An 87,705-nucleotide genomic window follows, 5' to 3' on the forward strand; every position below is an offset into this window, starting at 1 on the left:
GCCGTAGCGCAGCTCCCGCCACACCTGGTCGCTCTGGGCCCGCGTCATGACGGTGTCGGCGACCCCGCCGACGACGGTGACCAGCAGGGTGATGATCGCGCCGGTCAGTACGGCGATGCGCAGGCGGGCCCGGCGGACGGCCGCCCGCTCCCCGGACGCCGACGCGCTCACAACGCCCCCAGGCGGTAGCCCAGTCCGTGCACCGTGCGCACCACCTGCCGGCCGAGCTTGCGGCGCAGGTAGTAGACGTAGGTGTCGACGATGGAGGAGGCGGGCGCCTCCTCGAACACCAGCCGGCGCAGCTCCGCCCTGGTGTGGACGGCTTCGGGGTGCGAGGCGAGCACCCACAGCAGGGCGAACTCCCGCGCGGCGAGCGCGATCCGCTCGCCGTCCGCGGACTCCACCTCGCGCCGCCCGACGTGCAGACGTCCCGAACCGATCCGCAGGACGTCCCCGCCCTCCAGGGAACGCCGGCACAGCGCCCGCAGTCTGGCTCCCAGTTCGTCCAGCTCGAACGGCTTCACCAGATAGTCGTCGGCGCCGGCGTCCAGGCCGTCGACCCGGTCGTGCACGGTGCCCATCGCGGTCAGCATCAGTGCCGGGGTGCGGACCGCGCGGGTGCGCAGCCGGCCCAGCAGGTCGAGGCCGTCCAGCACCGGCAGCCGCCGGTCGACGACGAACACGTCGTAGCGCCGGGTGAGGCCCAGGTGCAGGCCCCGTTGGCCGTCGGTCGCCACATCGACCGCGTAGCCCTCGTCCCGCAGTACGTCGGAAAGCATGACGACCAGTTCCCGGTCGTCCTCGATCAGCAGCAGCCGCCACGGGTCCCGCGCGAGCTCCTGTGTCATGTCCACTCCTCTTCAGCCCCGCAACGGCCTCAACGCCCTTGTGGCACAAGGAAGTTCCCGGAGCGGGAGAGCGAGTGTGGGGTGTGTGCGGGGCCCGGAGGAGTTGTGGCCGACGGCTCGCGGGTGGTTCCGGGAACGCTCCTCCTGGCCGGCGACGACGCGCGGTACATGACCGGGCAGACCGTGATGGCCGACGGCGGGGCCGTGAAGCTCCGCCGACCCGGGTACGGCGGTCCCGAGGGGGCGATCGGATCGGCCGGTGAGATCGATACCAGGCGTGCGGACCTCCCGTCCTCGATGCTCATCACGGACGACCGCACGGCAATTGGCATCGATAACATCATCTGTCATAGTCACAGCTACCGATGGCCGGCCCGGTTGCCGGTCCTCCGCGCCACCCCCTGCCAAGGAGCAGCTGTGAAGCGGTCCACCCTGTCGTACGCCGACGGCACCCTCCTGCGGAACGGGCGCCCGCACCGCCTCCTGGCGGGCTCGCTGCACTACTTCCGGGTCCACCCCGGGCACTGGGCCGACCGGCTCCGGCGGCTGGCCGCCCTCGGCCTCAACGCGGTCGACACCTACGTCCCCTGGAACTTCCACGAGCGCACCGCGGGCGACATCCGCTTCGACGGCCCGCGCGACCTGACCCGGTTCGTCCGGCTCGCCCAGGAAGAGGGGCTGGACGTCGTCGTGCGGCCGGGCCCCTACATCTGCGCCGAGTGGGACAACGGCGGTCTGCCCGCCTGGCTGACCGGCACTCCGGGCATGCGGCTGCGCACCTCCCACGGCCCCTACCTCGAAGCGGTCGACCGCTGGTTCGACGCGCTCGTCCCACGCGTCGCGGAACTCCAGGCCGGCCGGGGCGGGCCGGTCGTGGCCGTGCAGATCGAGAACGAGTACGGCAGCTACGGCGACGACCGGCCCTACGTCCGCCACATCCGCGACGCCCTCGTCGCCCGCGGCATCACCGAACTGCTCTACACCGCGGACGGACCGACCCCGCTGATGCAGGACGGCGGCGCCCTGCCCGGCGAACTGGCCGCCGCGACCTTCGGCTCACGCCCCGACCGGGCAGCGGCGCTGCTGCGCTCCCGCCGGCCCGGGGAGCCCTTCTTCTGCGCCGAGTTCTGGAACGGCTGGTTCGACCACTGGGGCGACAAGCACCACGTCCGGCCGGCCCGGAGCGCCGCCGAGGACCTCGGCGGCATCCTCGACGAGGGCGGCTCCGTGAGCCTCTACATGGCGCACGGCGGCACCAACTTCGGACTGTGGGCGGGCGCCAACCACGAGGACGGAACCATCCGGCCGACCGTCACCAGCTACGACTCGGACGCCCCCATCGCCGAGAACGGCGCCCTGACCCCCAAGTTCTTCGCCCTGCGGGACGCACTGACCGCGCGCGACGACGCCGCGGCCCGGCGCCCGCCGCCCGCCGACCCACCGCTGCTGGCCCCCCGCGACCTGCCGGTCACCCGGCACGCCGCCCTGCTCGACGCGCTGCGCTCGGTGTCCGAGCCGGTGTCCGCACCGCTGCCGCTGAGCTTCGAGGAACTGTCCCTCGCCTCCGGCCTGGTGCTCTACGAGGCCGAGCCGCTGCTGCCACCGGGGGACCACGAGGTGGCCGTCACGGGGCTGCACGACCGCGCCCAGGTCTTCGTCGACGGCACACCCGTCGCCGTACTGGACCGCGAGAGCGCCTCGTTCACCGTCACCGGCGCCGGAGCACGGGTCCGGCTGGCGCTGCTGGTGGAGAACCAGGGGCGGATCAACTACGGTCCGCTGCTCGGCCAGGGCAAGGGCATCCTCGGCGGGGTGCGGGTGGAGCGCCGGCTGGTGCACGGCTGGACGATGCGTCCGCTGCCGCTCGACACGTGGACACCGCGGGACACGGCACGCGCCGCGGCCGCCGCCCCCTCGGACGGCCGCGCCGGGTTCGCCACCGCCGTCCTGTCCGTGACCGAGCCCGCGGACGCCTTCGTCGCCCTGCCCGGGTGGGGCAAGGGCTTCCTCTGGGTCAACGACACCCTGCTGGGCCGCTACTGGGAGATCGGGCCCCAGAGCACGCTCTACCTGCCCGGTCCGCTCCTGCGCCCCGGCGACAACACCCTGACCGTGCTCGAACTCGAACGCCTCGGCGACCGCGTCACCCTGCGCGAGGGTCCCGACCTCGGACCGTCGGAGGAGTACGTCGAGACCTTCGACTGACGCCCCGGGCCAAAGGTGACCGGGTGCGGCCCGCCCCCTGGGAGGGCGCCCCCTGGGAGGGGCGAGCCGCACCCGGCGGTGTGTCAGCGGGCGTCGGCGGGTCGTCCGCCCGGCGGGCAGCCCGTGGGAAGGTCCACGGGCACGCCGTACACGCGCATCTCCGCGGCGGCCGCGTAGGGCTGTCCGTCGAGCGCGTCGAGCGCGTCGAGCGCGGTGAAGCGCACGTAGGAGGCGCGGACCCGGTCGAAGGAGACGCGCTGGGTCCGCGGGACGTCCTCCAGGGTGCCGGCGGCCACCGTCGCCACGCGAGGTCCGCGTCGGCGGGAACTGTGGCAGACGATGTTATCGATGCCAATGGATCGCGTCTGGCTAGACTCCCAGGCGGGACCATTACCTGCGACGGCGGCCGGAGCCGCCGTTTCCGTGGAGAGGCGAGCGATGTCACCGGAAACGCCGGCAGCCGACGGGGCGCCCGTGAGCAGGCGGACGGCCGACGACGGTGCCGTGCGGCAGCCGGGCATGGCCGACGTGGCCCGGCTCGCCGGGGTCTCCGCCCAGACGGTCTCCCGTACGCTGGCCGGCCATCCCAACGTCCAGCACACCACCCGCGCCAAGGTGCTCGCCGCGGTCGAGGAGCTGGGCTACCGCAAGAACAACGCGGCGCGGATGCTGTCCTCGGGGCGCAGCCGGACGATCGGCGTCGTGACGCTGCGCACCACCTTCTACTCCCGCGCGAACCTCCTCTTCGGCATCGAGGCCGCGGCGCGCGAGGCCGGGTACGCGGTCAGTACCGCCGCCACGGCGTCCCTGGACACCGCGGCGATCGAGAGCGCGCTGTCCCGACTGGCGGAGCAGGACGTCGAGGGGGTCATCCTCTCGGTGCCGCTGGTGCACGTGAGCCCCAGGATCGAGCGGCTCACCCGCTCGGTGCCGACCATCACCGTCGACGGGTCGAGGACACCGGCCACCGAGATCGTCGCCGTCGACCAGACCCTGGCGGCAAGGCTCGCGACCCGGCACCTGATCGAGCTGGGCCACGAGGTCGTCTGGCACGTGTCGGGGCCCCAGGAATGGCTCGACGCGGCCAGTCGCTGCGCCGGCTGGCGCGACACCCTCGAGGAGGCGGGACTGTCCGTGCCACCGGTGCTGGAGGGGGACTGGACACCCGCCTCCGGGTACCGCAACGGCCTGGTGCTGGGCAAGATCCCCGACGTCACCGCGGTGTTCGTGGCCAGCGACGAGATGGCCTTCGGGGTGATCCGGGCCCTGCACGAACTCGGCCGCCGGGTGCCCCAGGACATCTCCGTCGTCGGGGTCGACGACATCGCGCTCGCCGAGTACTGCTCGCCCTCACTGACCACGGTGGCCCAGCCGTTCGCCGAGATCGGTGCCCTCGCGGTCGCCCACCTGCTGCGGCACATCGCGGATCCGGACGCGGCTCCCGAGCCCGCCTCCGTCGAACCCGTGCTGGTCGTGCGCGCCAGTACGGCCGCGGTCGACGGCCCGGCGGCACGCCGGTCCTGACCGCCACCGGCGCGCCGCCCGGGAGACGTCGCTCAGGACTCACCGTGGGCGTCGAGGTCCTGGGTCCCGGTGACGAGAACGAGTGCGGCGAGAAAATCCTCGAAGGCCCGGTCGGCTCGCGACACATCACCCGTGGTCTCGATGTCCATGATGAGGCCGCGGACGACCGCCAGTACGAGGGTCGCGAGTTCGGGACGGCCGATGCTGCGCATGCCCTCCTGGAGCGGCTGGAGCCAGTCCGTGGTGGACTCGCGGCGGAAGCCCGGCCACAACTGCTGCTCGGCGTCTTCGCGGAGTCTGCCGAACATGGTGAGGTACGGCAGACCGGCCGGGCCGGTCATGACCCGCCAAGCTCGTCGCAGCGTGCTCGGGTAGGGCTCCTCGGGCCGGGGAGTGACCAGTTCGCCGAAGAAGTCGCGCTGACGTCGCCGTGCCCGCCGCAGGGTCTCCCGCAGCAACGCGTCCCGGGTGCCGAAGTGGTAGATGAGCATCCGGGCCGACGTGCCGGAGGCGGCCGCGAACGGCTCGAGGCGGCTGGGAAGCCCGTGCACGAGCGCGTGGTCGACGCAGGCGTCCAGGATTCGGTCGCGGATCTCGGGCTGCTTGTGTCGACCCATCGCGGCACTTTTTCACGTAACCGCGGCTACGTCTACCGTTGATCGTGGAGCTTGGCGCCCGGATTCGAGGAGGAAGAGATGCGCGTTGTGTTCGTGCACGGGGCTTGTGTCCGTGACGGGTCGTGGTGGTGGCACCTGGCGGCCTCGGCCCTGCGCAAGCACGGTATCGCCAGCACTGCCCCGGCGCTGTCGAGCTGCGGCGAGGGCGACCGGCCGGCCGGTCCGGAGGGCCCCGGCCTGGCCGAGGACGTCGCCGCGGTGCGCGCGGTCCTCACCGACGGAGACGAGCCGACCGTGGTCGTGGCGCACAGCTACGGCGGAATCGTCGCCGCCGAGGCGGCCGCGGGCGTGGCAGCGGTCCGCCACATGGTGCTGGTGTCGAGCTACCTGCCCGAGCCCGGCGAGTCCCTGTCGACGTTCGGAGCCGACGCACCGCCGCCGTTCCTGGACTTCGATCCCGAGGGCGGCACGTTCGGCGCCCGGCCGGAGCTGTTCGCCCAGACGTTCGCCCAGGACTGCCCACCGGACCTGGCCCGCGACGCGGCGGCCCGTCTGGTCCGGCAGACGCTGGCCGTGACCGGGCAGCCCGTTCGGGCGGCGGCGTGGCACGACGTGTCCACGACGTACGTGGTGTGTACCGAGGACCGCGGCACCCCAGTGGCCGCGCAGCGTGAATTCTCCCGCCGTGCGGACAGGGCCGTCGAGGTGGAGGCGGGCCACCACCCGTTCCTGTCGCAGCCACAGGCCGTCGCCGACATCGTCCGACACCTGCCGTGACCGCGTGCTCATGCCGTTCCTCCAGGCCATCCCGCGCAGGACACCACTTCGAATCCCCGGTTGGGGAAGACGATGTTCATGAAGAAGTCGTGGACGGACGTGTCGTCGTCGCCGCACCCGTCACGCAGGACCGTCAGGTGAAAGCCGCGATCCGCCGCGTCGTAGCAGGTGGCGGCGACCATCGCGCTGGTCGCGACACCGGCGACGGCAAGCCGGGTGACGCCGCGGGCGCGGAGCACGAGATCCAGATCCGTGCCCGCGAAAGCGCTGGCGCGGCGCTTCAGCACCACGACGTCCTCGGCGGTGACCGGCAGATCGGGTTCGGTGCCGGCCGTGTCCTCGTGGAAATCTTCGCCGGCGTCGAAGAACGACCGGTACAGCGGGCTGTCCGGCACGTCGGCGCCATTGGCCCGGAAGGCGAAGCGCACGAACACCACGAGGACGCCGGCCGCGCGGGCACGCGGAAGCAGTTCGGTGAGCGGCGGCACGACCTCTCGGGCGAACGGGAACCTGCCCGTGATGCCTTGCTGAACGTCGCCGATGATCAGAGCAGTGGTCATGGCAGGTCTCCGTCCGATCGTTCCATCCATCTCGCTCCGTTCCGGGGCAGGAACTCGCCAACCGATCAGGATGGCAACCCTCGTTGTTTCTGCGCCCCCACTCAACTCGAATTCGAGGGACGCCACGATCGACCTGGCGAAGAAGTACACCCACGCGGTCCGTCGACGGGGTCGCCCGGCCCGGGCCGTTGCCCCAGGGCGTACCCCGCGAATGGCGCGGATCAGCCGCGGACCTTGCCGGTCTCACGGGTGAACTGGCGGTGGCCGATCAGCCTGTAGGCGACCCGGGCCGGGGCCGGCAGGACCTTCATGAACCTTCGCCGTTCCGCGTCGTCGGCGTCTTCGGTGATGTGGCCGAGGATGACCAGCCGCCGCGTGACGGGGATCGCGCTCATGCCGTGCTTGCCGAGTGCGTCCCATTCGTTCTGCGTCAGTGTGACGGAGACGATGGGCAGAATTTCCCGCTCTTCTTCGGCCAGGTGCTCGATCAGTGTCGGCATCATGGCGTCGATGCGTGCGGCCATCCGCTCGCCCCGGGCGGCGTCCGCGCTCGCCGTCCACGCGGGCAATTCCGCGTCGATGGCTGTCACGGCGTCGTCGACCTGGGCGTGCTGGGCATCCATCCGGTCCATCAGCCCCGGATCGAGGGCTGCTCGCTCGCGCAGCAGCGGAAAGAGCAGCTCGTCCTCGCCGGTGTGGTGCGTGTGGAGGAAGGTCAGCATCTCCCGGGCGTGCGCACCGATGACCTTGGCTCGCGCACGGTCACCGGCCGCGGCGCGGAACAACCGCGGAAGCAGGCCGAACTCGCGCCTGAGGACGCGATGGATCAGCACCATCTCATGGGTGTCGACGCCGGGCCCGGGCGCACTCACTGCGACTCCTCGACAGCCGCGGCGTTCAGGATGGCTTCACGCGGCGTGATCGTTGGCCGGCCGATGAGTTCGACCAGGTCGCCGCTGTCGGTGAACAGCTCTCCGCGGGCCAGCCCCGCATCGGCATCAGCCACGGCGGCGGCCATCTCCGGGGGCAGACCGGCGCCCGTCAAAGTCGCCGCGTAGTCGGCGACCGGTATGTCCCGGTACGTGATGCGGGTGCCCAGGACGTCGCTGAAGGTGGCGGCGAGTTCGGTCAGCGTGAACGGCGTTCCGCCGAGTTCGTAGGTCCTGCCGAGGTGCCCGTCCTGCGTCAGCACCGCGACCGCGGCCGCCGCCAGGTCATGCCGGGCCGCCGCACTGACGCGCCCGTCGTGCGCACTGCCCAGCAGCGCGTGGTACTGGGTGATCATCGGGAGCTGATCGGTGTAGTTCTCCAAGTACCACCCGTTGCGCAGGATGACGAACGGAGACCCGCTGTCGCGCAGGTACTCCTCGGTGCGGCGATGCGCGTCAGCGAGCATCATCCGCGCGGTCGAGGCGTTGAGGGTGCTGGTGTAGACGATGCGGGAGACACCCGCCGCGCGCGCCGCGTCGATGGCGTTGCGGGCGTTGTCGAACCGCTCACCCACCGTCGTCGTGGAGACCAGCACCAGTGCGTCGGCACCCGTGAAGGCCTCGTCGAGGGTGCCCGGGTCGGCGAAGTCCGCGCGCCGTACGGTGACCCCGTCCCGTGCGAGGTCGGCGAGCTTGCCGGTGTCCCGGCCGGTGGCCACGATCTGCTCCGGCGGCGTTCCGGCGGCGAGGAGCTGATCGACGATGAGCCGGCCGAGGTGGCCTGAGGCTCCGGTGATGACAGTGGACATGGTGTTTCCCTTCGACAAGTATCCGGTGCGGTTGCACTGCGGCGCAGGTGGATTCCCCTGGCGCGGGGGCCACGTGCGGTGAGCCGGTGTGTCAGTTCCAGCCGCCGTCGGCTTCGACGGTGGTGCCGGTGACGAAGGACGCGTCCGGGGAGAGCAGGAACGCGACCGCGGCGGCGATTTCGTCGGGTCGGGCCAGTCGGCCGAGTGCGCTCATCGAGCGGATGAGCGCGGGAAACGGCACATCGGCGAGGGCGGGGTGGATGTAGTGGGGGGCGTAGTCGGCCATGCGGGTGGCGGTGGCGCCCGGGGCGATCGCGTTGATGGTGATGTTCCGCTCGGCCAGCTCGGGAGCGAGATTGCGGACCATGGCCGGAACGGCCGCCTTGCTCGCCGCGTACAGGGCATGTTGCCGGATCGCCAGGCGTGTGCTGACCGAGGAGCTGAGCACGATCCGGCCGCCGTCGGTCATGGCGGCTACCGCCGCCTGTGTGACGAACAGCTGTCCGGCCACGTTGGTCTGGAAGAGGCGGTCGAAGTCGGCCTGGGTGATGGTTTCCAGGGCTCCGAAGTGCTCGATCCCGGCGTTGCTGACCAGTAGGTCCAGGCCGCCGAACTCGGACACCACAGCGCCGACGAGCGCGTGGGTCTGCGCCCTGTCACCGATATCGGCCGGGAAGGCCGCCGCGGCACACCCGCTGTCGTGGAGTTCGCGGACGAGCGCCTCGGCCGCCTTCTGATCGGATCGGTAGTTGACCGCGACCGTGGCCCCCTGAGCGGCGAGCCGCCGCACGATCGCGGCGCCGATTCCGCTGCTGCCTCCGGTGACCAGGACCCTCTGGCCCGCCAGGCTTGATGTCGATGTCATCGCGCTCCCCGCGTTCTCTCTGTCTTGGCCGGGTGTGAACAGACCTTGGCTCGCACAGCCAGGTTCCGCATCAATCCGTCATCCGAATTAGTCAGGAACATTGACTACTGTACTCATGTGGCGACGGTGAAGGCAACTGAAACCGGTCGGCCTCGAAGGACTGAGGGGTGGGCATGCCCGCAGCGCGGCGAGCACACCCCGCGTGCCGCCGAGCCCGGGGCCGGGGCCGGTGGCGGTCCCGCCGGCCGGCGGTTGTCGTAGGGTGTGAACCTCGTGGGACCAGGTGGGCGACGGAGCCGAGAGAGCGGTATGGACGACGAGCAGCGGGTTGATCTAGGGGTGGCGCTGTTCATCCCGTACCGGTACACCGAGGACAGGATGTTCCGGGCCCTGCAGGATGCCGGGTTCGACGACTGGACCCTCGCCCAGTGCCGGGTCTTCCAGCGCGTCGCACCGGACGGTTCGCGCCTCACAGACCTCGCTGACCAGGCACAAATGAGTAAGCAGAGCGCAGGCGTACTGGTCGACCAGCTGGAACGCCTGGGCTATGTCCGCCGGGTCCCCGACCCGACGGACGGCCGCGCCCGGCTGATCGTGATGGAGGAGCGCGGCAGGCGGGCGGTCGAGGTTGCCTCGGCGACACTCGACGAGATCCTCGCGGAGTGGAAGGAGTACCTGGGCACTCGCAACTTCACGTTGCTGCACCAGATCCTGGAACAACTCCGCGAGATCACCGACCCCTACGCGAAGTAGGCCTGCCGCGCCGGGCCGCCGTTCGCCCCGACCCGCCGGGGCCTGTGGGTGCCGCTAAGCTTCGCCTCGCCGATATAGTCAGTGTAGTTGACTTGTCCGTCACTTGTTCGGAGTCCAACCGCACGTTCGGGCCGACGGTGCGGCGTGGTCGTGGATGTGGGTGATCACGGCGTCCAGGGCCGCTTCGAGGGCGTCGGTGGTGCGCTGGGCCTGCGCGAGGACGCTTTGCGCGGAACCCCGCCCCGCGCAGCCTGCATGCCTTCACCGTCGAGCACGCTGGGCGGACTCCCCGCCGCTGTTGGCCCGCACCGGTGACCTACTTGCCGTCGATGACAACGACGGTCTGACGTACGTAGGTACCTTCCACAGCAGCGCGGAGGAGGAAGTCGGCGACCTGTGAGCGCGATGTCGAGGGGAAGACCGGCAGTCTCCTGACATCTTCCAGCACAACCTCGCTGTAGCCGGTGGCGGCTCGATCGTTGAGTGCCCCCGGGTACTCGAGAGTCCACTTCAGATCGCTGGCCCTCAGGAGCACTTCCGACGCGGCTTTGTCTGCGTAAATCTTCCGGAGCACGGTGCGGAATATCGGACCCACGAGGAAGGACGCCTTGGCGAGAGAGTCGCCAACTCCGAACGCGGACACGACTACGAATCGGTCAACGCCGGACGTCTTCGCGGACTCGATCACTGCACGGACCATGTCGGTGATCAGCGTCGGGGTTTCCCGGGCGCTCTTTACTCCAAGTGCGCTGATGATCGCGTCGTGGCCTGGGGCCGCCTTCGCGATGACCGCGGCGTCGGTGACATCGCCCACGACGATCTCGGCGCGCCTGTCGACGTCGGCGCCGGCCTTCCGGGTCAGGGCGGTGATCTGGTGTCCCTGGTCGAGTGCCTTCTTGACGAAGAGAGAGCCGGTGCGACCGGTCGCTCCCAGAACAAGAAATTTCATAACAGTTCGCTCCCAACATGAAGGCGGATCGAGCCGGGCCGGACGGCCGCCGACGGTGGCAGGCCCTGTGTGGCGAGGGTCTAGCGACAAGTGTTAGTCAATGATTCTGACTATGTCAAACGAGATGCAGGTGTCGGGAGGTCGACTTTTCGGGTGTTGCTGCAGTGCGGAGTAGTAAAGATGCTTGACGAAGGTGGCGACTCAAGGAACGAACGGCACAGCCGGAGGCAAGCCTGCGCGCGACGAACGGCAGCGGAGCCTGCGAGTTGGCCGTCGGCCAGGGCATGCCTACCGGGAGCCGGGGCGGCGCGACGGAACCGGTCGTAGCCCGCCCGCCCTACGCCCGGTGGGAGGTGCGGGAGGCGGGTGCGGGGGTGGGCAGGGGGCTGGTGGCCGCGCGGGTGACGTCGCCGACCAGTTCGACGACGTCCGGGCCGTACGCCTGGGAGTTGACGACCTTGAGGAGGAGTACGAAGGAGTTGTTGCCGTGTTTGCGGGCCAGCTTCTCGTGGTGCCGGGCGAGGTAGCGGGTGGCGGCCTGGTTGGTGATCGCGCGCTGGCCGCAGAACAGGAACGCGGGCCTGGCCTCGCGCCGGTCTCCGGCGGTCAGGCGGGCCAGCAGCACGTACTCCGTGACCCCCGCCTCCAGGCGGTAGCGCTCACTGCCGATCTGGAAGGCCCCCCGGTCCGGTCCGGGCTCCGGGTCGACGTTCATCCGCACCCCGGGCAGCATCGCCGCCATGTGGGCGACCATGCGCCGGTTCGGACGGGTTCCAAGAGTCCTACCTTGAACTCACCTTCATGACGGGCGTTTGACCTGCTAGTCGGCCGCAGCAGCGACAGCACGATCGAGGCCGCCGCTGGCAGCATCCCCAGCCCAGGCACCGACACCGCGCCCTTCACCCGGTCGACGGACCCGGTGTCCGCCTTGATTCGCAGGGCTCTCGCGGCCCGGCACGGTGCAGGCACCGTGCCGCGCTCTTGCCGCTCGCTCACGCGCCTGAGTGCCAGTACCTGTGGATCACGAGTGGCGGACGGAGGCGTACGCCCTGGCCGCAGTGCCGTGAGCACCGCACCGAACGCGACCGAGGCTGTCTCCTCGCCGACGAACCGGACGCCCCGGCGGTGACGCCATCCGTCGCGGCTTGCTGTGCGAACGGGGTGGTGCCCTGGGTGACCGCGTGAGCGTGAGGCACGTTCGGCGAGGCGGCCCGGGTCGCTGCGGTCGTGGAGCAGGTCGTCGGTGAACTCGTGGCGGGGGCCCGTTCCTGTCGTACGGGGAGGTGCTGAGCGCGCTGGTGGCCCGTGGCGAACGCGCCCACACCACATGGTGGGCTGCGGCAGCGGATGCCCATTTCGGCGCAGGTTTCCTGCGTTCCGCGGTCAGGATCGTCATGGCCACCTGGGTCCGCACGGTGCCGCGACAGTGGTCTGTCTCTGCGGTTCGAGCGCGGCGCTTTATACCGCCGGGGGGTATGGTGGAATGAGTGTTTTCGACCCTGGAGGACCTGGATGTTCCTCATCGAGATCGCCTGCCCGCGTGGTGCGTTGACCGCTGACGACCGCGAGGAGCTCGCCGGTGAAGTCTGCCGGGTGCTGGTCGGTGCGGAAGAGGGCGTGGCGGAGGAAACGATGCGCCGTGCGCGCGCGATGATGCACGTCGGCTTCCGCGAGCTTGACGGCTGGACCTCGGGCGATGGTCCGTGGAGGCCGGGGAACGTGCCGCCGCTGTGGGTCACACTGACGGTGCCGGAGGCGTGGCGCGCCGAGATGTCGCGGACCACCATCGGCATGGTGCGTCGCGCGGTGCGTCGCCTCGATCGTTCGCACGGGTGGGAGCGATCCGAGGGGCATCTGTGGATCAACGTCGTCGGCATCGTCGACGGAAGTATCGGGATGGACGGCAAGCCCGCCACCGCCGACGATGTCGTCGGCCGCATGACTGCGGAGTACCGTGCGCTAACCGATGCTGCCCGTGCCGACCTTCCCGAAGGGGTCACGGTCGATCCGATGTGCGGCATGCATGTGCGACTGGGGCGAGGGGCCGTCACTCTCGAGCACGAGGGCCGGACCGTGGGGTTCTGCGCGAAGAGCTGCCGTGCGGCATACGCTCGCGAGCACGGGCTGCCCGTCCCTGTGTAAGGGGGCGTTGCGCGCCGTTTGCTCGGCAAGGGAGGGAAGACACCGCTCCCGGAGAGCTGCCGGGTCACGTGAATCGGCATCAATCAGTGTCCACTTGCCGACTTGCCGATATGTGAACGGGCCCGTGCTCACCCAGGCGCGGGGTGGGCACGGGCCCGTTCCTGAGGAGCCGGGCCGTGTGAGCGGTCAGACGGTGGTCTTCACCGGCTCCTGGTCGTCGTCGCCGCCGTTGCCGGCGCTCGGGTCTGCTTTGCGAGCCCGGACGAAGTCGAGGAAGGTTCGCAGTTCGCGCTTGACGACGGGGGCGAGGAGGTAGAGGCCGATGATGTTGATGACGGCGAGGGTGAAGAGGAAGGCGTCGGCCATGTCGATCAGGGTCTGCAGGGTGAGCAGCGAGCCCGCGACGGCGAAGACGGTGTAGACGATCTTGTAGGTGACTTCGCTGGCGCGGCTGCGGCCGAAGAGGTAGGTCCAGGACTTGAGGCCGTAGTAGCCCCAGGTCAGCACCGTGGAGATGGCGAACAGCAGGACGGCGACGGTGAGGATGTAGGGGAACCAGGGCAGGACCGTCTCGAAGGCGTCGGAGGTGATGGTGACGCCGCCGATGTCCTCGCCCGCGCGGGCCTCGCCCCAGCTGGCGGGGTTGGCGATGACGATGGTCAGCGCCGTCATCGTACACACGACGACGGTGTCGATGAACGGTTCGAGCAGGGCGACCAGGCCCTCGCTGGCGGGGTGTTTGGTCTTGACCGCGGAGTGGGCGATCGGGGCGGAGCCCAGGCCGGCCTCGTTGGAGAAGGCGGCCCGCTTGAAGCCGATGATCAGTGCGCCGAGGACACCGCCGGCGACGCCTTCGGGGTTGAACGCGCCCTCGACGATGGAGGCGACGGCGTCGGGGACGGCGGTGATGTTGACCAGGATGACGATCAGGCACGCGACGATGTAGATGCCGGCCATGGCGGGCACGAGCCTGCTGGTGACGTTGGCGATGGAGCGGATGCCGCCGAGCAGGACGATGCCGACGAGTGCGGCGATCAGGATGCCGAAGAACAGGGCGCCGGCGGAGGAGCCGAGTGCGCCGTCCTCGCCGCCGGTGACGGAGACCAGTTGTGCGTAGGACTGGTTGACCTGGAAGAGGTTGCCGCCGAAGAGGCCGAAGAACAGGATGAGGAAGGAGGCGAGGACCGCGAGGACCTTGCCGAGGGTCTTGCCGTTCTTGCCGAAGCGCTCGGCCAGGCCCTTGGGGAGGTAGTGCATGGGGCCGCCGGAGACGGTGCCGTCGGGGTGCACTTCGCGGTACTTCACGCCGAGGGTGACCTCGACGAACTTGGTGGCCATGCCGAGCAGGCCGCACAGGATCATCCAGAAGGTGGCGCCGGGGCCGCCGATGGAGACGGCGACGGCCACACCGGCGATATTGCCGAGGCCGACGGTGCCGGAGACGGCCGCGGTCAGTGCCTGGAAGTGGTTGACCTCGCCGGTCGACCCCTTCTCGTCGTACTTGCCCCGCACCACGTCGACGGCGAGTTTGAACTTGCGGAGCTGGACGAGGCCGAACCAGCCGGTGAAGACGAGGCCGGCGACGACGAGCCAGGCGACGATGAGCGGCAGGTCGGTCCCGCCGACGGGGACGGTGTAGAAGACGACTTCTCCCAGCCACTTGGCTATGGGCTCGAAGAATCCGCTGACTGCTTCGTCGACGGACTGGGTGACGGAGTCGAGTGACACGGTGGTTACCTCGGTGACGCTGGTCGGGCGGGGTGGGGTGTCTCGCCTGGTTGAGCGGTCTCTGGGCGAACGTCGTTGTCCGATGAGCGGACCCGGGGGCACGGTGCGGTGTCGGACCGTGACCGGGCCGGCTTGAGCGGTGAACAGGTGGACGACAGGTCGGCTCTCCGCGATTCGGTGGTTGGCCGATCCACCTGCGAAGTTGCGTTGTTCTACCATGTCTTTGCCATATTTTTAGTGACGTATCTCACGTCACTGCTCGTGACCAGGGGATGTCCCGACAGGTGAGATCCGACCGTTATACGGGCGCGGGAAGCGTGTCGTATGCACCTATGCGGGTGCGGTCGAGGGCTTTGGTACGCACGTCACCGGCGACGTAGGAGGGATGCCGCGCAAGTGGGCTCAGCCTTCTCGGTCGGGCCAGTCCAGGAGCCGGGCGCCGATCGTGGCGGTCTGCAGCATGTAGCGGTGGGCCGGATCGGTGGGGTCGGCACCGGTGAGGTGGTGAATGCGCTCCAGCCGGTACGTAAGGGCCCGCACGCTCAGTGACAGGCGACGCGCGGCCTCCGCGGCGACGCAGCCCGCGTCGAAGTACGCGGTGAGGGTTTCCAGGAGGGGCCCGGCGCCGCCTCGGGCCGTGGTGAGCGGGCCGAGCGTGTCCTGGACGAGGTCGGCCATGGCCTGGCGGTCGCGGGTCAGGACGGGGTAGACGAGCAGGTCGACGGCGCGCAGCACCGGGTCGTCGAGGCCGAGCCGACCGGCCAGGTCGAGGGCGTTGAGTGCTTCTTCGTAGGACTGGACGACGCCGCCGGGGCCGGGGTGGGAGCGGCCGATGGCGACTTGGCCGCCGTCGGTGGCGGCGTGGGCCTGCTTGGCGAAGTAGGGCAGCACCTCGTCCTCGTTGCCCGGTGCGATGCACAGGAGCCGGCCGTCTTTGGTGGTGAGCAGGACGTTGCGGTTCCCGAAGCGTGTCATCAGTGCCTGTTCCACCTGGCGGGCGACGCCGGATCCCTCTTCGTAGGAGGTGGCGCTCTGGGCGACGGCGACTGCGTGGGCGTGGGAGAGCCGCAGTCCGAAGCGCTCGGCGCGTTCGGCGAGGCGGCCCAGGTCGCTGCGGCCGTGGAGCAGGTCGTCGATGAACTCGCGGCGCGCGGCCTCTTCCTGCCGTACGGCGAGGCGCTGAGCGCGTTCGTAGCCTTCGGCGAACGCGTCGATCGCCTGGTGGACGGCGGCGAGGGCCGAATTCGTGGGTGAGGAGAAGCGGGGCCAGATGGCCAGCGCGGCGGCCAGGTGCTCACTGACCAGGAGGCGCAGCCCGTGCCCGGCCTCCGCTGCTCGTTCGCCGAGCGCGCGCCGGGAGTCGAGGTCGTCCCGGGTCAGCCGTCGCCCGGTGGAGGCGGCCTCCGTCAGTATCTGTTCGTAGCCGACCAGATACTCGTCGGTCATTTGCCTGCCTCCCCCAACGCCCCTGAGGCAGTCGTGTGCCTGCGGCGTACTTCCCGTCCCTGCCGTGTCCCGCTGGAGCTTAGCCAATACGTTGAGAGGTCGGTCCAGGGCGTGACGGGCTGGTCCGGTCACGCGTTCGAGTCGTGGAGCCTTTCTACGCCGCGTCCGCCGACTCCAAGGACGGGGAGGCGGGGGGTGGTGACTCGACAACGGCACTGGAGGTCTGGGGCGGCGAGCTGCTGTCGGGTCCTGGGGGCAGGCCCGGGGGCTCTTCGGGAAGGCAGGAGAAGAGTCCTATGAGAACGGCGAGCGCGGCCGCGCCTGCCAGGATGCGGCCGAGGCGGCGTATTCGCCCGCGTGTATCGAGGTGGCGCCATGGGGGTTCGGCGGGTGCGTCGCTGTCGCTCCAGGTGTCGCCCACACGGACGTCCCACTCCGGATGCCCGGCCCGTTCCCGGGCTGATGGCTCTCGCGGTGCCGACCGGGCGATGGCTTCCTCGCTGTCGGTGAGAAATCGTCTCCACACCGAGTCAGGGGTGGGGTTCGGCACCGTTGCTCACTTCCGGGGTGTCGGGGTCTCATGTCGGCGCGGCGCGTCCTGTGGACAGGTGTCTGTCTCGAGGCGGACGAAGGGGATCGTGCGCCCGGCTTCGCGCAGGGCCGACTCGGTGCCGTCGGCGGACAGTCCCAGATAGGCGCACAGGCGGCGGGCGGTGCGGGGGTGGCGCCGGCCGTAGCGCGTCATGATGTCGGCGCCTTCGTCGGGAGTGAGGAAGTGGGCGGTGACGGCGTGGTGGCGGTTGCCGAACTGGACGACCGTCTTCGGCTGGGCACGTAGGTTGCGGTACCAGTCGGAGCGCGGACCGAAGCCGGAGGCGACCGTCCAGCAGCGATACGGCGCCTCGTACGCCACGACGTCGAGAACCATCCGGCGGTCGCTTCCGCTGACCCGGCCCACATGGTGCAACAGCAGCAACCGTCTGCCGAGCAGTGGCCCCAGGCCGGCCCGGAAGAGGAGGATGGGCGCGCGAGCGGCCAGCCTGCGCCAGCCGGTGGGAACGGGGGGTCTGGCGGGGTCCGTTTCGTCAGGTGTCATGCTCGCCTTCCACAGGGTGGGCGGTGTCCGCTCCCCGTCTCGACGGGGCGGAGAACCCGCTGACTATCACTTCGGCAGGCAAAATTTTGCACAGTCTAAATGAAGGTTCCCGGTAGAAAAGACCCATGGTTGAGCGCGAGTCCCGCGAGGGGACCATGGAGGACGTCGATGCGGTCACGCGCGAGGTGCTGACCGCCTCCCGGCTGCTGGTGGCGGTCTCCGCCCGGTCCCTGTCCGCCGTCGAGGACCGGGTCACGCTGCCGCAGTTCCGGATGCTGGTCGTCCTCTCCACCCGGGGTGCCACCAAACTCGTTGCCCTCGCCGACCTTCTCCACGTAGCCCCCTCGACGGCCATGCGCATGGTGGACCGGCTCATCGCCGCCGGGTTGGCGGACCGCCAGGTCAATCCCGACAACCGGCGCGAAACCCTGCTGCGGCTCACGCCGGAGGGATGCCGAACGGTTGAGGAGGTCACCGCCCGGCGGCGTACGGAGATCGCCGTCATCGTCGAACGTCTGAGGCCAGAGCAGCGAAGGGTGCTGATCGGCGCCCTGGCCGCCTTCAACGAGGCAGGCGCGGAGCCCCCCGCCCCGGACGCGGGCACCGAGCTGTCCCCTCTCGGCTGGGAATGACGACACCGTACTCTGTTTTGCACAATGCAATGAAATGAAGGAGCGGGCCCCATGCCCGTTGCGGGTGTGAGGGGCCGCACGTATGAGCAGATTGCACCGTGGTCCGTCCGTCGACGGGTCTCACATGGCAACTCATGTGCGCGCCATGGTCTGGGGGCCTGCGGAGTTCACTGGCCTGCCGCCTCGAATGCTGATCGGAGAGGGGCTTTGCGCCGGAGTCCTCGGCACGGGGCTGATCACGGGTGCCGGGTTCTTCGGCGCCTGGACCGGCAAGTCCGCCTTCGCCGCAGGCGACGTGGGCTTGATGTGCGCACTCGGCCTCGTCCTCTACCTCCTCTTGGTGCGCGCCGGCCGAGCCATGGTGGGGATCGTCGCCGTCCTGGCCGTGGGCCTCGCACTGCACACGCCCTCCAGCGCCCGGACCTGGCGGGGGTGCACACGGTCCACCCGACCGGGGGACGCGCTGGCCCTCGTCTATGACCCGAAAGGGCTGGTACCTCCGCGCGGTGTCGAAGGGGCGACGAGCGTCACGGACGTGCTGAGGAGCCTGGCCGGCTGGGTCGCCGGTCTGGTCGTCGCCTGTGTCATCGCAGTGGTGCGATCCTTCCGCCTGCTTGATCACCCGGTCGCCCCCGGTTCTGATCGTCCTGGTGGCCAGGGGGCGACTAGCACAGAACGTCCGTGAACGGGCGTCGACGCTGGACGTCGGCATTCCCTGAGCGGGCACTCTGAGTGCCCGCTCAGGGAATGCCCGGGCCACGCAGCCGGGCTGGCGTCTCGGTGCTTGCGGACCCGCGCTGGGGTACCCGACTGCCTGATCATCGACGACTTCGACGAGCGGGCAGGTGAATCCGGTGGAGCAGTATGTGCAGCCGGCTGACTGGATCGAGGCGGTGGGCTGGTTCAGCCTGGCTGTGGCCTTCGCCAGTGGGCTCGTCATCCTGGCCGACACGGCCACCGCCAGAAGATGTGGATCATGAATCTGGTGTATCCGGTCACCGCCCTGTACTGGGGGCCGGTAGCCCTGTGGTTCTACTTCACGCGCGGAAGGCGTACCTCGAGGCCGGTGGTCGAGGAGCAGGGCATGCCCGACTCCGACAAACTGCCCCAGTGGGACGTGCAGTCGAAGGCCATCAGCCACTGCGGGGTCGGGTGCACCCTCGGAGACATCGGTGCGGAGTGGCTCGTGTACGCGGCCTCGCTCACGCTTGCCGGCAAGGCGCTCTACGCCGACTTCGCCCTGGACTTCGCCTTCGCCTGGGCCCTGGGCATCCTTTTCCAGTACTTCACCATCGTCCCCATGCGCAACATCGGCCGGCTCAAGGGCGTCTGGGCAGCCATGAAGGCCGACACCCTCTCCATCATCGCCTTTCAGGTCGGCCTCTTCCTCGGCATGTGGCTCTATCAGGAGGTCTTCTTCTCGCCGGGCCTGCCGAAGACCAGCGCTGCCTACTGGATGCTGATGCAACTGTCCATGGTTCTCGGCTTCTTCACCGCGTGGCCGCTCAACGCCTGGCTGGTGCGGATCGGCTGGAAGGAGAAGATGTAGCCCCGGGGAGCGGGCCCGGACAGCGGCACGGTGCTGAAGGCAGGGCGGAGCAGCCCCGAGTCGGCTTCGCTTTGGTGGTCGGCGGTGGTATCCCCAGGATCCTCAAGCTGCGGCTTGTTCATTGCCGGACTCCGGCAATGAACAGTGTTTGATTCTGCTGCACTTCGCCCATGGACCTCCAGTGAGGAAGTTCGGGACCATCAGGTGGTCGGGTGTCGGGGAGTCGAGGGGAGCGCTCCCACTCACACCGCCACAGACGCTGACAGGGGGGAGTGCTGGATGCTCGGACGCAGACAGGCCGAGGGTCGGTTCGTGCCTCGTGGCCGCACGCGGCGCACCACGGGTGGGTCCCGAGCCGGGAGCGGCCTCTGGGCATGTCCGGAGCCTCCAGGGGCGGAACAGGGCAGGACCGCTCCCGTTGTCGTTCACACACCAACCATTCCGGAAGGCGGCCGTGCCATATCCGTGCAGGGCAGGGCAGTGGGTGTGGCGCGCGATGCCCAAGACGTCATTCTGCTGGTACGTCGGCACGGTGTGGAGTTGGAACGCGAGGATTTGGACCGCACTCCCCTCGTCGAGTGGCGGGGAGGCGACTCTGCGGCTTGGGGGCTGTCGGAAAGCGCTTCTTTCTGAGGTCGGACCGGTTGGTCACGGAAGGCGCGCGCCTTTGTTCGGACCGCGGCCCGTGAGGTGCGGTACCGCCTCGCGGGCCGCGGCAGCAGGCTGGGAGCTGCGTCGGGCAGGACGAGGCGGCCGGTGGCTCCTTCTGTGACGGGCGCCGCCACCTTTGTGGCAGGTCTGCTGTGAGGATCCGGTCGGTGCAAGTTGGGGGGCCCTGCGATCCGGTGACCGGCACCTCGGCCCCTTCGTGCACCCTCAAGGCTCTCGGCGGGGTGCGAGTACGTGTCGTCGCGCAGTCAGGGCCGTGGTGCGCTGCCCATCTCCGTGGTGAAGAGGACGGGGTCACTGTCGAAGCCTCGGACCGCTTCCTGGAAATCCCAGGCACCGGAGGTGTTCCGGGTGAACTCCGCCACCGTGGCGGCGGTGGCCCCGGCGACCCGCTCGAAGTCGTCCGTCATAAGTTCCCTGTACCCCTCGGCCACGACCACCCCGGTGTTCGAGACGTCGCCGAAAGTCTTGTGTCCGTCGACCTGATGGATCGCCACTCCCACGACCACGCGTGCGATGGAGGGCGACAGGCGGTCGAGTTCGAACGTCATCTCCTCGACGAAGCCAAAACCCTGACCGGTCCGGCTGTGCCGACTCATGTTGATGGTTCCGTCGGGCGATCGCTTGTCGAACTGGACGACGTAGACGGGGCGCCCGTGCGGTGCGTCCGCGGCGTAGGTCGTGGCGATGATGTCGAGATGGTGAGACGGCCGGTCCCAGGGGCTCGGATCCCACTTGAGCCGTACGTCGACCTTCTTCAGCCCCTTGGCGTCGCTGCTCACCGGCTTGCCACCCTCTCGTTCCAGGCCATGGCGGGGCACTCCCGCACCGTCAAGTATGGTCTGCCGGACATCCGCTGGACCGCTCATGGCGGTGCGCATGTACGCGACCGTGGTGCACCTGCCGTGGGCGCGCGGGCCATGGTCCGGGGCCGGGACTGCCGGCGTCACCACGGAAACGCGCCAGATCCCGGGAAACTGGCCAGGAACCAGATCACCCGGCATGAGTACGAGGAGTACGAACGCGGCCAGTACCTTTGCCCGCGTTGCCGACCTTCCAGGACGCTCGGCAGACATATCGGCTCCGGTGACGGCGCGGCGTCGCGGCCGCCGGCTCCGCTGGGAGGGTAGCTGCTGTGTGCACTGACCAGGACCTACCGGGCCCGCTGGGCAGGACTTACGGGTCGACTAAGGTCGACGTATTGGTCTGAACCATGAGGGGGTGTGGTCTGTGCGGCGGTGGGGGTCCGGTGAGGGGCGTGCCGTGCGGAGCGGGATGGGGCGAACGTGGCTCGCCTGCGTGGTGGCCGGGGGCGTTCTGCTGAGCTGTGGAAGCGCGTACGGCCACTGGCGGCACAGCAGGGCCGTGCGAGCCGTTGCCCGTTGCCTGCAGTCCCCTGCCGCGGCGTCGCACGCCGGGGACGGAGTGCGGGGTGCGGCCGCCGTGCCCGTGGTCGGTCCCGGCACGTTCGTCACTGCGGCCGCCGAAGGCCGGGTGGTGGGCACGGGGGCGCGGCTGCGGCGGTACCAGGTGCAGGTCGAGGACGGCAGCGGCGTCGTGGCGGACGCTGCGGCGCGGGAGATCGCCGGGATCCTGGGGGATCCGCGCGGCTGGGGCAGCGACGGTGTGGACTCGTTCCGGCTCGTGGCCTCGGGGCCGCGCGACTTCGTCGTCAAGATCGCCACGCCGCACACGGTGGACTGTCTGTGCGGGTCGGCCGGCCTGGACACGCACGGTGAGGTCAATTGCAGTGTCGGCCGCACCGTGGTGGTGAATCTGCGGCGCTGGCTGCTCGGTTCGCCGGAGTTCGACGGACCGGTCGAGGAGTACCGGGCGCTCATCATCAACCACGAGGTCGGGCACCGCATCGGGCACGGTCACGAGACCTGCCCCGGTGCGGGTCGGCCCGCACCGGTGATGATGCAGCAGATCAAGGGGCTGAAGGGGTGCGTGGCGAACGCCTGGCCGTTCGACACCGAGGGACGCTACCTCGGCGGCCCGCACGTCTCGTGACCGGTTACGGGCGAACACGGAAAGGACACAGTGCGCGACTCGGCGAGCCTGAGTCCTGTCCTCTGTCACCGAGGAGATGCAGCCGTCGGGGTGCCCTGTGGCGGGTGCAGTGATCTCAGGGCGCCTTGATGGCTCAGCCAGCCGACCGGTTCGTTCTTTCCGGCGTCCAGGACCGGGAGTCCCGTGCCGGAGGCGGACAGCAAGGGATGCAGGGCGTGCGCGAGTTGCTGGTCGGCGGTCACGCGTGGTGGTGTCTCCACGAGGTTGCCCGTCACCGACGGTGTCCCGGAGGAGAATAGGAGGCGCGCGTGTCCGCGCTCGCCGCTCGCCCGGGCATATTCGGGGGCAGACTGCGCGTGCTCATGCGTTGTGCCGGCACACGGCAGCGTGCGGTGCCTGACGCCGCCCGTCAGGCACCTGTCAGAGAGGCGTAAGGGGCGTGTAAAGCCCGTCTTGGAGTGCCGGGAAGTCTGGTCGGCGGCAGGGCGTATCCGTCTTCGTCGATCGGGGTTGGTTCTTGTGGTGCTCGTCGCGGTTTGCTGTCCACATCCTTACCCTTCCTCGTCGGCGGCGCTCTCGTCAGTGACGGGTTCCTCGGGCTGATCCACATCACACCGGATAGCGACATCGTCGCGGTCACCGCCGATCTGGCGCTGTTCGCGGGTTTGTTCACCGACGGCATGCACGTGTCCTTCCCGAAGCTCAGGGAGAACTGGAAGAACCCGGCCCGCGCCCTTGGCCTAGGCATGCCCCTGGCCTTCATCGGTATGGCGCTGATCACTCACTACCTGGTCGGTTTGGACTGGACGGCCTCTCTCCTCGTGGGCGCTGTCCTCGCCCCTACGGACCCGGTGTTCGCGTCGGCGATCGTGGGCCGCAAGGAAGTACCGCCCAAGCTCCGGCAGTTGCTGAACGTGAAGAGCGGCATCAACGACGGGCTGGCCCTGCCGGTGGTACTCGTCCTCATTGCCGCCGCCGGACCGACCAGCGGCCACGCAGAGGCGTCCTTCGGGAAGACCGCCCCGGAACTCGGGCTGGGACTCGCCTTCGAGGTGGTGCTGCCACTCCTGGTCAACGGACTCGTGCGGTTCCCGCTGTTGGGAGCAGAGCCCAAGCTGCAGCCACTGCTGCCACTGGCCACCTGGATCATCCTCTACGCCCAGTGCCACCTGACCCATGCCAACCCGTACCTGGCCGCGTTCTCCGCGGGCGCCATTCTCACCGCCGTGCCGCCCCGAGGCGAAAACGGTCTTCGAACCACTTGGTGAGTCACTCGCGGAGCTGGCCAAGTTCGCCGCGCTGCTGGTTTTCGGCGCCCTGCTGACGCCCCAGCTCTTCGCCGACCTGTCCTGGTCCGGCTACGTGTCAGTGCTCCTGGCGATCGTGCTGGTGCGCCCGGCGTCGATGCTGATCTCTCTCGTCGGTACGCGCTTCGACCGACGGGAGAAGCTGGTGGCCGCATGGTTCGGCCCCAAGGGGTTCGCGTCCGTGGTCTACGGGCTGCTCGTGCTGCGGGCCGGGATTCCGCAGGGGGAGCAGGCGTACACGCTCATCGCCGTCTCCATTGCCTTCTCGATCATCGCTCACAGCAGCACGACGTGCCCATCGCGAGAATCTTCGACGTCGAGGACCTGACCGGCATTCCCGAGCCTGCGAGCAACCCGCAGACACGGGAGTCGAGCGAGGACGACGGGCGCGTCCGCCGGTCATGAACTCGAATTGCCCCGACCGGGACAAGCACCTGTGGGACGGCTGATCGGCACAGGCCGCTGGTGCCGTGGCCGGGAGCGCGATGTACGCGCTGCCCGGCCCCCGCCTACCGCTCTTCGTCCCGGGGGCGGCGCTACTGCACCGGCCCAGCCCTCATGCGTCACACCAGAGGTGCGGCCACAACTCGTCAGAAGAGGTCGAGCTGGGCGGATTCGGTTGCTCCCAGCATGCGGCACTCCCCGGTTTCCCCGTCGACGCGGATGTAGCCCGTGCCGATGGCCATGTCCCGGAGGTCCCCGGTGCGGAGGTAGGCGACCGATTGGCAGTCGAAGTAGAAGGCGGTGCCCACCTGGGTGCGCTCTCCCTCGACGAGCGCGAAGGTCATGCCCTCGTGGCTGACCTCCTGGTCCAGGAACTGCCTGGCCAGCCTGGTTGCCTCTTCCATGTCCAGCATCAGTCTGTCCTCAGGAGGGAGAAGCTGCGCCAGGTTGAGAGATCGGCGTGGCCCGATTGGCCAGCCGGGAAGACGACGTCTCCCTTGAGGCTGACCACGTTGAACACGTGGGCTCGCCGCCCCTTCTGCCCCATCACGATACCTCGGGGAGACCTCCGGGCGCTGAGGACGGAGCGCCGTCGGTCTGGTGACGCCGCCATCTCCAGGCCCGAACCGCAGTTCCCCACGTTGAGGACCGTTGCGGTCTCGGGGGCGACGGCCGTCCGGCGCCATCCGGTCAGCCCGCCGATTACTGAAAGCTGCCGCCCGCCCTACGCCCGGTGGGAGGTGCGGGAGGCGGGTGCGGGGGTGGGCAGGGGGCTGGTGGCCGCGCGGGTGACGTCGCCGACCAGTTCGACGACGTCCGGGCCGTACGCCTGGGAGTTGACGACCTTGAGGAGGAGTACGAAGGAGTTGTTGCCGTGTTTGCGGGCCAGCTTCTCGTGGTGCCGGGCGAGGTAGCGGGTGGCGGCCTGGTTGGTGATCGCGCGCTGGCCGCAGAACAGGAACGCGGGCCTGGCCTCGCGCCGGTCTCCGGCGGTCAGGCGGGCCAGCAGCACGTACTCCGTGACCCCCGCCTCCAGGCGGTAGCGCTCACTGCCGATCTGGAAGGCGCCCCGGTCCGGTCGGGGCTCCGGGTCGACGTTCATCCGCACCCCGGGCAGCATCGCCGCCATGTGGGCGACCATGCGCCGGTTCGAACCGGGGCCGCCCACACAGAACTCCGTACGCTCGCCGAAGCCCTGGCCGACCATGTCCTGGGTGACCACCTGGGCGTGCGCGCCGCAGTCCTTGATCAGTGCGGACAGTTCGAGCAGCGCGAAGACGTCGAAGCGGTGGACGGCCGGTTCGGTGGCCGCGGGGTCCCGGTTGACGACGAGCAGAGACTCGGAGCTGTCCGGCAGGCCGAAGAACGCCTGCTTTCTGCGGAGTTTGCGCTTCCACAGATAGGTACGGGCGAGCCAGCCCAGCGTGGCGCTGATGCCCGCCGCGACCACGCCCAGAACGATGTTGCGTACGTCGTCGGTCATGGGCGCGCATGCTAGCGGGCGACCGCGTACTCGTGTTCGACAGGGCGTGGAGACCGTGTTCAGCAGGCCGCGGGACTGGGCCTCCAGGAAGAAGTGGCCGCCCGGGAATGTGTGCGGGTCGTCGGCCCCGGTCCGGACGGTGATCTGGAGCCGATTACATGGGGGAGCACCATGTCGAGAATCTCCGGGCCGGCCGGCAGCCGGGAGTTCGTGCCGCCCAGCAGCTTCATCTCCGCGACGGCGACGGCGCCCACGCTGTGCCCGGAGAGCTCCAACGGCCCTGTCAGTGGCCTCGGTTCGAGGGTGAGGGTGTCGGCGAGCGCGTTGGTGTCGCCGATGCGTGCTTCCCACACTCGGGCGGAGCCGCCCGAGTGTGGGAAGCACGCCAGGGACACGGCGTCCGCGACGGCGGAGTCCTCACTGCGCATACGCCGCTCCTGGTGCACCACCTGCGTCCCATCACCGGCTGGGGCCTGGTGCACGGACCCCGTGATGACGCCGGGATCGCCGGTGCTTGCCGCGGAGCCCTCGAACGCTGCACACAGCCGATCGATCCGGGCGTGGCGTTCCACGAGTGCTCCCCTTGTCATCGGGCGCGGAGTGTGATGCCGACCCCGAGGAGGGGGCCCGTCCACGGTGTTCGGACTTCCGTGGCGAAGAGCCCCGACGCGGCCGTGGTGATGCCTTAGGCTGCCCGGACGGGCTCTCCCTGGAGGTGCGGATGCGTCGTCCTGTCGCGCGGAATCTGACGGTCCTGGCGGTCTCGGCCGCCGTGGTGGTCTCGGTGGGAGCGGCGGCGCCGCCCACGCACCGGAGCGGGCCCGCCGCCCCGAGCGGGCCCACCGCTCCCAAGACCCCCGTCGCCGTCGGGTACGGCGGCGCGGTCGCCAGCGTCGACCAGGACGCCTCCGCCGCCGGCATCGAGGTCCTCCGCAAGGGCGGCAACGCCGTCGACGCCGCCGTGGCCACCGCCGCCGCGCTCGGTGTCACCGAGCCCTACTCCGCCGGGGTGGGAGGCGGCGGCTACTTCGTCTACTACGACGCCAAGTCCCGCACGGTACGCACCATCGACGGCCGCGAGACCGCGCCGCTCACCGCCGACGAGAAGCTCTTCACGGAGAACGGCGAGCCGCTGGCCTTCGCCGACGCCGTCACCAGCGGCCTCGCCGTCGGCACCCCGGGCACCCCCGCGACCTGGCAGACCGCCCTCGACCGGTGGGGCAGCCGCAAGCTCTCCTCCGTGCTGAAGCCCGCCGAACGCCTGGCCCGGCACGGCTTCACCGTCGACGGGACCTTCCGCTCCCAGACCGCAGCCAACGAGCAGCGGTTCCGCTACTTCCCCGACACCGCCGAGCTGTTCCTGCCGGGCGGTGAACTCCCGGCCGTCGGCTCCACGTTCAAGAACCCCGACCTGGCACGCACGTACCAGGAGCTGGGCCGTGAGGGCGTCGGCGCGATCTACCACGGCGAACTGGGCGAGGACATCGTCGACACCGTCAACAATCCGCCCGTCGACCCGGACTCGGGCTGGAACGCCCGTCCCGGCGACCTGTCCGCCAAGGACCTCGCGGGCTACGAGGCCAAGCTCCAGGCGCCCACGAAGACCTCCTACCGCGGTCTGAACGTGTACTCCATCGCACCCTCCTCCTCCGGCGGAACCACCGTCGGCGAGGCCCTCAACATCCTGGAGCGCACCGACCTCTCCACCGCGGACAAGGCCGGCTACCTGCACCGTTACATCGAGGCCAGCCGCATCGCGTTCGCGGACCGCGGGCGCTGGGTCGGCGACCCCGCCTTCGAGGACGTACCGACGAAGGAGCTGCTGTCCCAGCGGTACGCCGACTCGCGCGCGTGCCTGATCAAGGACGACGCGGTGCTCACCAGTCCCCTCGCGCCCGGCGACCCGAGGCACCCGGCCGACTGCGCGGGCGGCGGCACGGCGGCGCCGACGACGTACGAGGGCGAGAACACCACGCACCTCACGGTCGCCGACAAGTGGGGCAACGTCGTCGCCTACACGCTCACCATCGAGCAGACCGGCGGCAGCGGCATCACCGTGCCGGGGCGCGGCTTCCTGCTCAACAACGAGCTGACGGACTTCTCCTTCGCCCCCGCCAACCCGGCCGTGCACGACCCGAACCTGCCCGGTCCCGGCAAGCGCCCCCGTTCCTCGATCGCGCCGACGATCGTCCTGGACCGGCACCACAGGCCGGTGGTGGCCCTCGGCTCGCCCGGCGGCGCCACCATCATCACCACCGTGCTCCAGACCCTCACCGGTTTCCTCGACCGCGGACTCCCGCTCGTCGACGCGATCGCCGCGCCGCGCGCCAGCCAACGCAACGCCGCGCAGACCGAACTCGAACCGGGCCTCTACGACAGCGGCACCCGGGCGGAGCTGGAGGCACTCGGGCACTCCTTCAAGCTCAACCCCGAGATCGGCGCCGCGACCGCCGTGCAGCGACTGGCGAACGGCAGGTGGCTGGCCGCCGCCGAGAAGGAACGACGCGGTGGCGGCTCGGCGATGGTGGTACGGCCCACTCGCTGAGCGCCGAGGGTCACAGTTCGGGGGCGGGCCGCCGTTCGGGCGTGCGGAACGCCAGCCGCCCGTCCTCGACGTCGACCGTCACCCGGCCGCCCTCCGTCACCCGGCCGTCGAGGAGCAGCCGGGACAGCTCGTTGTCCACCTCGCGCTGGATGGTGCGGCGCAGCGGCCGGGCGCCGTACTCGGGCTGGTAGCCGCGCTCGGCGAGCCAGTCCACGGCCGCGTCGGTGAAGTCGACGGTGATGCCCTGCGCGTGCACCATGCGGCGGGTCTGCTCCAGGAGCAGGCTGGTGATCTGCCGCAGCTGCTCGCCGCTGAGCTGGCGGAAGACCACGATCTCGTCGACGCGGTTGAGGAACTCGGGCCGGAAGTGCTCCCGCAGCGGACGCAGCACCTGCTCGCGCCGGGCCTCCTCGTCCGCCTCCGCGCCGCCCGCGCCGAAGCCGATCCCGGCGCCGCGCCGGGTGATCACGTCGGAGCCCAGGTTGCTGGTCATCACGACGACCGTGTTGGAGAAGTCCACCGTCCGGCCCTGCGAGTCGGTCAGCCGCCCGTCGTCCAGGACCTGGAGCAGGATGTTGAAGACGTCGGGGTGCGCCTTCTCCACCTCGTCCAGCAGGAGCAGCGAGTAGGGGTGCCGGCGCACCACCTCGGTGAGCTGACCGGCCTCCTCGTGCCCGACGTAGCCGGGCGGCGCTCCGACCAGGCGGCTCACGGTGTGGCGCTCCTGGTACTCGCTCATGTCGAGGCGCACCATCCGGTCCTCGCTGCCGAACAGCGCCTCGGCCAGCGCCCGGGCCAGCTCGGTCTTGCCGACGCCGGTCGGGCCGAGGAAGAGGAAGCTGCCGATGGGCCGGTCGGGACTGGACAGCCCGGCGCGGGAGCGCAGCACGGCGTCGGAGACGACCCGTACCGCCTCGTCCTGGCCGACGACCCGTTCGTGCAGGTGGGTCTCGAGACCCAGCAGGCGGTCCTTCTCCTCCTGGGTGAGGCTGCTGACCGGGATGCCGGTCTGCCGGGAGACCACCTCGGCGATGGACTCGGTGTCCACGACCAGGTCGAGGCCCTCGTCGGCCTGGCCGTCGCCGGTGGCCTCGGCGATCCGCTGCTTCAGCTCGACGATCCGGTCGCGCAGCTGGGTCGCCTGCTCGTACTGCTCGTCCGCGACCGCCTGGTCCTTGTCCCTCACCAGCTGGTCGACCTCGCGCTCCAGGGCGCGTACGTCGGTGCCCTTGGTGCGTGACCGCAGCCGTACCCGGGCGCCCGCCTGGTCGATCAGGTCGATGGCCTTGTCGGGCAGCCGCCGGTCGGTGAGGTAGCGGTCGGACATCTCCACGGCCGCGACCAGTGCCTCGTCGGTGTAGCGGACCTGGTGGTGGGCCTCGTAGCGGTCGCGCAGGCCGCGCAGGATCTCGATCGCGTCGGCGGTGGTGGGTTCCGGCACCAGGATCGGCTGGAAGCGGCGGGCGAGGGCCGCGTCCTTCTCGATCCTGCGGTACTCCTCCAGCGTGGTGGCGCCCACGATGTGCAGCTCGCCGCGGGCCAGGGCCGGCTTGAGGATGTTCCCGGCGTCCATCGACCCGCTCTCGCCGCCCCCACCTGCGCCGACGACCGTGTGCAGCTCGTCGATGAAGATGATCAGCTCGTCGGAGTGGGCGCGGATCTCGCCCACGATGTTGTTCATCCGCTCCTCGAAGTCGCCCCGGTAGCGGGTGCCCGCGACCACCCCGGTCAGGTCCAGCGAGACCACCCGGCGCCCGATCAGCACGTCGGGCACGTCGGCGTCGGTGATGCGCTGGGCGAGACCCTCCACGATCGCGGTCTTGCCGACACCGGCGTCACCGATCAGGACGGGGTTGTTCTTGCCGCGCCGGGAGAGCACCTCGACGGTCTGCTCGATCTCGTCCTCGCGCCCGATCACCGGGTCGATCCGGCCCTGCTGGGCCAGATCGGTGAGGTCGCGGCCGTACTTGTCGAGGGTCGGCGTGTTCGTGGTCCGGGCGCTCTCGGTGCGGCCCTTCGCCGCCTCCGGCGTCTCCGTGGGCAGGTTCGAGGGCGCGAACCGGGCCGCGTTCAGGATGTGCCCGGCGGCCGAGTCCGGATTGGCGGCCAGGGCGCTGAGCACGTGCTCCGGGCCGATGTACCCGGTGGCGCTGGAGCGCGCCAGCTCGTGCGCGTCCAGCAGGGCGCGCTTGACGGCCGGGGTGAGCGAGAGCGACGTGGGCGGCGGGACCTCGCCCGGCGGGTGCTGCACCGGGCCGGTCCGCTCGTCGATCTGCGAGGCCAGCGAGTCGGGGTCGGCCCCGGCCCGGCTGAGCAGCCCCCGGGTCGGCTCGGTGGACAGCGCGGCCCGCAGCAGGTGCTCGGTGTCCAGGTCCCGGCTGCCGTGCTCGGCCGCGTACTGGGCGGCGCCGCGCACCAGCTCCCGGGCGGGCTGGCTGAGCAGTCGGCCGATGTCGATCTGACGGGGCTTGGGCCCGCCGAAGAAGCGCGCCAGGAATTCCGCGAACGGGTCGCCCTCCGGGCCCATGTAGCCGCTGGTCATCGTGTACGGACCTCCGCTGCATCGCTGATCGACGTGCCGGGGGCCGGGTAACCCGGCAGACGTACGGTCATGCCCAACATGACACGTTCTGTTCCACCGGGCATGCCGGGAACCCGGGACGGGGCGGAGGGCCCGCCCCGGGTGCGCCGTCTCTCAGAGGCCGTCCCTCGACGTCAGGACGCGCGGGCCGCTGTCCGTGATCGCCACCGTGTGCTCCACGTGCGCCGCCCGGGAGCCGTCGTTGGTGCGCAGGGTCCAGCCGTCGGGGGCCGCGTGGTAGTCGTCCCGGCCGCCGGCGATCAGCATGGGCTCGATGGCGAGCACCATGCCGTGCCGCAGCGGGAGCCCGCGCCCCGGGCGGCCCTCGTTGGGCACCCCCGGGTCCTCGTGCATGTGCCGGCCGATGCCGTGGCCGCCGAAGTCCTCCATGATCCCGTAGCCGGCCGACCGGCACACCGTGCCGATGGCGTGCGCGATGTCGCCGATGCGGTTGCCGACCACGGCCGCCCCGATCCCCGCCTCCAGGGCCCGCTCCGCGGCCTCGATCAGCGTCAGGTCGGCCGGGCGCGGGGTGCCCACCACGAAGCTGAGCGCCGAGTCGCCCGCCCAGCCGTCCAGGAGGGCGCCGCAGTCGATGGAGACGAGGTCTCCGTCCCGCAGCCGGTAGCCGTCCGGGATGCCGTGCACGATCGCGTCGTTCACCGAGGCGCAGATGACGCCCGGAAAGGGCGTCGGTGCGAAGGAGGGCCGGTACCCGAGGAACGGCGAGCCCGCGCCCGCCTCCCGCAGCACCTCGTGCGCCACCGCGTCCAGCTCCAGCAGGGACACGCCCACGTCCGCGGCCTGCCGCACGGCGGTCAGGGCGCGCGCGACGACCTGTCCGGCCGCGTGCATGGCGTCGATCGATGTGTCCGTCTTCAGTTCCACCATGCCAATTACTATACCGGTATTTGAATTGGGTTCGCGACCTGGCGCGATGTGCGGCACGCCCGGGACCGGTACGGGAAACCGGTATTAGAATGACGACATGGTACGCACCCCCCTGACCCCCGAAGAGCGCGAGCGCGGCGAGCAGCTCGGCCGCCTGCTGCGCGCGGCCCGCGGTGAGCGGAGCATGACGGCGGTGGCCGCCCAGGCCGGAATCTCCGCCGAGACCCTGCGCAAGATCGAGACCGGCCGGGCACCCACCCCGGCGTTCTTCACGGTGGCCGCGCTGGCCGGCGCGCTGGGGCTGTCCATGGACGAGCTGGTGGGCAGGTGCGCGCCCGTGCCGGCCTGAGGCACCCGCACTCACCCACAGGAGTGCGAAACGAGATCGACACCGCGCCTTGACGACGATGGTCTTGGCAAGCCCGTCCGGCCAGGCTTACGTTCGTCCCTCTACGGCCTGCTCTACGGGCGTAGAGGCTCTGACGTCGTGTCGAAGGAGCAGCTCATGGCCAACGTCGTACGTGCCGCTCTCGTCCAGGCCACCTGGACCGGCGACACCGAGTCCATGGTGGCGAAACACGAGGAGCACGCCCGCGAGGCCGCCCGGCGGGGCGCGAAGGTCATCGGGTTCCAGGAAGTCTTCAACGCCCCCTACTTCTGCCAGGTACAGGACCCCGAGCACTACCGCTGGGCCGAACCCGTCCCCGACGGACCCACGACCCGCCGCATGCAGGCGCTCGCCCGCGAGACCGGCATGGTGATCGTCGTCCCCGTCTTCGAGGTCGAGCAGTCCGGCTTCTACTACAACACCGCGGCCGTGATCGACGCCGACGGCACCGTCCTGGGCACCTACCGCAAGCACCACATCCCGCAGGTCAAGGGCTTCTGGGAGAAGTTCTACTTCCGCCCCGGCAATCTCGGCTGGCCGGTCTTCGACACCGCCGTCGGCAAGGTCGGCGTCTACATCTGCTACGACCGGCACTTCCCGGAGGGCTGGCGCCAACTCGGCCTCGGCGGCGCCCAGCTCGTCTACAACCCGTCGGCCACCCACCGCGGCCTCTCCGCCCACCTGTGGCAGCTCGAACAGCCCGCCGCGGCCGTCGCCAACGAGTACTTCGTCGCCGCCATCAACCGCGTCGGCGTCGAGGAGTACGGGGACAACGACTTCTACGGCACGTCCTACTTCGTGGACCCGCGCGGGCAGTTCGTCGGCGACGTCGCCAGCGACAGCAAGGAGGAACTCGTCGTCCGCGACCTGGACTTCGACCTCATCGACGAGGTGCGGCAGCAGTGGGCCTTCTACCGCGACCGCCGTCCCGACGCCTACGAGGGGCTGGTGCGGCCGTGACCCGTGACCTCTTCGCCCGCCACCGCGCCGTCCTGCCCGACTGGCTCGCCCTCTACTACGAGGACCCGCTGGAGATCACCCACGGCGAGGGCCGGCACGTCTGGGACGCCGCCGGCAACAAGTACCTCGACTTCTTCGGCGGCATCCTCACCACCATGACCGCGCACGCCCTGCCCGAGGTCACCAAGGCCGTCGCCGACCAGGCCGGGCGGATCGTGCACTCCTCGACCCTCTACCTCAACCGTCCGATGGTCGAACTCGCCGAACGCGTCGCCCAGCTCTCCGGCATCCCCGACGCCCGCGTCTTCTTCACCACCTCGGGCACCGAGGCCAACGACACCGCCCTGCTGCTCGCCACCGCCCACCGCCGCAGCAACGCGATCCTGGCGATGCGCAACAGCTACCACGGCCGCTCCTTCAGCGCCGTCGGCATCACCGGCAACCGCGGCTGGTCGCCGACCTCCCTGTCCCCGCTCCAGACCCTGTACGTGCACGGCGGCGTCCGTACCCGCGGGCCCTACGCGGACCTGGACGACCGGGACTTCATCGACGCCTGCGCAGCCGACCTGACGGACCTGCTCGGCCACACCCGCGCCCCCGCCGCCCTGATCGCCGAACCCGTCCAGGGCGTCGGCGGCTTCACCTCGCCGCCCGACGGCCTGTACGCCGCCTTCCGCGAGGTGCTGCACGAGCGGGGCATCCTGTGGATCTCCGACGAGGTGCAGACCGGCTGGGGCCGCACCGGCGAGCACTTCTGGGGCTGGCAGGCGCACGGAAGGAGCGGCCCGCCGGACATCGTGACCTTCGCCAAGGGCATCGGCAACGGCATGTCGATCGGCGGGGTCGTCGCCCGCGCCGAGATCATGAACTGCCTGGACGCCAACAGCATCTCCACCTTCGGCGGCACCCAGGTCACCATGGCCGCGGGCCTCGCCAACCTCAACCACCTCCTGGAGCACGACCTCCAGGGCAACGCCCGGCGCGTCGGCGGACTGCTCATCGAACGGCTGCGGGCCGTCGCCGCCCAGGTGCCGCACGTGCGCGAGGTGCGCGGGCGCGGCCTGATGATCGGCGTCGAGCTGACCCGGCCCGGCACCGACGAGGCCGCCCCGGAGGCGGCGTCCACCGTACTGGAGGAGGCCCGCGCCGGCGGGCTGCTCGTCGGCAAGGGAGGCGGCCACAGCACCAGCGTCCTGCGCATCGCCCCGCCGATGTCCCTCACCGTCGCGGAGGCCGAGGAGGGTGCCGCGATCCTCGAACGCGCCCTGCGGAGCATCTGATCGCCTGATCGCCGCGTGACGAGCCCAGGAGAGGCCGCCATGACCACGACCACCCCGCAGACCCCGGCCCAGCAGCCCTGGGAACCCGCCCTGTCGGTCCGTCAGGTCCTCGGCCTCGAACGGGTGCGGGCCGGACAGCCCGAGGTGGTGGCCGGAGCACACCGCCTCGACCGGCCCGTGCGCTGGGTGCACGTCGCCGAGGCCGCCGACGTCGGCGTGATGCTCAGCGGCGGCGAGATGGTCCTCACCACCGGCGTGCTGCTCGCCGGCGACGAGGACCGGCAGGGGGAGTACATCCGTTCACTGGACCGTGCCGAGGCCGCCGCCGTCGTGCTCGGCCTCGGCCGCGCCTTCCCCGCCCCGCCCGAGGTGATGCGCAGCGCGGCCGAGCGCTGCGGGCTGCCCATGGTCGTCCTGCACCGGCCCTTCCCCTTCGCCGAACTGACCGAGGAGGTGCAGTCCCGGCTGCTGCGCCGCAAGTTCGCCGCCGTCAGCCTCTCCGAGGCCGTACGCACCGAGCTGACCGGCCTGATCACCGCGGGCGCCCCGGTGCAGCGCCTGCTCGACGAGGTGGCCCGGCACGCCGGCTGCCCGGTCGTCGTCACCAACCTCGCCCACCGCGTCCTCGCCACGGCGGGGGAGCGGGCCGCCGTCGACGACGTACTGCGGGACTGGGAGCGCATCGCCCGCCAGGCCGGTGCCGGCTCGGCCGACGGCTGGGTCCGTGCCGAACTGACCTGCCGGGGGGAGAGCTGGGGGCGCCTGGTGCTGTGCGGCTACCGGGGCGAGCGGGCCGCCGGACGCCTGCTCGCCGACCGCGCGGCCGAGGCGCTCGTCCTGCACCGCATGCTCGCCGGTGACGGCACGCACGCGGGCACTTCCGCGGGCCCACGGGATTCCTGGGACTCCTGGGAGGAGCAGTCCGCGCGGAGCCTGCTCACCGACCTGGTCAGCGGGGCGGTACCGGCACGGCAACTGCTGTCCCGGGCCCGCGCCGCCGGGCTGCCCGTCAACCGGCGCGTCTTCGTCCCCCTCGTCGTCCGCGAGCGGGAGCCCGCCCGGCCGGCCCGGGTGCTGCGGCGCCTCGGCCTGCCCGGCCTCGCCGCCCACCTCGCCGACGACCACGTCGCCGTCCTGCTCAGCCTCGCCCCCGACCAGGACGCCAGGGCGCTCACCGCCCACTTCGCGACCCGGCTGCGTGCGGAACCGGACAACTCCCGCGCCGTGGTCGCCGCCGCCGACGCCCGCGCCGACTGGACCGACGTACCCGCCGGACTGCGCGAGGCCCAGCACGTCGCCGACGCGGTCGCCGACTCCCCGGCCGCCGCCCTGGACCTGCCGCCGGTCGTCCGGCTGCGCGACATCCACCTGCGCGGCCTGGTGCGGCTGCTGCGCGACGACCCGCACGTGCAGTCCTTCGCGGAGCGCGAGCTGGACGGACTCCTGCGCGGCCCCGACCAGGACCTGCTGCCCGTGCTGCGCACCTACCTCGCCACCGGCCGCAACAAGTCCCGCACCGCCCAGCTCCACCACGTCTCCCGGCCCGCCCTCTACCGGCGTCTCGAAGCCATACAGGGCCGCCTGGGCGTCGACCTCGACGACTTCGAGCAGGCGGCCTCCGTGCACATCGCGCTCCTCGCCCACGACGCACAACAGGGGTGACACCGTGCAATGCCCGACCCCCGCAGACGTGACACCGTGCCACTCATTTCGGCCACCGCCGGTCCCTAGTCTCGCCGTACACCGAGCGCCACAGCGAGCGATTCGAGCGAGTGGAGGCCGAAGATGAGCCGAGTGATCCGTGCCGCGCTCTTCCAGACCGCCTGGACGGGCGACAAGGAATCGATGATCCAGGTCCACGAGCAGGCGGTGCGTGACGCCGCCGCCCAGGGCGCACAGGTCATGTGCTTCCAGGAGCTGTTCTACGGGCCGTACTTCTGCCAGGTCCAGGACCCCGAGTTCTACGCGTACGCCGAACGTGTCCCGGACGGCCCGATCGTCGAGCGCTTCCAGCGGCTCGCCCGCGAGCACGGCATCGTCCTGGTGCTCCCGATGTACGAGGAGGAGCAGCCCGGCGTCCTCTACAACACCGCCGCCGTCATCGACGCCGACGGCTCCTACCTCGGCAAGTACCGCAAGACGCACATCCCCCAGGTCCGCGGCTTCTGGGAGAAGTTCTACTTCCGCCCCGGGAACTCCGGCTGGCCGGTCTTCGACACCGCCGTCGGCAGGATCGGCGTGTACATCTGCTACGACCGGCACTTCCCGGAGGGCTGGCGGGCGCTGGGCCTGGAAGGCGCCGAGATCGTCTTCAACCCGTCGGCCACCTCCCGCGGCCTGTCCGGCTACCTGTGGCAGCTGGAGCAGCCGGCCGCCGCCGTCGCCAACGAGTACTTCGTCGGCGCCATCAACCGCGTCGGCGTCGAGGAGTACGGGGACAACGACTTCTACGGCACCTCCTACTTCGTCGACCCCGAGGCGCAGTTCGTCGGCGAGGTGGCGAGCGACAAGGAGACCGAACTCGTCGTCCGCGACCTCGACATGGCCAAGCTGCGCGAGGTCCGCGACCGCTGGCAGTTCTACCGCGACCGTGCGCCGGGCGCCTACTCCCCGCTGACCGCGCCCTGATCCGACCGGGGCCCCTGACAGGAGGGAACAGCAGCATGAGCAGCCGTACCGTCATCCGCGGCGGCCTCGTCATCACCGCCTCCGACGAGATCCACGCCGACGTCCTGATCGAGGACGGCCGCGTCGCCGCCCTCGCCGCGACCGGCACCCCGGCGGCCGGGGCGTTCACCGCCGAGAACGTCATCGACGCGAGCGGCAAGTACGTCATCCCGGGCGGCGTCGACGGACACACCCACATGGAGATGCCCTTCGGCGGCACCTACGCCGCCGACACCTTCGAGACCGGCACCCGCGCCGCCGCCTGGGGCGGCACGACCACCATCGTCGACTTCGCCATCCAGAGCGTCGGGCACTCCCTGCGCGAGGGCCTGGACGCCTGGCACGCCAAGGCCGAGGGCAACTGCGCCATCGACTACGGCTTCCACATGATCGTCTCCGACGTGAACCAGGAGACGCTCAAGGAGATGGACCTGCTGGTGGAGGAAGGGGTGACCTCCTTCAAGCAGTTCATGGCCTACCCCGGCGTCTTCTACTCCGACGACGGCCAGATCCTGCGCGCCATGCAGCGCGCCGCCGAGAACGGCGGCCTGATCATGATGCACGCCGAGAACGGCATCGCCATCGACGTCCTCGTCGAGCAGGCCCTCGCCCGCGGCGAGACCGAGCCCCGCTTCCACGGCGAGGTCCGCAAGGCACTGCTGGAGGCCGAGGCGACCCACCGGGCCATCCGGCTCGCGCAGGTGGCCGGGGCGCCCCTGTACGTGGTGCACGTCTCCGCGACGGAGGCGGTGGCCGAGCTGACCCGGGCCCGCGACGAGGGTCTCCCCGTCTTCGGCGAGACCTGCCCGCAGTACCTGTTCCTGTCCACCGACAACCTCGCCGAGCCCGGCTTCGAGGGCGCCAAGTACGTGTGCAGCACCCCGCTCAGGCCGAAGGAACACCAGGCCGCGCTGTGGCGGGGCCTGCGCACCAACGACCTCCAGGTGGTCTCCACCGATCACTGCCCCTTCTGCTTCAGCGGGCAGAAGGAGCTGGGCCGGGGCGACTTCTCCAGGATCCCCAACGGGATGCCGGGCGTCGAGAACCGCATGGACCTGCTCCACCAGGCCGTCGTCGACGGCCACATCGGCCGCCGCCGCTGGATCGAGATCGCCTGCGCCACCCCGGCCCGCATGTTCGGCCTGTACCCGAAGAAGGGCACCATCGCCCCCGGCGCCGACGCCGACATCGTCGTCTACGACCCGCACGCCGAGCAGGTGATCTCCGCCGAGACCCACCACATGAACGTCGACTACTCGGCGTACGAGGGCAGGCGGATCACCGGCCGGGTGGAGACCGTGCTCTCGCGCGGCGAACCGGTCGTCACCGAGCGGGAGTACACCGGGCGCAAGGGCCACGGCGCCTACACCCCGCGCGCCACCTGCCAGTACCTGAACTAGGAGCGGTGCCCATGGACTTCGGACTCGTCCTGCAGACCGACCCGCCGGCCTCCCGCGTCGTGGAGCTGATGCAACGGGCCGAGCGCAACGGCTTCAGCCACGGCTGGACCTTCGACTCCGCCGTGCTGTGGCAGGAGCCGTTCGTGATCTACAGCCAGGTCCTGGCCAACACCAGCACACTGAAGATCGGCCCGATGGTCACCAACCCGGGCACCCGCACGTGGGAGGTGACCGCCTCCACCTTCGCCACCCTCAACGACATGTTCGGCAACCGCACCGTCTGCGGCATCGGCCGCGGCGACTCCGCGATGCGGGTGGCCGGCCGCAAGCCCAACACCCTCGCCCGGACAAGCGAAGCCATGAGGGTCATCCGCGCCCTGGGCAGGGGAGAGGAGGCCGACCTCGGCGGGGGCACCGTCGTCCGGTTCCCCTGGACCAAGCCCGGCGCCGAAGTCCCCGTGTGGATGGCCGCGTACGGTCCCAAGGCCCTGAAGATGACCGGCGAGGAGGCCGACGGCTTCATCCTCCAGCTCGCCGACCTCTACCTCACCGAGTACATGGTCAAGGCCGTCCGGGACGCCGCCGAGGCCGCCGGACGCGACCCGTCCGAGGTGACGGTCTGCGTCGCCGCCCCCGCCTACGTCACCGCCGACGACTCGCCCGAGGCCCTCGCCCACGCCCGCGAGCAGTGCCGCTGGTTCGGCGGCATGGTCGGCAACCACGTCGCCGACCTGGTCGCCAAGTACGGCGCCCACACCGGCGCCGTCCCCGACGAACTCACCGACTACATCAAGGCCCGCGAGGGCTACGACTACGCCCACCACGGGCGCAGCGGCAACCCGGACACGCAGTTCGTGCCGGACGAGATCGTCGACCGGTTCTGCCTGATCGGACCGGTCGAGAAGCACATCCAGAAACTGACCGCCCTGCGCGCCCTCGGCGTCGACCAGTTCGCGCTGTACGACATGCACGACGCGCGGGAAGCCGTGATCGACACCTACGGCACGCAGGTCATCCCGGCCGTCAACGCCTGAGCCACCCGGCCCGCCCCGCACCCGGGGGCGGGCCCCCAGGGCGCACCCGCGCACCCCCCTCGGCACCGCCCGCACGGCCTCTCCCGTCCCACCGCATGATTGGCCTGCCCATGACCGACACCGCGCCCACGGCCATACCGCCGTCCGCCCAAGTCACCCTCCCCGACGGGCGCGTGGAGCTCGCCCCGGGCTCCCCGCCGCCGAGCGGTCCCTACGCCAACGAAGACCTGCTGCCCGTCCCCGTCGAGGGGCGCACCTGGACCACGTACAACTTCTCCGCCCTGTGGGTCGGCATGGCCCACAACACGGCCTCCTGGACGCTTGCCTCCGGTCTCATCGCGGTCGGCATGGACTGGAAGCAGGCGGTGTTCACCATCGCCCTGGCCAACCTGATCGTGCTCGCCCCGATGCTGCTCACCGGGCACGCCGGACCCAAGTACGGCATCCCCTTCCCGGTGTTCGCCCGCGCCTCCTTCGGCATCCGGGGCGCCAACCTGCCCGCCGTCGTACGGGCGTTGGTGGCGTGCGGCTGGTTCGGCATCCAGACCTGGATCGGCGGCGAGGCGATCTACTTCCTGGCCGGCAAGCTGATCGGCGACGGCTGGACGAACGCGGGGACGTTCGGCGGCCACGCCTGGACCATGTGGCTGTCCTTCGCCATCTTCTGGGCGCTCCAGGTCGCCATCATCTACCGCGGCATGGAGACCATCCGCCGCTTCGAGAACTGGGCGGCGCCCTTCGTCCTCGTCGGCGCCTTCGTGATGCTCTGGTGGATGGCCGACAAGGCGGGAGGCTTCGGCCCGCTCTTCGACCAGCCCTCGAAGCTCGGCTGGGGCGGCGACTTCTGGAAGCTGTTCTGGCCGTCCCTGATGGGCATGATCGGCTTCTGGTCCACCCTGTCCCTCAACATCCCGGACTTCACCCGCTACGGCAAGAGCCAGAAGGCTCAGACCCGCGGCCAGGCCCTCGGACTGCCCACGACGATGACCCTGTTCGCCTTCCTGTCCGTCATGGTCACCTCCGGCTCGCAGGCGGTCTACGGCGAACCCATCTGGGACCCGGTCCAACTCGCCGCGAAGACGGACAACGTCGTGGGCCTGCTCTTCGCCCTCGTCACCGTCCTGGTGGCGACCCTGTCCGTGAACATCGCCGCCAACCTGGTCTCACCGGCCTTCGACTTCTCCAACGTCGCACCGCGCAAGGTGAGTTTCCGGGCGGGCGCGCTCATCACGTCCGTCCTGGCCGTGCTGATCTTCCCCTGGAAGCTGTACTCCGACCCGCAGGGCTACATCTTCACCTGGCTCGGCCTGGTCGGCGGGCTGCTCGGCACCGTGGCCGGCATCCTCATCGCCGACTACTGGATCCTGCGCCGCGCCCGGCTGCACCTCGTCGACCTCTACCGCAGGGGCGGACGCTACTGGTACGAGGGAGGCTGGAACTGGCGTGCGGTGCTGGCCTTCGCCGTCGGCGGCGTCCTGGCCGTCGGCGGCGCCGACTTCCACCCCCTGGTCGACGGCCGCCCCGTCCCCTTCCTCGAACCGCTGGCCGACTACGGCTGGGCGGTCGGCCTGGCCACGTCCCTGGTGCTCTACCTGGCCCTGATGCTGCTGCCGGCGACCCGGCCGGGAGCCGGTCCCGCCGCGCGCCCCTAGCCGTTCTGCAAGGCGGCCACGGCCTCCTTGGCCGCCTTGATGGCGCCCTTGTTGATCTCGGTCGTACCGGGGGCCTTCTTCGACTCGAAGTCGCTGCCGTTGTAGGTGATCATCACCAGGGCGTTGGCGGCGCGGACCAGCACCGTGCCCTCGCGGGTCTGCTGCTTGTCCTCGGTGGTGAGGTTGACGACGGAGTAGGCGGCGTCGCCGAGTCCCGGTACGTCACCGCCGCCGCTGCGGTCGGCGACGCGCTCCTTGTACGACTTCCGGGCCGCCTCGTCCGTCGCCATGACCTCGAAGGAGACGTCGAGCCAGCGGTAGTCGTATCCCTTGAGCGCGTTCCAGGAACAGGTGCGGCGCACCTTGGTGTCCGTGGACGGGATCTCCTTGCCGGCCGCCTTGGCGCCCGGCACCAGCGAGGTGACCGTCTTGTCGGCCAGGCTCTCGCACGGCGCCGGTGCGCCGGCGTACGTCTTCGTCGCCGCCTCCGTCGCCGGTGCGGAGGCCGATCTGTGCGTGGTGTCGGGCGGCGTCTTCTCCTTCGCCGCAGGTGACGTGTCCGGCCCGGACGACAGCGCCCAGCCGGCCGTGGCGAGCACGGCGACCGGCGCCAGACGGGCGGTCAGGGCGAGCGGCAGAGGAAGAGAACGCACGGCGCACTTCTCGTGGGGGACGGTGCGGAGGGTGCCCGCACTGCGGACGGGACGCCAGTGTCACACGAGTCCCCGTGGGGCGGAAGGGCGAACTCGGTGCGTGGCCGTGCGGTGACGCAGACGAACGAGTGGCGCCGTCTCCGGTCCGGGGAGCCGTCCGGCGGGCAGGGGACGGCCCGGGTAGCGCGACAGCAGGAAGTCGGCGGCGTCCCGGACCGCGTCGGAACCGGGTTCCCGGCGGGAGCCGGTGACGACGGTCATGGGGTCTCCCGGGCGGTGGGGCGAGCGGCCGGGGAGGTCAGGGCCGTCTCGATGCGGTCCACGGCGGCGAACGCGCCGTACGCGACGAGGTGCACCAGGCAGTGGTCGGTGTGCTCGGGCCGGCGCCACGCCGCGACGTCCGCGTCCGTGATCCGGTACGGCGCGAGCGCGACCAGCAGCGCAAGCCGTGCGCCGGGTCGCTCCCTCCGGTCGGGAAACGGGTCCGGCGTGAGGGGCGGGTGCGAGCCGTCCCAGTCGCGCAGCGTGGCGCGTACCAGATCCTGGTCGTCGGCTTCGAGGAGGCCGGCGCCCATCGGGGCGGTGGCGCCGAGTGCCGCGTACGCCGGGCCGACCGGTGTCCCCGCCGCCCACGCCGGCCCCCGGCCGGGGTCGTCCAGCAGGGGGAGGGAGGCGCCGGGCACAGCGGTTCGCCGTACGGTGCGGGACAGCGAGCGGCCCGCCAGGCTCCGCACCGGGCGCAGACGTTGCGCGCCGGCCGGCAGCAGCGTCTCGGTCACCAGGGACGACACGACGCGGTTGATGAAGTGGAAGGCCAGCACGGTGCCGAGATAGCCGGGAGCCTCCTCGTGCGGGAACGGGTACGGCTCGCGCGCCGCTCCCGGAACGCGGGTGCGTCGCGCCCAGTCGAGTACGCGCGCGTGCCGCTCGTCCGCCGGCTCCTGCCCCCTGGCCAGCCGTTCGGCCAGGGCGTGGTCGCCGGTGGCGTGCAGCAGCATGGTGTGCGCGTCCACGCAGAACCGGCACTTGTTGGCCTGCGACACCCCGAAGGCGGCGACCTCCTTGCCGGTGCGGTCGCCGGGACCGGCGAGCAGGGACTCGCGCATCAGCGCCCAGGCCGGGGCGACGAGCGCGGGCGCGGAGGAGAGGGCCACGAACGGGGCGGGTTCGGGAATGCCGAAGTCCCGCGCCGCCTGCGCGTAGACCTCGGCGACGTGGCCGGTGGCCGCCTTCGGGGGCAGCGGTTCGGTGTGACGGAAGGGTGTGGGCATGCACAGCAGAGTGCGCCGCCGGGCTGCCCGGCGTCGTCGTACGGCCGGATGCGGTCGGCACTGCGCCGCCGGGGCCAGGACGGGCGGTGGACTACTTCGCCGGGAGTAGTCCGCAAGCCGTCCACAGGGCCGACGCGAGTGTCGGCCAGGACGCATAGGGTGCGGGCATGAGTGGGCGTCAGATCGATCGCGGACGGCTCGCCGACGTGGTCCTCGCGGCCGTCGTCGGCGCCCTCGGCACGGCGGTCGCCGCCTTCGACGACGACACCACGGCACTCGACCACGTGCTCGTCGCCCTCGCCTCGGCGGCGCTCGCCTTCCACCGCGCCGCCCCGCGCGCGGTGCTGGCCGCCGCCACCGTCCTCGGCACGGCGTACGTCGTGCACGCGCACCCCGGCCCGCTGTCCGCGCTGCCCGTCCTGGGCGCCGTGCACACCGCGGCCCGGGTCGGCCACCGGGGCGTCGCGGCGGCCGGGGGCGTCGTGTTCCTGGCCGGGTACGTGGCCACCGGCCCGGGCACGCAGCACGCGGCCGAACGGGCCGGACTGCTCGCCGGCTGGTTCCTGTGCGCCGTGGTGACCGGTCTCGCCGACCGGAACTGGCAGGCGTACCTGCGCCAGACCGAACAGCGTGCCCTGGAGGCGGAGCGCACCAGGGAGGAGGCGGCCCTGCGCCGTGCCGGGGAGGAACGGCTGCGGATCGCCCGCGAGTTGCACGACTCGCTGACGCACAGCATCTCCATCGTCAAGCTCCAGGCGGGCGTAGCCGTCCACCTGGCGCGCAAGCGCGGCGACGAGGTGCCGCCCGCGCTGCTCGCCATCCAGGAGGCCAGTGGCGAGGCGATGCGCGAGCTGCGCTCCGCCCTCCAGGTGCTGCGGGCCGACGAGCCGGCCGGCACCCCGGCCCTGCTGGTCGAGCGGGCCCGTGCGGCGGGGCTCGCCGTCGACCTCACGGTCACCGGGGACGAGCGCCCGCTGCCCCGGGCCGTCGACCGGGCCGCCTACCGCATCGTGCAGGAGGCCCTCACCAACGCGGCGCGCCACGCCGGACCGGCGAAGGTGCGGGTCCGCATCGACTACGGCACACGGAACACGACGGATCACGCGACGGATCGCACGGGGGATCGGATGGGGGAGCTGACGATAGGCGTGGACGACGACGGGGCCGCCGATCCGGCCCGCCCGCCGGTGCCCGGCACCGGCCTGACCGGCATGCACGAACGCGTCAGCGCCCTCGGCGGCACCCTGCGCGCCGCCCCGCGCGCGGAGGGCGGCTTCTCGGTGCGCGCACGGCTTCCGCTGGGGGAGACGGTATGAGCGGCGTCGTCCGGGTCGCGCTCGTCGACGACCAGGCGCTGATGCGGGCCGGTTTCCGGGCGCTGCTCGACGCCGAGGAGGGCATCGAGGTGGTCGGCGAGGCAGCCGACGGGGAACAGGGGGTGGCGCTGGTGCGGGCCCAGGTGCCCGACGTGGCCCTGGTCGACGTGCAGATGCCGGTGATGTCGGGCATCGAGGCGACCCGCCGCATCGCCGCCGACCCGGCCCTCGCCCCCGTACGCGTCGTCATCCTCACCAACTACGGGCTCGACGAGTACGTCTTCGAGGCACTGCGGGCGGGGGCCAGCGGCTTCCTCCTCAAGGACACCGAGCCCGCCGACCTGCTCCAGGCCATCGACGTGGTGGCACACGGCGAGGCCCTGCTCTCCCCGTCGGTCACCCGCACCCTGATCGGCGAGTTCGTCGCCCGCCCCCCGGACCGGTCCACCGCGCCCGGCCTGGACTCCCTCACCCGCCGGGAACGCGAGGTCACCGCGCTCGCGGCGCGCGGCCTGAGCAACGAGGAGATCGCCGCCCACATGGTGATCAGCCCGCTGACCGCCAAGACGCACATCAGCCGTGCGATGACCAAACTGGGCGCCCGCGACCGGGCCCAACTCGTCGTGTTCGCCTACGAGTCGGGCCTGGTCGCGGTGCGCGGCACGGCCTAGGAGACACAGGGCGCCTCAGGGCACCCGGGCGGTCCACTCGGCCGAGGAGAACTTGGCGCGGGCCAACTCCCGGGCCCGGGCCAGCTCCTCGTCCGTCACCTTGCCCTGGCTCAGCCCGTACCGCCCGCCGAAGGAGGAGATCATCCGCTCGATCACGGCCTCGCGCGCCAGACCGGTCTGCCGGCGCAGCGGGTCCACCCGCTTCTTCGCCGACTTCGTGCCCTTGTCGGACATCTTCTCCCGCCCGATCCGCAGCACCTGAAGCATCTTGTCCGCGTCGATGTCGTACGACATGGTCACGTGGTGCAGTACGGCGCCGGGCCCGCCTCCGGGACCCACGACGCGCTTCTGCGCGGCGCCCGCGATCTTGCCCTGGTCGGTGGCGATGTCGTTCAGCGGCTGGTACCAGGCGCGGATGCCCATCTCGCCGAGCGCGCCGAGCACCCAGTCGTCGAGGTAGGCGTAGCTGTCCTGGAAGGAGAGGCCCTGCACCAGCGCCTCCGGCACGGACAGGGAGTAGGTGATCGTGTTGCCGGGCTCCACGAACATCGCGCCGCCGCCGGAGATGCGGCGCACCACCTCGATGCCGTGCCGGGCGGCACCCTCGGGGTCCACCTCGTTGCGCAGCGACTGGAAACTGCCGATGATCACCGCCGGGGCGCCCCACTCCCACACCCTGAGTGTCGGCGGCCGCCGGCCCGCGGCGACCTCGGCGGTCAGCACCTCGTCCAGGGCCATGTGCAGGGCGGGGGACTGCGCCCCCTCGTGGATGAGCTGCCAGTCGTAGTCCGTCCAGTCCGTGGCGTGCGCCAGGGCGCGGCGCACGGCGATGCCGACGCCCTCCGAGGTCAGCCCGTACATGACGGTGCCCTCGGGCACGGCCGCGTCGATCCGCGCGGCCAGTCCCGTCGCGTCCGTGTCCGCCGGGGCGCCCTCCAGCGCGCGGTTCACGGCGTCCAGCGCCTCGTCCGGTTCCAGGAAGAAATCGCCCGCCACACGCACGTGCCGCAGCACGCCGTCCTCGGCCTCCACGTCCACGACGACCAGCTTGCCGCCGGGGATCTTGTATTCACCGTGCACCGTTCCGCCTCCGTTCCGCATCCGGGCACAACAGCGCGCCCGGCCGGTGTGTTCCCGCCCTGTCCCCGGTCGTGCGCTCACGCAACCTGTTCGGCCACCCGGTCTCCGACGGGCACGGTCAGCCGCACCTCGGTGCCGCCGCCGCGCGCCGGCCCGACGACGAGATCGGCGCCGATCAGCAGGGCGCGCTCGCGCATGCCGCGGATCCCGGCGCCCTCGGCGGCCCCGCCCGAGTCGTCGAAGCCCCGGCCGTCGTCCCGTACCCGCAGCCGGACGGCGTCACCGGCCCGCTCCAGGGTCAGCATCACCAGGCGGGCCCCGGAGTGCCGGGCCGCGTTGGTGAGGCCCTCCTGGGCGACCCGGTAGAGCACCAGGTCGGCGTTGTCGCCGAGACGGGGCAGGCCGGAGGCGATGTCGTGGCGCACGGTCAGCGAAGGCCCGGTGAACTCGTCCGAGAGCGACCTCAGGGCGCTGCCCAGGCCCAGCTCCTCCAGGACCCCCGGGAGCAGCCGGCGGGCGATGCGGCGGATCTCGTCCAGGCTGGCCCGGGTCGTCTCCTGCACCTGCGAGAGCTGCTCGCGCACCTCGTCGGGCGCCTGGTCCGCGACCCGTTTGAGATCCAGCAGCACGGCGGCGAGGGTCTGTCCCACCTCGTCGTACAGCTCCTGGGCGACCCGGTGACGCTCGGACTCCTGCGCGCTCAGCGTGCGGGCGGCGCTCAGGGCGCGTTCGGCCTCCAGCCGGTCGAGCATGGTGTTGAAGGTGGTGATCAGCTCGGCGATCTCACCGTCGCCGTCGACCTTGGGGCGGACCCGCGGCCGCAGCAGATCGGTCGTGGTCATGGCCCGCGCGAGCTGGCGCAGCGGTCCGAGGCCGATCCGCAGCAGCAGGACGTTGGCGATCAGTATGACCACCAGACCGGCTGTGAGGATCGCGGCCTCGGTGAGCAGGACGGGGGTCGACACGGTGACCGGTCCCAGCAGCAACGCGGTCGCCGCGATCAGCACCACCGAGTTGAACAGCGAGATTCTCCAGAACAGGGGCACGGCAGCAGCGTCCGGGACGCGCGCCGGGGGAGTCCATCGGTTCGCACACCCATTTCCCGCCCGCACCGGCACCTGGGGCCTGTCTGACCATTCCCGTCTGCCGTGCGACGCCATGCACGCTCCCCCACTGCCTCAAGGGCGTGGGAGGTACCCCCACTCGCACGCACCTGACGCCGCGCGGCCGCCCTTCGGGCGACGACGCGAATTGTCAGACAGGCCCTAGCGGCCGGACGGACGGCCGCTCCCGCCGGGAGGTCGTCGCCGCCGACACGACCTGGAACGAGCACTCCCACCCGTGGCACGAACTGCTCTGGAACGCCCACGGCGCGGCCACCGCCGTGGTCGGCTCCCAGGTCTGGTGCGTCACACCGACGCTCGGCCTGTGGATGCCCGCGGGGCAGCTGCACTCGGCCTCCGCCGTCGCCGGAACTCAGGCTGCTCCTGGACCGGCTGGGGGAGCCGGAACTGCCGCCGTGCTCCCGGGCCGGCCCCTCCGACCAGCGCACCGGCTGGACCGGCGCCCGCCCGGCGATCTGGACCGGCGGTGCGGCCTGTGTCGCGGCCGTGGGACTGCTCACCGCCGCCCTGCCCCGGTTGGTCGGCTACGACGCCCGCACCGACGAGGACGCCCTGCGCCGCGCCCGGGAGGGCCACGGACCGCGCGCCGAGGAGCCGACCCCGAGGTGAGAACGACGGACCGCCGCCGGCACGGACGTACCGTGCCGGCGGCGGTCCCCCGGGGGGCGCCCCGGGGTCGTGGCGGGATCAACCCGAGGTTCGTTCCCACTCGCGTGCCGGTGTCCAGAGACCGCCACCGTCACCGCCACCGGCACCACCACCGCCACCGGCCGTCCCGCCGCCGGTGTCCCAGAGCGCGCCCGGCCGGTGCGGATGCCGCTCCGTCGGCCGGAAGCCGACCGTGTAGGTGCGGGTGTACGCGCCGTTGGCCGAGGTCACCGTGATGGTGCGGGTGGTGAAGCCGCGCTGCGAGGACGAGACGGTGGAGCTGCCTTGGACCACCTTCACCCGCGCACCCGACGCCGCCGTCACGGCACCGACGGCCGGGATCCGCCCGCGCTTCGGCCAGTCCACGACGTACGTGCTCACCTCCGGATCGAACCCGTCGAGCGCCACGCCCCCGACGGTGATCGCGGCGGCGTCGGCCACACTGGCCTCGGTCGCGTCCGAGAAGTTGGTCACCGTGACCGAGCCGTCGGCGTTCACGACCACGTCCGCCGCCATCGCCGCCGCCAGGTTGATCCGCTGCCAGCCCGGCCCGCCGGACCCGGTGAGGTCGAGCGGGTACCCCGAGTCCGTCGCGGTCTGCTCCAGGACCTGGGTGCGCTGTTCCGCGCTGAGGTCCGGGAAGGCCGTGATCAGCAGCGCCGCCGCGTCCGACGGCGCGTCGAGAGCCTGCCCGGCCCGCCCGGTGCGGGAGAACCCGTAGGTCAGCCGCTGGGTGTACCGGTCGACCTGCTGCGCCGTGCTCAGCCCGGCGTACGGGTCGCCCGCGCAGTCCGTGAGCGTGTCGCCGTAGCCCTCCTCCTCGCACCGCGCGAGCAGCACGTTCTCGATCTCGGTGTGTGCCTGGCCCAGCAGCTTGGCGAACTCCGGGTCCGCCCAGCGGTGCGCCACCGTGGCCTGGGCCGTGATGCGGCCGCCCATGACGTCGAGCGGGTAGTGGAACCCGAGGACGATCCGGTTGTCCCCGTACTCCGAGGTGCGCGCCAGGATCGACGGCGCCAGGTCGGGCAGCAGCGTGGCGAGGATCGTCCCGGCCTCGTAGCCGCCGTAGGTGTGACCGCTCGGGTACGAGCCCTGTCCCGCGAGGCCGCTGTACGAGCTGTCCTGCGACTCGTAGATCGCCCCGCCGTCCCCGGCGAAGCCGAGCCGCACGTACGGGCGCAGGTACTGGTAGTGGTTCTTCGCCGCGTCGTGGGTGTCGAGGTTCTCGTTGACGCGGGCGAACAGCGCGCTGGTCTTGGGCAGTCGGCCCTCCTTCAGGGCTTCGCCGTACAGCGGGCCGAGCCGGGAGCCGAGGCCGTCGGCCATCGTGACGGTGGCGCTGTTCGACGCGTCCACCTCGGCGCGGTCGACCTGCTGCCGCGTCGCCGCGTTGTTGACGCTCACGGTGATCCTGTCGTTCTCGGCGCCGAGCGCGGTGCCCGCGGGCACCCGGGAGTTGGCGCCGAGCGTGGCGGGGCCGAGGTCGTCGAAACCGGAGAGCAGGTGGGTGAACCAGTCGGATCCGTCCCCGGTCTCGGGCCACGCGTCCGAGGCGTAGGCGGCGTCGAGCGTGTCGTCCGGGAAGGGGGACGGCTCGTAGTCCGCCGGATCGGTGGCCGAGGTGGCCGAGGTGGCGGACGCGGCCGAGGCGGTGGGGACCGTCGCGCCGGGGTCGTCCGAGCTGCCCGCCCGGGTCACCGCGGTCACGGTGGCGGTGTGGGCCCTCGCCCGGCCCGCCGACGTGAGCAGCGCGGTGGAGGTGGTGCCGGAGACGTGCGCGGTGGTTCCGTCGTCGAGGACCACGGTGTAGCCCACGACCGGGAAGCCGCCGTCGCCGGCCGGCCGCCAGTTCACCCGGACCCGTTCGCCGTCGGTGACCACGCCCGTGACGGTCGGGGCCTGGGGCCGGTTGTCGCCGGTGACGGCGGGCTGCGTCGTTGCGCTCCAGGGCGAGTCGCCGAGGGCGTTCACCGCGCGGACCCGCGCCGTGTACGACGTGCCGTCCTTCAGCCGGGTGAACACCGTGCTCCGGCTGTCCGGATCGGCGATCTCGACCTGGTGGCCGCCGCTGAGCGTGATCTCGTAGCCGGTGACCGGCGAACCTCCGTCGTCCTCCGGTGCGGACCAGATGACCTGCACGCTGGTGCCGGAGGGGCCCGCGGACACCGCGCCGGGCGCCGCCGGCACTGTCCTGCGCTTCGTGGTGAGCGAGGACCTGGCGCGATCGAGGGCCGCGTACCGTTCGGTGAGGGTGCGGTCCGTCGCCGCCTCGTCCGCCACGGCCGTCTTCGCCGCGGTGAGCGCCGTGGTGAACGCCGTCCACGAGGCGTTGGTGTAGCGCTCGTCGCCGAGTGCGGACGCCGCGGCGACCAGGCTCTCCAGCCGCAGTCTCGGCAGCGGCACCAGCTGGTTCGCGGCCAGGGTCAGGCTCCGGGTCCGCAGGTCGGCCTCGAGCTGCGTCGCGTCCCCGGCACCGAGGAGGTCGCGGGCGGCGGCGAGTTCGCGCCGGAACACCCCGAAGTCGATCGTGCCGTACCGGTCCGCGTCCTCGGCCAGGTCCTCGTACTGCTCGATCGCCTTGCGCAGCGCGGACAGATCCGTCTGCGCGGGCGCCTCGACGTGGCCGAAGGTGACCTGGCCGAGGTTGGCGACGTAGGGGTGCGAGGAGTCCGCGTTCGTGGTCAGCCGCAGGTGCACGGCGTGCGTGCCGGTGATCGCCTGCGGCAGGGTCAGGCTGGTCGTCCCGCCCGACGACCACGAACTGCCGGTGACCGGCAGCGGGATCGTCGCGTACGGCGTACCGGGGGAGCCCGCGTCGAAGGAGCCCAGGTAGAGCTGGACGGCGGAACCGGTGCCGCAGCGCGCGGAGTTGTTGACGTAGGTGAGCGTGACGGTGTTCTTGGCCGAGTCGCCGAAGTCGACGTCCCCGTAGTCGAGCCAGGCTCCGTCGTAGGTGCCGCCGAGACTGGTGGCGGAACCCGCGTCGCTCCAGGTGGCAGGCTCGCTCTTGAGCCCGCCGCCGCTGTTGCCCTCGAAGGCCGTGGCGTCGAACACCACCGGGGCGTCCGCCTGCCGCGTCAGGGTGAGCGAGTGGACGTTGGCGACGTAGGGCTGCGCGTCGGTCTGGGTGCTGGAGACGAAGACGGCGTAGACGTCCCGCGTGCCCTCGAAGACGTCCGGGTCGAGCCGCACGCTCGTGGACGCCACGGTGCCCCAGCCCGAGCCGGTGTAGTCGAGCGGGACGGTGACGGCCGTCGGGCCGTCCTTCGCACCCAGACGCAGTTCGATGTGCGAGTCCGACGCCGCGCGGGAGCGGGGTTTGTCGTAGGCCACGGTGAGGGTGTCGGCGCCGTCACCGAGGACGGTGTCCCGCCACTCGGCCCACGCACCGTTCGTCACGTTCTCGAAGACGCCGCCCGAGAGCTTCAGCGGGAGTGAACCGTCGCCGGTCGAGGTGGTGTTGGCCGTGGTCAGCGTGGCGAGTGTCGTGATCGGGTCGGACGAGGGGGCTGCTTCGGGCGAGAACTGGTACCAGTCGAAGTTCGACACCCACTGCTGCCCCGAGGGGGCGTGGAACACGAACGTCGCGCTCGACGCCTCCAGCAGGGCCTCCGGGTCCGAGACCGCCGCCCGCACCGTCGTGTAGTACTGCCAGCCGCCGGTCCCGGGCAGGGAGACGGTGGCGACGACCGGCCCGTCGGCGTCCCCGGCGTGGATGTCCACGCTGCTCGGCGGCGCCGTCGCGGCCTGCGAGTTGGCGTAGCGCACGGAGACGCTCCGCGGGGCGACCCCGCCGAAGTCGAGGTCCGTGTACTGCTCCCAGGCGCCCTCGGTGACGCCGCCGAGGTCGCCGTCCGAGTGGAACGCCTCCTTGACGAGGCTGGGCCCCTCCATCCGGTCGGGGTCCTCGGCCTGGAGGACGGCGTAACCGCCCTCGTCCAGGGTGAGTGCGTCGACGGCGGAGCGCAGCGCGTCGTGCGCCGCCATGAGCGTGCCGGTGGGGGAGGCGGAGTCGGCGAGGACGGTCCGCGCGCGTTCCAGCGCCGTGCGGAAGATGCCGTAGGAGCCGTCGGAGTAGTTGCCCTCGCGCACCAGGGAAGCCTCGTCGACGAGGGCGGCGAGGTGACCCCGGTGCACGGCCGCGGCCGAGACGACCAGCGGGTCGGTCACGGACACGCCGGTGCCGGTCACCGTGGAGGCCGGTGTGCCGTGCGGGAAGGCCCGGTCGCGGAAGGTGATGCCGAAGCGCGCGTCGGTCCTGGTGGTGCCGGTGAGCTTCAGCGACGCGGTGCGCCTTCCGGTGACCCGGAGGTCCGCCGTGACCCCGCCCGGGAGGCCGGTCACGCTCGCCGCGCCGGTCCGGGTGAGGCTGGTGCCCTTCCGCGCGGCGAACGACGCCCTGCCGGACAGGCGGAGTTCGACGCTCGCGTCGACGGTGCCGTCCGCGGCGGTGCCCACGGTCTGTGGGCGGGCGGAGACGACGGTCGTCCCCCTGCCCGGCCCGTTGCCGTCCTCCCCGTCGCCCGAGTCGGTGTTCAGCGAGTACGCGGGCTCCGTGCGGGCGCCCCAGGACGAGGGCTTGGAGCCCATGTCGAACTTCAGGGTGCCGCCGGCGACGATCTGCGAGTAGTCGAGCCACGTGTTCGAGAACCGCTTGCCGTTCAGCGCCGCGCTCTGCACGTAGTAGTCGTCCGGCGAGACCCCGTCGGCCTCGACGGTGAACTCGGCGCCGTTGGCGTAGGTGATCGTCGTGGAGTCGAAGAACGGGCTGCCGATCTGGAACTGGCTGGAGCCCGCGGTCACCGGGAACAGCCCGAGGGCGGCGGCGACGAACATGGTCGACATGGTGCCGGCGTCGTTGTCCATGGTCGGCAGGAAGCCGTCCGGGGCCAGTTCGTAGGCCTTGGTCTTCACCGGTGGCCTGAACTCGCCGCCGGAGCTGGGCGCTTCGTTCGTGGAGCCCGTCGCGATGTACCGGTTCCAGGTCTCACCCGTGTAGATGGCGCGCACCCACTTCTGCGTCAGGCTCGGCTCGCCGACGTAGTTGAAGAGGTAGGGGGCCTGGAGGTCGATCTCGTTGGCGTTGGAGTGCAGCATGGTCGAGCCGTCGTCGGCGTCGGAGTCCTCGCCGAACATGTGCCGGATCGCGGCCCGGCCGGCCTGCTCGCCGCCCATGGCCTCGATGAGGCCGCCCATGTCGTACGCGTCGTACCAGTGGTACTGCCAGAGCGTGCCCTGGTAGAGCCTGGCCTCCTCGAACTTCTCGTAGTCGGCCTTCTGCCAGTCGCCCTCGCCGTCGCGCGGGGTGAGCAGACCCACCCCGGTACCGTCGGGCGCGGTCCAGGCGCCGGGCTTGACCAGGTTGTCGGTCGCCATCGTCGCCTGCTCGCGCAGCTTCTCGGCGTCCGCGTCCTCGCCGAGCGCGTCGGCGATGACGGACAGCGCCCACTGGTCGTAGCCCCGCTGGACCGTCGTGCCGGGGTCACCGGCGACGTAGCCCTGCCGCAGCTGCGTCCCGGTGTAGTAGCCGGTGTACGACTTCAGCGCCGGATAAGCCTCGTCGAGCCGGTCGAAGTCCTTGAACCCCTTCGACAGGGCGTCGGCGATCACCACGGCCGAGCGCTCCCAGCGCACCGTCGGCACCGAGTGGGTGAGGCTGCCGAGGCTCTTGCCCGCGGCGTGCGCGTCGGCGAAGAGGATCACCGCGGACTGCACCATGTCCCGGTAGGTCGCCGGGTCGATGTAGGCCTCGACCGAGTACTTGCGGAAGTCGTCCCAGGTGGACCAGCCGTCGTAGTACGTGAAGCCGTTCGCCTCGTGCACCGCGCCGTCGACACCGCGGTACGTGCCGCTGGTGCTGGTGGCGTTCACCGGCAGCGCGTACATGCGGTACAGGTGCGTGTAGAAGTGCCTGGTGAGCGTCGAGTCCGGGTCGGCCTTCCTCGAGGCCTTGACCGCGACGGCGCCGAGCGTGCGGTTCCAGTCCGCCTTCGTCTGCGCGCGCACGTCGGCGAAGCTGCGGCCCGCCACCTCGTTGTGCTGGTCGGTCGCGGCCTGTTCGGCGCTGATCGGCGACAGCGTGACGCGCAGCTCGATGTCGTCGCCGTCGGCCTCGTCGAAGCCGAGCACGGCGCCCGTGTCGGTGCCGTCCTGTGCGGTCGCCTCGCTCAGCACGCCGTCGTCGCCCCAACTGCGCAGCGAGGTCACGGGGACGTTCGTGGTGGCGTAGTAGTACAGGCGGTACGAGGCGCCGTTGAAGGACCCGGCGACGAGCCCGCTGATCGCGGTCGTCCCGTCCTTCAGCTTCGTCGTTTCCAGGGTCGAGCGGGTGCGGCTCGTGAAGTTGTTGGCGAGGTCGAGGACGAGCTGGGGCTTGGCTCCGTCGGGGAAGCCGTACCGTTCGAGCGCCGTGCGGGTCGTCGCGGTCATCTCGGCGTCGATGGTCCCGGCGGGGGACCCGAGCCCCACCCGGTAGGAGCCGGGCGACGCGCTCTCGTCGTCGTGGCTGTAGGGGTGCGCGTAGGTGCTCGTGGCCGGGCGGCTGTCGTACTGCTGCGAGGTCGGGACGACCAGCAGGTCGCCGCCGCCGCCCGAACCGCCCACGCCGTCCAGGTTCGTGGCGGTGAACCCGGCGATGTGGTCCTCGTTGTAGTCGTACCCCGAGTGGTTGCGGCCCGGGGTCGTCATCGGGTTGACCTTGGCCAGGCTGTGCGGGGCCTGGGCGCCGGGAAGGTCGTTGCCGTCGTCGCCCGCGGTGGACACGAACGGGTCGACGAGCTTCGTGTAGTCCGTTCCGCCGGACGTCTCACCGGCCGACGGCGAGGCCTTCGTGACGGGCACGGCGACGGCGCTGCCGCCCGTCAGCGCGGCCAGGCCGAGTGCCCCGGCGAGCACCGCCGCGACCGTGGCCCGCAGGGCGGCCCGGGGGCTGGACGACCGTATCGGCGGTCTCTTGGATCTGTCGGGCATGACGAGCACGGACCCTTCCCTGTTGGACAACGTTGTCAAGCAACTTCCGGAGCGTGCGCTCCGGGTGAACGCTCCGCCATCACATAGGGAGAAGTCATACAACGGGGAAACGGAGTTCGTACAGAGGTTCACCCGGTCGCGAGCGCCGTGGGCGCGGGCCGCCGCCACCCGGTGTCCACGTAGTGGTATTTGCCGATTGCGTGCGGCCCCTCGGCAAGATGTCCGCGGGCCCGTGCGCGCGGCGCGGGTTTTCTTCGCCCCGGACTCCGTACCGGACAGGCATCTTCCGGCGCGCCGAATCGGTGTCGGCGCCATGACGATAGTGTTCCGCTCCAGCGGCTGGGGGGACGCGGAAACCCCCTGTGCGAAATGCGAAAGCGGCATCAGGACATGCGGGGGGGCATGGAGAACAGTCTCGGTTCATCGCGTCGTTCGTTCGACATCTGGAGTGAACTCACCCCGTCCTTCCGCGAAAGCGCCCTGGCCCGTTCGGTCACCGGCGCGCGGAGCGTCCACGACGGAATCAGCGGCTCCAAGGGAACCTGGCGCCCGGTGCGCCCGAGCTTCGTCGACCGGAGCCACTACGACGAACTGGGCCGCGTTTCCGCACGTCTGATGCGGTTGATCCTCGACGCCTGCCGCCGCAGGGCCACCACCGTCGGGGAACTCCAGGACGTGCTGGGGGTGGACGAGGCCGACACCCCGCTGCTGTCGCGCACGGAACTGCTCGGCGACCACCTGCTCGTCGCCGCGCGCCCCGACATCGTCTATCGGTCCGGCGTCCCCAGGTTCGTCGAATTCAATATCGACGGTGCGCTCGGCGGCACACTCCAGGCCGATCTCCTCGCCGCGCGATTTCGCGATCTCTATCGTCCGCTCCTCGGCGGGGACCGTATCGACGCCCCGCCGTCCGCCGTGGATTCCCGCTTCACCGAAATCCGTACGTCACTGGGCCTTTCGGAGGGATCGCGGGTCGCCATTCCCGTGTTCAGCAAGGGCGCGGCACCGGGACTCGAGGACCCCGAGGCCTTTCTCGCCTGGCTGGCCCCGATGTGCGAGAGCGGCCGACAGCACGGCATGGACACCGTCGCCTGTCCGATGGACCGGCTGGAGACCGGCGAGGACGACGTCCTGCTGCTCGACGGGCAGCGGGTGGACGCCGTGTTCCGGCTCTTCCTCAGCGTCGACCAGCCGCCGAGCCGCGGCCTGGACGCCCTGGTCCGCTCCGTGCGGGCCGGCCGGGTGCGGATGCACACGTCCGAGGCGACCTGGCTGCTCAGCGACAAGACCACGATGGCCTGGCTCTGGGCGGACAAGGACGCGCTGCCCGAGGACGACCGGCGGCTGATCGAGCGTCACCTGCCCTGGACGGCCCTGTTCCCCGCGCCCGGCCCCGACGGCGGCACACTGCTGCGGCACGCCCTGGCCCACCGTACGGAGCTGGTCCTCAAGCCCGTCGGCGGCTACGGCGGCGGTGGCGTGGTCCTCGGCCCCGAGGTCCGGGACGAGGAGTGGCGCCGGGCGCTGGAGGACGCCCTGCGGACCGGACGCCACATCCTGCAGACCCATGTGACGCCGGACCGGCTCGCGCTGGACTTCCAGGACCAGGAGACCGGCGCCCTGGAACACGCCGAAGTGCCCTTCGTCGTCGGCCCGTTCCTGTTCGGCGGCGCCCCCTCGGGCGTGCTGGTGCGGCACGGCGTCCCCGGCGGCGGGCCGGTCCTCAACGCCCACCACGGTGCCCTGATGAGCTCCGTGGTGCTGGTGGACCGATGTTGAGTGCCACCCGGAGGGGACGGGACACCCCCGGCAAGGAGCGGCTCGGCCCGCCGTTCCGGCTCTTCCAGTCCGCCGTGGTCTCCTCGGACCTCGCGGACGGCATCTACAAGATCGCGGTCCCGCTGCTGGCCCTCGGGATCAGCCGCTCCGCGGTGGCGGTCGGTGCGGTCGGCCTGGCCGTACGGCTGCCCTGGCTTATCGCCACCCTGCCCGCCGGGGTGCTGGCCGACCGGTACCCGCCCCGCAGCGTCATGCGCTGGGCGTCGGCGGTCCGGCTGCCGCTGGTGGCCGTCATGTGCGCCCTGGCCGCCACCGACCGGCTGCCTCTGTGGGCGCTGGTCGTCACCGCCTTCCTCATCGGCTGCGCGGGCATCTTCGTCGACGTGGCCGCCCAGTCCCAGCTGCCCCGGCTGGTCCCGGTGGGGCAGCTCCCCAAGGCCAACGCCTCCCTCCAGTCCACCCAGATGTTCCTCGCTCAGCTGATCGGCCCGGCCCTCGGCGGCTACGTGGTGGCGCTGGGCTCCGGCGGCGGACTGGCCGCGGTGGTCGCCCTGTACGTGGTCACCGTCTGGGCGCTGGGACTGCTGCCCGCGGCCGTCGCGCAGGCGGCGGCCGGTCACACCCGGCCGGCACCCGAACCGGTCCGGGCGGCCGGGCGCCGTTCGTCGCTCGGATCCCTGGTCGCCGAACTCGGCGAGGGACTGCGCTACTTCCGCGGCCGGGGGGATCTCGCCCGGCTTGCGACGGCCGCCGCCGTCAACAACCTGTCCTACTCGATGTGCCTGACCATGCTGCCGCTGTGGGCGGTGAAGCCCGGACGGCTCGGCCTCTCCGAGACCGGGTACGGGCTCCTGCTCACCTGCCTCGCGGTCGGCAGCGTCCTCGCCGGGCCGATGACCGGACGGATCCTCAAGGCGGTCGGCGACGCGCCGGTCATGCGGTTCGGCGCGCCGCTGCTCGGCTTCTGCTTCCTCGCCCTGGCCGTGCCCGCGGTGCCCGTCGTCGCCCTGGGACTCTTCGTCTACGGGCTGGTGTCCATGGTCTGGAACGTGGCGGTGGTCTCCTACCGTCAGGCGACCATCCCGCTGCCCCTGTTCGGCCGGGTCAACGCCGCCTACCGCTGGCTGACCTGGGGCGTCATCCCGTTCGGCTCGCTGTTCGGCGGCACCCTCGCCGCCACGGCCGGCACCACCTGGGTCTTCCTGACCGCGGGCGCCCTGCCCCTGGTCGCCGCGGCCCTGCTGCCCCCGCCCCGGCCGCGTACGGTCCACGAAGCACCGGCGCCCGACGTGCCGGCGCCCGACGCACCGGCCCGCGAAGCACCGGCGCCCGACGCACCGGCCCGCGGAGCGACGGTGCCCGACGTGCCGGCCGCCGACGTGCCGACCGCCGAAGCGTCGGCCCGCGAAGCGTCGGCTGCGGAAGCGCCGGTCCTCAACGCGTCGGCTGTCGAAGCGTCGGCCGCTGAAGCGCCGACTGCCGAAGCATCGGTGCCTGATGCGCCGGTCCTCAACGCGCCGGGTGACGAGGCACCAGCCCTCGAAGTGTCGGCTCCGGAAGCGCCGTCTCCCGACGCGCCCGCGCGGACCGGTGCGGGTGTCGACGGCCCCGCCGACGTCTCGGCGGGCTTCGGCGCCGAGGCGCCCGTCGGGCAACGCGACCACGCTCCGGGAGTGGCGCGCGGCAGCCGCCCGGGCCCGGACCGACAGGAACCAGCCCTCATCGACGTCCCGGACGCGGCAGCCGCCGACCTGTCCGCCGCACGGGCGGACGCGTCCCGCGCCGCGCGGGACTGACGGGTCCGCCGGACCTCCCCGCGCCCACCACCTCGTACCGCCTTCCCTACCGCAGTCCGCACCGACCACACGGAAATGGTGTCCACGCATGTCGTTCCTGCATGACCTGCTCACGGCGCAGGCCGCCTCGGCCCCGACCCGCACGGCAGCCCTCCTCTCGGACTCGTCGGCCACCTACGGCCAGGTGGAGACGGAGGCGGACCGGATCGCCGCGGCCCTCGCCGCCCGCGGCGTCCGGCCCGGCAGCCGGGTCGGACTGCACATGTCGCGCTCCCTCGCGCTGCTCCCCGCCCTCTTCGGCATCCTGCGCGCCGGCGGCGTCTGCGTCCCGGTAGACCCGGAGGACCCCGCCGAGCGCCGCGCCACCATCCTCGAGTACTCGGGCGCCACGATCCTCGTCACCGAACGCGCCCTCCTCGACGGACCCGCGCCCGAAGGCACCCGGCAGCTCGCCGTCGAGGACCTGCTCGACGAGGCCGCCGAACCGCTCGCCGGACCGGTGGAACTCGCCCCGGACGCCCTCGCGTTCATCTTCTACACCTCCGGTTCCACCGGCACCCCCAAGGGCGTGATGCTCACGCACCGGGCCCTGCTCAGCGGCCAGCGCTGGCTCCAGCGCACCTTCCCGCTCGAACCCGGCGACCGCCAGCTGCTGCGCACCACCCTCAGCATCACCAACCTGGTCCGCGAGGTGTTCTGGCCGGTACTCTCCGGCGGCACCGTGGTCATCGTCCCGCCGGGCGACCACAAGGACCCCGACCGGCTGGTCGAGCTGATCAACAGCGGTTCCGTGACGACGCTGATGGTCGTCCCGGCGCTGCTCTCCGGCATCCTGGAGAACCCCGGCTTCGCCGCCAACACCTCCCTGAAGTACGTCTTCTGCAGCAGCGACGTGATGCCCGGTGCGCTGCCGGAGAAGTACTTCGCCACCGGCCTGTCCGCCCGGCTGTTCAACGTCTACGGACTCACCGAGGCCCTCTACAGCACCTACTGGGAGTGCCTGCCCGGCGCCGTGTACGACGGCTTCGTGCCGGTCGGCCAGCCCGCCGAGCTGACTCCCCGGGTCCTCGACGCCGACCTCAACCCGGTCCCGCCCGGCGAGACGGGCGAGCTGTGCCTGGCCGGCGTGGGCATGGCCGAGGGCTACGACCGGCTGCCCCGGCTCACCGCCGAGAAGTTCGCCGACACCGACGCCGGCCGGGTCTTCCGCACCGGCGACCTGGCCCGGCAGTCCGAGGACGGCCGCCTCGAACTCCTCGGCAGGATGGACGACCAGGTCAAGATCGCCGGCTACCGGGTCGAGCTGGGCGAGGTCGAGGCCCGGCTGCTCGAGGTCCCCGGCGTCACCGGCGCCGTCGCCTCCGGGCTGCGCGGCGCGGGTGGACACCAGCGGCTGGTCGCCCACCTGACCTGCGACGGGGAGCCGCCCACCGCCGCCGCGATCCGCGCCCACCTGACCGACCGGCTGCCGTACTACATGGTCCCGGCCGCCTTCACCGTCATCGACGCGATCCCGCTCACCCACAACGGCAAGGTAGACCGCCGTTCCCTGCACGAACTGCCTGGCGCCCACCTGGAACTGGCCGAGGACTACACGGCCGCGCGCAACGAACTCGAGAGCTACCTGTGCGCGCTGTGGGCCGAGACCCTCGACCTGCCCGCCGTCGGCATCCACGACAACTTCTTCGCGCTGGGCGGCGACTCCATCCAGGGCTTCCTGATCAGCGCCAAGGCCAACCGCGACGGCATCGGCCTGAGCGCCACCCAGGTCTTCGCCACCCCCACCATCGCCGAGACCGCCGCCTTCATGGCGGCACAGGGCGACACCGGCCCCGCCCCGTCGGGCTCCTTCGACGCGCAGGGCTTCACCCTCGCCGACGAGGACCTGGCCGCGGTGCGCGCGGCCGCCGCCGACCCCGACGGCATCGAGACGGTGTACCCGCTCACCGAGATGCAGAAGGGCATGCTGTTCCACTCGCTGCTCGACCCGGACTCCGGGGTCTACTTCGAGCAGTTCCTGTACGCGGTCGACGGCGAGGTCGACCTCGACGCGTACCACCGGGCCTGGCAGCAGGTCGTCGACCGGCACGAGATCCTGCGGGTCTGGATCGCGACCAAGGGCCTGTCCGAACCGCTCCAGGCCGTGCAGCGCACCGCCGAGCTGGGCTGGACCGTCCTGGACTGGTCCGACCGCACCGAGGCCGAGCAGCGGGAGCTGCTGGAGCGTTACCTCGACGAGGACCGGCGCCGCGGCTTCCCCTACGACCGGGCGCCCCTGTTCCGGCTGACCATGGTCCGGCTCGGCGCCACCACGTACAAGCTGGTGATGAGCTACCACCACCTGATCCTCGACGCGTGGTCGCTCTTCGTCCTGCTGCGCGACTCCCTGGAGATCTACCACTCCGGTCTCGAAGGACGGCTGCCCGAGCTGCGTCCGACGCGTTCCTTCGGCGACTACGTGTCCTTCCTGGAGCACGAGGACATCGAGGGCGCCCGGGACTACTGGCTGGAGCGGCTGGCCGGCTTCCGCCGTCCGACCGTCATCGGCCGCTCCGCGCAGCTCGGCCTCTCCGCCAGCTCGCAGGAGATGCACGCCGAGGCCCGCCTCGACCTCGGCGAGGAGCTGACCGAGCGGCTGCTCGCGTACGGCCGCGCCAACCAGCTGACCCTGAACTCCCTGGTGCAGGGCGCCTGGGCCGTGGTCGTGGGCGGGTGCAGCGGCCAGGACGACGTCTGCTTCGGCATCACCATCACCCACCGCCCGGTGGGGCTGGCCGGGGTCGAGGACATCGTCGGCATCTTCATCAACAGCCTCCCGATGCGGGTGAACCTGGAGCCCGAGCAGCCCGTCGGCCGCTGGCTCCAGCAGATCCAGCGCACCCAGGTCGCCGCCCGCTCCCACGACCACTACCCGCTGCCGCTGATCCAGCAGCGCACCGACCTGCCCAGCGGCCAGCCCCTGTTCGAGTCGCTGCTGATCTTCGAGAACTTCCCCCGGGGCACCGGCTGGACCGGCCGCGGCGGCCTCGACGTGCGCCAGGAGCGCTACGTCGGCTGGACCAACTACCCCTTCGCCATCGAGGCGATGCCCGAGGAGCAGCTCTTCTTCCAGGTCAAGTACGACCTGGCGTTCTTCGACGCGGAGTCGGTGGAGCGCATCCTGGGCGCCTTCCGCGGCGTTCTGGAGGCCATCGCCGACGGCGGCACCATCCCGGTGGGCAAGCTCGCCGAGCACATCGCGGCGAACCGGCCCGGCCCGGCGGCCGAACCCCGGCCCGCGGACACCGGTGCGCGGGCACTGTTCCCGGCCCGCGGCACCGCCGCGACCGCCGGGGTCACCACGGCCCCCACCACCGAGGACGAGATCGCGCTGGCCGCGATCTGGGCGCAGGTGCTCCAGGTCGAACAGGTGGACATCCACACGCCGTTCCTGGCGCTGGGCGGTTCCTCGCTGGCGGCCATGCGGCTGGTGGCCCTCGCCCAGGCGGAGGGCTTCGACTTCGAACTGAGCGAACTCTTCGCCGAGGACGGCACCGTCCACCGGCTCGCCGCGGACGCGGACGCGGACGGGGACGGGGACGGGGACGGGGACGGCGGCACCGGACGGTAACGACACCCGGGCGAAGGTGGTGGCCCCGTCGCGGGCGGGGCCACCACAGGGGCGACGACGGACACAGGTCGGAAGGGTACGGCGAGGTGGAAGACACACAACGGGGTACGGGGGAGCGGGACACGCTCGCGCTTCTTCGCGAACTGGCCGAGCAGGGCGTCACGGTGCGCTCCCGCCGCGGCAGACTGTCCGTCGACGCCCCGCCGGACGCCCCTCGGGAGCTCCTCGACCGCCTCACGGCCGCGAAGGAGCCGGTCCTCGCGGCGATCATCGCCCACCCCGGCCTGCCCGGCCCCCGGGTCGCCGCCGCGGACCCGGAGCCCCGGCCGTCCGGGCGCCCCTTCCCGGTGACCGACCTCCAGAGCGCCTACCAGGTCGGCGAGTGGGACTTCCCCGAACTGGCCACCCCGGCCTACATCGCCCACGGCTTCGAGGTACCGGGCCTCGACACCGAGCGCTGGCGCGGCGCGCTGCGCACGGTCCTCACCCGGCACGAGATGCTCCGCGCGGCGGTCGGCCCGGACGGCCGCCAGCGGGTCGTCCCACTCGACGACGGCTGGGGCCCGGCCCCGGTCGACTGGAGCCACCTCGACGCCGCCGAGGCCCGCGCGGCCTTCCACCGGGAACGGGAGACGGCGGCCGCGCTCCTGCCCGGCCTGGCGGACGGCCCCCAACTGGGCTGCGCGGTCTACTCCGCCCGGGGCACCACCTTCGTCCTGCTGTGCCTGCGGCTGTTCGTCCTGGACGCCCGCTCCATCGGCCTGCTCTGCCGCGACCTGGCCGACGCCTACGAGGGGCGGGCGTTCGCCGGCCCGCCCGTGGAGCCCGGGTACTTCGCCCGGTACACCGAGGGGCTCGCCGCCCACCGGGACAGCCAGGCCCACCGCAACGCGGTCGCGCACTGGCAGCGCCGGACGCCCACCCTGCCGGGACCGCCGACCCCGCCCACCCTGTCCCGTCCGGCCCGGGCCCGCTTCGCGCGGGTCCGACACCGGCTGCCCGCGCCGGTGTGGGCGGCGCTGCGCGAACGGGCCCGCGGCGCCGGTCTGTCGGCCAACTCCGTGCTGTGCGCCGCCTACGCCGAGGTGCTGCGCCGCTGGTCGGGCCGGCCCTCCTTCACCCTCACCGTCCTCGTCGCCACCCGCGCCATGCTGGCGGCCGACCCGAACGGCACCGACCCGAACGGCACCGCATCGGCACCGGCCGCGTGCGTGGGGAACTTCGGCAGCACGCTGCTGCTGGAGTGCGACGGCACCGGCGCCACCTTCGCCGAGCGCGCCGGAGCCCTGCAACGGCGGCTGATGGCGGACCTGCCGCACACGTGGCTGTCGGGGGTGGAGGTGGCCCGCCGGGCCCGCCGGGAGAGCCCCGGCGCCGCGGTGGGCAGCCCGTTCGTCTTCGCCTCGGGACTCGACGACGCGGCGTCCGACACGCTGCCCCCGCACCTGCGGGCCGAGGGATGGGAGCTGGTCTTCAAGTCCATGCACACCCCGCAGGTCCTCCTCGACCACCAGGTCTCCGAGGAGGACGGGGAACTCGTCTGCACCTTCGACCACGTGGCCGAGGCCTTCCCCGAGGGCCTGGTGGACGAACTGGCGGCGGCCCACGCCGACCTGCTGCGCCGCCTGGCCGGGGACGACACCCCCTGGACCGCCCCGCACCCGCCACCGCTGCCCGAGGCACTCCTGGCCGCGCGCACCGCCGCCAACCGGACCGCGCGCGACCTCCCGGGCGGCGGGGTCCTGGACGGGCTGCGCGAGGGCGCCGCCCACACCCCCGACCGCGTCGCCCTGCACGGTGCGGACGGGACGACCACCTACCGCGAGGCCGCGGACCGGGTGGGGCGTACGGCCGCCGCGCTGACCGCCTCCGGGGCGGCACCCGGCGAACTCGTCGGCGTGCTGGCGCGCAAGAGCCCCGGCCAGTACCTCGCCGCGCTCTCGGTCGTCGCGGCCGGCGGTGCCTACGTGCCGCTCGGCGTCGACTGGCCGCCCGCCCGGCTCGACGCGCTGCTCGCCCGGCACGGCATCGACAGGGTGCTGGCCGACGCCGAGGGGGCACGGCTCCTCGCGCAGCTGGAACGGCCCGTCCACGTGCTCGCTCTCGACGCCCCCGGGGACCCCGGCGAGCCCCTGCCGCTGCCGGTGCCCGCCCTCGACGACCTCGCGTACGTCATCTTCACCTCGGGCTCCACCGGCACCCCCAAGGGCGTCGCGATCCCGCACGGCGGGCTGCTCAACACCGTCCAGGACATGGTGGAGCGCTTCGGCGTCGGCCCGGACGACCGGCTGCTGTCGCTGTCCGAACTGCACTTCGACCTCTCGGCCTTCGACCTGTTCGGCGCCCTGTGCGCCGGCGCCACCGTCGTCGTGCCGCCCTGCGCCGCCCGCCCCGACCCCGACCTGTGGGCACACTGGGTGCGGCACAGCGGCGCCACCGTGTGGAACACCGTCCCGGCGCTCCTCGACATGCTCCTCGACCACCTCGGCGACGAACGCGCCGCCGAAGTCCTGGGCGGGCTGCGGCTGGTCCTGCTCAGCGGCGACTGGATCCCCCTGGGCCTGCCCGACCGCGTCCGGCGGGCCGCGCCCAAGGCCGAGGTGGTCGCCCTGGGCGGCGCCACCGAGGCGTCCATCTGGTCCAACTACCACGTCGTGGACCGGATCGACCCGTCCTGGAAGTCCGTGCCGTACGGGCTGCCCCTCGCCAACCAGCGCTACCACGTCCTCGACGCGGACGCGGGCTTCGCGGACGTGCCCCACTGGGTGCCCGGCGAACTCTTCATCGCCGGTGACGGCCTGGCCACGGCGTACTACGGGCAGCCCGAACTGACCGCGGCCCGCTTCCCCACCCACCCCCGCACCGGCGAGCGCCTGTACCGCACCGGCGACCACGCCCGCTACCGGCCCGACGGCACCCTGGAGTTCCTCGGCCGCCTCGACAGCCAGGCCAAGGTGCGCGGCTACCGGGTGGACCTCCTGGAGGTCGAGCAGCAGCTGGCGGCGCAGCCCGGTGTCCGGGCCGCGGCCTGCGTCGTCACCGGCACCGGTGCCGCCGCCCGCCTCATCGCCTTCCTCGTCGCCGAGGAAGGCGGCGGTCCGGGCACCGAAGGCGAGCCGGTCCCCGGTCCCGCGGCGCTGCGCGCCCGGCTGGGCACCACCCTGCCCTCGTACGCGGTGCCCAGCGCCTTCCGCACCGTCGCCGCCCTCCCGCTGACCGCCAACGGCAAGCGCGACGCCCGCGCCCTCCTCGCCCTCGCCGAGGAACACGCGGCGGGCACCGGGGGCGGCGGAGGGCACGCCGACCGGGGAGCCGCGTCCGGCCGGGCGCCGCGCACCGGGCGGGAGTCGGCGCTGGCCCGGCTGTGGCAGGAGGTGTGCGGCACCGCCGTCCGGTCGGTCGACGACGACTTCTTCGCCAGCGGCGGCAGCTCGGTCTCGGCGGTGCGCCTGGTCCGCCGGATCGAGGAGGAGTTCGGCGTCCGGCTGCCGCTGTCCAGCCTCTTCGAGGCGAGCACCGTCGCACAGCAGGACGCGCTGCTCGACCGGCACGTCGACACCCTGCTCGTGCCGGTCAGACCCGGCGACGGGGCGGCGGTGGTCCTGGTCCACCCGGTGGGCGGACACCTCCTCGGCTACCGCGCCCTGATCGACGCGCTGCCCGCCCCGTACGCGGTGTACGGGTTGCAGGCCCCGCCCACCGGCCGGCTCCCCGCGACCCTGCCCGAACTGGCGGCGCAGTACGCGCGGGCGGTCGCTGCCCTCGGGCGGCCCGTCCACCTCCTCGGCTGGTCGATGGGCGGCGTCCTCGCCGCGGAGACCGCCCGCCGCACCGACCTCGTCCAACCCCTCTCACTGACCCTCATCGACAGCTTCGTGGCCGCCACCGACGGCGCGGACCTGGACGAACGGGCCGCCGCTGCCGGGTTCTTCACCGACTACCTCGGCCAGCGGGACGGCGCCGCGCCGATCGCCGTACCCGCCGGCCACCCGGACCCCTTCGGACGCCTCGCCGCCACCCACCTGCCCCAGGAGCCGGCCGAGTCCCTGCGCGGTCTCTACGAGCAGTACCGCGCCCTGTACCGGCTGCTGCTCGACCACCGCCCGCGGCCCCTGCCGCAGGACTGCCCGCTCCTGGTCGTACCGGCCGAGCGGGAACGACCGGACGCCTTCGGGGGCCTGACGCCGCTGCACCTCCACCCGGCCGGTCTCGTCCCGCCCGGCGCGCGGATCGCCCCCCTGCCCGAGACGCACTACTCCGTGGTCCGCGACGGTGCCGCCCGGCGGCTCGCGGAACTCTTTCACACCCGTACAGCGAAGGGATCGGCATGACGAGCAGAACGATCAAGGACATCGTGGTCCTCGGCGAGTCCGAGCCGGAGAACGTGCGCCAGGTGCGCAAGGGCCCGGACCGCTGGATCTCCGGCGAGCTGGCCATCACCAACACCCTGCACTTCACCAGCCCCGACGGGGCCTTCACCTCGGGCATCTGGGAGAGCACCCCGGGCAAGTTCCGCGCCGTGTACGAGGAGGACGAGTTCTACCACATGCTCCACGGCCGGGTGGTCATCGCCGACGACGACGGCAACGCCCGCACCTTCGTCCCCGGCGACACCATCGTCGTCCCCGCCGGATTCACCGGCACCTGGGAGGTCCTGGAGCCCACCAAGAAGTTCTACGCCCACTACCGGCCGCTGGACGACGAGCGCACCGGCCCCGCCGTCCAGGCCGGCTGACCCGGCGGAGAGGAACACCATGACCACTGCCCCGCGCGGGGGACACCCGCACCACCGGCTGCTCGGCGTCGGCTACGGGCCCTCGCACCTGTCCATGAGCGCGCTCCACGCCTCGGCCGGCCCGGCCGCCGCCGGGACGTCCCTGCACTTCCTGGAGTCCAGGGACGCCTTCTCCTGGCACCCCGACATGCTGCTGCCCGGCGCCCGTATGCAGGTCGCCTTCCTGAAGGACCTGGTGACCCCCAGGGACCCGACCAGCCCGTACAGCTTCGCCAACTATCTGGTCTCCCAAGGCAGACTGGAGCCCTTCCTCAACCTGGGCACCCTCAACCCGACCCGGCGCGAGTACGTCGACTACTTCCGCTGGGCGGCCGACCGGCTCGCCGGCTACGTCACCTACGGCAGCACCGCCGAGGCGATCCGCCCGGTGACCGGCACCGACGGACGGGTCACCCGCCTGGAGGTGGACCACCGCGGCCCGGACGGTACCCGGCACACGGTCTCCGCCGACCACGTGTCCCTGGCACCGGGCGGCACCCCGATCGTCCCGCCCGGCGTCGAGCCCGGCACCCTCCGGGACGGCACCGTCCTGCACAGCAGCTCCTTCCTGGGCGGCATCCGGCCCTTCCACGACCGCGGCCGCGAACTGCCCTTCCGCTTCCTGGTGGTGGGCGCCGGACAGAGCGCGGCGGAGATCTTCCAGTACCTGGCCGGCGAGTTCCCGGCGGCGGACGTCACCCTGGCGCACCGCGGGTTCGCGCTGATGCCCGCCAACAGCAGCGCCCTGGCCAACGCCATCTTCGACCCGGCCTCCGTCGACCTGTTCCACGGCGCCGGCCCCGAACGCCGCCGCGGCATCCTCGCGGAGCTGAAGGCCACCAACTACGCCGCCGTCGACGACGAGGACATCACCGCCGTCGCCGAACTCCTCTACGACCAGCAGGTGCACGGCGGGCAGCGGCTGCGCCTGAGCCGGTTCACCGAACTGACCGGTGCCCGCGCCGAGGACGGCCTGGTCACCGCCACCCTGCGCGACCTGCTCACCGGCGAGGAACGCGGCGAGCGCCACGACGCGGTCGTACTGGCCACCGGCTACGACTTCCGCGAGGCGCGCGGCCTGCTGACCGGCGTCGACCCGTACCTGCTCAGGGACGGGGACGGCGAACTGCTCGTCGACCGCGACTACTCGGTACGCACCGACGAGGGCTTCGCACCGCGGATCTTCCTGCACGGCGCCGCCGAACACACCCACGGCCTGACCAGCACCCTGCTCTCGCTGCTCGCCCACCGCGCCGGAGACATCCTCGACGCCGTCCTCGACACCCCGGCCGCCGGCCACCAAGACCTCGCCACCCCACTGCTCGAAGGAGTCCACGCATGAGCGGCATCCGGATCCAGCGGCGGGCCGACGCCCTCGTCAAGGAGGAGTACGGCTGCGCGTTCCGCCGCATCCTGCCCTGGGAGTCCAGCGGACCCTCGGACACCGGCATGGGCGTGTGCACCGTCGCGCCCGGTACGGCCACCACCCCGCACTCCCACGAGGACCACGAGCACTTCTACGTGGTGCGCGGCAGCGGCCACGCCGAGGTCGACGGGGAGCGTACGCGGATCGCCGCGGGCGACGCCCTGGTGGTCGGCGCCCACCAGCGCCACCACTTCGAGAACGCCTCGGACACCGAGGAACTGGAGATGGTGTCGGTCTGGTCCCTCGGCCCCTTCGGTGCCGCCCCGGCCGCCGGGCAGGACCACGAGGAGGACCGATGACACCGGCCCCGCGCCGCTTCCTGGTCACCGCCACGCCCCCCACCACCAACGGCGACCTGCACGTCGGCCACCTCTCCGGGCCCTACCTGGGCGCCGACGTGTTCAGCCGCGCCCAGCGGATGCTGGGACACACCGTCCTGTACGCGTCCGGCGGCGACGACCACCAGACGTACGTGGTCACCACGGCCGAGCGGCTGGGCCTGGACCCGGTGGAGCTGGCGGCGCGCTGCAACCGCGAGATCGTCGGCACGCTGGAACTCGCCGGCATCGACATCGACGCGTTCACCAGCCCCGACGACGCCTACCGCGCCGAGGTGCGGGAGTTCTTCACCGGCCTGCACCGGGCGGGCCGGCTCAAGACCCGCACCTGGACCTTCCCGTACTGCGGGCGGACCGGCCGCTACCTCCTGGAGGCCTTCGCCACCGGGTACTGCCCCGAGTGCCTGGTCGGCACCTGCGGCGCGATCTGCGAGAACTGCGGCCACCCCAACGACGTCGACTCCCTGCTCTTCCCCACGAGCACCGGCGCCGGGCCCGCCACCTCCACCACCCAGCCGCGCGAGACGGAGATCCTGGTCCTGCCGCTGGAGGAGTACCGGGAGGAGTTCACCGAGTTCTACCGGGCCCGGCGGGCCACGATGCGCCCGCACGTGCTGCGCTTCGTCGACGAGATGCTCTCCCGGCCGCTGCCCGACTTCCCGGTCAGCTACCCGGCCGACTGGGGCATCCCGGTCGGCATCGACGGCTTCGACGGCCAGGTCTTCAACGTGTGGGCCGAGATGCTGCCGGGCCTGAGGCACATGGCGGAGGCCGCGCGGGCCCGGCGCAGCCCCGCGACGCCCCCCGACGTGTGGGCCGCGGACTCGGGCTTCGAACTCGTGCAGTTCCTGGGGTACGACAACACGTTCTACTTCGCCTTCGCCCATCTCGGGCTCACCTTCGCGCACGGCGGACTGACCGAGCCGGCCGCGATCGTGACCAACGAGTTCTACCACCTGGACGGGGCCAAGTTCTCCACCAGCCGCCGCCACCTCGTGTGGGCCCGGGACCTGGTGGGCAAGTACGGCGCGGACAACGTGCGCTTCCACCTCGCGCTCGGCAACCCGGAGCACCAGCCCGCCAACTTCACCGAGGCGGACTTCCTGGACACCGTACGCACCCGGCTGCACCAGCCGCTCCAGAGCGTCGCGGCGGCCCTGGCCCCGCACACCGGGCGGCCCGTGACGGCCGGGCCGAGGACCGAGGCGCTCCTGGACCGGTACCGCGACCGGATGCGGCGGGCCTACACGCTGGAGACCTTCTCGATGCGGCAGGCCGCCGAGACCACCGCGAACCTGCTCGCGCTGCTCGCCGCCAGGGCGCCGGACGACCCCGGGCTCGCCGTCGCCGGTCTGCGGGCCGCCGCCGGGCAAGCCGCGCCCCTGGTGCCCGGCCTCGCCGCCGCCGTCGAGGCCCGGTACACGGCCGCGGCGCCGGGCACCGTGCCGGATCTGGCCGACCTCCTGCCCGTCACCCTCTGACCGCACCGCTGCGACCACCCCGCTTCCACCCCACCGTTTCCACCCCACCGCTTCCACCCCACCGTTTCCACCCCACCGTTTCGACCACCGCCCGGGCGGCCCGCGCCGCCCCGGCCCTCCCCCTCCCGCGACCCCGAGGCAGAACCCATGCACATCGCGTTCGTCGACTCCAACCCCGCCGCGCTCGAAGCCATTCGGCTGGCCAAGGAGGCCGGTCACCGGGTGACCTACCTCCAGTCCGCCGACCCGTTCTATCCGCCCACCGAGAAGAACCTGCGGATCGTCGCCTCGGTGGACCACCTGGTCGACAACCTCGTCACCACCGACGCCGAGACCGTCACCCGGGTCCTCGCCGCCCGCCACGCGGCCGACCCCATCGACGTGGTCACCGCCCAGCTGGAGCTGAGCGCCGAGGCCGTCGCCGTCGCCTGCCGGGAACTGGGCCTGCGCGGCACGGCGACCGAGGGCGTCCTCACCGCCCGCCGCAAGGACCGGTGCCGGGCCGCCCTGGACAAGGCCGGGCTCGCCTCCGCGCGCCACGCCCTGGCCGGGACCGAGGAGGCGGCGCTGGCCGCGGCCGCGGAGATCGGCTACCCGGTCATCCTCAAGCCGCCGTCGGGAGCGGACAGTCTGCTCTCCTACGTGGCCACCAACCCCGAGGAGGCCGCCGCCGGCTGCCGCGGGGTACTGACCGGACTGGACGCGGTGCCCGTGCAGTGGCACGAGCAGTTCACCCGCGGCATCCTCGTCGAGGAGTACCTGGTCGGCACCCTGGTCTCGGTCGAACTGGGCGCCAGGGACGGTGAGTTCTTCCCGTTCGCGGTGTCCGGGCGGTTCCGCTGGGCCGAGGACGAGGTGGTGGAGCTGGGCTCCTACATCCCCGCGGCGCTCTCCGAGGAGCAGACCGGGGCCTGCGTCGCCTACGCCGCCGACGTGTGCCGGGCGATCGGCCTGGACCTGGGCGTCTTCCACCTGGAGATCATGGTGACCGAGCGCGGGCCGGTCCTGGTCGAGGTCAACCCCCGGGTCATGGGCGGCGCCCTGCCCACCATCTACCGGCACGCCACCGGCACCGACATCTTCTTGGGACTGCTGGCGATCCTGGAACCCGGCGCCGAGGTGCCACTGCCCGGCACGCTCGACGGCTGCGTCGGCGGACGCAAGGTGATGGCCCGCGACGGCGGCACCCTCGCCCCCGGCGCCTCGCTGGACTGGATCGCCGACCGGCCCGGTGTCCTGGAGGTCGTCGGCTTCGACAGCTACGGCACCGGACCCGGCCGGACGGTGGCCGCCGGACAGGTCGTGGCCCGCTTCATGCTGCGCGGGCCGGACCATCCGTCCGTGGTTCGGACGGCCGAGCAGATCCTGCGCCGTTTGGAAGAAGATCTCGGTGTTGCCCTGATGATCGGCGAGAAGGACTGACCATGACCTCCCCATCCGCCCCTTCCCCCGCCGGGCATCCCCGCCTGCCCGGCGCCCTGGACGGCCCCCGGCTCGCCGCCGCGGCCGCCGAGCACGGCACCCCGCTGTGGCTGTACGACGCCGCGACGATCCGCGCCCAGATCGACCGGCTGCGCCGCTTCGACGTCATCCGCTACGCGCAGAAGGCCTGCTCCAACCTGCACATCCTGCGCCTGATGCGCGAGGAGGGCGTCCACGTCGACGCCGTGTCGGAGGGTGAGATCGAGCGGGCCCTCGCCGCCGGCTACCGGGTCGGCGGGGACGACGAGCCGATCGTCTTCACCGCCGACCTGCTGAACCGCTCCACGCTGCGCCGGGTGGTCGAGCTGGGCATCCCCGTCAACGCGGGCTCCCCGCAGATGCTGGACCAGGTGGGCCGGGCGGCCCCCGGTCACCCGGTGTGGATCCGGATCAACCCGGGCTTCGGGCACGGCCACAGCCGCAAGACCAACACCGGCGGCGAGCACAGCAAGCACGGCATCTGGCACGAGCACCTCGAAGAGAGCCTCGCACTGGTCGACCGGCACGGGCTCGACCTGGTCGGCCTGCACATGCACATCGGCTCCGGGGTGGACTACGGTCACCTGGAGTCGGTCTGCGAGACCATGGTCAAGCAGGTCAGGATGGCCGGGCGGGACATCCGCGCCATCTCCGCCGGCGGCGGCCTCTCCGTGCCGTACACCCCGGGCGACCCGGAGATCGACACCGACCGCTACTTCGAACTCTGGGACGCCGCACGCCGGGAGCTGGTCTCCGAACTCGGCCACCCGGTGCGGCTGGAGATCGAGCCCGGACGCTTCCTGGTGGCCGGCTCCGGCGTCCTGGTCGCCGAGGTGCGGGCTCACAAGCCCGTGGGCAGCAACTACTTCGTCCTGGTCGACGCCGGGTTCAACGACCTGATGCGGCCCGCGATGTACGGCAGCAACCACCGCGTCTCGGTGCTCGACGCCGACGGCACCCCGCGCGCCGCCGACGCCCGCGACACCGTCCTGGCCGGACCGCTGTGCGAGTCGGGGGACGTCTTCACCCAGGTCGAGGGCGGGGACGTGGAACCGGTGCCGCTGCCCCGCACCGACGTCGGCGACCTGGTGGTCTTCCACGACGCCGGCGCCTACGGCGCGAGCATGTCGTCCACCTACAACTCCCGGCCGCTCATCCCCGAGGTCCTGGTCGACGGCGCCGAGACCCGCCTGATCCGCCGCCGCCAGACGGTCGCCGAACTGCTGGCGCCCGAGCTCGACGCCCTGCCCGGGGCCGGACCGGGCGGCCTTCACCCCGGAGCGTGACCGGAGTCCTGCCTGGCCCGGGGCCGGGCTGCCGCAGCCCAGTACTGGTCGTTCGGGCACCTCACGTGCGGGGGCCCAAGGAGGGTGCCGGGCTGCGCGAGGGCGGCCACAGAGTACCTGCATGGGATTTTCCGCGCCCGCGCCCGCACTCGAGCGCGGGACGGGCTGTCCACCACGGGACCCACAGCAGGGGCAAGCGCCGGGAGGGCGACATGACCGAGACCATGCGCAGTGAGAGCGCGCGGCACATCGAGCGGTTGTACGCCGAGGTGTACAACGCGAACCGCCTCGATCGCATGCCGGAGTTCTACGCGCCGGACATCCTCAACCACGGGGGCGAGGGCGAGGTGGGAGTCGACGCCCTGCGCAACCGGGTGGGGGCCATGTTCATCGCCTTCTCCGACGCCCAGGTCCGCATCGAGCACATGGTGGCGCAGAACGACCGGGTGATGGTGTTCCTGCACTGGACCGGTCATCTCTCGGGCTCGGACCAGGAGTTGTCCCTGCGGACGGCGAACCTGTACCGGGTGACGAACGGGCAGATCGCCGAGCACTGGAGCGTCGTCGACCAGTCCGGGCTGACCCGGTTCGGACTGCCCGCCGGCGACCAGACGCAGCCCGCGGGCAAGCCCGACCCGAACGCGGGCGAAACCGAGCGGGCCAACACACGGACGGTGCTGACGGTCTGGGAGGAGATCATGCAGCAGCACCGGCTGGAACGCGCGGACGACTTCTACCGGCAGGACTACATCCAGCACAACCCCTTCGCGGCGCAGTCCGGGACCGGCCTTCAGGGTATGAAGGACTTCTTCGCCGGGCTGTTCGCCCTGGCCCCCGATCTGACCGGGGAGATCACGCAGGTGGTCGCCGAGGGCGACCGGGTCGCGGTCTTCTGCCTCTGGCGGGGCCACGAGGCCTCCAGCGGCCGGGAGGTGCGGCTGCACACCGCGGACCTGCTGCGGTTGCAGGACGGGCTGATCGCCGAGCACTGGGACGTCATGGACTACTCGGCGGTGGCGCAGTTCGGGGTAACCCCGTAGGAGACTCCGGCCACGCCGCCACGTCAGTCGCCCCCTTCGCCCGGCACCCCCGACCGCACGGTCAGGCGGGCGAAGAGGGGGAAGGGCAGCCAGGGCGCTCCGGTGACGAGGGAACGGCTCACCTCCTGGCCGCGGAACTCGGGGCGGGCCGCCACACCCTGCCGCAGTGGCGCGTCGGACACGGAGCGGAAGTCGAAGACCACGAGCCGGCCGCCGGGACGCAGCACGCGGGCCGCCTCCGCGACGGTGGCGTGCGTGTCGGACCAGTGATGCATGCTGAGGGTCGAGACCACTACGTCGGCGCACGCGTCGGGCAGCGGCAGCCCCGTGCCGTCGGCGAGGTGCACGGTGATGCGGTTCCCGAGCCCGTACCGCTCGGCGTTGTGCCGGGCCCGGCGCACCATCGACGGCGAGATGTCCACGCCGTGCAGGGTGAGGTCGGGGCGGCTGCGGGCGACGCGCAGGAGCAGTCTGCCCGGGCCGGTGCCGATGTCGACAGCGACCCCTGCCCGGGGGGCCCGGCACGTCTCCGTGGCGGCGTGCCGGTACAGGCCGCTCAGGAGCCTGCCGGAGAGCCGGTCGTACGCCTCGCCGCTGATGCCCATCCCGCCCGGGTCCGGACCGGTGCCCCGGTGCGGGGAAGGGTGCCGGTGCTCGGCGATCCGGTGCAGTGAGCGGTGGGCGGCGGCGAGGACGGTACGCATCATGGGGGGCGCTCCCGCTGTTCAGGGGTGGAGCCCCGGGGCGCGCGGTGCGCGCCCCGGGGCAGGGGGGAGGGGGATGGCTTGTTCAGGCCGTGCCGGGCCCCGGCACGGTGGCCGACCCGGAGGTCTGCTCCTGGTCCGATCGGGCGGGTTTGGGGCGGGGCAGCAGCATGATCAGGAGGACCAGCAGGGCCGCGACCGGCACGCCCCAGACGAACACCTCCGGGATCGCGGTGGCGGTGGCCTCGGGGGTGACCGGGCCCTCACCGGTCTCGCGGACGAGCAGGCTGCCGAAGAGGGCGACACCGATGGCCATGCCCAGGCCGCGGATGGACAGGTTGGCGGCGGTGGTCGCGGCGAGGTCCGGCGGTGCCGCGGCGTTCTGGCTGACCACGACCAGGTTCTGCATCAGCAGGCCGAATCCGCAGCCCAGCACCGCCATCTCGGCCGCCACCAGGACGTACGGACTGTCCGCGTCGACCAGGCTCAGCAGCAGGAAGGACACGACCAGTACCACGGCCCCGGTGAGCAGGTACGGCTTGAAGCGACCGCTGGCGCCCGCCTTGCCGCCCGCGACGGCGGAGACCACTACGAACGGGATGAAGTACGGGTTGAGCGCCAGCCCCGCCTCGGTGGCGCTCATGTCGTACGCCGCCTGGAGGAAGGTCGGCATGAACACGATGGAGCCGTACAGGAGCATCCCGAGGACGGCCGTGGCAGGCAGGGTGAGGCGCAGGGTGCGGTTGGTGAACAGCCGCAGCGGCAGCAGCGGGTTGCGGGCGCGGCCCTCCCACCACACGAACAGCGCGACGAGCGCGAGGAACGCCGCCGTCAGCCCGGCGATCTGGCCCGACGCCCAGTCGTACTCGCGTCCGCCCCACTCGGTGATCATGAGCAGGCTGACCACGGCGCCGATGAGCAGCAGCGAACCCGCCAGGTCCACCCGGTCCCGGGCGGCCGCCCGGGGCAGCCGCAGCGCGTAGGCGCACAGGGCGATGGACAGGATGCCGAGCGGGATGTTGACGAAGAAGATCCAGCGCCAGCCGAACGAGTCGGTGACCACTCCGCCGACCAGCGGGCCGCCGACACTGGCCAGTGCGAAGACGGCGCCGGTGGCGCCCTGCACCTTGCCGCGCAGGTGCTGCGGATACAGCTCGGACAGGGCGACGGTGGGGATGACGAAGAGCGCGCCCGCTCCGATGCCCTGGAGCACCCGGGCGGCGATCAGCTGCGGCATGCTCTGGGCCATCCCGCAGAGCAGCGAGGCCACGCAGAACAGGACGACGGCGGCGATGAACACGTTGCGGCGGCCGTAGCGGTCGCTGACCCTGCCGTAGAGGGTGCCGGTCGCCGTGGAGGCCAGGACGTAGGCCGTGACGACCCAGCTGAAGGAAGCGGCTCCGCCGATGTCCGCGGTGATGTCCGGCAGGGCGATGGCGACGACCGTCTGGTCCAGTACGGACAGCAGGATGCCGAGGACGAGACCGGCCGTCGCGAGGGGAACGTTGCTCCCGTGCGCCGGGCCCGGAGCGACGTCCGCCGCCGGGCCGGCGGACGGGTCGCCGGTGGGGGTAGGGGTGCTTTCGGACATGTCCGGTCAGGCCCTCCCAGGCGCGAACGGGTTGGGAAGTTTGAAGTCGACGCTCACCAGGTCCTGGTCGATGACCGTGCCGGCCACGGTTCCGCTGGCGGCGGCCGCGACGACGGCGGCGAGCGGGACCGGCACGGTGGCCCGGCGGGCCATGTCGCCGGCGGCGTACACGCCCGGGACGCTGGTCTGGCCGAACTCGTTGACCTCGACGCAGGCGTCCGGGAAGAGGACGCAGCCGAGCTGCTCGGCGAAGGGTGCCCGCTGACGCAGGGTGGTCTTGATGAAGACGGCGTCCCGCTCCAGGGAGGTGCCGTCCTCGAAGACGATGCGGTGCAGCCGGTCGCCCTCGCCCTCCAGCCGGACCGCCGCCTTGGTGTGGACGGCGATGCGGTTGGCCTCCAGGACGATCTGCATCATGGGGTCGAGCGGCTCGCCACCGGTGCACAGGGCCATGGTGTCGGTGAAACGGCTCAGGTGCAGGGCCAGGCGGACCCGCTCCGGGCCGGCTCCGAGCACCGCTATCCGGGAGCCGCTGGCCTCGTATCCGTGGCAGTACGGGCAGTGGAACGCCGACCTGCCCCACAGCTCGGCCGTGCCGGGCAGGTCGGGCAGCTCGTCGCGCAGGCCGGTGGCGAGCAGCAGCCGGCGTGCCTCGGCCGTGCCGCCGTCCGCGAGGCCGACCTCGAAGTGGTCCTCACCCACGCGGCGCACCGAGGAGACCTCGGTCGCGCGCCGCTCGACCGTCGGGTAGTGGCTCAGGTTCTCCGCGCCCTGCTCCCGCAGGCGCTCCGGCGGCGTTCCGTCATGGGTGATGAAGTTGTGCACGGCCTCCGCGGGAGCGTTGCGCCCCTGGCCGCTGTCGGCGAGCAGCACCGTGCGGTGGGCCCGTCCCAGGGTCAGCGCCGCGGACGTTCCGGCGGGGCCGCCGCCGATGATGATCGTGTCCAGCATGCTCGATTCCGTCCTTTCGCTCCGTACTCGTCCCGAGGCCTCTCGGTCCGCTTGACCTGAACCCAACTCTGCAAGTTAATGTCAACATGAAGTCAAGCGCGGACGAGCAGTCCATGACCATCGGCGAGCTGGCCCAGCGGTTCGGGCTGCGCGCGCACGTCCTGCGGCACTGGGACGCCACGGGCCTGCTGCCGCCCGCGGAGCGGGTCAACGGCCGCCGCCGCTACACCTCGCGTCACATCGCGCGGGTCGCGATGATCGTGCGGGGCAAGGCCGCCGGATTCAGCCTGGAGCAGCTGCGCGCCGTACTGGACGCCCCCAGCCCGGACGAGCGACGGTCGCTGCTGCGCAGGCAGCATGCCGAGCTGGAGAGACGGATCAAGGAGATCGTGGCGTCACGGACGCTGATCGAGCACGCCCTGGACTGCCGGGCGGAGGACTTCACCCAGTGCCCCGGCTTCCGCGGACTGGTGCAGCAGCTCGCGCGCGAGGACGAGGATCCCGCCTGCGCACCGGCCGAGGGCGCGGCGCCCGCCCCGTGGACCACTGAGCACTGACCACTGAGCACCGACCACTGACCACTGAGCAGTGACCACTGAGCCGTGACCGCGGCTGCGCCGGGAGGAGCGGGAAAAGGCCGTCCCGCGCGGGAACCGTCCGCCGTGCCGATCCGACTAGCTGACCATGAATGCAGAACTGCGGCGACGTCCTTTGGCCGGCCACGGCAAAACGGTCGGGTTCGTGCTGGTCCTCGGAGTGCTGGGGGGCCTGTTCTACGGGGTGGGGCAGGCCGTCGGGCCCGTGGCGCCCGAGTCCCGCCCGGGGTGGCACTATCCCAGTGACGACCCCTCCCACGGCGGGCACGCCGGATGACCCCCGGGCCCGGGGCGTTCCCGGCGACACCCTCGCCCACCGGCCACGACGCACCGGTCGACGGGGACGCCGACTCCCTGACCACGACCGACCTCGTGGTCGGCGGCATGACCTGCGCCGCCTGCGTGGCCCGGGTCGAGAAGCGCCTGCACCGGCTGGAGGGGGTCACCTGCGGCGTCAACCTCGCCACCGGCCGTGCCCGCGTGATCCATCCCGCCCGCGTGCCCGTGGAGGACCTCACGGCGGCCGTGCGGCGCGCCGGATACACGGCCGAACCCCTCACGCCCGAGGACACCCCCACCGAGCCCGACGCGTCCGGCTGCCACGACGAGGACTGCGTCAAGGTCGCCCTGATCGCCGTCCTCGCCGTGCCCGTGTTGCTCGTGTCCATGATTCCGGCGCTCCAGTTCCGCAACTGGCAGTGGATCTGCTTCCTGCTGACCACGCCTGTCGCCCTGTGGGGAGCCGACGTCTTCCACCGCCGGGCGCTGCGGGCCCTGCGGCACGCGACCGCCACCATGGACACGCTCGTCAGCCTGGGAGTCGTGGCCTCCTACCTGTGGTCGTGCTACGCGCTGTTCCTGGGCACCGCCGGCACTCCGGGGATGGTCATGCCCTTCTCGTTCGCCACGGACGGGGCGCACGACCACGTCTATCTGGAGGCGACCGTCGGCATCCCCTTGTTCGTGCTGTGCGGAAGGCTGATGGAGGGCCGGGTGCGGCGCAGGACGGGCTCGGCGCTGCACGCGCTCGCCGAGCTCGTGGTCAAGGACGTGACGGTCCTGGACGACGGCCCGCCCGACGGGCCGCCGGTCGAACGACGCATTCCCGCCGACCAGTTGGTGCCGGGCCGGCTGTTCCTGGTCCGGCCGGGGGAACGGGTGGCCGCCGACGGCGTGGTCGTCTCCGGCGGAGCCGCGCTCGATCTGTCCCTGCTGACCGGCGAGAGCGCGCCGATGGAGGCCGGGCCGGGCGACCGGGTCACCGGAGGAACCCTCGGCACCGGCGGGACCCTCGTCGTACGGGCGACGGATGTGGGCGCCGACACCCGGCTCGCGCGCATCACCCGGCTGGTCTGGGAGACACAGGCGGGCAAAGCCAGGGTGCAGCGGCTCGCCGACCGCGTCGCGGGAGTGTTCGTCCCCCTGGTGCTGGCGGTCTCGGCGTCCGTCGTGGGGTTCTGGCTGGGCGCGGGTGCCGGGGCGCAGGGCGCCGTCACCACCGGCGTCGCGGTGCTGGTGGTGGCCTGTCCCTGTGCGCTGGGACTGGCCACGCCCACCGCGCTGCTCGCGGCCACGGGACGCGGAGCGCAGTTCGGGGTGCTGCTGAAGGGCCCCGAGGTGCTGGAACGGCTGCGGACCGTCGACACGGTGGTGCTGGACAAGACCGGAACGCTCACCACGGGTGACATCCGGCTTCTGGACACGGTGACCGTCGAGGGGTGGTCCGCCGCCGGCGTCCTGCGGCTCGCCGCCGCCGTCGAGCAGTTGTCCGAGCACCCCGTCGGCCGTGCCGTCGCCGCGGCCGCGCCCCCGGCGGGCCGTGCCCCGGGTGCCGTCTCCGGGTTCGCCGCGATGACCGGGAGCGGTGTGCGCGGGACCGTGGAGGGTCACGCCCTGTGTCTTCGGCGGATCCCCCGGGACGCGCTCCTGCCCCCGGTCCTGCGGGAGGCCGGCGACAGGGCCGACGCCGCGGGACGTACGGCCGTCCTGGTGGAGGTCGACGGCGCGGGCGTGGCCGTGCTCACGCTCGGGGACACCGTGCGGCCGGGCGGACGGGAACTGGTGGTGCGGCTGCACGCCCTGGGCGTCGAGGTCATGCTGCTGACCGGGGACGGACCCGGTGCCGCCTCCGCGGTCGCACGGGAGCTGGGCATCGACCGGGTGCGGCACTCCGCTTCTCCGGAGGAGAAGGCGGAGGTCGTGGCGGAGCTGCAGGCATCCGGGCGGGTTCCCGCGGTGGTGGGGGACGGGGTCAACGACGCGGCGGCACTGGCCGGTTGTGAGCTCGGCCTCGCCATGGGCACGGGAACGGACGTGGCCATCGGGGCCGCCGCGGTGACGCTGATGCGCACCGACGCGACGGCGGTGGCCGACGCCCTGGAGCTGGCCAGGCGAGCCATGTGGACCATTGGCTCCAACCTGACCTGGGCGTTCACGTACAACGTTCTCCTCATCCCGATCGCGGCCGCCGGCATGCTCAACCCGATGCTCGCCGCCGTGGCCATGTCCGCGAGTTCGCTGCTGGTCGTCGGCAACAGCCTGCGGCTGCGGTCCTGGCGCCCGGCCGGGAAGCACGGCGCGTCCCGGGCCTGAGGGGGATCAGGCCTGCGCGGGAAGCAGGCCCTCCTTGAGCGCGGTCACCACGGCCAGCGTCCGGTTGGGGCTGTTGAGCTTCGCCAGTACGTTGGCCACGTGCCGTTTGGCGCCGTGCTCCGAGATACTGAGCCGGCGGGCTATCTGTTTGTTGCTCAGCCCGTCCCCGACCAGCGAGAGCACCTGCTGCTCCCGGGGCGTCAGGGACACCGGACGCGGAGCCTTGGTGCCGTTGCGTTCGCGCACCTGGGACAGCAGCTCGCGGGCGAGCGTCGAGGGCATGGACAGTTCGCCGTCGCTGATCCGGCGCAGCGCGTCGGCCAGGGCGTTGCGGGTCAGCTCCGACTGCACGAGGAACCCGTCGACGGGCAGCGAGGCGGCGCGGACGATCGTGTGCTGGGACGCGCTCTCCAGCAGGAACAGCACCTTGACGTGCATCGCGGCGAGTTGACGGAGTGGCTCTTCCTGCTGGGCCATGTCATGCCCTGGACAGGACATGATCAGCACGTTTACGGCGGTCCGTTGCAGGTGCTCCACGAGTTCTTCGAACGAGTCGGCCTCGATCAGGTGCCTGACCCTGAGCGAGTCCAGCATCGTGCGCAGTCCGAACCTCGCCACTTCGTTCGGCACGAAGAGCGCGATGTCCAGTCCGTCCTGGGCGGGGGGTGCGTACTCGAGTGCGCTGGTGCGGCCTGTCTCGGTCACGACGTCTTCTCCTGGGGGGATGAGGCAGAAGGTTGTTCCGCTGGGCGGAGTCGCGCGGAAAGCTGTCGTCGGAGCGGACCGCCACGTCGCCACGGCGCCGGTCATGTCCGGTCGCGGCCGGAGCACTGCCGGTGTACCGCGGACGACCGTGCACGGTTCACGGGTCACGATTCACGTGTGGCTACTATGCCGGGCTAGTAGATCGGGTCGACAGTAGTTCACGCCCGGGCCCGGAGCAACGGAGTGAAACACGCCACTTCTCTTGCCCCGGTCACACCCGCGACACCGCCGACCCTGACCGATCAGGCACCCTCGGACGGCGTCTCCCAAGGACCGACGCGGGCCGGCGGCCGTCCGCATAGCGTGGGGCAGCGCCCGGTGCTCCCCGCTACCGAGAGGCCCCGCCCCATGACCGCCGAAGTGCCAGGAACCGAACCGCAGTCGATACCCGACCTGCTGCGCCGCTCGGCGCGCCGCGGAGGCTCGCTCACCGTGCTCGACCGGTCCATGCGGCCGACCCGCCTCACCCTGACCGAACTCGACGACCTCTCCACCGCCGTCGCCGCCAGGCTGCACCACACGGGCGTCCGCCCCGGCGACCGCGTCTGCGTGCTCGCGCCCACCTCGCCGGCGCTCCTGCTGAACCTCTTCGGACTGTGGCGGCTCGGCGCCGTGCCCGTGGTGCTGCCGCACGAACGGCCGGAGCCAGCGGGCTCCTCCGGAGGACTGCTCGCCCAGCGCGTCGTCGTCTCCGGTGCCCACCTCGTCCTCACGGACCGGCCGGACCGGTTGAGCACCCGGGTGCCGGCCGGCTGCCGGGTACTGGCGCTCGACGCCACGCTCTCCGGACCGCAGGGCCCCGAGCCCCCGATGCCCGACGGCCGTGCCCTCGGCCTCCTCCAGTTCACCTCGGGAACCACCGGTTCGTCCAAGGCCGTCCCGGTACGCCAGGGGCAGCTGGTCGGAAACGTCCGCGCGTGCATGGCCGGGCTGGGGATGCGCCCCGGGCACACCTACGTGAGCTGGCTGCCCTTCTACCACGACATGGGCATCGTCTCGGTGGTCGGCCTCCTCGCGCACGGCGTGCACACCGTCGTGCTGCCCACCGAGACCTTCCTCGGCCGGCCGTCGAGCTGGCTGGAGACGGTCGCCGCGTACCGCGCCGAGATCACCGCCGCCCCCAACTCGGCCTACCGGCTCGCCGTGCGCGCCCAGCAGCTGCGCCCCGCGGCCCTCGATCTGTCCCGGCTGCGGGTGGCCATCAACGGCGCCGAACCGGTCACCGCCGACACGGTGGAGGAGACCGTGCGCCTGCTGGGCAAGAGCGGGATGCCCGCCGAGGCGCTCTGCCCCACCTACGGCATGGCCGAGACCACACTGGTCGTGACCGCGGCGTCCGCCACCGCGGCGGTCCGCGTGCTCGACCCCGGCCTGGCGCCCCGTCAGACCGGCGGTCACGAACTGCCTGCCCGCCCGCTGGTCTCCTGCGGGAGCCCGCTGCCGGGAACCGCCGTCACGGTGCACGGCCCGGGCGGCGACCGGCTCCCCGACGGACAGGTCGGCGAAGTACGCGTGAGCGGCCCCGGCGTGACCGACGGCTACTGGACCGGGCCCGACGCACCCCTCGACGGCCTGGGGCGGCTCGTCGGCGACCACATGGACACCGGGGACCTCGGCTTTCTCCACGAGGGCGAGCTGTACATCTGCGGCCGGGTCAAAGACATGATCATCGTGGGGGGACGCAACCTCTACCCCGAGGACTACGAGATCACGGCCGAGGCGGTCCCTGGGGTGCGCGGCGGCAACGTCATCGCGTTCTCCCTGCCCGACCAGGAGCGCATGGTCGTCGTCGCCGAGGGCACCGGCGGCACCGCGAGCCAGGACCGACTCGCCCACGACCTGTTCGAGCGGCTGCGGACGGCGGCCCAGCATGCCCCGGCCGAAGTCGTGCTCGTCCGCCCCACCACCCTGCCGAAGACCTCCTCGGGCAAGAAGCGGCGCGGCGCCTGCCGCGACCGGTACCTCGCCGGCCAACTCGACGTGGTGGCCACCGCCCGCTGACTCCCGCCACAGGCGGAAGCCGCCCCGCCGGTGGGCAGACCCGGCAGGGCGGCTTCATCCACGAACGGGCCGGGGCCCGCGCGCCTCACCGCACGTCGTCGACCGGCACGTCGTCGACGAAGCTGCTGGAGACCTGGGCGGCCAGTGACACCAGTTCGTCGGTCGCCCGCACGTACTTCAGCAGCGTGGGCAGATGCCCCGTCACCATCAGGTCGCCGTCCAGCATCCCCTCGATGGGGTCCGTCTCGCCCTCGATGACGCTCTTCCACACGGAGTACGGCGCTCTGATCACGAACGTCGTGTCGCCCGCCCCCTCCCGGCCCACGTCGTAGGTGGCGGACTTGCACCTGCCCTCACCGAACTCCGTGTGGCACCAGACGTCGGTCAGCAGTCCTCGCTCCTCCTCCGCCTCGAAGACGAAGGCGATCTCGGCCTGGAACGTGCGCGCCGCCTCCTCGAACTCCTCCGAGGAATTGATCAGTCCGACATACGAGTTCAGCCAGTCTGCGCTGGGAAAGACACTCACGGCATCCCCTCAATACGGTTCGGAGCCACCGTTGTACCCGGGTCCGGAAGCCGATCCCAGATCCAACCGGACGCCCGAGTCACAGCACGCTCGACGGGCCCGATCGGCCACCTAGGACGGACTGCGCGCGGCGCACGAACGACGCTCCGAAACAGCGCTGTTCAGGGCCGGACCGAGGCAAGACGCTGAACGGCATGTCCATCATCGAGGCCCAGGGCCTCCACAAGGCGTTCGACGACGGCACGGTGGCAGTGGACGGGGTCGACTTCGAGGTGGCCGAGGGAGAGGTGTTCGGCTTCCTCGGCCGCAACGGAGCGGGCAAGACGACCACCGTCCGTATCCTGACCACGCTCACGCGCGCGACATCCGGCCGGGCCAGGGTCCTGGGACTCGATGTCGACAAGCACCGGTCCAAGGTGCGCGACCGCATCGGCCTCTCGCTCCAGCAAGCCGCGCTCGACCCCCTCATGACCGGCCGTGAGCACCTGGAGCTGATCGGCTCCCTGCGCCGGATGGGCTCCGCCAGGCGCACCGCACGCATCGGAGAACTGCTCACCGGCTTCGGTCTCACCGAGGTGGCCGACCGGCTGGTGGCCACCTACACGGTGGGCATGCGGCGCCGGCTCGACGCGACCCTCGCCCTGCTGCACGCTCCGCAGCTGCTCTTTCTGGACGAACCGACCACGGGCCTCGACCCGCAGAGCCGTCGGGCCCTGTGGGACTTCGTCCGCGGCTACCGGCGCGACGGCGGCACCGTCTTCCTGACCACCCAGTACCTCGACGAGGCCGACGAGTTGTGCGACCGCATCGCCATTCTCGACAAGGGGGCGGTCGCCGTGATCGACACCCCGCAGGACCTCAAGAAGGGCATCGGCGGCAAGGTCCTCACCCTGCCCGTCGCCCCCGAAGCCCGCGAACTGGCCGCCTCCGCCGTCGGCGACGCGGCCGTCCGGCTGGACGACGGAGTCCTCCGCGTCGACCTGCCGGCCGGTGACGACGTCCTGCCGTCCCTGCTCAAGCGCCTCGCCGACGGCGGCGTCCCGCTGTCCGGAGTCACCGTCACCGACCCGACCATCGAGGAGGTCTTCATCCGCCTGACCGGCGAAGGCCTGGAACGCGGCAAGGGCAACGACGCCAACGTCGGCGCGGCCGCCCTCGCCAGGACCGTCGGCACCGGCCGGGGAGGCATCTGATGACCGCGTTCTCCGGCACCCTCGCCCTGCTCAACCGCAATCTCCGCGAGGGCCTGCGCAGCCCCGTGATCGCCTTCGTCTTCCCCGTCCTCTTCCCGCTGTTCCTCATCACCCTCGTGGCGTCCAGCTACGAGCGCATGGCCTTCATCCCGGGCTTCCCCGTCACCCCCTACGCCGCCTACATGGCGCCCGGCCTGCTGCTGTTCACCGGCATGATGGGCTCCGGCTACTCGGCCACCGCTCTGGTCCTCGACGCGCAGAGCGGCTTCCTCGACCGGCTGCGGCTCCAGCCCGTGCGCCCCTCGGCCCTGCTGCTGTCCAGGCTGCTGTTCGACGCCATCCGGGTGGTGCCCGCCGGCCTCGTGGTCCTCGGCGTCAGCGTGCTGCTCGGTGCCCGCGTCGACACGGGTGCGACGGGCGTCGTCCTGCTCCTTCTGCTCTCCTCCCTCTGGTCGGTCGCCTACGGCGGGATCTTCTACGTCGTCGCGCTGCGCACGCGCAATCCGCAGGCGCCGCTGGCCATGGCGCCGCTGTCGGTGCTGCTGCTCTTCGCCAGCCCCGCGGCGGCCCCGCCGTACCTCCTGCAGTCATGGCTGGCCACGCTCACCACATGGAATCCGTTCACCTACGTCATCGAGGGCATCCGCGCCCTGATGACGGGCCCGGAGAGCGGCACCGTCACCGAGGCGCTGCTGAAGGCCGTGGCGGTGCTCGTCGGACTCACCGTCGTGACCCAGATCTTCGTCGTCCCGTCCTTCACCCGTCTGGTGGGCGACTGAGCCAGGCCGCCGCCCCCTCCGTCCGCAGAGGAGTACTCCGTCATGCTGTTGTACTGCTTCCCACATGCCGGCGGTGCCGACTCGCCGTACCGTTCGTGGGGCGACCGGCTCGCCCCGGTGGAGGTGCGGGTCCTCGGCCGCGGCGCCCGCCTTCCCGGGCGGGCGGCCACGACGCCGGACTCGGTGGCCGCCCTGGCCGAGGCGTGCGCCGACCACCTGGCGGCCGAGCGCCGCCCCTACGCGTTCCTCGGCCACAGCCTCGGCGCGCTGATCGCCTTCGAAACAGCCCGGTCCCTGCGAGCCCGCGGCGGCCCGGGCCCGGCGGTGCTGTTCGCCACGGGCCACGTGGCGCCCCATCTGCCGTCGCCGGGACGAAAGCTGGCCGAGCTGCCCACGCCCGAGTTCTGGGCGGAGGTGTGCGCGCTCGGCGGGACCGCGCCGGAACTCCTCGACCACGCCGCGCTGCGCGAGGCGGCCGAACCCGGCCTGCGGGCGGAGTTCCGCGCTTCCGAGAACTACCGGTACATCCCCGGACGCCCCCTGGACTGCCGGATCGTGGCCCTCGCCGGTACCGACGACGACCGGGCACCCGCCGACCAGTGCGCCCCCTGGCGGCTGCACACCACGGGCAGCTTCGCCCAGCACACCGTGTCCGGCGGCCACTTCTTCGTCGCGGACAACCCCGAGCCCGTACTGCGGACGGTGCGCGAGGAGGCCGCCGCTCCGGCACGGTGACCACCGCGCGCACGCCGCGGCGGGGGGGCCCCCCCCCCCGGGGGGGGCCCCCCCGGGGGGGGCGGGGGGGGGCCCCCGCGGGGGTGAGGGGGGGCCGGCGCCCCCCCCCCCCCCCGGGGCCCCCCCGCCCCCCCCCCGGGGGGGGCCCCCCCCCCCCCGGGGGGGGCCCCCGCCGCGGCGTGCGCGGGGAATCAGACCTTGGGTGTCCGGGACTCCAGGGAGTACGACGCCTCGATGCGGTAGGTGCCCTTGTTGCCGCCGCCGCGGTCCACGTTCACGTCCGCCGACCTGACGACCTTCAGGTACAGGCCGTCCGCCTTGTCGAACCAGACGTCCGCCACGGCGTCACCGTCGAGACCGTCGCCCCTCACGTAGCTGTCGATCCGTACATGGTGGGCCGGCCGGACCTCGCCCCCCACCGTGACGGTCTCGTCGCCGATGTATTTGATCTTGATGGCGGCCCTGTTGCCGTGCGCGACGCAGATGGTCTCCTCCTTCCCTCCGGCCCGCACCGCGTCCCCGCCCACCTGGACCATGGCCGGATTGCACTTGTGGGCCTCGTCGCCCTCGATGCCCGCGAAGCTCACCTTCTGCATGTGGGCGAGACACAGGTACTCGCCCTGACCGCTGCACTGCCGGTGGGCGTCGGTGTGTTCCTCGATCGGGGTGAAGTACAGCTCCCACACACAACCGGAGGCGTGCAGGACCCGGGCGTAGGTCTCCTTGGGGAAGGGACGCTCGTACTTGTCGCCGTCGTAGATGATCGAGTCCGCGCCGTCGGTCCGGTAGGTGTAGACGCCGGCCTTCGGTTTGCTGAACCCCTTGATCTCCTTGCTGGGCGACACCGGGTGCGAGATCTGCCCCAGGTCGTCCCGGAGAGCCGAAGGGTGATCGCGGTACTTCTTGAGCGCCTCGGTGAGCGTCACGGGTGTTCCCTCGGGCGTGATGGCCTGGGTGCGGTTCGCGACGATGAACGCTCCGGCCGCGATGAGCACGGCCAGAATCGGCACCAGGCGCAGCAGGGTGCGCCGCACTTGCCGGTTGGTTGAGCGAGACGGGCCTTCCACAGTCGCTCCTTCGACGGTCGGGAAATCCCCAGCACCGTCCCCCGTCGGACGCGGCCCGCCCACCCCAGCACGACGTGTCCGAAGAGCCCTGCCCTTGGCCCCCTCGAAAGAGCACGGTACGCGTCCCCGGCCGCCCGCCCTTCCCGCCAGCCCTTCAGGGCTGTCGGAGTCCTCGTCGGCGCGTGAGCCTGGCCGGGACTCGCATGCCCGCGAGCCCGCAGCCGCAGGCGGCGCTCCGCTCGCGGCCGGCGGGTGGCCCGGGCCCCGTCCCGCATCGTCATCCGGAGGACCCAGTGCACCCGACCAGCAACGGCAACGCCGGCACGCGCTCCCTCGACCGCGGCACCCTGCTCGCCCTCTCACCGGCAGACCGGATGCGGGACATCAGCGACTACCTGCGGGACTGCCACCGCCGGATCACCGGCCGGGAGGCACCCGCCGACCTCGACACCTCCGTGTTCCTGGAATCCCTCCAGGCCACCGAACTGCAGATCACGATCGAGGCCGAGCTGAACGTGTCCGTCCCGCTCACCGAACTCGTCGCCATGCCCAGTCTCCGCGCCCTCGCCGAGGCCGTCGACCACGCCCTCGTCTCCGCCTCCGAGGCACCTCTCGCCGAGACCGAGAGGGAGCTGACCCTGCGTCCCGATGTGGCGGGGTGGGGTGAGCCGTTCGGGCTGACGGATGTGCAGCATGCGTATTGGCTGGGGCGGTCGGGGTTGTTCGAGTTGGGTGATGT

General features: G+C 71.8%; 68 protein-coding genes and 3 pseudogenes (1 of these 71 only partly in view). 41 read left to right on the top strand and 30 right to left on the bottom strand.

Translation table 11 applies throughout. The features are described from left to right. Together ACFYZ3_RS29790 and ACFYZ3_RS29795 are read right to left on the bottom strand one after the other, a co-directional pair. Window positions 1-171, bottom strand: partial view of a sensor histidine kinase gene (locus tag ACFYZ3_RS29790; RefSeq protein WP_388524020.1) — the 5' end (the start) only. It extends 1,116 nt beyond the left edge of the window; 171 of the gene's 1,287 nt are visible here — the first part of the coding sequence; the start codon lies at window positions 169-171; the stop codon falls past the left edge of the window. Beyond that, window positions 168-848 carry a response regulator transcription factor gene (locus tag ACFYZ3_RS29795; RefSeq protein ID WP_361013615.1) on the bottom strand — a complete coding sequence of 227 codons (681 nt, stop codon included), beginning with the start codon at window positions 846-848 and terminating at the stop codon, window positions 168-170. The genes ACFYZ3_RS29790 and ACFYZ3_RS29795 overlap by 4 nt, the downstream gene beginning before the upstream one ends. 417 nt (window positions 849-1,265) lie before the next feature. Here ACFYZ3_RS29795 and ACFYZ3_RS29800 point away from each other — a divergent pair, with 417 nt between their 5' ends. Next, on the top strand, window positions 1,266-3,053 hold the full coding sequence (locus ACFYZ3_RS29800; protein ID WP_388524023.1) for a glycoside hydrolase family 35 protein: 1,788 nt from the start codon (window positions 1,266-1,268) through the stop codon (window positions 3,051-3,053). Window positions 3,054-3,136: 83 nt separating this feature from the next. On the opposite strand, the gene ACFYZ3_RS29805 is transcribed toward ACFYZ3_RS29800, so the two are convergent. Further along, on the bottom strand, window positions 3,137-3,358 hold the full coding sequence (locus tag ACFYZ3_RS29805) for a hypothetical protein (RefSeq protein ID WP_388524026.1): 222 nt from the start codon (window positions 3,356-3,358) through the stop codon (window positions 3,137-3,139). Window positions 3,359-3,491: 133 nt separating this feature from the next. Here ACFYZ3_RS29805 and ACFYZ3_RS29810 point away from each other — a divergent pair, with 133 nt between their 5' ends. After that, window positions 3,492-4,577, top strand: a complete 1,086-nt coding sequence (locus ACFYZ3_RS29810; RefSeq protein ID WP_388524028.1) for a LacI family DNA-binding transcriptional regulator — start codon at window positions 3,492-3,494, stop codon at window positions 4,575-4,577. Between the two features lie 32 nt (window positions 4,578-4,609). Here the strand turns inward: ACFYZ3_RS29810 and ACFYZ3_RS29815 are convergent, their stop codons facing one another. Next, on the bottom strand, window positions 4,610-5,194 hold the full coding sequence (locus ACFYZ3_RS29815; protein WP_388524031.1) for a TetR/AcrR family transcriptional regulator: 585 nt from the start codon (window positions 5,192-5,194) through the stop codon (window positions 4,610-4,612). A gap of 78 nt (window positions 5,195-5,272) precedes the next feature. On the opposite strand from ACFYZ3_RS29815, the gene ACFYZ3_RS29820 reads away from it, so the two are divergent. Next, a complete protein-coding gene (locus ACFYZ3_RS29820; protein ID WP_388524034.1) occupies window positions 5,273-5,971 on the top strand; it encodes an alpha/beta hydrolase in 699 nt (232 codons plus the stop codon). An 8-nt stretch (window positions 5,972-5,979) separates the two neighbouring features. Here ACFYZ3_RS29820 and ACFYZ3_RS29825 read toward each other — a convergent pair whose 3' ends face one another. The 4 genes from ACFYZ3_RS29825 to ACFYZ3_RS29840 form a co-directional block, all read right to left on the bottom strand. After that, window positions 5,980-6,531, bottom strand: coding sequence for a cysteine hydrolase family protein (locus ACFYZ3_RS29825; RefSeq protein WP_388524037.1), 552 nt, complete (start codon window positions 6,529-6,531; stop codon window positions 5,980-5,982). Window positions 6,532-6,752: 221 nt separating this feature from the next. Further along, window positions 6,753-7,403 carry a hemerythrin domain-containing protein gene (locus tag ACFYZ3_RS29830; protein WP_388524040.1) on the bottom strand — a complete coding sequence of 217 codons (651 nt, stop codon included), beginning with the start codon at window positions 7,401-7,403 and terminating at the stop codon, window positions 6,753-6,755. Next, a complete protein-coding gene (locus ACFYZ3_RS29835; protein WP_388524043.1) occupies window positions 7,400-8,269 on the bottom strand; it encodes an SDR family oxidoreductase in 870 nt (289 codons plus the stop codon). Before ACFYZ3_RS29835 ends, ACFYZ3_RS29830 begins: the two co-directional genes overlap by 4 nt. A 91-nt stretch (window positions 8,270-8,360) precedes the next feature. Then, a complete protein-coding gene (locus ACFYZ3_RS29840) occupies window positions 8,361-9,134 on the bottom strand; it encodes an SDR family NAD(P)-dependent oxidoreductase (RefSeq protein ID WP_388524046.1) in 774 nt (257 codons plus the stop codon). Window positions 9,135-9,443: 309 nt separating this feature from the next. Here ACFYZ3_RS29840 and ACFYZ3_RS29845 point away from each other — a divergent pair, with 309 nt between their 5' ends. Then, window positions 9,444-9,887, top strand: coding sequence for a MarR family winged helix-turn-helix transcriptional regulator (locus tag ACFYZ3_RS29845; RefSeq protein ID WP_388524048.1), 444 nt, complete (start codon window positions 9,444-9,446; stop codon window positions 9,885-9,887). Between the two features lie 316 nt (window positions 9,888-10,203). Here ACFYZ3_RS29845 and ACFYZ3_RS29850 read toward each other — a convergent pair whose 3' ends face one another. Both ACFYZ3_RS29850 and ACFYZ3_RS29855 read right to left on the bottom strand, forming a co-directional pair. Further along, complete coding sequence (locus ACFYZ3_RS29850; protein WP_388524051.1) at window positions 10,204-10,836, bottom strand: NAD(P)-dependent oxidoreductase; 633 nt, start codon at window positions 10,834-10,836, stop codon at window positions 10,204-10,206. Window positions 10,837-11,173: 337 nt separating this feature from the next. Then, a pseudogene (locus ACFYZ3_RS29855) lies at window positions 11,174-11,611 on the bottom strand (hypothetical protein); the annotation flags it as partial. A gap of 737 nt (window positions 11,612-12,348) precedes the next feature. On the opposite strand from ACFYZ3_RS29855, the gene ACFYZ3_RS29860 reads away from it, so the two are divergent. Then, window positions 12,349-12,978, top strand: a complete 630-nt coding sequence (locus tag ACFYZ3_RS29860; protein WP_388524053.1) for a hypothetical protein — start codon at window positions 12,349-12,351, stop codon at window positions 12,976-12,978. Window positions 12,979-13,164: 186 nt separating this feature from the next. Here the strand turns inward: ACFYZ3_RS29860 and ACFYZ3_RS29865 are convergent, their stop codons facing one another. The 3 genes from ACFYZ3_RS29865 to ACFYZ3_RS29875 form a co-directional block, all read right to left on the bottom strand. After that, window positions 13,165-14,706, bottom strand: coding sequence for an alanine/glycine:cation symporter family protein (locus ACFYZ3_RS29865; RefSeq protein ID WP_388524056.1), 1,542 nt, complete (start codon window positions 14,704-14,706; stop codon window positions 13,165-13,167). A gap of 402 nt (window positions 14,707-15,108) precedes the next feature. Further along, the gene (locus ACFYZ3_RS29870; RefSeq protein ID WP_388524059.1) at window positions 15,109-16,152 is read right to left on the bottom strand and encodes a PucR family transcriptional regulator; all 1,044 of its coding nucleotides are present in this window, start codon (window positions 16,150-16,152) and stop codon (window positions 15,109-15,111) included. Window positions 16,153-16,708: 556 nt separating this feature from the next. Continuing rightward, window positions 16,709-17,248 (bottom strand): nitroreductase family deazaflavin-dependent oxidoreductase, encoded by a 540-nt coding sequence (locus ACFYZ3_RS29875; protein ID WP_388524062.1) that lies wholly within the window; start codon window positions 17,246-17,248, stop codon window positions 16,709-16,711. A 125-nt stretch (window positions 17,249-17,373) separates the two neighbouring features. Here ACFYZ3_RS29875 and ACFYZ3_RS29880 point away from each other — a divergent pair, with 125 nt between their 5' ends. From ACFYZ3_RS29880 to ACFYZ3_RS29895, 4 genes are all read left to right on the top strand, one after another. Beyond that, window positions 17,374-17,880: a MarR family winged helix-turn-helix transcriptional regulator gene (locus ACFYZ3_RS29880; protein WP_388524065.1), complete on the top strand. Its 507-nt coding sequence runs from the start codon at window positions 17,374-17,376 to the stop codon at window positions 17,878-17,880. Window positions 17,881-18,025: 145 nt separating this feature from the next. Next, window positions 18,026-18,565 carry a hypothetical protein gene (locus ACFYZ3_RS29885; protein ID WP_388524204.1) on the top strand — a complete coding sequence of 180 codons (540 nt, stop codon included), beginning with the start codon at window positions 18,026-18,028 and terminating at the stop codon, window positions 18,563-18,565. 169 nt (window positions 18,566-18,734) lie between these two features. After that, on the top strand, window positions 18,735-18,860 hold the full coding sequence (locus ACFYZ3_RS29890) for a hypothetical protein (protein ID WP_388524068.1): 126 nt from the start codon (window positions 18,735-18,737) through the stop codon (window positions 18,858-18,860). Continuing rightward, on the top strand, window positions 18,857-19,429 hold the full coding sequence (locus tag ACFYZ3_RS29895; RefSeq protein WP_388524071.1) for a DUF4396 domain-containing protein: 573 nt from the start codon (window positions 18,857-18,859) through the stop codon (window positions 19,427-19,429). The genes ACFYZ3_RS29890 and ACFYZ3_RS29895 overlap by 4 nt, the downstream gene beginning before the upstream one ends. Window positions 19,430-20,346: 917 nt before the next feature. On the opposite strand, the gene ACFYZ3_RS29900 is transcribed toward ACFYZ3_RS29895, so the two are convergent. Further along, a complete protein-coding gene (locus ACFYZ3_RS29900; RefSeq protein ID WP_388524074.1) occupies window positions 20,347-20,880 on the bottom strand; it encodes a TerD family protein in 534 nt (177 codons plus the stop codon). Between the two features lie 424 nt (window positions 20,881-21,304). On the opposite strand from ACFYZ3_RS29900, the gene ACFYZ3_RS29905 reads away from it, so the two are divergent. Beyond that, window positions 21,305-22,111, top strand: coding sequence for a DUF3152 domain-containing protein (locus ACFYZ3_RS29905; protein WP_388524207.1), 807 nt, complete (start codon window positions 21,305-21,307; stop codon window positions 22,109-22,111). Between the two features lie 470 nt (window positions 22,112-22,581). After that, window positions 22,582-23,823: pseudogene (locus tag ACFYZ3_RS29910) on the top strand (cation:proton antiporter). Between the two features lie 185 nt (window positions 23,824-24,008). Here the strand turns inward: ACFYZ3_RS29910 and ACFYZ3_RS29915 are convergent. The 3 genes from ACFYZ3_RS29915 to ACFYZ3_RS29925 all read right to left on the bottom strand — a co-directional run bounded on the left by ACFYZ3_RS29915 (window position 24,009) and on the right by ACFYZ3_RS29925 (window position 25,773). Continuing rightward, window positions 24,009-24,275, bottom strand: a complete 267-nt coding sequence (locus ACFYZ3_RS29915; protein ID WP_388524077.1) for a hypothetical protein — start codon at window positions 24,273-24,275, stop codon at window positions 24,009-24,011. A gap of 311 nt (window positions 24,276-24,586) precedes the next feature. After that, the gene (locus ACFYZ3_RS29920) at window positions 24,587-25,345 is read right to left on the bottom strand and encodes a hypothetical protein (RefSeq protein ID WP_388524080.1); all 759 of its coding nucleotides are present in this window, start codon (window positions 25,343-25,345) and stop codon (window positions 24,587-24,589) included. Window positions 25,346-25,404: 59 nt separating this feature from the next. Further along, entirely contained in the window at window positions 25,405-25,773 is a 369-nt protein-coding gene (locus ACFYZ3_RS29925) for a hypothetical protein (RefSeq protein WP_388524083.1), read from the bottom strand. A 293-nt stretch (window positions 25,774-26,066) separates the two neighbouring features. Between ACFYZ3_RS29925 and ggt the strand changes: the two genes are divergently transcribed. Continuing rightward, window positions 26,067-27,890 carry a gamma-glutamyltransferase gene (gene ggt / locus ACFYZ3_RS29930; protein WP_388524086.1) on the top strand — a complete coding sequence of 608 codons (1,824 nt, stop codon included), beginning with the start codon at window positions 26,067-26,069 and terminating at the stop codon, window positions 27,888-27,890. 10 nt (window positions 27,891-27,900) lie between these two features. Here ggt and ACFYZ3_RS29935 read toward each other — a convergent pair whose 3' ends face one another. Both ACFYZ3_RS29935 and map read right to left on the bottom strand, forming a co-directional pair. Continuing rightward, a complete protein-coding gene (locus tag ACFYZ3_RS29935) occupies window positions 27,901-30,432 on the bottom strand; it encodes an ATP-dependent Clp protease ATP-binding subunit (RefSeq protein WP_388524089.1) in 2,532 nt (843 codons plus the stop codon). A gap of 153 nt (window positions 30,433-30,585) precedes the next feature. Continuing rightward, window positions 30,586-31,362, bottom strand: coding sequence for a type I methionyl aminopeptidase (map, locus tag ACFYZ3_RS29940; RefSeq protein ID WP_361005497.1), 777 nt, complete (start codon window positions 31,360-31,362; stop codon window positions 30,586-30,588). Window positions 31,363-31,459: 97 nt separating this feature from the next. Here map and ACFYZ3_RS29945 point away from each other — a divergent pair, with 97 nt between their 5' ends. The 8 genes from ACFYZ3_RS29945 (at window position 31,460) to ACFYZ3_RS29980 (ending at window position 40,743) form a co-directional block, all read left to right on the top strand. After that, window positions 31,460-31,711, top strand: coding sequence for a helix-turn-helix domain-containing protein (locus ACFYZ3_RS29945; RefSeq protein ID WP_007445836.1), 252 nt, complete (start codon window positions 31,460-31,462; stop codon window positions 31,709-31,711). Between the two features lie 156 nt (window positions 31,712-31,867). Then, on the top strand, window positions 31,868-32,710 hold the full coding sequence (locus tag ACFYZ3_RS29950; RefSeq protein WP_388524094.1) for a nitrilase-related carbon-nitrogen hydrolase: 843 nt from the start codon (window positions 31,868-31,870) through the stop codon (window positions 32,708-32,710). Beyond that, entirely contained in the window at window positions 32,707-33,990 is a 1,284-nt protein-coding gene (locus ACFYZ3_RS29955) for an aspartate aminotransferase family protein (protein WP_388524097.1), read from the top strand. The genes ACFYZ3_RS29950 and ACFYZ3_RS29955 overlap by 4 nt, the downstream gene beginning before the upstream one ends. A gap of 39 nt (window positions 33,991-34,029) precedes the next feature. Continuing rightward, entirely contained in the window at window positions 34,030-35,652 is a 1,623-nt protein-coding gene (locus ACFYZ3_RS29960; protein WP_388524099.1) for a PucR family transcriptional regulator, read from the top strand. A gap of 123 nt (window positions 35,653-35,775) precedes the next feature. Continuing rightward, the gene (locus ACFYZ3_RS29965; RefSeq protein ID WP_388524101.1) at window positions 35,776-36,618 is read left to right on the top strand and encodes a nitrilase-related carbon-nitrogen hydrolase; all 843 of its coding nucleotides are present in this window, start codon (window positions 35,776-35,778) and stop codon (window positions 36,616-36,618) included. A gap of 35 nt (window positions 36,619-36,653) precedes the next feature. Then, on the top strand, window positions 36,654-38,057 hold the full coding sequence (hydA, locus tag ACFYZ3_RS29970) for a dihydropyrimidinase (RefSeq protein WP_388524104.1): 1,404 nt from the start codon (window positions 36,654-36,656) through the stop codon (window positions 38,055-38,057). Window positions 38,058-38,068: 11 nt separating this feature from the next. Further along, complete coding sequence (locus ACFYZ3_RS29975; RefSeq protein ID WP_388524106.1) at window positions 38,069-39,091, top strand: TIGR03842 family LLM class F420-dependent oxidoreductase; 1,023 nt, start codon at window positions 38,069-38,071, stop codon at window positions 39,089-39,091. Window positions 39,092-39,201: 110 nt separating this feature from the next. Continuing rightward, window positions 39,202-40,743, top strand: coding sequence for an NCS1 family nucleobase:cation symporter-1 (locus ACFYZ3_RS29980; RefSeq protein ID WP_388524109.1), 1,542 nt, complete (start codon window positions 39,202-39,204; stop codon window positions 40,741-40,743). Here the strand turns inward: ACFYZ3_RS29980 and ACFYZ3_RS29985 are convergent. Both ACFYZ3_RS29985 and ACFYZ3_RS29990 read right to left on the bottom strand, forming a co-directional pair. Continuing rightward, window positions 40,740-41,396, bottom strand: coding sequence for a hypothetical protein (locus ACFYZ3_RS29985; protein WP_388524112.1), 657 nt, complete (start codon window positions 41,394-41,396; stop codon window positions 40,740-40,742). The two genes, ACFYZ3_RS29980 and ACFYZ3_RS29985, sit on opposite strands and share 4 nt — an antisense overlap. Window positions 41,397-41,653: 257 nt before the next feature. After that, window positions 41,654-42,667 (bottom strand): carboxymuconolactone decarboxylase family protein, encoded by a 1,014-nt coding sequence (locus tag ACFYZ3_RS29990; protein WP_388524114.1) that lies wholly within the window; start codon window positions 42,665-42,667, stop codon window positions 41,654-41,656. Window positions 42,668-42,834: 167 nt separating this feature from the next. Between ACFYZ3_RS29990 and ACFYZ3_RS29995 the strand changes: the two genes are divergently transcribed. Then, window positions 42,835-43,983 (top strand): sensor histidine kinase, encoded by a 1,149-nt coding sequence (locus ACFYZ3_RS29995; RefSeq protein ID WP_388524117.1) that lies wholly within the window; start codon window positions 42,835-42,837, stop codon window positions 43,981-43,983. Then, window positions 43,980-44,654, top strand: coding sequence for a response regulator (locus ACFYZ3_RS30000; RefSeq protein ID WP_388524120.1), 675 nt, complete (start codon window positions 43,980-43,982; stop codon window positions 44,652-44,654). Before ACFYZ3_RS29995 ends, ACFYZ3_RS30000 begins: the two co-directional genes overlap by 4 nt. A 15-nt stretch (window positions 44,655-44,669) precedes the next feature. Here ACFYZ3_RS30000 and ACFYZ3_RS30005 read toward each other — a convergent pair whose 3' ends face one another. Together ACFYZ3_RS30005 and ACFYZ3_RS30010 are read right to left on the bottom strand one after the other, a co-directional pair. Then, complete coding sequence (locus ACFYZ3_RS30005) at window positions 44,670-45,734, bottom strand: biotin/lipoate A/B protein ligase family protein (protein WP_388524123.1); 1,065 nt, start codon at window positions 45,732-45,734, stop codon at window positions 44,670-44,672. Between the two features lie 77 nt (window positions 45,735-45,811). Then, on the bottom strand, window positions 45,812-46,780 hold the full coding sequence (locus ACFYZ3_RS30010) for a HAMP domain-containing sensor histidine kinase (protein ID WP_388524126.1): 969 nt from the start codon (window positions 46,778-46,780) through the stop codon (window positions 45,812-45,814). A gap of 507 nt (window positions 46,781-47,287) precedes the next feature. Between ACFYZ3_RS30010 and ACFYZ3_RS30015 the strand changes: the two are divergent. Then, a pseudogene (locus ACFYZ3_RS30015) lies at window positions 47,288-47,467 on the top strand (MFS transporter); the annotation flags it as partial. Between the two features lie 78 nt (window positions 47,468-47,545). Here ACFYZ3_RS30015 and ACFYZ3_RS30020 read toward each other — a convergent pair. Then, window positions 47,546-54,475, bottom strand: coding sequence for a glycoside hydrolase domain-containing protein (locus tag ACFYZ3_RS30020; protein ID WP_388524129.1), 6,930 nt, complete (start codon window positions 54,473-54,475; stop codon window positions 47,546-47,548). A gap of 402 nt (window positions 54,476-54,877) precedes the next feature. Here ACFYZ3_RS30020 and ACFYZ3_RS30025 point away from each other — a divergent pair, with 402 nt between their 5' ends. The 11 genes from ACFYZ3_RS30025 (at window position 54,878) to ACFYZ3_RS30075 (ending at window position 73,466) form a co-directional block, all read left to right on the top strand. Next, the gene (locus tag ACFYZ3_RS30025) at window positions 54,878-56,254 is read left to right on the top strand and encodes a hypothetical protein (protein ID WP_388524132.1); all 1,377 of its coding nucleotides are present in this window, start codon (window positions 54,878-54,880) and stop codon (window positions 56,252-56,254) included. Then, a complete protein-coding gene (locus tag ACFYZ3_RS30030; protein ID WP_388524135.1) occupies window positions 56,248-58,050 on the top strand; it encodes an MFS transporter in 1,803 nt (600 codons plus the stop codon). The genes ACFYZ3_RS30025 and ACFYZ3_RS30030 overlap by 7 nt, the downstream gene beginning before the upstream one ends. An 88-nt stretch (window positions 58,051-58,138) precedes the next feature. Beyond that, window positions 58,139-61,660 carry an amino acid adenylation domain-containing protein gene (locus tag ACFYZ3_RS30035; RefSeq protein WP_388524138.1) on the top strand — a complete coding sequence of 1,174 codons (3,522 nt, stop codon included), beginning with the start codon at window positions 58,139-58,141 and terminating at the stop codon, window positions 61,658-61,660. A gap of 86 nt (window positions 61,661-61,746) precedes the next feature. Beyond that, complete coding sequence (locus ACFYZ3_RS30040) at window positions 61,747-65,991, top strand: amino acid adenylation domain-containing protein (RefSeq protein ID WP_388524141.1); 4,245 nt, start codon at window positions 61,747-61,749, stop codon at window positions 65,989-65,991. Next, window positions 65,988-66,395 (top strand): cupin domain-containing protein, encoded by a 408-nt coding sequence (locus ACFYZ3_RS30045; RefSeq protein WP_388524144.1) that lies wholly within the window; start codon window positions 65,988-65,990, stop codon window positions 66,393-66,395. Before ACFYZ3_RS30040 ends, ACFYZ3_RS30045 begins: the two co-directional genes overlap by 4 nt. 19 nt (window positions 66,396-66,414) lie before the next feature. Further along, window positions 66,415-67,776, top strand: a complete 1,362-nt coding sequence (locus ACFYZ3_RS30050) for a lysine N(6)-hydroxylase/L-ornithine N(5)-oxygenase family protein (RefSeq protein ID WP_388524147.1) — start codon at window positions 66,415-66,417, stop codon at window positions 67,774-67,776. Further along, window positions 67,773-68,159, top strand: a complete 387-nt coding sequence (locus tag ACFYZ3_RS30055) for a cupin domain-containing protein (RefSeq protein ID WP_388524150.1) — start codon at window positions 67,773-67,775, stop codon at window positions 68,157-68,159. The genes ACFYZ3_RS30050 and ACFYZ3_RS30055 overlap by 4 nt, the downstream gene beginning before the upstream one ends. Continuing rightward, complete coding sequence (locus tag ACFYZ3_RS30060; protein ID WP_388524153.1) at window positions 68,156-69,679, top strand: class I tRNA ligase family protein; 1,524 nt, start codon at window positions 68,156-68,158, stop codon at window positions 69,677-69,679. Before ACFYZ3_RS30055 ends, ACFYZ3_RS30060 begins: the two co-directional genes overlap by 4 nt. Before the next feature lie 147 nt (window positions 69,680-69,826). Continuing rightward, window positions 69,827-71,101 carry an acetyl-CoA carboxylase biotin carboxylase subunit family protein gene (locus tag ACFYZ3_RS30065; RefSeq protein ID WP_388524156.1) on the top strand — a complete coding sequence of 425 codons (1,275 nt, stop codon included), beginning with the start codon at window positions 69,827-69,829 and terminating at the stop codon, window positions 71,099-71,101. Between the two features lie 2 nt (window positions 71,102-71,103). Further along, window positions 71,104-72,426, top strand: coding sequence for a diaminopimelate decarboxylase (lysA, locus tag ACFYZ3_RS30070; RefSeq protein WP_388524159.1), 1,323 nt, complete (start codon window positions 71,104-71,106; stop codon window positions 72,424-72,426). Between the two features lie 212 nt (window positions 72,427-72,638). Continuing rightward, a complete protein-coding gene (locus tag ACFYZ3_RS30075; protein WP_388524162.1) occupies window positions 72,639-73,466 on the top strand; it encodes an ester cyclase in 828 nt (275 codons plus the stop codon). A gap of 23 nt (window positions 73,467-73,489) precedes the next feature. On the opposite strand, the gene ACFYZ3_RS30080 is transcribed toward ACFYZ3_RS30075, so the two are convergent. The 3 genes from ACFYZ3_RS30080 to ACFYZ3_RS30090 form a co-directional block, all read right to left on the bottom strand. Then, on the bottom strand, window positions 73,490-74,173 hold the full coding sequence (locus tag ACFYZ3_RS30080; RefSeq protein ID WP_388524165.1) for a class I SAM-dependent methyltransferase: 684 nt from the start codon (window positions 74,171-74,173) through the stop codon (window positions 73,490-73,492). Window positions 74,174-74,255: 82 nt separating this feature from the next. Then, window positions 74,256-75,761, bottom strand: coding sequence for a DHA2 family efflux MFS transporter permease subunit (locus tag ACFYZ3_RS30085; RefSeq protein WP_388524167.1), 1,506 nt, complete (start codon window positions 75,759-75,761; stop codon window positions 74,256-74,258). Between the two features lie 6 nt (window positions 75,762-75,767). After that, window positions 75,768-76,712, bottom strand: coding sequence for an NAD(P)/FAD-dependent oxidoreductase (locus tag ACFYZ3_RS30090; RefSeq protein ID WP_388524169.1), 945 nt, complete (start codon window positions 76,710-76,712; stop codon window positions 75,768-75,770). 86 nt (window positions 76,713-76,798) lie between these two features. Here ACFYZ3_RS30090 and ACFYZ3_RS30095 point away from each other — a divergent pair, with 86 nt between their 5' ends. Beyond that, a complete protein-coding gene (locus tag ACFYZ3_RS30095) occupies window positions 76,799-77,269 on the top strand; it encodes a MerR family transcriptional regulator (RefSeq protein WP_388524171.1) in 471 nt (156 codons plus the stop codon). Window positions 77,270-77,581: 312 nt separating this feature from the next. Next, the gene (locus tag ACFYZ3_RS30100; RefSeq protein WP_388524173.1) at window positions 77,582-79,900 is read left to right on the top strand and encodes a heavy metal translocating P-type ATPase; all 2,319 of its coding nucleotides are present in this window, start codon (window positions 77,582-77,584) and stop codon (window positions 79,898-79,900) included. Between the two features lie 6 nt (window positions 79,901-79,906). Here ACFYZ3_RS30100 and ACFYZ3_RS30105 read toward each other — a convergent pair whose 3' ends face one another. Continuing rightward, window positions 79,907-80,605 carry a response regulator transcription factor gene (locus tag ACFYZ3_RS30105; RefSeq protein WP_388524175.1) on the bottom strand — a complete coding sequence of 233 codons (699 nt, stop codon included), beginning with the start codon at window positions 80,603-80,605 and terminating at the stop codon, window positions 79,907-79,909. Between the two features lie 408 nt (window positions 80,606-81,013). Here ACFYZ3_RS30105 and ACFYZ3_RS30110 point away from each other — a divergent pair, with 408 nt between their 5' ends. Beyond that, the gene (locus ACFYZ3_RS30110; protein WP_388524178.1) at window positions 81,014-82,666 is read left to right on the top strand and encodes an AMP-binding protein; all 1,653 of its coding nucleotides are present in this window, start codon (window positions 81,014-81,016) and stop codon (window positions 82,664-82,666) included. 85 nt (window positions 82,667-82,751) lie between these two features. Here ACFYZ3_RS30110 and ACFYZ3_RS30115 read toward each other — a convergent pair whose 3' ends face one another. Continuing rightward, window positions 82,752-83,192 (bottom strand): SCP2 sterol-binding domain-containing protein, encoded by a 441-nt coding sequence (locus ACFYZ3_RS30115; RefSeq protein ID WP_388524181.1) that lies wholly within the window; start codon window positions 83,190-83,192, stop codon window positions 82,752-82,754. Window positions 83,193-83,386: 194 nt separating this feature from the next. Here ACFYZ3_RS30115 and ACFYZ3_RS30120 point away from each other — a divergent pair, with 194 nt between their 5' ends. The 3 genes from ACFYZ3_RS30120 to ACFYZ3_RS30130 are packed head-to-tail and all read left to right on the top strand — an operon-like array spanning window position 83,387 to window position 85,899. Then, window positions 83,387-84,385, top strand: coding sequence for an ATP-binding cassette domain-containing protein (locus tag ACFYZ3_RS30120; protein WP_388524184.1), 999 nt, complete (start codon window positions 83,387-83,389; stop codon window positions 84,383-84,385). Continuing rightward, window positions 84,385-85,164: an ABC transporter permease gene (locus tag ACFYZ3_RS30125; RefSeq protein WP_388524187.1), complete on the top strand. Its 780-nt coding sequence runs from the start codon at window positions 84,385-84,387 to the stop codon at window positions 85,162-85,164. The genes ACFYZ3_RS30120 and ACFYZ3_RS30125 overlap by 1 nt, the downstream gene beginning before the upstream one ends. A 42-nt stretch (window positions 85,165-85,206) precedes the next feature. Next, window positions 85,207-85,899, top strand: a complete 693-nt coding sequence (locus tag ACFYZ3_RS30130; RefSeq protein WP_388524190.1) for a thioesterase II family protein — start codon at window positions 85,207-85,209, stop codon at window positions 85,897-85,899. A gap of 191 nt (window positions 85,900-86,090) precedes the next feature. On the opposite strand, the gene ACFYZ3_RS30135 is transcribed toward ACFYZ3_RS30130, so the two are convergent. Then, window positions 86,091-86,933 carry a hypothetical protein gene (locus ACFYZ3_RS30135; RefSeq protein ID WP_388524193.1) on the bottom strand — a complete coding sequence of 281 codons (843 nt, stop codon included), beginning with the start codon at window positions 86,931-86,933 and terminating at the stop codon, window positions 86,091-86,093. Between the two features lie 326 nt (window positions 86,934-87,259). On the opposite strand from ACFYZ3_RS30135, the gene ACFYZ3_RS30140 reads away from it, so the two are divergent. Then, window positions 87,260-87,705, top strand: a 446-nt coding sequence (locus tag ACFYZ3_RS30140; protein ID WP_388524196.1) for a phosphopantetheine-binding protein, incomplete at its 3' end; no start/stop codon positions are given.

Source organism: Streptomyces sp. NPDC001599 (assembly GCF_042893535.1).
Taxonomy (GTDB): domain Bacteria; phylum Actinomycetota; class Actinomycetes; order Streptomycetales; family Streptomycetaceae; genus Streptomyces.

Coding starts and splice junctions, on each gene's coding strand:
- ACFYZ3_RS29825 (WP_388524037.1), bottom strand. CDS start 6,531: ATGACCACTGCTCTGATCATCGGCGACGTTCAGCAAGGCATCACGGGC.
- ACFYZ3_RS29990 (WP_388524114.1), bottom strand. CDS start 42,667: ATGCCCACACCCTTCCGTCACACCGAACCGCTGCCCCCGAAGGCGGCC.
- ACFYZ3_RS29880 (WP_388524065.1), top strand. CDS start 17,374: ATGGTTGAGCGCGAGTCCCGCGAGGGGACCATGGAGGACGTCGATGCG.
- ACFYZ3_RS29845 (WP_388524048.1), top strand. CDS start 9,444: ATGGACGACGAGCAGCGGGTTGATCTAGGGGTGGCGCTGTTCATCCCG.
- ACFYZ3_RS30055 (WP_388524150.1), top strand. CDS start 67,773: ATGAGCGGCATCCGGATCCAGCGGCGGGCCGACGCCCTCGTCAAGGAG.
- ACFYZ3_RS30025 (WP_388524132.1), top strand. CDS start 54,878: ATGGAGAACAGTCTCGGTTCATCGCGTCGTTCGTTCGACATCTGGAGT.
- ACFYZ3_RS29925 (WP_388524083.1), bottom strand. CDS start 25,773: ATGCGCAGTGAGGACTCCGCCGTCGCGGACGCCGTGTCCCTGGCGTGC.
- ACFYZ3_RS30110 (WP_388524178.1), top strand. CDS start 81,014: ATGACCGCCGAAGTGCCAGGAACCGAACCGCAGTCGATACCCGACCTG.
- ACFYZ3_RS29945 (WP_007445836.1), top strand. CDS start 31,460: ATGGTACGCACCCCCCTGACCCCCGAAGAGCGCGAGCGCGGCGAGCAG.
- lysA (WP_388524159.1), top strand. CDS start 71,104: ATGACCTCCCCATCCGCCCCTTCCCCCGCCGGGCATCCCCGCCTGCCC.
- ACFYZ3_RS30090 (WP_388524169.1), bottom strand. CDS start 76,712: ATGCTGGACACGATCATCATCGGCGGCGGCCCCGCCGGAACGTCCGCG.
- ggt (WP_388524086.1), top strand. CDS start 26,067: ATGCGTCGTCCTGTCGCGCGGAATCTGACGGTCCTGGCGGTCTCGGCC.
- ACFYZ3_RS30035 (WP_388524138.1), top strand. CDS start 58,139: ATGTCGTTCCTGCATGACCTGCTCACGGCGCAGGCCGCCTCGGCCCCG.
- ACFYZ3_RS29815 (WP_388524031.1), bottom strand. CDS start 5,194: ATGGGTCGACACAAGCAGCCCGAGATCCGCGACCGAATCCTGGACGCC.
- ACFYZ3_RS29895 (WP_388524071.1), top strand. CDS start 18,857: ATGAATCTGGTGTATCCGGTCACCGCCCTGTACTGGGGGCCGGTAGCC.
- ACFYZ3_RS29820 (WP_388524034.1), top strand. CDS start 5,273: ATGCGCGTTGTGTTCGTGCACGGGGCTTGTGTCCGTGACGGGTCGTGG.
- hydA (WP_388524104.1), top strand. CDS start 36,654: ATGAGCAGCCGTACCGTCATCCGCGGCGGCCTCGTCATCACCGCCTCC.
- ACFYZ3_RS29885 (WP_388524204.1), top strand. CDS start 18,026: ATGGTCTGGGGGCCTGCGGAGTTCACTGGCCTGCCGCCTCGAATGCTG.
- ACFYZ3_RS29870 (WP_388524059.1), bottom strand. CDS start 16,152: ATGACCGACGAGTATCTGGTCGGCTACGAACAGATACTGACGGAGGCC.
- ACFYZ3_RS30100 (WP_388524173.1), top strand. CDS start 77,582: ATGACCCCCGGGCCCGGGGCGTTCCCGGCGACACCCTCGCCCACCGGC.
- ACFYZ3_RS30075 (WP_388524162.1), top strand. CDS start 72,639: ATGACCGAGACCATGCGCAGTGAGAGCGCGCGGCACATCGAGCGGTTG.
- ACFYZ3_RS30080 (WP_388524165.1), bottom strand. CDS start 74,173: ATGATGCGTACCGTCCTCGCCGCCGCCCACCGCTCACTGCACCGGATC.
- ACFYZ3_RS30050 (WP_388524147.1), top strand. CDS start 66,415: ATGACCACTGCCCCGCGCGGGGGACACCCGCACCACCGGCTGCTCGGC.
- ACFYZ3_RS30125 (WP_388524187.1), top strand. CDS start 84,385: ATGACCGCGTTCTCCGGCACCCTCGCCCTGCTCAACCGCAATCTCCGC.
- ACFYZ3_RS30020 (WP_388524129.1), bottom strand. CDS start 54,475: ATGCCCGACAGATCCAAGAGACCGCCGATACGGTCGTCCAGCCCCCGG.
- ACFYZ3_RS29795 (WP_361013615.1), bottom strand. CDS start 848: ATGACACAGGAGCTCGCGCGGGACCCGTGGCGGCTGCTGCTGATCGAG.
- ACFYZ3_RS29920 (WP_388524080.1), bottom strand. CDS start 25,345: ATGACCGACGACGTACGCAACATCGTTCTGGGCGTGGTCGCGGCGGGC.
- ACFYZ3_RS30045 (WP_388524144.1), top strand. CDS start 65,988: ATGACGAGCAGAACGATCAAGGACATCGTGGTCCTCGGCGAGTCCGAG.
- ACFYZ3_RS29860 (WP_388524053.1), top strand. CDS start 12,349: ATGTTCCTCATCGAGATCGCCTGCCCGCGTGGTGCGTTGACCGCTGAC.
- ACFYZ3_RS29810 (WP_388524028.1), top strand. CDS start 3,492: ATGTCACCGGAAACGCCGGCAGCCGACGGGGCGCCCGTGAGCAGGCGG.
- map (WP_361005497.1), bottom strand. CDS start 31,362: ATGGTGGAACTGAAGACGGACACATCGATCGACGCCATGCACGCGGCC.
- ACFYZ3_RS30130 (WP_388524190.1), top strand. CDS start 85,207: ATGCTGTTGTACTGCTTCCCACATGCCGGCGGTGCCGACTCGCCGTAC.
- ACFYZ3_RS29995 (WP_388524117.1), top strand. CDS start 42,835: ATGAGTGGGCGTCAGATCGATCGCGGACGGCTCGCCGACGTGGTCCTC.
- ACFYZ3_RS29960 (WP_388524099.1), top strand. CDS start 34,030: ATGACCACGACCACCCCGCAGACCCCGGCCCAGCAGCCCTGGGAACCC.
- ACFYZ3_RS29965 (WP_388524101.1), top strand. CDS start 35,776: ATGAGCCGAGTGATCCGTGCCGCGCTCTTCCAGACCGCCTGGACGGGC.
- ACFYZ3_RS30060 (WP_388524153.1), top strand. CDS start 68,156: ATGACACCGGCCCCGCGCCGCTTCCTGGTCACCGCCACGCCCCCCACC.
- ACFYZ3_RS29835 (WP_388524043.1), bottom strand. CDS start 8,269: ATGTCCACTGTCATCACCGGAGCCTCAGGCCACCTCGGCCGGCTCATC.
- ACFYZ3_RS30085 (WP_388524167.1), bottom strand. CDS start 75,761: ATGTCCGAAAGCACCCCTACCCCCACCGGCGACCCGTCCGCCGGCCCG.
- ACFYZ3_RS29975 (WP_388524106.1), top strand. CDS start 38,069: ATGGACTTCGGACTCGTCCTGCAGACCGACCCGCCGGCCTCCCGCGTC.
- ACFYZ3_RS30095 (WP_388524171.1), top strand. CDS start 76,799: ATGAAGTCAAGCGCGGACGAGCAGTCCATGACCATCGGCGAGCTGGCC.
- ACFYZ3_RS29915 (WP_388524077.1), bottom strand. CDS start 24,275: ATGCTGGACATGGAAGAGGCAACCAGGCTGGCCAGGCAGTTCCTGGAC.
- ACFYZ3_RS29935 (WP_388524089.1), bottom strand. CDS start 30,432: ATGACCAGCGGCTACATGGGCCCGGAGGGCGACCCGTTCGCGGAATTC.
- ACFYZ3_RS30000 (WP_388524120.1), top strand. CDS start 43,980: ATGAGCGGCGTCGTCCGGGTCGCGCTCGTCGACGACCAGGCGCTGATG.
- ACFYZ3_RS30030 (WP_388524135.1), top strand. CDS start 56,248: ATGTTGAGTGCCACCCGGAGGGGACGGGACACCCCCGGCAAGGAGCGG.
- ACFYZ3_RS29850 (WP_388524051.1), bottom strand. CDS start 10,836: ATGAAATTTCTTGTTCTGGGAGCGACCGGTCGCACCGGCTCTCTCTTC.
- ACFYZ3_RS30120 (WP_388524184.1), top strand. CDS start 83,387: ATGTCCATCATCGAGGCCCAGGGCCTCCACAAGGCGTTCGACGACGGC.
- ACFYZ3_RS30065 (WP_388524156.1), top strand. CDS start 69,827: ATGCACATCGCGTTCGTCGACTCCAACCCCGCCGCGCTCGAAGCCATT.
- ACFYZ3_RS29875 (WP_388524062.1), bottom strand. CDS start 17,248: ATGACACCTGACGAAACGGACCCCGCCAGACCCCCCGTTCCCACCGGC.
- ACFYZ3_RS29840 (WP_388524046.1), bottom strand. CDS start 9,134: ATGACATCGACATCAAGCCTGGCGGGCCAGAGGGTCCTGGTCACCGGA.
- ACFYZ3_RS29950 (WP_388524094.1), top strand. CDS start 31,868: ATGGCCAACGTCGTACGTGCCGCTCTCGTCCAGGCCACCTGGACCGGC.
- ACFYZ3_RS29980 (WP_388524109.1), top strand. CDS start 39,202: ATGACCGACACCGCGCCCACGGCCATACCGCCGTCCGCCCAAGTCACC.